General features: G+C 65.3%; 109 protein-coding genes and 4 tRNA genes (2 of these 113 running past the window's edge). 47 read left to right on the top strand and 66 right to left on the bottom strand.

Annotated elements, in window-relative coordinates:
• Positions 1-137, bottom strand: partial view of an MFS transporter gene (locus B9Y86_RS08065; RefSeq protein WP_085484756.1) — the 5' portion only. It extends 1,333 nt beyond the left edge of the window; the window shows 137 of its 1,470 coding nt (coding positions 1-137); its start codon is at positions 135-137; the stop codon falls past the left edge of the window.
• Between the two features lie 319 nt (positions 138-456).
• Entirely contained in the window at positions 457-837 is a 381-nt protein-coding gene (locus tag B9Y86_RS08060) for a nuclear transport factor 2 family protein (protein ID WP_139824816.1), read from the bottom strand.
• A 236-nt stretch (positions 838-1,073) separates the two neighbouring features.
• Here B9Y86_RS08060 and B9Y86_RS17910 point away from each other — a divergent pair, with 236 nt between their 5' ends.
• From B9Y86_RS17910 to B9Y86_RS17905, 3 genes are all read left to right on the top strand, one after another.
• Positions 1,074-1,598 carry an RNA polymerase sigma factor gene (locus tag B9Y86_RS17910; protein WP_085484752.1) on the top strand — a complete coding sequence of 175 codons (525 nt, stop codon included), beginning with the start codon at positions 1,074-1,076 and terminating at the stop codon, positions 1,596-1,598.
• Entirely contained in the window at positions 1,595-2,668 is a 1,074-nt protein-coding gene (locus B9Y86_RS08050; RefSeq protein WP_139824815.1) for a CU044_5270 family protein, read from the top strand. Before B9Y86_RS17910 ends, B9Y86_RS08050 begins: the two co-directional genes overlap by 4 nt.
• A gap of 1,247 nt (positions 2,669-3,915) precedes the next feature.
• Positions 3,916-4,203, top strand: a complete 288-nt coding sequence (locus B9Y86_RS17905; protein WP_425319468.1) for a putative immunity protein — start codon at positions 3,916-3,918, stop codon at positions 4,201-4,203.
• Positions 4,204-4,345: 142 nt separating this feature from the next.
• Here B9Y86_RS17905 and B9Y86_RS08035 read toward each other — a convergent pair.
• A tRNA-Ser gene (locus B9Y86_RS08035) sits at positions 4,346-4,435 on the bottom strand.
• A 191-nt stretch (positions 4,436-4,626) separates the two neighbouring features.
• Between B9Y86_RS08035 and B9Y86_RS08030 the strand changes: the two genes are divergently transcribed.
• From B9Y86_RS08030 to radA, 4 genes are all read left to right on the top strand, one after another.
• A complete protein-coding gene (locus B9Y86_RS08030) occupies positions 4,627-5,406 on the top strand; it encodes a hypothetical protein (RefSeq protein WP_085484744.1) in 780 nt (259 codons plus the stop codon).
• Positions 5,407-5,580: 174 nt separating this feature from the next.
• Positions 5,581-7,089, top strand: a complete 1,509-nt coding sequence (locus B9Y86_RS08025; protein ID WP_085484742.1) for a tyrosine-protein phosphatase — start codon at positions 5,581-5,583, stop codon at positions 7,087-7,089.
• 51 nt (positions 7,090-7,140) lie between these two features.
• Positions 7,141-7,752: a class F sortase gene (locus B9Y86_RS08020; RefSeq protein WP_244894681.1), complete on the top strand. Its 612-nt coding sequence runs from the start codon at positions 7,141-7,143 to the stop codon at positions 7,750-7,752.
• 59 nt (positions 7,753-7,811) lie between these two features.
• Complete coding sequence (radA, locus tag B9Y86_RS08015) at positions 7,812-9,284, top strand: DNA repair protein RadA (protein ID WP_085484738.1); 1,473 nt, start codon at positions 7,812-7,814, stop codon at positions 9,282-9,284.
• Between the two features lie 127 nt (positions 9,285-9,411).
• Here the strand turns inward: radA and B9Y86_RS08010 are convergent, their stop codons facing one another.
• The gene (locus B9Y86_RS08010; RefSeq protein ID WP_217809185.1) at positions 9,412-10,959 is read right to left on the bottom strand and encodes a carboxylesterase/lipase family protein; all 1,548 of its coding nucleotides are present in this window, start codon (positions 10,957-10,959) and stop codon (positions 9,412-9,414) included.
• 133 nt (positions 10,960-11,092) lie between these two features.
• Between B9Y86_RS08010 and B9Y86_RS08005 the strand changes: the two genes are divergently transcribed.
• Positions 11,093-13,135, top strand: coding sequence for a phosphatase PAP2 family protein (locus B9Y86_RS08005; protein WP_085484734.1), 2,043 nt, complete (start codon positions 11,093-11,095; stop codon positions 13,133-13,135).
• Positions 13,136-13,163: 28 nt separating this feature from the next.
• On the opposite strand, the gene B9Y86_RS08000 is transcribed toward B9Y86_RS08005, so the two are convergent.
• A complete protein-coding gene (locus B9Y86_RS08000; protein ID WP_085484732.1) occupies positions 13,164-13,826 on the bottom strand; it encodes a hypothetical protein in 663 nt (220 codons plus the stop codon).
• 84 nt (positions 13,827-13,910) lie between these two features.
• On the opposite strand from B9Y86_RS08000, the gene B9Y86_RS07995 reads away from it, so the two are divergent.
• The 6 genes from B9Y86_RS07995 to B9Y86_RS07970 all read left to right on the top strand — a co-directional run bounded on the left by B9Y86_RS07995 (position 13,911) and on the right by B9Y86_RS07970 (position 20,466).
• On the top strand, positions 13,911-15,503 hold the full coding sequence (locus B9Y86_RS07995; RefSeq protein ID WP_139824813.1) for a phenylacetate--CoA ligase family protein: 1,593 nt from the start codon (positions 13,911-13,913) through the stop codon (positions 15,501-15,503).
• A gap of 13 nt (positions 15,504-15,516) precedes the next feature.
• A complete protein-coding gene (locus B9Y86_RS17545; protein ID WP_176223302.1) occupies positions 15,517-16,374 on the top strand; it encodes a hypothetical protein in 858 nt (285 codons plus the stop codon).
• Positions 16,371-17,519 carry a hypothetical protein gene (locus tag B9Y86_RS07985; RefSeq protein ID WP_085484728.1) on the top strand — a complete coding sequence of 383 codons (1,149 nt, stop codon included), beginning with the start codon at positions 16,371-16,373 and terminating at the stop codon, positions 17,517-17,519. The genes B9Y86_RS17545 and B9Y86_RS07985 overlap by 4 nt, the downstream gene beginning before the upstream one ends.
• A complete protein-coding gene (locus B9Y86_RS07980; protein WP_085484726.1) occupies positions 17,516-18,664 on the top strand; it encodes a hypothetical protein in 1,149 nt (382 codons plus the stop codon). The genes B9Y86_RS07985 and B9Y86_RS07980 overlap by 4 nt, the downstream gene beginning before the upstream one ends.
• Positions 18,661-19,647, top strand: coding sequence for an alpha/beta hydrolase (locus B9Y86_RS07975; RefSeq protein WP_085484724.1), 987 nt, complete (start codon positions 18,661-18,663; stop codon positions 19,645-19,647). The genes B9Y86_RS07980 and B9Y86_RS07975 overlap by 4 nt, the downstream gene beginning before the upstream one ends.
• A 135-nt stretch (positions 19,648-19,782) precedes the next feature.
• On the top strand, positions 19,783-20,466 hold the full coding sequence (locus B9Y86_RS07970) for a hypothetical protein (protein WP_085484722.1): 684 nt from the start codon (positions 19,783-19,785) through the stop codon (positions 20,464-20,466).
• 214 nt (positions 20,467-20,680) lie between these two features.
• Here the strand turns inward: B9Y86_RS07970 and B9Y86_RS07965 are convergent, their stop codons facing one another.
• Positions 20,681-21,064 (bottom strand): DUF779 domain-containing protein, encoded by a 384-nt coding sequence (locus tag B9Y86_RS07965; protein WP_085484719.1) that lies wholly within the window; start codon positions 21,062-21,064, stop codon positions 20,681-20,683.
• A 19-nt stretch (positions 21,065-21,083) separates the two neighbouring features.
• On the bottom strand, positions 21,084-22,607 hold the full coding sequence (gene exaC, locus B9Y86_RS07960) for an acetaldehyde dehydrogenase ExaC (protein ID WP_085484717.1): 1,524 nt from the start codon (positions 22,605-22,607) through the stop codon (positions 21,084-21,086).
• Between the two features lie 127 nt (positions 22,608-22,734).
• Here exaC and B9Y86_RS07955 point away from each other — a divergent pair, with 127 nt between their 5' ends.
• A complete protein-coding gene (locus tag B9Y86_RS07955; protein ID WP_139824812.1) occupies positions 22,735-23,385 on the top strand; it encodes a hypothetical protein in 651 nt (216 codons plus the stop codon).
• On the opposite strand, the gene B9Y86_RS07950 is transcribed toward B9Y86_RS07955, so the two are convergent.
• The 6 genes from B9Y86_RS07950 to B9Y86_RS07925 form a co-directional block, all read right to left on the bottom strand.
• Positions 23,386-24,627: a helix-turn-helix domain-containing protein gene (locus B9Y86_RS07950; RefSeq protein ID WP_085484713.1), complete on the bottom strand. Its 1,242-nt coding sequence runs from the start codon at positions 24,625-24,627 to the stop codon at positions 23,386-23,388.
• A gap of 89 nt (positions 24,628-24,716) precedes the next feature.
• Positions 24,717-25,202: an 8-oxo-dGTP diphosphatase gene (locus B9Y86_RS07945; RefSeq protein WP_085484711.1), complete on the bottom strand. Its 486-nt coding sequence runs from the start codon at positions 25,200-25,202 to the stop codon at positions 24,717-24,719.
• A 34-nt stretch (positions 25,203-25,236) separates the two neighbouring features.
• Positions 25,237-25,767 carry an amino-acid N-acetyltransferase gene (locus tag B9Y86_RS07940; protein ID WP_085484710.1) on the bottom strand — a complete coding sequence of 177 codons (531 nt, stop codon included), beginning with the start codon at positions 25,765-25,767 and terminating at the stop codon, positions 25,237-25,239.
• 9 nt (positions 25,768-25,776) lie between these two features.
• Positions 25,777-26,481 (bottom strand): nicotinamide riboside transporter PnuC, encoded by a 705-nt coding sequence (pnuC, locus tag B9Y86_RS07935; protein ID WP_085484708.1) that lies wholly within the window; start codon positions 26,479-26,481, stop codon positions 25,777-25,779.
• A 79-nt stretch (positions 26,482-26,560) separates the two neighbouring features.
• Positions 26,561-27,073, bottom strand: a complete 513-nt coding sequence (locus B9Y86_RS07930) for a hypothetical protein (protein WP_139824811.1) — start codon at positions 27,071-27,073, stop codon at positions 26,561-26,563.
• Positions 27,074-27,181: 108 nt separating this feature from the next.
• Positions 27,182-29,710: an ATP-dependent Clp protease ATP-binding subunit gene (locus B9Y86_RS07925; RefSeq protein ID WP_055856139.1), complete on the bottom strand. Its 2,529-nt coding sequence runs from the start codon at positions 29,708-29,710 to the stop codon at positions 27,182-27,184.
• Between the two features lie 143 nt (positions 29,711-29,853).
• On the opposite strand from B9Y86_RS07925, the gene B9Y86_RS07920 reads away from it, so the two are divergent.
• The 3 genes from B9Y86_RS07920 (at position 29,854) to B9Y86_RS07910 (ending at position 33,401) form a co-directional block, all read left to right on the top strand.
• On the top strand, positions 29,854-31,314 hold the full coding sequence (locus tag B9Y86_RS07920; RefSeq protein WP_139824810.1) for an LCP family protein: 1,461 nt from the start codon (positions 29,854-29,856) through the stop codon (positions 31,312-31,314).
• A 136-nt stretch (positions 31,315-31,450) separates the two neighbouring features.
• On the top strand, positions 31,451-32,365 hold the full coding sequence (locus tag B9Y86_RS07915) for a hypothetical protein (protein ID WP_085484702.1): 915 nt from the start codon (positions 31,451-31,453) through the stop codon (positions 32,363-32,365).
• A gap of 142 nt (positions 32,366-32,507) precedes the next feature.
• Positions 32,508-33,401 (top strand): glucose 1-dehydrogenase, encoded by an 894-nt coding sequence (locus B9Y86_RS07910; protein ID WP_085484700.1) that lies wholly within the window; start codon positions 32,508-32,510, stop codon positions 33,399-33,401.
• Between the two features lie 70 nt (positions 33,402-33,471).
• Here B9Y86_RS07910 and B9Y86_RS07905 read toward each other — a convergent pair whose 3' ends face one another.
• Entirely contained in the window at positions 33,472-33,840 is a 369-nt protein-coding gene (locus tag B9Y86_RS07905; protein WP_085484698.1) for a DUF5684 domain-containing protein, read from the bottom strand.
• Positions 33,841-33,968: 128 nt separating this feature from the next.
• Here B9Y86_RS07905 and B9Y86_RS07900 point away from each other — a divergent pair, with 128 nt between their 5' ends.
• Positions 33,969-34,997 carry a pirin family protein gene (locus tag B9Y86_RS07900; RefSeq protein WP_085484696.1) on the top strand — a complete coding sequence of 343 codons (1,029 nt, stop codon included), beginning with the start codon at positions 33,969-33,971 and terminating at the stop codon, positions 34,995-34,997.
• A gap of 1 nt (position 34,998) precedes the next feature.
• Here the strand turns inward: B9Y86_RS07900 and cls are convergent, their stop codons facing one another.
• From cls to tilS, 16 genes are all read right to left on the bottom strand, one after another.
• Positions 34,999-36,462: a cardiolipin synthase gene (gene cls / locus B9Y86_RS07895; protein WP_085485343.1), complete on the bottom strand. Its 1,464-nt coding sequence runs from the start codon at positions 36,460-36,462 to the stop codon at positions 34,999-35,001.
• Between the two features lie 88 nt (positions 36,463-36,550).
• Complete coding sequence (locus tag B9Y86_RS07890) at positions 36,551-36,748, bottom strand: hypothetical protein (protein ID WP_085484694.1); 198 nt, start codon at positions 36,746-36,748, stop codon at positions 36,551-36,553.
• A 54-nt stretch (positions 36,749-36,802) separates the two neighbouring features.
• Positions 36,803-36,964: a hypothetical protein gene (locus tag B9Y86_RS17540; protein ID WP_176223301.1), complete on the bottom strand. Its 162-nt coding sequence runs from the start codon at positions 36,962-36,964 to the stop codon at positions 36,803-36,805.
• 10 nt (positions 36,965-36,974) lie between these two features.
• Positions 36,975-38,486: a lysine--tRNA ligase gene (gene lysS, locus B9Y86_RS07885; RefSeq protein ID WP_085485340.1), complete on the bottom strand. Its 1,512-nt coding sequence runs from the start codon at positions 38,484-38,486 to the stop codon at positions 36,975-36,977.
• 63 nt (positions 38,487-38,549) lie between these two features.
• Complete coding sequence (gene panC / locus B9Y86_RS07880; protein ID WP_244894680.1) at positions 38,550-39,434, bottom strand: pantoate--beta-alanine ligase; 885 nt, start codon at positions 39,432-39,434, stop codon at positions 38,550-38,552.
• Between the two features lie 90 nt (positions 39,435-39,524).
• Positions 39,525-40,253, bottom strand: coding sequence for a Rossmann-like and DUF2520 domain-containing protein (locus B9Y86_RS07875; protein ID WP_085484690.1), 729 nt, complete (start codon positions 40,251-40,253; stop codon positions 39,525-39,527).
• On the bottom strand, positions 40,250-41,836 hold the full coding sequence (locus B9Y86_RS07870) for a PH domain-containing protein (protein WP_085484688.1): 1,587 nt from the start codon (positions 41,834-41,836) through the stop codon (positions 40,250-40,252). The genes B9Y86_RS07875 and B9Y86_RS07870 overlap by 4 nt, the downstream gene beginning before the upstream one ends.
• The gene (locus B9Y86_RS07865; protein WP_085484686.1) at positions 41,833-42,381 is read right to left on the bottom strand and encodes a PH domain-containing protein; all 549 of its coding nucleotides are present in this window, start codon (positions 42,379-42,381) and stop codon (positions 41,833-41,835) included. Before B9Y86_RS07865 ends, B9Y86_RS07870 begins: the two co-directional genes overlap by 4 nt.
• Before the next feature lies 1 nt (position 42,382).
• Positions 42,383-42,838, bottom strand: a complete 456-nt coding sequence (locus B9Y86_RS07860) for a DUF3180 domain-containing protein (protein ID WP_085484684.1) — start codon at positions 42,836-42,838, stop codon at positions 42,383-42,385.
• The gene (gene folK, locus B9Y86_RS07855; protein WP_085484682.1) at positions 42,835-43,356 is read right to left on the bottom strand and encodes a 2-amino-4-hydroxy-6-hydroxymethyldihydropteridine diphosphokinase; all 522 of its coding nucleotides are present in this window, start codon (positions 43,354-43,356) and stop codon (positions 42,835-42,837) included. The genes B9Y86_RS07860 and folK overlap by 4 nt, the downstream gene beginning before the upstream one ends.
• Positions 43,353-43,775, bottom strand: coding sequence for a dihydroneopterin aldolase (folB, locus tag B9Y86_RS07850; protein WP_085484680.1), 423 nt, complete (start codon positions 43,773-43,775; stop codon positions 43,353-43,355). The genes folK and folB overlap by 4 nt, the downstream gene beginning before the upstream one ends.
• Positions 43,772-44,563, bottom strand: a complete 792-nt coding sequence (gene folP, locus B9Y86_RS07845) for a dihydropteroate synthase (protein ID WP_085485338.1) — start codon at positions 44,561-44,563, stop codon at positions 43,772-43,774. The genes folB and folP overlap by 4 nt, the downstream gene beginning before the upstream one ends.
• Before the next feature lie 128 nt (positions 44,564-44,691).
• Positions 44,692-45,267: a GTP cyclohydrolase I gene (gene folE, locus B9Y86_RS07840; RefSeq protein WP_085484678.1), complete on the bottom strand. Its 576-nt coding sequence runs from the start codon at positions 45,265-45,267 to the stop codon at positions 44,692-44,694.
• Between the two features lie 12 nt (positions 45,268-45,279).
• Positions 45,280-47,286 carry an ATP-dependent zinc metalloprotease FtsH gene (gene ftsH, locus B9Y86_RS07835; protein WP_085484676.1) on the bottom strand — a complete coding sequence of 669 codons (2,007 nt, stop codon included), beginning with the start codon at positions 47,284-47,286 and terminating at the stop codon, positions 45,280-45,282.
• Positions 47,287-47,447: 161 nt separating this feature from the next.
• Positions 47,448-47,999, bottom strand: coding sequence for a hypoxanthine phosphoribosyltransferase (gene hpt, locus B9Y86_RS07830; protein ID WP_085484674.1), 552 nt, complete (start codon positions 47,997-47,999; stop codon positions 47,448-47,450).
• A gap of 14 nt (positions 48,000-48,013) precedes the next feature.
• Positions 48,014-49,042: a tRNA lysidine(34) synthetase TilS gene (tilS, locus tag B9Y86_RS07825; protein WP_085484672.1), complete on the bottom strand. Its 1,029-nt coding sequence runs from the start codon at positions 49,040-49,042 to the stop codon at positions 48,014-48,016.
• A gap of 47 nt (positions 49,043-49,089) precedes the next feature.
• Here tilS and ppa point away from each other — a divergent pair, with 47 nt between their 5' ends.
• On the top strand, positions 49,090-49,581 hold the full coding sequence (gene ppa, locus B9Y86_RS07820) for an inorganic diphosphatase (protein WP_085484670.1): 492 nt from the start codon (positions 49,090-49,092) through the stop codon (positions 49,579-49,581).
• Positions 49,582-49,681: 100 nt separating this feature from the next.
• Here ppa and B9Y86_RS07815 read toward each other — a convergent pair whose 3' ends face one another.
• Positions 49,682-51,007 (bottom strand): M23 family metallopeptidase, encoded by a 1,326-nt coding sequence (locus B9Y86_RS07815; protein ID WP_139824808.1) that lies wholly within the window; start codon positions 51,005-51,007, stop codon positions 49,682-49,684.
• Between the two features lie 221 nt (positions 51,008-51,228).
• Between B9Y86_RS07815 and B9Y86_RS07810 the strand changes: the two genes are divergently transcribed.
• The 3 genes from B9Y86_RS07810 to B9Y86_RS07800 all read left to right on the top strand — a co-directional run bounded on the left by B9Y86_RS07810 (position 51,229) and on the right by B9Y86_RS07800 (position 51,612).
• Positions 51,229-51,301: transfer RNA gene (locus B9Y86_RS07810), tRNA-Glu, on the top strand.
• Between the two features lie 103 nt (positions 51,302-51,404).
• A tRNA-Asp gene (locus B9Y86_RS07805) sits at positions 51,405-51,481 on the top strand.
• A 58-nt stretch (positions 51,482-51,539) separates the two neighbouring features.
• Positions 51,540-51,612 (top strand) — tRNA-Phe (locus B9Y86_RS07800).
• Positions 51,613-51,691: 79 nt separating this feature from the next.
• Here B9Y86_RS07800 and B9Y86_RS07795 read toward each other — a convergent pair.
• The gene (locus tag B9Y86_RS07795) at positions 51,692-51,895 is read right to left on the bottom strand and encodes a DUF2188 domain-containing protein (RefSeq protein ID WP_085485336.1); all 204 of its coding nucleotides are present in this window, start codon (positions 51,893-51,895) and stop codon (positions 51,692-51,694) included.
• A gap of 131 nt (positions 51,896-52,026) precedes the next feature.
• On the opposite strand from B9Y86_RS07795, the gene B9Y86_RS07790 reads away from it, so the two are divergent.
• Genes B9Y86_RS07790 through B9Y86_RS07780 form a run of 3 tightly spaced genes read left to right on the top strand, consistent with a single transcriptional unit; the run spans position 52,027 to position 54,088 of the window.
• A complete protein-coding gene (locus B9Y86_RS07790; RefSeq protein WP_085484666.1) occupies positions 52,027-52,713 on the top strand; it encodes a histidine phosphatase family protein in 687 nt (228 codons plus the stop codon).
• A gap of 28 nt (positions 52,714-52,741) precedes the next feature.
• On the top strand, positions 52,742-53,305 hold the full coding sequence (locus B9Y86_RS07785) for a DUF3090 domain-containing protein (RefSeq protein ID WP_085484664.1): 564 nt from the start codon (positions 52,742-52,744) through the stop codon (positions 53,303-53,305).
• A complete protein-coding gene (locus B9Y86_RS07780; RefSeq protein WP_085484662.1) occupies positions 53,306-54,088 on the top strand; it encodes an SCO1664 family protein in 783 nt (260 codons plus the stop codon).
• Here B9Y86_RS07780 and B9Y86_RS07775 read toward each other — a convergent pair whose 3' ends face one another.
• Together B9Y86_RS07775 and B9Y86_RS07770 are read right to left on the bottom strand one after the other, a co-directional pair.
• Positions 54,089-54,337, bottom strand: coding sequence for a hypothetical protein (locus tag B9Y86_RS07775; protein WP_085484660.1), 249 nt, complete (start codon positions 54,335-54,337; stop codon positions 54,089-54,091).
• Between the two features lie 126 nt (positions 54,338-54,463).
• Positions 54,464-57,037 (bottom strand): ATP-dependent Clp protease ATP-binding subunit, encoded by a 2,574-nt coding sequence (locus B9Y86_RS07770; protein ID WP_085484658.1) that lies wholly within the window; start codon positions 57,035-57,037, stop codon positions 54,464-54,466.
• Between the two features lie 225 nt (positions 57,038-57,262).
• On the opposite strand from B9Y86_RS07770, the gene B9Y86_RS07765 reads away from it, so the two are divergent.
• A complete protein-coding gene (locus B9Y86_RS07765) occupies positions 57,263-58,168 on the top strand; it encodes a hypothetical protein (protein WP_085484656.1) in 906 nt (301 codons plus the stop codon).
• 276 nt (positions 58,169-58,444) lie between these two features.
• Positions 58,445-59,773: a reverse transcriptase family protein gene (locus tag B9Y86_RS07760; RefSeq protein WP_085484654.1), complete on the top strand. Its 1,329-nt coding sequence runs from the start codon at positions 58,445-58,447 to the stop codon at positions 59,771-59,773.
• A 7-nt stretch (positions 59,774-59,780) separates the two neighbouring features.
• On the opposite strand, the gene B9Y86_RS17535 is transcribed toward B9Y86_RS07760, so the two are convergent.
• From B9Y86_RS17535 to B9Y86_RS07745, 4 genes are all read right to left on the bottom strand, one after another.
• Positions 59,781-59,942, bottom strand: coding sequence for a hypothetical protein (locus B9Y86_RS17535; protein WP_176223300.1), 162 nt, complete (start codon positions 59,940-59,942; stop codon positions 59,781-59,783).
• A gap of 9 nt (positions 59,943-59,951) precedes the next feature.
• Positions 59,952-60,140, bottom strand: a complete 189-nt coding sequence (locus B9Y86_RS07755) for a hypothetical protein (RefSeq protein ID WP_085484653.1) — start codon at positions 60,138-60,140, stop codon at positions 59,952-59,954.
• Positions 60,141-60,443, bottom strand: a complete 303-nt coding sequence (locus B9Y86_RS07750; protein ID WP_085484651.1) for a YtxH domain-containing protein — start codon at positions 60,441-60,443, stop codon at positions 60,141-60,143. It abuts the gene before it with no gap.
• Positions 60,444-60,521: 78 nt separating this feature from the next.
• On the bottom strand, positions 60,522-60,995 hold the full coding sequence (locus tag B9Y86_RS07745) for a MarR family winged helix-turn-helix transcriptional regulator (RefSeq protein WP_244894679.1): 474 nt from the start codon (positions 60,993-60,995) through the stop codon (positions 60,522-60,524).
• Between the two features lie 58 nt (positions 60,996-61,053).
• Between B9Y86_RS07745 and B9Y86_RS07740 the strand changes: the two genes are divergently transcribed.
• Positions 61,054-61,869 carry a tryptophan-rich sensory protein gene (locus B9Y86_RS07740; protein ID WP_085484647.1) on the top strand — a complete coding sequence of 272 codons (816 nt, stop codon included), beginning with the start codon at positions 61,054-61,056 and terminating at the stop codon, positions 61,867-61,869.
• On the opposite strand, the gene ypfJ is transcribed toward B9Y86_RS07740, so the two are convergent.
• Positions 61,850-62,728 carry a KPN_02809 family neutral zinc metallopeptidase gene (ypfJ, locus tag B9Y86_RS07735; protein WP_085484645.1) on the bottom strand — a complete coding sequence of 293 codons (879 nt, stop codon included), beginning with the start codon at positions 62,726-62,728 and terminating at the stop codon, positions 61,850-61,852. The genes B9Y86_RS07740 and ypfJ overlap by 20 nt on opposite strands.
• Positions 62,729-62,834: 106 nt before the next feature.
• Here ypfJ and B9Y86_RS07730 point away from each other — a divergent pair, with 106 nt between their 5' ends.
• Positions 62,835-64,040, top strand: a complete 1,206-nt coding sequence (locus tag B9Y86_RS07730) for an acyl-CoA dehydrogenase family protein (RefSeq protein WP_085484643.1) — start codon at positions 62,835-62,837, stop codon at positions 64,038-64,040.
• Between the two features lie 94 nt (positions 64,041-64,134).
• Here the strand turns inward: B9Y86_RS07730 and B9Y86_RS07725 are convergent, their stop codons facing one another.
• On the bottom strand, positions 64,135-64,710 hold the full coding sequence (locus B9Y86_RS07725; protein WP_085484641.1) for a 1,2-dihydroxy-3-keto-5-methylthiopentene dioxygenase: 576 nt from the start codon (positions 64,708-64,710) through the stop codon (positions 64,135-64,137).
• Positions 64,711-64,873: 163 nt separating this feature from the next.
• Here B9Y86_RS07725 and B9Y86_RS07720 point away from each other — a divergent pair, with 163 nt between their 5' ends.
• The 5 genes from B9Y86_RS07720 to B9Y86_RS07700 all read left to right on the top strand — a co-directional run bounded on the left by B9Y86_RS07720 (position 64,874) and on the right by B9Y86_RS07700 (position 70,747).
• On the top strand, positions 64,874-65,962 hold the full coding sequence (locus B9Y86_RS07720) for a substrate-binding domain-containing protein (RefSeq protein ID WP_217809184.1): 1,089 nt from the start codon (positions 64,874-64,876) through the stop codon (positions 65,960-65,962).
• Positions 65,959-67,551 carry a sugar ABC transporter ATP-binding protein gene (locus B9Y86_RS07715; protein WP_244894678.1) on the top strand — a complete coding sequence of 531 codons (1,593 nt, stop codon included), beginning with the start codon at positions 65,959-65,961 and terminating at the stop codon, positions 67,549-67,551. The genes B9Y86_RS07720 and B9Y86_RS07715 overlap by 4 nt, the downstream gene beginning before the upstream one ends.
• Entirely contained in the window at positions 67,548-68,597 is a 1,050-nt protein-coding gene (locus B9Y86_RS07710) for an ABC transporter permease (protein WP_085484639.1), read from the top strand. The genes B9Y86_RS07715 and B9Y86_RS07710 overlap by 4 nt, the downstream gene beginning before the upstream one ends.
• Before the next feature lie 12 nt (positions 68,598-68,609).
• Positions 68,610-69,839, top strand: coding sequence for an S-methyl-5-thioribose kinase (gene mtnK, locus B9Y86_RS07705; protein ID WP_085484637.1), 1,230 nt, complete (start codon positions 68,610-68,612; stop codon positions 69,837-69,839).
• Between the two features lie 179 nt (positions 69,840-70,018).
• Positions 70,019-70,747 carry a M50 family metallopeptidase gene (locus B9Y86_RS07700; protein WP_085484635.1) on the top strand — a complete coding sequence of 243 codons (729 nt, stop codon included), beginning with the start codon at positions 70,019-70,021 and terminating at the stop codon, positions 70,745-70,747.
• 87 nt (positions 70,748-70,834) lie between these two features.
• On the opposite strand, the gene mtnB is transcribed toward B9Y86_RS07700, so the two are convergent.
• The 5 genes from mtnB to B9Y86_RS07675 all read right to left on the bottom strand — a co-directional run bounded on the left by mtnB (position 70,835) and on the right by B9Y86_RS07675 (position 76,301).
• On the bottom strand, positions 70,835-71,488 hold the full coding sequence (mtnB, locus tag B9Y86_RS07695) for a methylthioribulose 1-phosphate dehydratase (RefSeq protein ID WP_244894677.1): 654 nt from the start codon (positions 71,486-71,488) through the stop codon (positions 70,835-70,837).
• On the bottom strand, positions 71,485-72,213 hold the full coding sequence (gene mtnC, locus B9Y86_RS07690; RefSeq protein WP_085484631.1) for an acireductone synthase: 729 nt from the start codon (positions 72,211-72,213) through the stop codon (positions 71,485-71,487). The genes mtnB and mtnC overlap by 4 nt, the downstream gene beginning before the upstream one ends.
• A complete protein-coding gene (locus B9Y86_RS07685; RefSeq protein ID WP_085484629.1) occupies positions 72,210-73,436 on the bottom strand; it encodes a phosphotransferase in 1,227 nt (408 codons plus the stop codon). The genes mtnC and B9Y86_RS07685 overlap by 4 nt, the downstream gene beginning before the upstream one ends.
• A complete protein-coding gene (locus B9Y86_RS07680) occupies positions 73,433-74,482 on the bottom strand; it encodes a translation initiation factor eIF-2B alpha/beta/delta subunit family protein (protein WP_085484627.1) in 1,050 nt (349 codons plus the stop codon). The genes B9Y86_RS07685 and B9Y86_RS07680 overlap by 4 nt, the downstream gene beginning before the upstream one ends.
• 754 nt (positions 74,483-75,236) lie before the next feature.
• Positions 75,237-76,301 (bottom strand): hypothetical protein, encoded by a 1,065-nt coding sequence (locus B9Y86_RS07675; protein ID WP_139824807.1) that lies wholly within the window; start codon positions 76,299-76,301, stop codon positions 75,237-75,239.
• 94 nt (positions 76,302-76,395) lie between these two features.
• Here B9Y86_RS07675 and B9Y86_RS07670 point away from each other — a divergent pair, with 94 nt between their 5' ends.
• Complete coding sequence (locus tag B9Y86_RS07670; protein ID WP_085484623.1) at positions 76,396-77,676, top strand: hypothetical protein; 1,281 nt, start codon at positions 76,396-76,398, stop codon at positions 77,674-77,676.
• A 91-nt stretch (positions 77,677-77,767) separates the two neighbouring features.
• Here the strand turns inward: B9Y86_RS07670 and pip are convergent, their stop codons facing one another.
• The 16 genes from pip to B9Y86_RS07590 form a co-directional block, all read right to left on the bottom strand.
• Positions 77,768-78,727, bottom strand: coding sequence for a prolyl aminopeptidase (gene pip, locus B9Y86_RS07665; protein ID WP_085484621.1), 960 nt, complete (start codon positions 78,725-78,727; stop codon positions 77,768-77,770).
• Positions 78,728-78,778: 51 nt separating this feature from the next.
• On the bottom strand, positions 78,779-79,489 hold the full coding sequence (locus B9Y86_RS07660) for a response regulator (RefSeq protein ID WP_085484619.1): 711 nt from the start codon (positions 79,487-79,489) through the stop codon (positions 78,779-78,781).
• Positions 79,486-80,853: a sensor histidine kinase gene (locus B9Y86_RS07655; protein WP_085484617.1), complete on the bottom strand. Its 1,368-nt coding sequence runs from the start codon at positions 80,851-80,853 to the stop codon at positions 79,486-79,488. The genes B9Y86_RS07660 and B9Y86_RS07655 overlap by 4 nt, the downstream gene beginning before the upstream one ends.
• A 5-nt stretch (positions 80,854-80,858) precedes the next feature.
• Positions 80,859-81,683 carry an ABC transporter permease gene (locus B9Y86_RS07650; protein WP_085484615.1) on the bottom strand — a complete coding sequence of 275 codons (825 nt, stop codon included), beginning with the start codon at positions 81,681-81,683 and terminating at the stop codon, positions 80,859-80,861.
• The gene (locus B9Y86_RS07645; protein ID WP_085484613.1) at positions 81,680-82,606 is read right to left on the bottom strand and encodes an ABC transporter ATP-binding protein; all 927 of its coding nucleotides are present in this window, start codon (positions 82,604-82,606) and stop codon (positions 81,680-81,682) included. Before B9Y86_RS07645 ends, B9Y86_RS07650 begins: the two co-directional genes overlap by 4 nt.
• A gap of 178 nt (positions 82,607-82,784) precedes the next feature.
• Positions 82,785-83,249 (bottom strand): hypothetical protein, encoded by a 465-nt coding sequence (locus B9Y86_RS07640; RefSeq protein ID WP_085484611.1) that lies wholly within the window; start codon positions 83,247-83,249, stop codon positions 82,785-82,787.
• 222 nt (positions 83,250-83,471) lie between these two features.
• Positions 83,472-83,924, bottom strand: a complete 453-nt coding sequence (locus tag B9Y86_RS07635) for a hypothetical protein (protein ID WP_085484609.1) — start codon at positions 83,922-83,924, stop codon at positions 83,472-83,474.
• Positions 83,921-84,400: a hypothetical protein gene (locus B9Y86_RS07630; RefSeq protein ID WP_139824805.1), complete on the bottom strand. Its 480-nt coding sequence runs from the start codon at positions 84,398-84,400 to the stop codon at positions 83,921-83,923. Before B9Y86_RS07630 ends, B9Y86_RS07635 begins: the two co-directional genes overlap by 4 nt.
• Positions 84,393-84,860: a DNA/RNA non-specific endonuclease gene (locus B9Y86_RS07625; protein ID WP_176223299.1), complete on the bottom strand. Its 468-nt coding sequence runs from the start codon at positions 84,858-84,860 to the stop codon at positions 84,393-84,395. Before B9Y86_RS07625 ends, B9Y86_RS07630 begins: the two co-directional genes overlap by 8 nt.
• Before the next feature lie 185 nt (positions 84,861-85,045).
• Positions 85,046-85,993 (bottom strand): hypothetical protein, encoded by a 948-nt coding sequence (locus B9Y86_RS07620; RefSeq protein ID WP_139824804.1) that lies wholly within the window; start codon positions 85,991-85,993, stop codon positions 85,046-85,048.
• Between the two features lie 3 nt (positions 85,994-85,996).
• Positions 85,997-86,764: a PoNe immunity protein domain-containing protein gene (locus tag B9Y86_RS07615; protein WP_085484601.1), complete on the bottom strand. Its 768-nt coding sequence runs from the start codon at positions 86,762-86,764 to the stop codon at positions 85,997-85,999.
• A 39-nt stretch (positions 86,765-86,803) separates the two neighbouring features.
• The gene (locus B9Y86_RS07610; protein ID WP_139824803.1) at positions 86,804-89,005 is read right to left on the bottom strand and encodes a hypothetical protein; all 2,202 of its coding nucleotides are present in this window, start codon (positions 89,003-89,005) and stop codon (positions 86,804-86,806) included.
• On the bottom strand, positions 88,998-90,149 hold the full coding sequence (locus tag B9Y86_RS07605; RefSeq protein ID WP_139824802.1) for a DUF6507 family protein: 1,152 nt from the start codon (positions 90,147-90,149) through the stop codon (positions 88,998-89,000). Before B9Y86_RS07605 ends, B9Y86_RS07610 begins: the two co-directional genes overlap by 8 nt.
• Before the next feature lie 351 nt (positions 90,150-90,500).
• Entirely contained in the window at positions 90,501-91,568 is a 1,068-nt protein-coding gene (locus B9Y86_RS07600; RefSeq protein ID WP_085484595.1) for a DUF6177 family protein, read from the bottom strand.
• Positions 91,569-91,648: 80 nt separating this feature from the next.
• Complete coding sequence (locus B9Y86_RS07595; RefSeq protein ID WP_085484593.1) at positions 91,649-91,963, bottom strand: pore-forming ESAT-6 family protein; 315 nt, start codon at positions 91,961-91,963, stop codon at positions 91,649-91,651.
• 36 nt (positions 91,964-91,999) lie between these two features.
• Positions 92,000-92,335: a hypothetical protein gene (locus tag B9Y86_RS07590; RefSeq protein WP_085484591.1), complete on the bottom strand. Its 336-nt coding sequence runs from the start codon at positions 92,333-92,335 to the stop codon at positions 92,000-92,002.
• A 138-nt stretch (positions 92,336-92,473) separates the two neighbouring features.
• Between B9Y86_RS07590 and B9Y86_RS07585 the strand changes: the two genes are divergently transcribed.
• The 5 genes from B9Y86_RS07585 to eccCa are packed head-to-tail and all read left to right on the top strand — an operon-like array spanning position 92,474 to position 99,669.
• On the top strand, positions 92,474-93,451 hold the full coding sequence (locus tag B9Y86_RS07585) for an FHA domain-containing protein (RefSeq protein ID WP_085484589.1): 978 nt from the start codon (positions 92,474-92,476) through the stop codon (positions 93,449-93,451).
• The gene (locus B9Y86_RS17530) at positions 93,451-93,729 is read left to right on the top strand and encodes a hypothetical protein (protein WP_085484587.1); all 279 of its coding nucleotides are present in this window, start codon (positions 93,451-93,453) and stop codon (positions 93,727-93,729) included. The genes B9Y86_RS07585 and B9Y86_RS17530 overlap by 1 nt, the downstream gene beginning before the upstream one ends.
• Positions 93,726-95,036: an EsaB/YukD family protein gene (locus tag B9Y86_RS07575; protein ID WP_085484585.1), complete on the top strand. Its 1,311-nt coding sequence runs from the start codon at positions 93,726-93,728 to the stop codon at positions 95,034-95,036. Before B9Y86_RS17530 ends, B9Y86_RS07575 begins: the two co-directional genes overlap by 4 nt.
• Positions 95,036-95,794 carry a hypothetical protein gene (locus tag B9Y86_RS07570; protein ID WP_085484583.1) on the top strand — a complete coding sequence of 253 codons (759 nt, stop codon included), beginning with the start codon at positions 95,036-95,038 and terminating at the stop codon, positions 95,792-95,794. The genes B9Y86_RS07575 and B9Y86_RS07570 overlap by 1 nt, the downstream gene beginning before the upstream one ends.
• On the top strand, positions 95,791-99,669 hold the full coding sequence (eccCa, locus tag B9Y86_RS07565; protein WP_085484581.1) for a type VII secretion protein EccCa: 3,879 nt from the start codon (positions 95,791-95,793) through the stop codon (positions 99,667-99,669). The genes B9Y86_RS07570 and eccCa overlap by 4 nt, the downstream gene beginning before the upstream one ends.
• Positions 99,670-99,677: 8 nt before the next feature.
• Here eccCa and B9Y86_RS07560 read toward each other — a convergent pair whose 3' ends face one another.
• From B9Y86_RS07560 to B9Y86_RS07540, 5 genes are all read right to left on the bottom strand, one after another.
• The gene (locus B9Y86_RS07560) at positions 99,678-101,717 is read right to left on the bottom strand and encodes an acyl-CoA dehydrogenase family protein (RefSeq protein WP_085485330.1); all 2,040 of its coding nucleotides are present in this window, start codon (positions 101,715-101,717) and stop codon (positions 99,678-99,680) included.
• A 292-nt stretch (positions 101,718-102,009) separates the two neighbouring features.
• The gene (locus tag B9Y86_RS07555; protein WP_085485328.1) at positions 102,010-103,128 is read right to left on the bottom strand and encodes an AI-2E family transporter; all 1,119 of its coding nucleotides are present in this window, start codon (positions 103,126-103,128) and stop codon (positions 102,010-102,012) included.
• Between the two features lie 49 nt (positions 103,129-103,177).
• Entirely contained in the window at positions 103,178-103,888 is a 711-nt protein-coding gene (locus B9Y86_RS07550) for a lysophospholipid acyltransferase family protein (RefSeq protein ID WP_085484579.1), read from the bottom strand.
• 71 nt (positions 103,889-103,959) lie between these two features.
• A complete protein-coding gene (gene recQ / locus B9Y86_RS07545; RefSeq protein ID WP_139824799.1) occupies positions 103,960-105,954 on the bottom strand; it encodes a DNA helicase RecQ in 1,995 nt (664 codons plus the stop codon).
• A gap of 110 nt (positions 105,955-106,064) precedes the next feature.
• Positions 106,065-107,042 carry a type IV toxin-antitoxin system AbiEi family antitoxin domain-containing protein gene (locus B9Y86_RS07540; RefSeq protein ID WP_139824798.1) on the bottom strand — a complete coding sequence of 326 codons (978 nt, stop codon included), beginning with the start codon at positions 107,040-107,042 and terminating at the stop codon, positions 106,065-106,067.
• A 233-nt stretch (positions 107,043-107,275) separates the two neighbouring features.
• Between B9Y86_RS07540 and B9Y86_RS07535 the strand changes: the two genes are divergently transcribed.
• The 6 genes from B9Y86_RS07535 to B9Y86_RS07510 form a co-directional block, all read left to right on the top strand.
• A complete protein-coding gene (locus B9Y86_RS07535) occupies positions 107,276-108,169 on the top strand; it encodes an EamA family transporter (RefSeq protein ID WP_085484575.1) in 894 nt (297 codons plus the stop codon).
• Positions 108,170-108,229: 60 nt separating this feature from the next.
• Positions 108,230-108,796 (top strand): ECF transporter S component, encoded by a 567-nt coding sequence (locus tag B9Y86_RS07530; RefSeq protein WP_085484573.1) that lies wholly within the window; start codon positions 108,230-108,232, stop codon positions 108,794-108,796.
• Positions 108,793-110,583 carry an ABC transporter ATP-binding protein gene (locus B9Y86_RS07525; RefSeq protein WP_244894676.1) on the top strand — a complete coding sequence of 597 codons (1,791 nt, stop codon included), beginning with the start codon at positions 108,793-108,795 and terminating at the stop codon, positions 110,581-110,583. Before B9Y86_RS07530 ends, B9Y86_RS07525 begins: the two co-directional genes overlap by 4 nt.
• Before the next feature lie 17 nt (positions 110,584-110,600).
• Positions 110,601-111,398: an energy-coupling factor transporter transmembrane component T family protein gene (locus tag B9Y86_RS07520; protein WP_085485322.1), complete on the top strand. Its 798-nt coding sequence runs from the start codon at positions 110,601-110,603 to the stop codon at positions 111,396-111,398.
• A gap of 114 nt (positions 111,399-111,512) precedes the next feature.
• The gene (locus B9Y86_RS07515) at positions 111,513-113,249 is read left to right on the top strand and encodes an ABC transporter ATP-binding protein (RefSeq protein WP_085484571.1); all 1,737 of its coding nucleotides are present in this window, start codon (positions 111,513-111,515) and stop codon (positions 113,247-113,249) included.
• Positions 113,249-114,425: the 5' portion of an ABC transporter ATP-binding protein gene (locus tag B9Y86_RS07510; RefSeq protein WP_085484569.1), read on the top strand. Its footprint extends 872 nt past the window's final position; the window shows 1,177 of its 2,049 coding nt (coding positions 1-1,177); it begins with the start codon at positions 113,249-113,251; the stop codon falls past the right edge of the window. The genes B9Y86_RS07515 and B9Y86_RS07510 overlap by 1 nt, the downstream gene beginning before the upstream one ends.

Genomic DNA, 114,425 nt, shown 5'->3' with positions numbered 1-114,425 from the left:
GGAAGTGCGACGTTCAAAACGGAGTTGTCGAGCATCTCGAACAGAAACACCGCCGAAAGGCCGGCCAGCGCAATCCACTCGTCGCGGAGACGGGGCGGTGGCGCTTCTGTGGCCGGAGAGGTCGTGGGTTCGTACATGGGCGCACTCCTTCGATGAAGAAGTGGCGACTCCCATGAGACGCTTGTGCGTTTCCGCCGGCCGGAGCCTGACGGGATTTTTCCCTCTGCGACGAGGGTACCGCACCGGTGGCCCGTCCTGTCCGACTAGGAAAGGGTCAGAGGAGTTCACTTCGCGTACGAGCGGCTCGATCTCGAACGAGAAAACCCCCTGAATCCCTTGTAAATACAGGAATGCAGGGAGTTTGATCGTGGCGGTACCGGTGGGTGTGTCCACTATTCCGTCGTCGCGTCGTCTGCTGATCTGGGTGACGCTTCCTCTCGTGTGAACGCCCCGGCTCTATGCGGACGGTTCGGCGCTGCCCGCCACTACTTGCCAACGACCCTCGATGATCGACCAAAAGCGGCGGTACATCATGCAAGCCTCGATTCGGTGGCCTCCATCGAATACGACGATGTCCACGAGCGACGATGTCCGGCCATGACCATCATGTTCCAGAGTTGACCGATGAAGCTCCGACAGCTTGTCGAATCGTGTTGCACCCGAGGTATGAGCATCGAGATCGGCTGAACGGCCTATCACTGAGTCGCCCGGCAGTTCGAAGGCCAGGCCCTCGTATAGCAACTCGCGAAGCTGGCTGACGTCGCCACCGCGCATGGCTTGGTGAAGAGCATCCTGGGCCTGGTCGATGGAGCGCCCTTGATCGTCCCGTGTCGTCATGTGACAAGGCTAATGTGCGGTTTCCGCAGACCCTGATTGACCCGAAAACGATCGATTCTCAATGCGCTCCGCTCTTTGGAGGATTTCGACAGCCTCGTACCAAGTGTGAGATGGGCTCGCCTTGCAGTTTCGTCTCCGACTCATCGGCAGAAGAAATGCCGGGCGGCCTGTTGCAGAACCGGTGTCCAGGAGCATGTAGAGAGTAAGGCTGATAGTTCAGTCCATTGAGGGGGAACATGCCAAGCGACGAGGACTCTGCATTCTCTGCCGCGTACAGCTCGAATTACGCCGATGTGCTGCGCTACGTGCAGCGCCGCGCCTCCCCGGCGAACGTCGATGATGTTGTGGCTGAGACTTTCGCCGTCGCATGGCGCCGCCGCGACGCACTTCCGGCAGAACCAAGGGCCTGGCTCTTTCGAACAGCTTCGAATGTGATGAAGAGCACAGCCCGGCGCGACGCTCGCCACAAGAACGTCGCACTTCGCTCATGGGAGCCACCACACACCGGCGCTGACCTAGTCCAAGGGTTGGACGTCATTGCCGCCTGGCGTCAACTCGCGCGCAAAGACCAAGAGGCGATCGCACTTCATGCCTGGGAAGAACTCAGCGACCAAGAGGCGGCAGCTGTTCTCGGATGCACGCGAGCCACCTACACAATGCGGCTCAGTCGAGCGAAGCGCCGCCTCGCCAAAATTCTCAGACCAGCCGTGGAGCCCTCTCGGGCCGATCAACACCTCCAACCCTACGAAGGAACGTCATGACCGAACCAGACATTCTCATGCAAGTACGGGCGTTGAATCCTGCACCCGCGAACGAACTGACGCCTGCCGAGCAGCGAAGAATGACCCAGCTCGCGGTCGAACTCTCTCAAGCATCCGTCCGACCGCTACGCGGCGTGACGTCGCCAGTACGGCGACGCAGGGCACCCCTGATTGCCTTCTCCGTTCTTGGTGCTGGCGCTCTTGCCGTGACACTTGTCGCCACCAACGTGCTTGGCCTGGGGGCATGGAGTGGCGGCGCTGACGCCGCGGCCGCAGACGTCTTGAATTCCGCCGCAATCGCGACGCTGGGCGTTACCGACCCTGTTGTCGGACCGGGACAATATTTGCTCATTCAGACAGACGCCGTGTACGCGTCCCACGGGGCGGACGGAAATGGAGAAATCACTTCCTATCTAGACGGCTACAGGGATGAGCTCTACGTCCCGGCAGACCAGGACGACGACTGGGTGTGGATGCGGTACGCCCACACGCCAGTGCAGACTTTCGGGCCAGCATCGGAAGCGTTCGCTGCAGAAATGCAGCCTCTCTACGAAGACGAACTACTTCGCGCTCCAGCCGGCACTTTTTACGGCGGTTCACCAAAGGAAATAAGCGGAGATTACGACTCGCTGCCCCGTGACCCCTCCCAGCTCTTGCAAACCATCTATGCGAAGACTGACGGTCAAGGCCAGTCCCGTGACGGTGCAGCTCTTGTCTGGATTGCCGATGTGCTGCGCAGTGGCACCGTACCCGCAGACCTTCGGGCTGCGCTGTACCAAGCGGCTGCTGAAATTCCCGGTGTCACGATTACCGAGCAGCAAGCCACGCTCGACGGAACAACGGGTATCGCGATCGGCCGAGTTGAAACTGTCACCAACGCCCGGCAGGACATCATCATTGACCCCAAAACAGGTCAATTCATTGGTGAGCGTGAAATCAGCCTCGATGCCCAGAACGGACTACCCGCGGGCACGGCATCGTCATCTACTGCGGTGACTACGACAGTCGTCGACGCCGCCCCCGAAGGCGGAACCCAGTACGGCAATCACCCTCCGGGAGACAAGCCGTGAGCGACCGAAACGCCGTCATTCATCCAGCGGACATCGTGCTTCCACCCGCGCGGCGACTTGATCTAACCTGGCTGCTCATTCAGATGAGCCAAGGCCAGTCGGACCGCGCCAATATCTAGCTGCCCGCTCGAAGCCGAGTACCCCTGAAGGATCCCTATCGGGCGCTCAGCCAGTGTCAGTCCTCGCTAGTTCAGATTCTCCCGATAGTTGCTGCATCCGAAATACCGTGGGTGCTCAATCCAGAGTTAGTGAGTCAGCGCCGCCCCCGTCCGTGTAGGTCAACGTGACCGTCAGTGGGGTCGCGGTCGAACCACTTGGAACAGTGAACTCGTGCGTAGTCGGCGACAGGTCAGCCGTACACGGATCCTGCGGTGAGGCCTCAAAATTTATCGTCACCGCATCGTCGGCGATGCGCTCCATCGACGCCGGAACGCGCGGGCAGCTGGAGCTACCCCAGAGGGTGATGGCGAAAGTATCGTTCCGCTTCAGCCAAACGCCTCGCGGAGAACCAAAGGACTCCATCCCCTCGTCGGGGCCGCCGCTCGTTTCCACCGTTCCTGAGTACGTGCGATCCGAGACGCTTGATGGTGCCCCTGCACAGGCCGTGAGCAGCACCGCAGAAAAGATCATGCCTAGTGTGGCAACTCCCCATCGCTTCATCCTCGAAGCATGCCGGACAGTGGAACGAATTGCTATGAGTAATACGCCAGCGTGAAAAGTGGCACTTCGAGCATCGCCGAAACAGTCCACTACCTCAAGCGCCCGCTGAGGGATCGGCTTACGTGCAGCAGGGGTGACAGATAGGGCTGCAGGAACGCGGCCGTTTAGTGCTGCGATTCACGGTCCGAAACTCGTTCCTTTAACTTGCGGCGGTAACTCGCGCAGTCATCGCGGCAGTTGATGTCGTCCCGCGGCTGATGCGGTGGCGGATCGCGACCTGACCTCTATCGCGACGCCCCGATGAGAGCCTGAGCGCCCATCGCGATGAGTGAGGCCGCGGTGAGGCCTGCGATGCAAGCGCGTAATCGCGGCGATGTGCCGATGCGAGGGATGCGCCGGATTCCTTGCCCAAGCAGAGCTTGCCATGCAGGGAGCATCAGTATATGAACGGCTGCGAACGTGAGTAGTAGTGCACCTGCTCCCGGGTCATCCGAGTGCAGGCGTGGAACGGCCACGACGTAGAGAGTCAGTGCCTTGAGGTTCGTGACGAGTGCAATGAATGACCACGGTATGAGCCATCGTGCCGATTGCGAAGAGGTCACGGGTCTGCGTATCGACCTGAGGGTTCGTGCGCCCGAGGTAAGGCCAAAAAGTATCAGGACCGCTCCGCCCACGATCGTGAATATCTGACGCGTTGTCTGGTGGTCGTCGAGGAACGAGCCCATATGTTCGATCACTCGCCGCACGCTGCGACCTACGCCGCGAAAGCCGTTGGCCTCTACAGTAACGACAACGATCGAGAAACGGAGCGGGCTTGGCAGTGGGAGAACCTAGCCCCCGAGTTGCGCCCTATCGGCTTCCCCAAAGGCTTCTAGCAACGACCTTGACGCCGTCTCGGTAGCCGAGATAACGCAAAGCGAAACTCGGATGTGTCCACCTCGCGTGCGAGCGGCTCGATCTCGAACGAGAAAACCCCCTGACTCCCTTGTAAACAAAGGGATTCAGGGGGTTTGATCGTGGCGGTACCGGTGGGATTTGAACCCACGGTGCTCTTTCAAGCACACAACTTTTCGAGAGTTGCACCTTCGGCCGCTCGGACACGGTACCGGGGACGAGTGTAATGCAGACCTGGGGTTCGCGCGAATCTACAGCGTGTAGAAATCGATGCCCGAGATACCGCGGATGCCGCCCTGAGAAGCCGCCTGGAGCCGAAATCCGGCGCATCCGAAGTGTTAGCCTTGCCTTAGTTGGGCGCGACAAACCCCGCGCGCCCTCACTTCCGAAAGGGTCCTGGTTCTATGAGCTACATCCGCTCCGCAGCATTCGAAGAGACCGGCTACGTGGTTCTCGACCGCTACGACCAGGCGGCAGACCCCCAGGAGTGGCTCGACCTCGAATACGTCGACTGGAAGTCGTCGGGTGTGACACGCTTCGCCCCTCTCGCCTCGGCTTTCGGCGAGATGGAGTGCAACGGCTTCTGGAACCACACTCCCCCGCGCACCGACAAAGACGGCGTCTGGGTTCAGGCAAATGTCGACCGCGCCCCCATCCTCAAGGCCCGCGCCGAAGAGCCCGGAGCCAACATCGGCCGCTGCCGCGTGATCGAGCTGCAGCCCAACAGCTACGCGAACGCCCTGTACAACCTGCACCAAGACGACAACAACCGCCTCAACCCCGACGGCACGGGCTGGATCGTTCGCGGCTTCTTCAACCTCTCCGACGACGCCGAGTCGTTCATGATCCTGCGCGAGAACCGCTTCGACCCCGACACCGAGGTGCGCATCGCGTTGCCCGCGGGCGCGCAGCTCATCGTCGACACGCAGCGCTTCTGGCACGCCGTCTGGCACAAGGGCCCCGAGCCGCGTTACTGCCTGATCACCTCGTGGACCTCGGGCCCCGAGCTCGACGCCTACATCGAGAAGTACCACGGCAACCCACACAACGTGAATGCGCCGCTCGACGCGAAGATCATCGAAGAGGGTCAGGCCGAGGTGCGCCAACGCCTCGCGGAGCGCGCTGCCGCTCTCGCCGCCAAGGGCCGTCATGACGACGGCTTCGGCGAAGACCCCGAGGCATAGCCTCACCTGTAGATCGACTGTGTGACGCGTGCTGGGTGCTTTCCCAGCCGCTCGTCGCTCTCCGTTCACCGGATGTTTGCTGCCGCAGCATCGCGCGTGCTTAGCGTTCTCGACGTCCCGCCGACCGCCTAAACACCGCAGGCACACACTCCCGAACCCGAACGGGGATCTTTCGTGAACACCCATGCCCAACGCCTCTCGCTCCCCCTCCGTCTGACGGCGGTCGCGCTCTGCGCCACCGCCGCCGTCGGCCTCTCCGCCACCAGCGCGAGCGCAGCCACACCCGCACAACCCGCGCTGACCGCTCAGGATCACGCCATCACCGACGTACCCGGCCTCGTCAACGGGCGCGAGCTCAATGCGGTCACGGGCCTGAACGGCCAGACCCTGAATGCGCCCCGCCTCATCCGCTCCGAGTCGCTCGACAAGATCACGACGGCCGGCGCGCAGACGCTCGCCGACACCTACCACGTCGACCTCGTCATCGACCTTCGTACGCCCGGCCAGGTCGCCACCAAACCGGATGTTCCCATCCCGGGTGCGCAGAGCGTCAACATCTCGATGTTCGGCGCGGATGGCGACTACAGCGACGACACAGCGATGTATCACGACCTCGTCGACAAGGGCTACGTCGATGCGGCAACACCCGGACCGATGATCAGCGCGTACAGCCAGATCCTGCACCTTCTCGCCACGCACACCGGCGGCACCGTGCTCATCCACTGCTCGCACGGCATGGACCGCACCGGAACCGTCGTCGACATGCTCGACCACATCCTCGGCGTCTCCGAATCAGACATCCTGCACGACTATCTGCTCTCGAACACGCAGCTCGGCGTGACCTGGGCCACCGCCGACCTGCTGCAGGGCACCTTCGAAAGCGACGTCGCCACCAAGTACTCCGGCATGGACTCGTACCTGTCGAAGACCATCGGCGTCACGTCCCAAGACATCGCAGCCCTTCGCAACCGGTTCCTGGTCTCCAACGACGCGAGCGCCTCGGCGATCACCATCGGCGGGGTCTCTGTGCCGCTCGACTCCGCAGCGACCGACGCCGGAGCATCCATCACGCTCGCGAGCCCGAGCCTCGCGCCGACCGATGTGCAGGTCGTCACCGGCAACGCGGATGCGACGTCGACAGTGACCGTGTCGGGCCAGAAGGTCGACGTCACGGTAACGGCTCCGGATGGCGTGACCACCAAGCACTACGGCATCACGGTCGCGAAGCCGGTCATCGCCATCGCCCAGGGCGACTCGCTCACGGCCGGCGCAACGGTAACCGTGACCGGCAGCGGATTCACGCCGGGTGCGGTCTACCAGATCGTCGTCCACTCCACTCCGACCGTCATCGGCCAGGCGACCGCCGGTTCCGACGGCACGATCACGGCGAGCGCGGTTCTTCCGGCCGACCTGGAGGCCGGCTCACACACGGTGTTCCTCGCCGACAGCACCGGAAACGCTGTCAGCGACCCGCTGACCGTGACCGTGGTCGCCGCGGCATCCACAACGGACACCGGTACCGGTGCAGCCGCATCACTTGCCGGCCCATCGGTTGCGACGGGCGGAACACTGGTCGAGCCGCCCTCTGCCTGGCCTGCGGTCAGCCTGGGAGCACTCGGCCTCGCCCTGCTCGCTGCGGTCGCCCTCGTCTACCGACGAACCCGCAGCAAGCTGGAACGGTAGATGGCTTCGCGGCACTCGCCGCGATCGACCCCGCGCTGGCGGCGACTGACTATGGTCGCCGCCAGCGCGGTCGTCGTCGCGTCGGGCATGGTCGTCATGTCGGCTGTCTTTCTCGCGCCGCATGAGCGCACGAGCGATGCCGACTCGCATCCGACCGACCTCGCAGGCAACGCCGTGCAGTTCGACGGATCGACCCCGAATCCGAGCGCGTCGGCCACGCCCTCGGGCACGGGACGCTTCCAGGCGCCATCTGTCGGTCTCGATGTGCCCCTCGGCTCGCTCGACGTCGTAGACAACGAGCTCGAACCGCCCGGGTTCACCTCGGCGTACTGGGTGAGAAACCTCGGTGTCGCTCCGACCGACAGCGCGAACGGCACCGTCTTCGTCGTCATGCACTCGCTCAGGAACGGCGGCGAGGGGCCGGGCAACGCATTGATCGACGTCGATGACGGCAAAGCCCGCATCGCGTCAGGAGCGTCGATCGTCGTCGACGATGTCGAGTACCACGTCGTGAGCACCGAGACCGTCGACAAGGGCCAGATCTCTCACGACCAGTCGGTCTGGGCCGACACACCGGGCCGTCTCGTGGTGATCACCTGCCTCCAGCGTCCAGACGGCGCTCCCTCCACCGACAACATGGTCATCGAGGCGACGCGGGGCTGACGCCTACCACTCTCCACAGGCGGTGATCGGATGTCGTCGGTCGCGTCTATCGTGGATGCATGGCCTCACGAACACCCACCGCTTACCGCTGCACGGAGTGCGGCTGGCAGAGCGTCAAGTGGGTGGGGCGCTGCGGCGAGTGCCAGGCGTGGGGCACGGTCGTGTCGAGCGCCGAGAACGAGGGCATCGCCCGCACGGTGAAAGCGGCGAAGCTCAGCGAGACGCGCATCGCTCAGCCCATCACCGAGATCTCCACCGAGGCCGCCAGTCACTGGGCGACGGGCATCGACGAGTTCGATCGCGTTCTCGGCGGCGGCCTCGTTCCCGGGGCCACCATCCTGCTCTCGGGTGAACCGGGCGTGGGCAAGTCCACCCTGCTCCTCGAAGTCGCGGCGAAGGCGGCCGAAGAGCACCTGCGGGTTCTCTACGTGAGCGCCGAAGAGTCGGTCAGTCAGGTCAAGCTGCGCGCCGAGCGCACCCACTCCCTCTCGCCTACGCTCATGCTCGCCGCCGAGACCGATCTCTCGACCGTGCTCGGCCAGATCGACGCAGTGCAGCCTCACCTGGTCATCGTCGACTCGGTGCAGACCGTCGCCAGCAACTCCATCGACAGCGCCGCCGGCAGTCCCACGCAGGTGCGCGAGGTCGCATCCGCCCTCATCAGGGTCGCCAAAGAACGCTCGCTCCCCGTCATTCTGGTCGGCCACGTCACCAAAGACGGCTCGATCGCCGGCCCCCGCGTTCTCGAGCACCTCGTCGATGTCGTCTGCCAGTTCGAGGGCGACCGCCACACCAGTCTTCGCTTTGTGCGCGCCCTCAAGAATCGCTACGGCCCCACCGACGAGGTCGGTTGCTTCGAGATGACCGCCGAGGGCATCGCCGAGGTTCCCGACCCCAGTGGCCTGTTCTTGAGTCGCAGCGGCGAGGCGGTCAGCGGCACCTGTGTCACCGTCGCTCTCGACGGCCGGCGGGCGATGCCCGTCGAGATCCAGGCCCTCGTCGTCAAGACCACAGCACCCAACCCTCGCCGGGTCACCAATGGGGTCGACGGGTCGCGGGTCGCCATGCTTCTGGCCGTGCTCGAGCGCCGGCTCAACATTCCTCTCGGCGACCGCGACGTCTATGTGTCGACGGTCGGGGGCGTGCGCCTCGTCGACCCCTCTGCCGACCTCGCCATCGCCCTCGCCATCGCCTCGGCCAACAGCGATCTCTCTCTGCCCCATACCTTCGCGGCGTTCGGAGAGATCAGCCTCGCAGGCGAGGTGCGTCCCGTCGCGTCCTCCAGCCTGCGCGTCACCGAGGCGAGGCGGCTCGGCTTCACCGATATCCTCGGCCCCGACGAAACGCAGATCCGTCGCGCGTTCCGCGTGGCCTTCGACAAGCAGCCAGCCACGGGCTCCCGGGTGAGCCCGGCGCATCCGTCGACGGGGTCGTTCCCCGTGCAGTCGCGAACGCCACCGACGAAGCCGCCGCAGAAGAAGGCGCCGAGCACTCCCCTTCGGCTCGTCGAGACAGACCGCGACCGCGACTAGTTCACCCGCGCTGGTCGAGTAGCGCTCGCGACGAAGGCGGGTTTCGATACGGTCGCTGGGCGACCTACTCAACCAGCGCATAGGAGACGTACTCGATCAGCGCAGAAGAGATCAGCGCAGAGCGTCGTCACACGTGTGGCACGAACTCCTGCCAGGCCACGCGGCGCGCGCTCCGAGGGTCGTTCTCCACGCGGTCTGTCTTGTCGAAGATCATGGTCGCGCGGGTCTCTTCGTCGTATTCGGGCCAGCCGGCCACCTGCCCGCTGCGGGCGAAGTCGATCCAGTGCCGCCGCATCCGGTCGCCCGTGCGCATGAACGCTCGCCGCCCGCCCAACGCCCCCATCGCCCGGCCGAACCAGCCGTTCATGCGGTCGAACAGGGCGAAGAGTTCGAGCCCGTGCGTGGCGTCGAAGCCGAGCTGTCGAACGAGCCGAGGAGCGATGTCGAAGCGGTAGAAGTGCACCGGGGCGTAGCGCGAGTGCCGCTCGGCCACCTTCACCGTGGGGTACCAGAAGGCGTAGTCACCGGCGAAGTCAGCGGCCGGTCGCTTGTCGGGCAGACCCGGATACTCGGCCTTGATCGCCTTGCGAGCCTTCTTCTTGGTGCGCGAGAAGATGGCCCGGATGCGGGGCGGGGTCGTCGCCAGAATGTCCAGACGCCCCGTGAACAGCGAGCCCTCGCGGTCGTTCGTTCCGATGATCAGGGGAATGCGCGCGGCGCGACCGTGCTTGAACGCTTTGAGCGGGCGCTCCGGCAGAAAGTCGCCGTCGATCACGGGGCAGAGTGCGATGGTTCCCGGGTCGCGATCGGGTGCCAGCAGGGTGAGAGAGACGGCGGCTTCGACCAGATCGGATGCGTCGGCCCGGGCGAGCAGATCGCCAGCGTCGTCGACGGAGGTGGTCTCGACCCCGCCCGGTTCGATGCGATCGGCGAGGAACGCCACGAACTCGTCGGCCCATCGATGGGTCTGTTCCGGAGGATAGATGGCGTTCGTCGGAGCACTCTGGGCGATCGCCTTGGCGAAGAGACCGTGCGCGGCAGGCGTCGCCATGAGAGTGGTCACGGCATTGCCACCGGCGGATTCACCGAACACGGTGACGTTGTTCGGGTCGCCTCCAAAGGCTGCGATGTTGGCACGCACCCACTCGAGCGCGGCCACCTGGTCACGCAGCCCGAGGTTCGAATCGAAGGCGCGCTCTGGTGTCGAGAAACGCGTGAAGTCGAGATACCCCAACGCGCTGAGTCGATAGTTGATGCTCACATAGACGATTCCGCCATCTCGCACGAGAGCCTCGCCGTTGCGCGGGTACTCCGCGCTGGAGCCAACCGCATAGGCACCGCCGTGAATGAAGAGCATCACGGGCAATCCCCCGCCGACCGAGCCGGCAGGCCGAAGCACATTGAGGGTCAGGCAGTCCTCGCTCATGGTCTGCTTCTTCGATGCACCGACGAAGTGCCCCTGCAACGATTGCCAGGGCACCGGTCCGAACTCAGACGCATCACGCACGCCGGCCCACGGAACGGGAGGCCGCGGAGCCTTGAACCGGAGGGGGCCTATCGGCGCCTCGGCATAGGGAAGGTTGCGCCACGCCTCGATGCCTCGTTCGCGAACGCCGCGCGCGATTCCCTGGGCGACCCGCACGTCGAGATTCTGTGACATGTTTCGCTCGACCATGCCCCGATGCTAGACGTGCCAGATGAACGCACGGGTTGTTAACCCGCGGTTCCTATCGGCGTAACCCTGGTCGGATTCACTGGGCCGGACTCGTGCGCTGGCACGGGCAACGACTTTCCTGGAGCATGACCCGATGAACGCACCGTCCCCCACGCGTCGTACCCGTCGCATCCGCATCGCTGTTGCGGCGGCCCTTGCCGCGACCGTCGCCTGCAGCGTCGCCGCACCCGCCCAAGCAGCGCCGACCGACTCGATCGTCGCGCAGCCGGATGCCTGGGGCCGCTACTTCGTCGACGCGTGGGCCAGCAACTCCACGGGCAACACCACCCCGCAGAGCAACGTCGCGATCGGCCTGCTCTCGCCGATGCTCGAGTACTGGACGCCCGATGCGAACCCCACGGCGCAGTTCGATGCGAACGGCAAGTTCATCCCCTCGAGCGTGGGCACGATCAAGAATCAGGCCGTGCTCGATGCGAACATCGCCACGGCTGCGGGCATCACCCAGTCGCGCACGGCCGAACAGTCGACCCAGGCCTACCTGATCGATCGTCGAAACCAGAACTACTCGGCGATCAACGGACTCGGCCCCTATGCCGATGCCTTCCGCGCGGGCACCAACGCGGGAACCACGATTCCCGACCAGATCCCCACCGACGCCACCACCGTGAAGTACGACGATGCGGGCAACTCGAACGGCGCCTGGGCAGACTCCGGCACCACCTATGGCCCCATGGTCGACCTGGTGAATCAGTTCCGCAACAGCGCCGCCTCGACGAACCCGGCGAAGGCCTACTACAACTACGCCCGCCCCTTCCGCTGGAGTGACAGCGTCGAGGTTCTGCCCACGCTCGTTCCCGCCGAGAAGACGGATGCCGAGTGGCAGTCCGACGGCGGCTACCCCAGCGGGCACACGAACGCGGGCTACCTGGCCAGCTATGCGCTCGCCTACGCGGCGCCGGAGCGGTTCCAGCAGATCTTGACCAGCGCGTCGGAGATCGGCAACAGCCGCATCGTGGCTGGCATGCACTCCCCTGGCGACGTGATCGGCGGCCGCATCATGTCGACCGCCGTGGCCGCGGCCGCTCTGAACCAGCCCGGCAACGCCGCTCTCAAGCAGAGTGCTCGCGCGAACGCGGCGACTCTGTTCGCCACCACTCCGTCGGGAAGCGACGCGTTCGCCGACCGCGGCAGCAACGAGAAGCTCTATGAGCAGCGACTCACCTACGGTCTGCCCCGGGTGGGCGACACCACGAAGTCGGCGGTCGTGCCGAAGGGCGCAGAGGTTCTGCTCGAGACGAGGCAGCCCTACCTGAGCGCAGACCAGCGCCGCTGGGTACTCCAGTCCACCGCGCTGCCTTCCGGCTACGCGCTGCTGGACGACTCCGAGGGTTGGGGCCGGCTGAACCTCTTCGCCGCGGCAGATGGTTACAGCGCCTTCTCCACCGACGTCACCGTCGACATGAACGCGGCTGACGGTGGTTTCAGCAGTGCCGATAGCTGGCGCAATGACATCGACGGCGCGGGCTCGCTGACCAAGCAGGGAACGGGCGTTCTGACACTCACCGGTGACAACTCCTACCTGGGCGGCACCGTCGTCGAGGGCGGCCAGCTCGCGGCAACGTCTCCGACCGCGTTCGGCACCGGCTCCGTCAGCGTTGCCGGCGGCATCCTGTCGGAGAGCGCGACCGCACCGGTTGTCATCGGCGGCAACCTCGCCGTTCTCACAGGCGGCGAGCTGGATCTGAGCATCGACTCGTCGGCCGCAGCCATGAACATCGCTGGCAATCTGGCCGTCGCAGGAAAGGTGAAGACCACCTTCGCGAACGGCTTCGTGCCAGCCGACGACCAGGTGATCGCCACCTACACGGGCTCCGCGTCGAACATCGACCTCGCGTCATTCAGCTTCGAGGGTCTGCCCGCCGGCTACACGCCGAGCGTTGTGCTTCGCGACGGCGCCGTGCATCTGCTGAACCGCACCCCTGCTGCCGGTGACGCCGCAGGAGACCCCGGAGACTCCGCAACGGCGAGCACTCTCGCGGCTACCGGCGCGACACTGCCCCCGCTTCTTCCCCTCGGTGCGCTCGGCATGCTGCTGGCCGGCGGTGCGCTCATCGCCGCACGGTCGCGCACGCGAATTCGTTCCGAGGGCATGACATGCAAGGGAGGCCGCGCGTAGCGGCGATCTCGAGCTGAGCGGGCCTGAACTAGCCGAGAATGAACTGCTTGCTGGCGGCCGACGCGAATCCGCCGATCGACACATCGAGGTGGTACGACGCGCCTCCCGCGGGAACCTGCGGCCGGTCCGTCGACGCGCACGTGTCGGCGGTGGAGCGGGTGCGGTCCCATGCGAACGGAGTCGACGCGAGCGTCGCTCCGGCCTCGATCACCGTGGGCATGTCGGTGGGGGAGGCCTGGCAGTCGGTGGACACCCAGTACTTCTCGTCGCCGCTCCGGATCGTGTAGACCTGCTGCGCCGTGCCCACGTTGACCGAACAGGCCGTTCCACCCGTGTTCGTCATGCTGAGCGATAGCTGCGGGTTGACCCCGGCGGCGTAGGTGTCGGCATCGGTCACCGGGGTCACCACGATATTTGCGGCATCGCACGCGGGCGTCGAACCGTCGGCGGGAGGTGCGGCGTCGACATTCTGCGGCTGGCCCGACCCAGACGGCGGCGCTGTCGTCTGCGGAGCAGTCGTCGTGGCCGCGGGCGGGGTGGCCGAGCTTCCGACGGTGGAAGACGAGCCGGGCCGCACGATGATGAGCACGATGATGGCGATGACCGCGAGAAGACCCGCGAGCACGATCACGCGCCGGCGCCAGTAGACCTTGCTCGGTTCCGGTCCGACGGGATTTTTGATCGTCGACATGACCCTAGGCTACGAGCTTCATGCTCCCGACACCCGCATTGGCGCGGCTGTAGGGTGAATTACCTCTCCGACGGAAGGACTCCCGTGGCCAGGCCCCAACGAACGAGTGCCCTGCGACAGACCGCGCTGCGCATCGCGACAGCGCTTGTGACCGCGACGTACGCGATCTATCGGCTTCACCCGGCACTCTGGCGCTTCACCGCCAGGCACTACCACCCGTCGATGGAGCGCTTCGCAAGGCTCAACGCGTGGATGGTCTGCCAGCAGGCATACCTCGACGTGCCCGCATACAAGAGCTACCTCGACGAGAAGGAGTTCTCGTTCCGCTGGTGGCAACTCACCAACTACCGCCCGACATCCAAAACCGACTATGTGAACAGATACCCCGAGGCCGAGCGTTGCTGGAACGGCGAGATCGTCACCGTCGGCACCGTCGTCGACGAATCGAGCGGTTCGAGCGGCAAGCCCTACAACTGGATGCGCTCCAAGCGCGAGCTCGACACCGTGCACAAGAACGTGGCCGGCTACATCACGCTGCTGTTCGGCACGAAGAAGATCTTCTGTATCAACGCCTTCTCGATGGGCGCGTGGGCGACGGGTACCAACACCGGACTCGCCATGTCGAAGATCGCGATGGTCAAGAACACTGGGCCCGACATCGACAAGATCGTCGACACCCTGAAGCACTTCGGCCCCGGCTACGTCTACCTCATCAGCGCCTATCCGCCTTTTCTCAAGCACCTCCGCGATCGACTCGACTCCGAAGGATTCGACTGGGATGCGCACAACCTCAACGGTTTCGTGGGCGGCGAGGCGCTGACCGAGGGCCTGCGCGACTACCTCGAAGACCGATTCACGCGCGTCTATTCCGGCTACGGCGCATCCGACCTGACCATCGGCATGTCGGGCGAGAGCGACCTCTCTGTGTGGCTGCGGCGGGCGCTCGTCGCCAACGAGCCTCTCCGGCGCGATGTTCTGGGAGAGAGCGAACAGCGCACCCCGATGATCTTTCAGTACAACCCGCTCGAGACCTACCTCGAGACCACCGAAGACAACGAGCTCCTGGTCACCCTCAACTCCATGGCCATCATGAGTCCGAAGCTGCGCTACAACATCGGAGATGAGGCGAAGATCGTCACGTTCCCCGAGATGCAGGCCATCACCTCGAAGTATCCGCGCCTCGGCTTCGCCTTCGAGCGCGCTTTCTCGACCCAGCGCATGAAGCTGCCCTTCGTGCTGCTCTTCGGCCGCAAAGACTCGACCATCTCATACATGGGCGCCAACATCTACCCGCTCGATGTCGAGAACGGCCTCTATCTCGACAACCCGCACGCCAAAGAGATCGAGTCGTTCAAACTGAGCCTTCTCGACATCGGCGACCTCGAGCAGCGACCGGTCATCCACCTGCAGCTGCGCGAGGGTGTGACCCTCGACGATGTCGAGACCGACGATCTGAAGACCCGCTCGGCCGCCGGGGTTCTCACCCACCTGGCATCCGTCTCCCGCGACATCGCGCAGTCGCTCGAGGAGGATCCGACCGCCAGCGACGTGCGCATCGAAGTGCACTCGTTCGGCTCAGGCGTCTTCGAGGGTGGCCCGCGCAAGATCAAGAACGTCTACCTCGTCGACGAAGGCGACCGCGGCGGCGTGCCCGACCCCGCCCCGACAGCGCGATGACGAGGGCCACCTGATGCGCTCCACCGATTTCTCGCTCGCGCCGCCACAGGGCCGGGCGCGCGCGATGGTCGTCGTCGAGCGCAGCTTCGACACTGCGACGGATGCGCGGCGCGCCCGCGGAGCCCGCCGCGATCTGGCGACCCACTTCGCCGACTCCCCCGGCTTTCTCTGGCAGAAGAACTACGGTCGGTCGCCGCGCGCCCTCGGAATCGCCTCCTACTTTTCTACCCGCGACGCGCTCGACCACGCCCTCGTCACCGCGCCCGCGCGTCTCGAGCCGTGGTTGAGGCTCGGCGGCACGCATCCGACGGGCCGCGTTCTCGAGGCCGAGCCATCCGGATACACGAACGGAGTCTGGCGCGCCGAGGACGGCCGCATGGGCCACATAGAGCATTTCACCCCCACCTCGGTCGAGGCCGGCCGTGGAACCGAGCCGCCCCGGGTCGACGCCGCATCCACCGAGCGCCCGGCGGGCCAAGGCCCGTCGAAGCCGCGACCGTCGAAGCGCGAGTCGCGGCCCATAGCCGACGCACACGCCATGTTCGTGGGCGCGACGAAATACACCGGCCCCTCAGCGCTCATCGCCCTGGCGCGCATCTACTACCCGATGATCGCCCGCATGGTCACGATGCGCGGCTACGTCTGGTTCACGACCTACTACGAGTTCCCCTTCACCCTCGGCACCCTGGCCTTCTTCGAACGGAGAGACGATCTGCTCGCGTTCGCGCGCATGCCGGGCCACCGACACCTCATGCAGTGGATCACCAAGGACACCCGCAACGGCACGGCCGGCTACATCCGGTTGCACGGTGACCCTGAGGCCACGGCGCCTCTCGATGCGTCTGCGGATGCCACGGGGTCGGGTTCGTGAGGGTCGAGACGGTCGCGGATGACGCGGCCTTTCGAGAGTTCATCGAGTTGCCGAGCCGCCTCTGGCCTCATGACCTCGCCGTGCCTCTTCTCGAATCGACGATCCGCGCCTGGTATCGCGGCACGAGCGCGCATCCGGAACCCATTCGGCTGGTGGTCGTGCGCAACGACGACGGGCGCGTGGTCGGGCGCTCGACGGTGCACACCGACGCACGGCTCGACGAGAAGTTCGGAGTGACGTCGCAGCTGTTCGGCGCCACCGACTTCGCGAGCGCCGAGGTGGCCTCCGCCCTGTTCGAGCACCTCGACGAGACAGCGCGGGCGGCGGGAAAACAGCAGATCGTCGGCCCGGTCTCTCTTCTGCCCAATCAGTCGGCCGGCGTCATCACCTCAGGTTTCGACGAGCGCGGGTTCGTCGACTCGGCCTGGAACCCGGAGTGGGTTCCCGGTGTCTACGAGGCAGCGGGATTCGTGCGAACGCAGGAGGCGCAGACGTGGAGTGTCGATGTCGGCGCCGTCGAGGTGACGGCGCCGACCGCTGCAGAGTTCGCCGCGGCAGGCATCAGGCTCGAATACGGCGACAAGTCGAAGACCGACACGCTGATTCCCGAGCTGCTCGCCGTGCTGAACGGCTCATTCGAGCAGCTGCCCTACTACACGCACATCACGCCAGCAGAGATGAAAGCGGCCACCGACGGGCTGTCATTTCTGCTCGACGAGAGGTTGCTGCTGCTGGCACGCGACAGCGGTTCCGGTGAGGCGGTCGCATTCATCCTGGTGCTTCCCGACATCTCTCCCTTCGTACAGAAGGTGCGAGGCCGACTCAGTCCCCTACGCCAGCTCGAACTGCTTCTGACTCGCGGGCGTTACCGCCGCGAGGCCATCCTCATCATCCAGGGCACCGAGCCCGAGCGACAGGGCCGCGGAATCCTCACACTGCTCAGCCGCCAGCTGCAGGTGAACCTCGCCGAAGGCGGGTACCGACGGCTGCGCACCACCACGGTCGGCCTCGACAACACTGGTTCGGCGCGGCAGTTCTCACGCTTCGGCGGCCGACCGCTGCACGGTTCGACGCTCTACAGGCGGCCGACATCCCCCGCATCCACGACCCCGACACCGACCGGCCCCGACGAAGGAATCGCATGAGTACAGAGAAGCCCTCCTCCGAGCTGCTGAACGAACTGATTCTGCTCGCCAGCCGGTCGCCCTCACCACACAACACCCAGCCCTGGTCGCCCCGGATCGTCGATGGAGGCATCGAGGTGTCCATCGTTCCCGGGCGCACGTTGCCCGCCGGCGACCCCACGTTTCGCGATGTGATCATGGCGCTCGGCGCCTGGATCGAGAGCTGCGCGATCGGAGCCGCCGAGAAGGGTTATGCCGCCGACGTCGAAGTTCTCCCCGCCCTCTCCGAGCTCGACTCGCTGCCGATCGCGGGGCCGGCTGATGCGACGCGACCCGTTTTCCGAATCACTCTGTCGCCCTCGGCCACGGCTACGGATACGCCGGCGAGCGCGGCGGGCCTTCTTCCGTTCACTACCGACGACGTGCGGGAGCGGCGCGTGTACCGTGGCACGCTCGTGGGCAAGCCGGAGGTGTTCGTACACCTCGACTCTCTGCAGCTGCCGGCGTGGTTGAGAGTTCGCTCGCTCGACGACGCCGCGATGAAGCAGCTCAGCACGCTCGGCATCGCCTTCACCGCGTCGCGCGCCACCGTGGCGAACGAGCTGCTGCACTGGCTGCGCCTCGACCCACGGCATCCGCGTTATCACCGCGACGGAATGACCGACTCGATGCTGGTCATGCCGAGGCCGCTCGCCCGCATCGCAGCGCCGTTCACGCGAAGGGCCCGACTCCGCGACCCTCTCGTGGCCGTGGCGGGTCCCGTGGCCCGATTTCTCGAGGGTCTCGGACGAGACGCCAGCCTTCCCAGCGCGGTGGCCGACGAGAAGGGGGCGCCGACACACCACGTGCTCGTGGCGAACTCGCGCGCGGCCGGCATCGACGACATCCTGAGCATCACCGAGGCCATGGACAGCCGGATCGGCGTCTCCGAGCCGCACGCCCTCGAGGCGGGACGCGTGCTTCAACGCCTCTGGCTGCACGCGCACCGCCAGGGCATCGCCATCTCACCGCACTCCGAACTCATCGATTCGCCCGCCGCTCACGGCGCGCTGCGCAAGCGGCTCGGCCTTGCACGCAGCGACGTCGCACTCTCTGTCTTCAGCGCCGGTGTGGCAGAGACGCAGCATGTTCCCCGCTCACCTCGACTGACAGACCCAGCGCGGTGACGCCGACTCCGATTCCCGCTCGCGTTCGCGCGTGGGGCTGGTTCATGGACAGGTTCCGCTCCATGCACATCGCCACGATGAGTCCCACCGACATCGAGCACAACCAATCGATGCGAACCATCCCTGCACCGGTGAGGCGAGTGATCTTCGGGGCGAGGGATAGCCGTGTCGAGGTGCGTGATCTGTCGATCGCGACGTCGCACGGGCAACTCGGGTTGCGGGTGTACCGGCCGCGCGACTCGAGCCCGGACGCACACGGCCTGCCCATCGCCGTCTACTTCCACGGCGGCGGATGGACGCTCTTCGGGGCACTTGATGTCTGCGATTGGCTGCCCTCGCGGGTCGCTGCAGAAGTGGGCGCCGTGGTCGTGGCCGTCGACTACCGACTTGCGCCGCAGCATCCATACCCTGCGGCCGTCGACGATTGCCTGGCCGCGGTCGCCTGGGCCTCTGAGCACGCCGAGGAGCTCGGAGCCTCGCCATCGCGGCTCGCCGTCTTCGGAGACAGCGCCGGCGGCAATCTGTCAGCCGTCATGGCATTGCGAGCGCGAGACTCGGGCGGTCCCGCCATCCGAGCCCAGGGCCTGATCTACCCCGTCACCGACACCACGCTCGACGACGACTCGATGCGCTCCAACGCCCGGAAGCCGGTGCTGCATCGCGCCGACATGGATGCCTTCTTCCGCTACTATCTGGGCGCCTCGCGCCAGCACGGGGCCGACGACGACCCGTCTGTCTCGCCTCTTCGAGCATTGTCACTTTCTGGATTGCCGCCCGCGCTCGTGCAGGTGTCGGCCCACGACGTGCTGCGTGACCAAGCGCTGGCCTATGCAGCGCGGCTGAGGGCTGAGGGAACATCGGTCGACGTTCAGACGTATGCAGAGGCGCCCCACGGCTGGGTGACCTACCCGAAGATCATGCGGGTGTCGCGGCGCGCATCCGCCGATCTGGTGGATTTTCTGCGCCGCGAACTCTCGGCGTGAAATTCCGTTAGACGATCGTCTGATTAACATTGGGCGTTCATCGTGCCGTTGCAAAACCATCGGTCTTTGGACTGTCGGGGACTTCTACTCTCAACGCGAGGCGGCCTTCGCCTCCCTGAGAAAAGGATCACCCGAATGTTCACTCTCTCCAAGACCGCCAAGATGTCGCCGCGATTACTCCTGGCATCCGTCGCCGTCGCCGCCGTCGCGTCTCTCGGTTTCGTCCTGTCGGTTCCCGCCGATATGGCGTTCGCTGCAGAGAAGACCCCGCAGTCCGCCGTCGAGCAGTCCATCGAGCGCGGAAGCCTGATGACCGACCTTCAGTCCGGTGCCATCACCGATGCCCAACTCGAGGCCGCGGCCAGCACAGGCATCACGGTCAACGGCCACCACATCGACAACTGGATCGACCTGACGCCAGCGCAGCAGCAGCAGGCAGACTCGGCACAAGCCCAGCTCGAAGCAGACCCTGCGCTGAAAGCCGAAGCGTATGACGACTTGAAGGGTTCGGTCATCGCCACCCCGTCGGCCCCCGCCGCCGACCCGTCCGGTATCACCGAGGACAAGCACTGGTGGAATCGCTTCATCCCCTCCGACCACTGGTTCCACATCAGTGGAGCAGTCGTGAAATGGATCGTCGTCTCCGGAGCTGCAATCGGCGCGGCCTCCCTGTGTGGCACCTTCGACCTGAGCAAGGTGAGCTGCGCACTCGTCGGTGTCTTTCTCGCCGGAGGCTCCCAGCTCATCGGTGGGTGGAACTGCGAGAGAAACGGCCTCTGGATCGACCTGCCGTATATCTGGAAGTCGAACTGCAACTAGCACCTCACTGTTCCCGGAGCGCGTGAACGACGCTGCCGTCGCCCACGCGTAGAACGGGAGGAGATTCGTGCATCCGCTGCTGTATTTACGTCGGATACGCAGATCTCCTCCCGTTTCGGGCGGAGATGCCAAACCCGAACGGCATCTCGGGCGGAGATTTCGAGCATCCGAGCTTCTCTGCCGCTCGGACCGCCGGAATCTCCGCCCAACACGCCTAGCTCCGCGCCTCTACCCCGTACTCCTCGAGCTCACCGTCGGTGAGCAGCCTGGAGCGGATCATGAAGCGCTTGCCCTCCGGCGCCTCGACCGAGAAGCCGCTTCCGCGTCCATCGACGAGGTCGACCGTGAGATGCGTGTACTTCCAGTACTCGTACTGACTGGCCGACATGTAGAACTCGATCGGGTCGAGGCCCTCGATCTCGAGGGTCTGCAGCAGCACGTCCGAGCCACCGGTGCGGAACATGCCGACCGGATAGCACATGGGGCTCGATCCGTCGCAGCATCCGCCCGACTGGTGGAACATCAGCGGGCCATACGTGGTGGCCAGGTGCCGCAGCATGTCAGCTGCGGCATCTGTCACCTCGACGCGCGGGCTCATGAGCGCATCGAACGAGGCATCAGAAGAATCCCTGCGCCTTGTTCGCGTAGCTCACCAGCAGATTCTTGGTCTGCTGGTAGTGATCGAGCATCATGCGGTGGTTCTCACGCCCGATACCCGACTGCTTGTAGCCGCCGAACGCCGCGTGCGCCGGATACTGGTGATACGTGTTCGACCACACCCGCCCGGCCTGGATGGCACGGCCCGCGCGGTACAGCTGGGTTCCGCTGCGGCTCCACACCCCGGCGCCCAGGCCATAGAGGGTGTCGTTCGCGATCTCGATCGCCTCGTCGTAGCCGTTGAACTTCGTCAGCGCGAGCACCGGTCCGAAGATCTCTTCTTGGAAAATGCGCATGGAGTTGTCGCCCTCGAAGACGGTCGGCTGCACGTAGTAGCCCCCGCTCAGCTCGCCGCCGAGGTCGCTGCGCTCGCCGCCGATGAGCAGCTTCGCGCCCTCCTGCTTGCCGATGTCCATGTAACTGAGGATCTTCTCGAGCTGGTCGTTCGATGCCTGGGCGCCGATCATCGTGTCGGTGTCGAGCGGGTTGCCCTGCTTGACCAGCTTGACGCGCTCGAGGGCGTCGCCGACGAAACCGTCGTAGATCGACGCATCGACCAAGGCACGCGATGGGCAGGTGCAGACCTCTCCCTGGTTCAGGGCGAAGAAGGTGAACCCTTCGAGAGCCGAGTCGTAGAACGAGTCCTTCTCGTCGGCCACGTCGGCGAAGAAGACGTTCGGGCTCTTGCCACCGAGTTCGAGCGTCACGGGAATCAGGTTCTCGCTGGCGTACTGCATGATGAGTCGGCCGGTGGTCGTCTCGCCGGTGAAGGCGATCTTGCGGATGCGCGGGTGCGACGCGAGGGGCGCGCCCGCCTCAATGCCGAAGCCATTGACGATGTTGAGAACTCCGGCAGGAAGCAGATCCTTCACGAGGTCGAGCCACACGTGGATCGACGCGGGAGTCTGCTCGGCCGGCTTCAGCACGATGCAGTTTCCTGCCGCGAGCGCGGGAGCCAGTTTCCACACCGCCATCAGGATGGGGAAGTTCCACGGGATGATCTGGCCCACCACACCGAGTGGCTCATGGAAGTGATACGCGACCGTGTCGTTGTTCAGCTCGGAGATGCCACCCTCCTGCGCGCGGATAGCACCGGCGAAGTAGCGGAAGTGGTCGATGGCCAGAGGAATGTCGGCATTGAGCGTCTCCCTGACGGGCTTGCCGTTCTCCCACGTCTCGGCCACGGCGAGCAGTTCGAGGTTCTCCTCCATGCGGTCGGCGATCTTGTTCAAGATCACCGCCCGCTCAGCGACCGAGGTCTTGCCCCAAGCGTCGAACGCCTTCCACCCGGCGTCGACGGCACGGTCGATGTCCTCGGCCGTTCCGCGCGCGATCTCGGTGAAGTTCTGGCCGGTGACAGGGGTTGGATTCTCGAAGTACTGGCCCTTGGCCGGCGCAACATACTCACCTCCGATGAAGTGGTCGTAACGCGGCTTGTAAGAGAAGACGGCCCCGTCTGTTCCGGGGTTCGCGTAGACAGTCATGCGTGTGTGCCTTTCGACGTCGTTGTCGGATGCCTGTGGTTCAGACTCCTTCGACGCTACGCCCGGCAAGGTTGCGGTACGTTGCGAGTCGACGCAGGATTGCGTGGATAGTGAAGGCTGAGGACACATGCGATCAATCCACCCGATCGAGGGAAACCCGTGGCCACACGACATGGTGCTCACCATCGAGGATCACCCCAGCGCACTGCTGGATCTCTTGTGGATCAGAGAGACCTACCAGTTGAATCCCTCTGGCGACGATCTTCCGCCCCTCCTCTCTGCCAGCCATGCGGTCACTCAGCAGAACAGCATCGTGCAGGAGACCCGAACCGAGTGGGAGAGCGCGTGGCCTCGTCTCTGGCACTCAGCCCTGGCCCACGCGGGCACAGACGTCGACCCAGGTCTCTTCGACGCGGTCTCACAGACGGCGGCCGGATCGGCCGAGCGGCTGGAGCTGATCGGCAGGATGTTCGGCCCCACCTGGCGCGACGCGATGGGCCCGGAGGCGTTTGACACCGACGCATACGTGGAGTGGTCGAGACGCGGGATGGATGCGCACCACGCCGCGCTGCCGAAGAGTCTCGACGAGAGCCCGGAGCGCCGCGATCTCGAGGCCGTGATCCCCGCGTGGCGAGCGGGCCTCACGAGGGTCGTCGCCATTCCGTGTGCTGGCGCGCACACAAGGAAGGTCGGTGCGAATGCGCTGCTCGTCACCACCGCCACCCGAGACGACAGCGCCGGCTACCGGCACGCACTGGGCACCTTCGTCGACGCCTGATCAGCCGCTGATCACCTCGAGATGCGCCACGATGCCGGCGCGTTTCGGAGAGCGGCGTGGCAGAAGTCGAAGGATCGCACTCCAGACCTCCGTGTCGTTGGCGGCGTCGGGCGTCTGCGCGAACTGCAGCAGCACGTCGACCGAGGCATCGCTCAACACCGATTCTCGAATGCGCGCACGAATCTCCTCGCGAATCTGCTCGATGCCGGGCGCGGTCGACCCCGGAAGCACGGCACCCACGGCCGTGGCCAGGGCGACTCGGTGCGCCCCGCGATCGAGCAGGCCGACGACGTGCTGCGCATCCAACTCGAGCGGCTGGGTGAGCCGATACGGACGGGATTCGAGGCCGAGGCCGTCGAGGGAGCCCGCCAGCGCCTTGCGCAGTCGCACCATCTCGGCGCGCAGCGTCACGGCCGATTCGCCCTCGGTGTACACGAGCTCCGCAAGACGATTCGCCGAGAGCCCCTGTCGATGCCATGCCAACAGCGTGAGAAGCTCGGTGTGCCTCGCCGAGAGCTCCACGCGGGTGGTTCCCGAACTGAGCTCCCCCGTGTCGCGACCGAGCACCCTCAGCACGGGCCGTGCGACGGTCACGGTGCGTCGCGTCGGGCGACGTGGGGCGGGCCGATCGCGTAGTGCCCGCAGCCGCTGCACCATCAGTTCCGACTCCACCGCCGCCGCTGTCGCCTCCATCAGCGGCAGCGTGTGCGGGTCGACCGCCTGCGTTCCGCCCGTGATGTCGATCATGCCCAGAATGCGCCGGGTCTCGGGATCGTGCACGGGCACGGCGGTGCAGCTCCACGCGTGCGCCAGTCGATTGAAATGCTCACCCCCAGAGATCTGCACCGCGTGATCGAGTTCGAGCGCCGTTCCCGGAGCCGATGTTCCCACTCGGCTCTCCGCCCACCCGGCGCCCTCGACGAAGAGCATGCCCTCGGCCCGGCGCCGCAGCGCCCGGTCGCCATCGACCCACAGAAGGCGGCCCATCGCATCCCCCACCGCCACCAGGAGCCCTGAGTCGTCGTCGGCATCTCGCACGAGAAGCCGTCGGATGACCGGTAGCACCGAGGCGAGCGGATGCGCGAGGCGATAGTCGCCCAGCTCGTCTTCGGCGACCTCGAGCGAGGCGAGCGGCAGATCCGGATCAAGATGATTATCGAACGCGCGCTTCCAGGAGGCCCGGACCAGAGGTCGGGGAGTTTTCAACGCAGCCTCGGGCTGCGCGAGCCAGGGACTCGTCATAAAAGGTGCCAATCAACGCTGATCGAACGATATTCGTGAGCCGGCTGCGAGCACCCGACCCTATCGTCGAGGATACTCGTTTCGCGTCGTCACGCGGCGTCGAACGACGACTCGGAGACGGTCTTCAGGTCTTCACCGAACGTGAAGCTCGCGTGCACCGTCTCTCCGGCGAGAACCTGGGGCAGCCAGTACTTGGCGTCGTCCCACATTTCGTCGAGCGGCAGGTCTGTGACGTCGTACCAGGCGGGCACCACCTCGTCCGACTCCATCGGAGTGCCCGAGAAGCCGTCGACGACGAAGACCGTCGAATCCTGGCTCCAGTTCTCGCGGTGCGGAAAGGCATAGCGGATGAAGCCCACCTCGCTCACCGCCGCGGGCTCGACGATCAGGCTCGACTCCTCTTCGATCTCGCGCACGATCGCCTCGAGGGCAGTCTCGCCCGGTTCGATCTTGCCGCCGAGCCCCACGATGTTGCCGAGCCCCAGCCCCGTCTTCTTGCGGCCGAGCAACACCTGCCGCGCTCCCCCGTCGTCTGTGCGAGTGATGAAGCAGACACAGACCTGATAGGGAGACATGGCAGCAGGCTACCCGCCCTTTATGTTCGGGATGTTACGAGGTGAGGTGCTTGAGCATCCGGGTATTGCCGAGCGTGTTCTGCTTGACGCGGGCGAGGTCGAGGAACTCGGCGACGCCGTCGTCGGGCGAGCGAACCAGCTCGGAGTAGACGTCGGGATCGACGAGGCCCAGCGGCGATGCCTTGAACCCGTTGCGCTCGAAGAATCCGACCTCGAATGTGAGGCAGAACAGCCGGGTGAGGCCGAGACGGCGAGCCTCGAGCTCCACAGCCTCGAGCAAGGCATGGCCCACGCCCTTGCCGAGCCAATCGTCGGCTACGGCGAGAGTGCGTACCTCGCCGAGGTCGTCCCAGAACACGTGCAGGGCTCCGCAGCCGATGCGGTTGCCCTCGTCGTCGAGGGCGATGTAGAACTCCTGCACCGCTTCGTAGAAGACGACGAGTTCCTTGCCGAGGAGGATTCGTCGCTGAACGAGGGGCTCCACGAGCTCCTTGATCCACGGCACATCACTCGTCTGCGCGCGCCGCACCGTGAAGGTGGGGGCGGGCTTCGTCACTTCAGGCATCGAACCAGCCTATTGCCAGTTCGGGCCATCGGTGTGCACTGTGGGATCAGGAAAGCGCGTCTCGATCGTGAGCCTCTCGCCCCGACGGACGCGCGCCCAGACGATGAAGCCCACAATCGTGAACGCCCCGTAGAACACATACATGAACGCCGAGGCGTAGTAGCCGGCAGACACGAGCAGCGGAACGCCGACGAGGTCGACGGCCACCCAGATCAACCAGAACTCGACCCAGCCCTTGGCCATTCCGTAGGTGGCCAGAAGCGAGCCGACGAAGATCCACGCGTCGGCCCAGACGGGCTCATACGACCCGAGCAGCTGGAACACCGGCGTCACGATCGCCGTGCCTCCGACCAGCGCCACCACGAGCCAGATCCTGTTCTTCCACCCGGCCCACTGCGGGCTGACAGCCGCCCCGCCGTCGTGCTTCGCCTGCTGCCAGCGCACCCAGCCGTAGATCGACACGACGATGAACATCACCTGCCGACCGGCCTGGCCGAGCAGGTTCACCGGGTTGGGGGTGCCGAACACGGCGCCGAGGAACACGGTGAAGAGAAGGGCGTTGCCCACGATGCCGACCGGCCACGCCCAGACCTTGCGTCGCATCCCGCCCAGCGCGCTGAGCAGCCCGAACACGTTGCCGAGAACCTCACGCCACAGGATGGACTGGTCGCCGATGTGCAGCTGTGCGTTGAACAGCCAGTTCAGAACATCCACGGTGCGCCTTCTCTCTCAGACGGATGGGCCACAGCGTCACAACGCCTGAGGCGCGCCGGCCATTCCCTCTCGGCGACGTTCAACCCCGTCGCCTCGACCGCCGCCACACGCGGAATCCCTTGGGGTTGCACGGCGAATCGGCGGGAAGCTCGAGAGCGCTGATGGGTTCACCCGCATCCACCAGCAGCCCGTTGCTCGCGAAGTGGGCAATGCACTGGGCGACGGCGTCGACGACGTCGTCGTGGGTTTCGAGGCCGCTGACCGCCGAGACCGTGAGCCAGGTCTCCGGATGATCGCTGCCCGCCGACTCGGACGGATTCACCTGGGCGACGGCGAATCCGTGAACGACGAGCGCCCGAGCGCGGGCGGGCAGGACGAACCGGGCTGCGTCGGCCAGGATCGAGTCGCCGAGCCAGAACTCACGCGCTGCCGAGCCGATCTCCAGCTCGATCGTCGACTCGTCGATGGCCTTCGGCGGGTGGAACCCCCGGGAGACGAACACGTCGGCGATCGTGCTGAGAACGGCCACCGGATGTTCTCGCACCAGGAGCCGACGGGCGGGGTAGAAGCGCAACTGCACACGGCTTGGCATCCGCCCAGTGTAGGGACGATCGAGCGCGGCATGGAACGACGAATGCCGCGTTCCGACACCGGGGTTCGGTGATCGGAACGCGGCATTCGCGTTCGTTACGTGTCGCTCTTAGGCGGCGTCGGTCGGGCCGGTGGATGCGGCTGCGGCCGCGGACGAAGCCGCGATCTCGCCGGCAGGCGCCAACTCGTCGTCGACGCCGGGCCGACGGCTCGTGGTGAACACGAACTCGTTGCCGATGAAGTCGACGTGCACGTGGTCACCCGCATTGAGCTCGCCGTGCAGGATGCGCTCCGACAGGCGGTCTTCGACCTCGTTCTGAATGGCGCGACGCAGCGGACGCGCACCCAGGGTCGGATCGAAGCCGACCTCGATGAGGCGCTCCTTGGCGCTCTGAGTGAGCTCGATCGACAGGTCGCGATCGAGCAGACGGTCGCGCAGACGCTTGATGAAGAGATCGACGATCTGCAGCAGCTCGCCCTTCGACAGCTGCGGGAACACGATGGTGTCGTCGACGCGGTTGAGGAACTCGGGCTTGAAGTGACGCTTCAGCTCCTCGTTCACCTTCGCCTTCATACGCTCGTATGTGGTCTCGACGTTGCTGTCGCTCTGGAAACCGATGGGCGCTCCGGAGATGCCCTTCGTGCCGAGGTTCGTCGTCATGATGATGACGGTGTTCTTGAAGTCGACCACCCGACCCTGTCCATCTGTCAGACGACCCTCTTCGAGAATCTGGAGGAGGGAGTTGAAGATGTCGGGGTGAGCCTTCTCGATCTCGTCGAACAGCACCACGCTGAACGGCTTGCGGCGCACCTTCTCGGTGAGCTGGCCGCCCTCTTCGAAGCCGACGAATCCGGGAGGGGCACCGAACAGTCGAGAGACCGTGTGCTTCTCGCCGTACTCCGACATGTCGAGCGAGATGAGTGCGTCTTCATCGTCGAACAGGAACTCGGCGAGCGCCTTGGCGAGCTCGGTCTTTCCGACACCCGTCGGGCCGGCGAAGATGAACGAGCCCGAGGGGCGCTTCGGGTCTTTCAGACCGGCACGGGTGCGGCGGATCGTGCGCGAGAGCGCCTCGATGGCCTGCTCCTGGCCGATGACACGCTGGTGCAGCGCGCGCTCCATAAACACGAGTCGCGACGACTCCTCTTCGGTGAGCTTGAACACCGGGATACCGGTGGCCTGGGCCAGAACCTCGGCGATGAGACCCTCATCGACGATGCCGGACGTCTTGACATCGCCCGACTTCCACTGCTTCTCGAGGCGAAGCCGCTCGCCGAGGAGGTTCTTCTCCTCGTCGCGCAGGCTCGCCGCCTTCTCGAAGTCTTGGTCTTCGATCGCGGCCTCTTTCTGGCCGCGCACGCCAGCGATGCGCTCGTCGAACTCGCGCAGCTCCGGAGGCGCCGACAGGATCGAGAGACGCAGGCGGGCGCCGGCCTCATCGATCAGGTCGATCGCCTTGTCGGGCAGGAAGCGGTCGGCCACGTAGCGGTCGGCCAGGTTCGCGGCCGAGACGATGGCGCCGTCGGTGATCGAGACCTTGTGGAAGGCCTCGTACTTGTCACGCAGCCCCTTGAGGATGTTGATCGTGTGCGCCAGCGACGGCTCGGCTACCTGGATCGGCTGGAAGCGACGCTCGAGGGCGGCATCTTTTTCGAAGTGCTTGCGGTACTCGTCGAGGGTGGTCGCACCGATCGTCTGCAGCTCGCCTCGAGCCAGCAGCGGCTTGAGGATCGACGCGGCGTCGATGGCGCCCTCCGCTGCTCCAGCTCCCACGAGAGTGTGGATCTCGTCGATGAAGACGATGATGTCTCCGCGGGTACGGATCTCTTTCGTGACCTTCTTGAGGCGCTCCTCGAAGTCTCCGCGGTAACGGCTACCGGCGATGAGCGATCCGAGGTCGAGCGAGTAGAGCTGCTTGTCTTTCAGCGTCTCGGGAACGTCGCCCTTGACGATGGCCTGGGCGAGGCCCTCGACGACGGCAGTCTTGCCGACCCCGGGCTCACCGATCAGAACAGGGTTGTTCTTCGAGCGGCGCGACAGGATCTGCATCACACGCTCGATCTCTTTCTCGCGCCCGATCACCGGGTCGAGCTTGTTGTCGCGCGCAGCCTGCGTGAGATTGCGACCGAACTGATCGAGAACCTGCGAACCCTTGTCGGGAGTGGCGTCGTTTCCGCCAACGGCGACCTGCTCCTTGCCCTGGTAGCCAGAGAGGAGCTGGATGACCTGCTGGCGCACCCGGTTGAGGTCGGCGCCCAGCTTCACGAGAACCTGGGCTGCGACGCCCTCGCCCTCGCGGATGAGTCCGAGCAGAATGTGCTCGGTGCCGATGTAGTTGTGCCCCAGCTGCAGAGCCTCGCGCAGCGAGAGCTCGAGCACCTTCTTGGCGCGCGGGGTGAACGGGATGTGACCGGTGGGCTGCTGCTGGCCCTGACCGATGATGTCTTGAACCTGCTCGCGAACCGCATCGAGCGAGATGTTGAGCGACTCGAGTGCCTTAGCGGCTACGCCCTCCCCCTCGTGGATGAGTCCGAGCAGGATGTGCTCGGTGCCGATGTAGTTGTGGTTGAGCATCTTGGCCTCTTCTTGGGCCAAAACGACGACGCGGCGAGCTCGGTCGGTAAATCTCTCAAACATGTCTGTCTCCTTGAACACCAGGGCAGGGATGGCGTCCGATACATTGATGTTATGCACCGGCGCGAACAAAAACCTCCCTGTTCGCCCTCGGCGTGACCAGTCGTAACACGTCGTCGCTGTCGGCGCGCAGAAGGGCCTGAAGGGTGAGCGCCACTACCCGAGAATCCGCAACCAGCTCGAGTCTCGGTCGAGCCTTGGCCGCGATTGTGCTCGATGTGGTCGTGCCCGGCTCGGGACATCTCCTGGTCGGCGTCACGGCAGCACGTCGTATCCTGCTGTGCGCGACCACTCCGGCCGTGGCCGCCGTCATAGCAGCAGCCATCACAGCAGTACTCGATCCCGCATGGCTGGCAGGCCTTCTCGCCGGCCCCGGGGCACTGACCATGCTGTCGCTCGTCGCGCTCGTCTGGTGCGCCGTCATCCTGGCCACTGTCGCCCACCTGGTGCGCCACCTCGTGCGCCGCCCCCTTCCCTTTCGTGCCGTGGTGGCCACCGCGACCGTCGCAGCGCTGCTCGGCGCCGGCGCGTTTGCCGGAGCGGCCGCTGTCACTGACGAGCAAAGCCGCCGTGTGGACGCCCTCTTCGCCGACGGCGCCGGCCTCGAAGCGACCGATGGTCGCATCAACATCCTTCTTGTCGGTGCCGACACTGCACCAGACCGCTCGGCGACTATGCCCGACAGCATCTCGATCGTGAGCGTCGATGCGTCCACCGGCAGAACGGTCGTCATCGGGATCCCTCGAAGCACCATCAACTTTCCGTTCCCTGCGGGCTCCGCGCTGGCATCCGTCTATCCCGAGGGGAATTTCTGCAGCACCGGATGCAATATCAATCACAGTTATCTTTACGGCCAGGAGCATCCGGAACTCTTCCCCGACTCCGACAATCCGGCAATGGCGGCCTTGACCGAGGCGGTCACCGGGTACACCGGACTCTCCATCTCAGCCTTCGTCGTCGTCAAAATGCAGGGTTTCGTTCAGCTCGTCGACGCGCTGGGCGGGGTCGAGATTGACGTGAAGAAGCCGGTCCCGCGCACAGGCGTGCCCAACGCGGAAGGCGACGCCCCGACGGTGGCGGGTGGAGACATCCCTACCGGGGTACAGCGGATGGACGGCGAAACCGCCCTGTGGTTCGCGCGCTCTCGCTTCAACTCGAGTGATTCCGAACGATTGCAGCGTCAGGGCTGCCTGCAGCGAGCGTTGTTCTCCCAGAGCGACCCCGTTGCCATACTCCGAATAGGAACGGGAATCCTCGACGCGGGAGACGATCTGATCGAGACGGACATCCCCCGCGCCTCGCTCGGTCGACTGGGCGAGTTGGCTGTCCGGGCGAAGAACTACCCGCTCGGGCGCATCGAGCTCGACGAACCACGGGTCAATCCGTTGCTTCCCGACCTCGACTTCGTCGCCCGCCTTATCGCCGCGGCACTGGCCGAAAAGCCGCTGCCCGATCCTCCGTCACTCTTCGCGCCGACTCCGGAAGAGACGTCCGACGGTACGTCTGGGAGCGGGTCGCCAGGCGAGCCCACGGGCAATGGCTCGACGGCGGAGGATGAGGCCATCGCTGTAAGCGAGGCGGTCTGCGCTGTGCCTGCAGGCGACTGAGCTCGAGCAGCGGTCAAAAGACATAGACCCAAAACCTTGACGTTTGCTTACAACCCCCACAGAATTGACCCGAACCGCGGCGTTGCTGCCGAGGTACTCATTCGGCCATCACAGCTCTCGGGGAGTTCCATCACTCATGACATTTAATTCAGCAGCCCTGCGCACGGGTATTGCCGGCGCCACAACCGTTGCAATCGTCGGCCTCGGCCTCACTCTCGGCGCCACGAGCGCATCCGCCGCACCGTCAGACAGTGAGATCATCGCCGCGAACAGCGGAACGATCACCATCGATGTCGGTGATACCGCAGGAGTAACCGTCACCGTCATCGCAGAGGTCCCCGGATCCACGAAGTTCCTCCCGAAATCCGCGACCACGAATGAAGATGGCAAGGTCGAGATCACGAACTTCTCCGGCCCGGTCTCGGTGTCGACCGAACAGAGCAGTGCACCCTCTGCCGATCTGGCCCAAACCGGCTCCTACACTCCGAACGCGGCGATCTACCGCGGCGCGACCGTCAACTACGAGATCGTCGACGGCCAGCCCGTGCTCGTCGGCGAGGCTCCCGCCCCGGTCATTCCGAACTCGGATGACCTGGAGAAGCTCCAGCCCATCGCCGACTTCAACTTCGCGCCCACGTCGTTCACCAAGGGCGAGGCGTTCACCGTCACCTTCTCCGACGTCGCACTGGCTGCTACCGGCGAGACGCTGAACGGTGTCGCCGTGAACAACTACGGCTACAGCGACCCGGTCTTCATCAGCGCTTCGACCATCGCCGCCGGCTCCTACAGCTACGTCGTTCCGGTCGAGTACACCACCCAGCCGCACACGCTCGCCTCGTACGACGCCTTCGGCCGCGTCGTCACGGCGATCACCCTCGACGGTGGCGTCGCCAAGGCGGACACCCCGCAGACTCCCGCGAGCCTGGCCAACACCGGTTCGGGCGATGTGGCTCCCCTGGCGCTGACCGCGCTGGCAGCCCTCGCCTTCGGTGCTCTCGCATTCGCTGGAACGAGCGTCCTCTCGGCTCGTCGCTCGGGCGGAAACGCGTAACACACGCCCTGCACGAAAAGCCGGCCCCAGGATCATTCCCGGGGCCGGCTTTTTTAGCGCCCGCGGGCGCGAGTGAACCATGCGTGACCGCTATGGCGCAACCACCCCGGGGCGCCATCCACCGGATGCCTAGCCTGGAGGTATGACTGACCAGTACACACTCCAGGACCCCACCACGATGTACGCCGACATCGACACGGAAGCGCAGTATCAAGAGGGCGCGGGTCTCGACGCAAAACTCCAAGACAAGGCAGATCACGGCGAGAAGACCTACCGCGGTTCGGGTCGCCTCTCCGGCCGCAAGGCTCTCGTCACCGGAGGCGACTCCGGCATCGGAGCGGCCGTGGCGATCGCCTACGCCCGTGAGGGCGCCGACGTCGCCATCTCCTACCTGCCCGAGGAGGAAGAGGACGCCCAGCGCATCGTCGGCCTGATCGAAGAGGCCGGACGCACGGCCATCGCTATCCCCGGCGACATCGTCGATGCAGCCTTCTGCCGCGAGCTCGTCGCGACGGCGGTCGAGGGCCTCGGCGGCCTCGACATCCTCGTGAACAACGCGGGCAAGCAGCAGTTCCGCGAGACACTCGATGAGGTCTCGGACGATCAGTTCGACGAGACGTTCAAGACGAATGTCTACGCCATGTTCTGGATCACCAAGGCTGCGCTGCCCCACCTCAAGCCGGGCTCGGCCATCATCAACACCTCGTCGATCCAGGCCTACTCGCCCAGCGAGATGCTCGTCGACTACGCCACCACGAAGGCATCGATCAACACGTTCTCCAAGGGCCTGGCCCAGCAGCTGGCTCCGAAGGGAATCCGGGTCAACGTCGTCGCACCCGGCCCGATCTGGACGCCCCTGCAGACCGCCGGTGGTCAGCCGCCCGAGAAGCTGCCCAGCGTCGGAGAGCAGACTCCCCTCGGCCGGTGGGGACAGCCGGCGGAGTTGGCCCCGGCCTACGTCTTCCTCGCGTCGAACGAATCCAGCTACGTCGTGGGCGAGACCCTGCACGTGAACGGTGGCATGCCGACGCCATAGCGGCTGCCGAACCACATATCGGCAGGCTCACGAGACGAAGACCGTCTCGTGAGCCTGCCTGTATGCCTGGCTAGGCGTTCGGAGCGCCGGTGTACTGCGCCTTGCCGAAGCCGAGGATCGGGTACCCGATGAAGCCGAGAACGAAGAGAAGGAAGAATCCGAAGACGCCGCTCTTGCCGAAGCGTTTGGCGACATCAAGGGCCACGATGATGTGGATCACGATGTTGACGATCGGAATGAAGAACAGGATCGTCCACCATCCGGGACGCCCGGCCATCTTCACCAGTGTGTAGATGTTGAAGATCGGAATGATAGCGGCCCAACCGGGACGCCCGGCCTTGACGAATGTGGCCCAGAGCCCCACGATCGCGATGACGGCCAAGATCAGGCTGAGCGTGGTGCCGATCGGATCGGGCTGATATTCGTACGAGTAGTCCATGATGTCCCCCAGAGGATCGTTGCCTGATGCCGCACGAATCCCCCGGCGGCACCGCCAGATTATCAGCGCGGCGCAATGATGTCGCCGCTGTCGATACGCCTGCATCGACGGGCGCATAGGCTTCAGTTGTGAGCAATCTCGAGAAGCATCCGAACGAGCTCCTCATCGGCGATGATGACGAGTTGCTCGGCACGGAGCCGCGCCTCGTCACGATCCTGGCGCCGCGAGAGGTGCCGCTCGGCGGCCCACGAGCCATGACCGTGCACCGCACCCTGCCGAGCAGGGAACGAAGCATGATCGGCGCCTGGTGCTTCGTCGACCACTACGGCCCCACCGACGTGCGCACGAGCGCGGGCATGGTGGTTCCACCCCACCCGCACACAGGGCTGCAGACGGTGAGCTGGCTGTTCGACGGCGAGATCGAGCATCGCGACAGTGTCGGCAGCCACGCGTTCGTACGACCGGGCGAACTGAACCTCATGACTGCCGGGCGAGGCATCAGCCACTCCGAGGTGTCGACCGAGAATACGACTCTTCTGCACGGGGTGCAACTGTGGTTGGCGCTGCCCGAAGATTCCCGTGAGGTAGAGCCGTTCTTCGAGAGCCACCCGGCCGCGGTAAGCGCGCTCGGAGACGCCACGATCACCGTCTTCCTCGGCACCGTCGCCGGGGCATCCGCCACGGCCACCACATTCACCCGTGTGCTCGCAGCACAACTCGATCTTCCGAAGCACGCGCGCATCGAACTCCCGGTCGACCCGCGCGACGAACACGGCATTTTGGTCGACAGAGGGTCAGCGACCATCGACGGCACGCAGCTCGCCCGAACCCAACTCGCGTTCATCGAGCACGGCGCATCCACCCTCACCATCGAAACGGGTGAAGACGACGCCCGCCTCATTCTGATCGGCGGCGAGCCCTTCGGCGAGCAGATCGTGATGTGGTGGAACTTCGTGGGCCGCACCCACGAAGACATCGTGGCCTACCGCACCGCGTGGCAGGCCGAGGCGATCGGCTCAGGCGAGGTGGATGCGCACGCGCCGCGCTTCATCAGCACGCATGGCGACCCCGGTACACGAGATGGCCACGGATACACGGGCTCGGCCCTCCCTGCGCCTGCCCTGCCGACCGTGCGGCTTCTGCCGCGTCGGCGCTGAGCTACTGCAGGGCGCTGGTGAGTCTGGCCAGGTTGTCGAGAATGGTCGAGCGCAGTGGCTGAGTGAGCCAGTCATCGAGGGTGAGTTCGCGACTGACTTTTCTGTAGCCGTCTTCGATCTCGCGCATCTCAGAGACGAACGAACGGCCGCGCACCATGAGCGAGACCTCCATATTTAGGCTGAACGATCGCATGTCCATATTGCTCGATCCGATGACCGCCACGTCGTCGTCGATCGTGAAGTGCTTGGCGTGCAGAATGTAGGGCGCCTGGTACATGTAGATGCGCACTCCAGCACGGAGCAGGGCCTCGTAGTACGAGCGCTGGGCGTGATAGACGAGACCCTGATCGCCGATCTCCGACACGAACAGTTCGACCTCGACTCCGCGCTGCGTCGCCGTGGTGATGGCGTAGAGCATCGCCTCATCGGGAACGAAGTACGGGCTCGTGACGATGATGCGGTTCTGCGCGTAGTAGAGCAGTGCGAGAAAGAGCCTCAGATTGTTTTCGCCCTCGAACCCGGGGCCCGACGGCACAACCTGGCAGTCGAGCGAATCGGGCGCCTCTTCGACCACGTCGGGAGTGATCGGGTCGGTCTCGCGCATCAGCAACTCGTTGGTCTCGCTGTACCAGTCGGTGATGAAAATAGCGTTGAGGCCGGCGACGATCGGGCCGTCGAGGCGCGTCATGAGGTCTTGCCATTGCAAGCCGCGGCGGATATTGCCCCGCTTGTTGTAGCTGCGGTCGATCATGTTCTGCGACCCCATGTAGCCGATCTTGCCGTCGATGATCAGCAGCTTGCGGTGGTTGCGCAGGTCGGGGCGCTGGTACTTGCCGCGCAACGGCTGCACGGGCAGCATGAACAACCATTGAACGCCGAGCTCGGTGAGCTTTTTGGTCGTTCTGCGGTGATGCGGCGATCTGATGGATGCGATGTGGTCGAGCAACACGCGCACGGTGACGCCGCGCTTGACGGCGGCTCCCAGAGCATCGAAGAACGCCTCCGACGCCGTGTCGTACGACATGATGTAGAATTCGACGTGAACGTAGCGGCGCGCCTTGCCCACATCAGCAGCCATTGCGGCGATCGAGCGGGCGTAGTCTCCGATGAGGCTGGCGTTGTTGCCGCCGACGAGCGGCATCGCTCCGAGATTGCGGTTGAGCTCGACCACCGATTCGAGCCAAGGCGGCCACGCGTGGTTCTTGGTGACGAGGTCGATGCCCTCGGTCGTTTCAAGAATGAACTGGTTGATCGCCTGTTGCTTGTCGCGCCTCTTCTTGGGCAGTTTGTAGCTGCCGATGAGCAGGAACGTGAGCACACCGATGTAGGGCAGGAAGAAGATGGCCATGAGCCAGGCGACCGCCGTGGCAGGTCGGCGATTGCGCGGAACCACGATGATCGCGGTGACGCGCACGAGAAAGTCGACGAGCACGCCGAAGATGAGAATCCAGCCCGCGGCATTGATTCCGAACACGGATGGCTCCCCTCGACTACTGCCCCGACGATAACCGTAGCGTGTCGGGGCCGCCCCGAGGAGACGACGAACGCGTCGTTCAGCTGCGGGGCGCGGAGGCGTCGATCGGGGCAGCGCTCGACGCGGCGAGCTTGGCTCGCTCTTCTGCTTCGATCTTCGAGAAGGCGCGGCGTTCGTGCTTGTCGGCGCGGAGAATCACGAACATCACGAGCCAGAAGACGAGTCCGACGAGCACAGTGGGGGCGAGGGCGCCCAGCCCGGCGAGAAAGTCATCCATGATCCGCGAGTTTAGCAGCCGATGCCGAGGAGAAGCCCTCTGCGGTCGACCAGCTCAGCTGCCCTTGGTGATGATTCCGTAGACGCCGGTGCCGATGAGATAAAGCGCGACGGCGGTCACGACGATCCACACGAACAGTCTGGAGTTGCTGACTCGGCCGTCTTTCTTCTTGCCCTCGTCGTCGAGAGGATTCTTGTTTCCGCCGAAGAAGCTCATGATGCCGACCTTACTTGACCAGGGGGAAGAGGATGGTCTCTCGGATACCGAGGCCGGTCAGGGCCATCAGCAATCGATCGATACCCATGCCCAGCCCACCCGAAGGCGGCATGCCGAATTCGAGCGCACGCAGGAACTCCTCGTCGAGGCGCATCGCCTCGACGTCTCCCGCGGCACCCTGCCGCGCCTGCTCGATGAAGCGCTCGCGCTGAATGACCGGGTCGACGAGCTCGGAATAGGCGGTCGCCAACTCGAACCCCCGAATGTAGAGATCCCACTTCTCGACGACGCCGGGTACGGAGCGGTGGGCGCGGGTGAGCGGACTGGTCTCGAGCGGGAAGTCCATGACGAACGTGGGCCTGGTGAGCCCGCCCTTGACGAAGTGCTCCCAGAGCTCTTCGACGAGCTTGCCGTGGTTGGGCAGATGCACCTCGACGCCCTCTCGGTCGGCGAGCGCCTGAAGTTCGGAGACGGAGGTCTCGGGTGTGATCTCGATTCCGGCCGCATCCGACAGCGAGCCGTACATGCTGATGCGGTCCCACTCGCCGCCGAGGTCGTACTCGGTGCCGTCTGCCCAGGTCACGACGTGCGACCCGGCGACCGCGAGAGCCGCGTTCTGGATGAGCGTCTGCGTGAGTTCGGCCATGGTGTTGTAGTCGCCATACGCCTCGTATGACTCGAGCATGGCGAACTCGGGCGAGTGTGTGGAGTCTGCGCCCTCGTTGCGGAAGTTGCGGTTGATCTCGAAGACCCGGTCGATGCCGCCTACGACGGCGCGCTTGAGAAACAGTTCTGGTGCGATGCGCAGGAACAGTTCGGTGTCGAACGCGTTGCTGTGCGTGGCGAACGGCCTCGCCGAGGCTCCGCCGTGCATCGTCTGAAGCATCGGGGTCTCGACCTCGATGTAGTCGCGCTCGGCGAAGGTCTGGCGCAGCGAGGCGACGGCCTTGGCCCGCGTGCGCACGACCTCGCGCGCCTGATCGCGAACGATCAGATCGAGGTAGCGGCTGCGCACCCGGGTCTCTTCGCTCAGTTCGGAGTGCAGGTTCGGAAGAGGCAGCAGGGCCTTCGAGGCGATCTGCCACTCGGCGACCATGATCGAGAGTTCGCCTCTGCGGCTCGAGATGACCTCGCCCGAGACGAAGACGTGGTCGCCGAGGTCGACGAGCTCCTTCCACTCGGCCAGCGACTCGTCGCCGACCTGCGCGAGCGACACCATGGCCTGGATGCGGCTGCCATCGCCGGCCTGCAGCGACGCGAAGCAGAGCTTGCCGGTGTTTCGAGCAAAGACGACGCGGCCCGCGACGCCGACGATGTCGCCGGTCGTGTCGTCTGCGACGAGCTCGCCATACTTTTCGCGCAGAGCGGGGATCGTCGTCGTGATGGGCACCGAAACGGGGTAGGCGCCTGCTCCGGATGCGATGAGTCGGTCGCGCTTGGCCAAGCGCACGAGCTTCTGTTCCGCGACCTCGGCCCGCTGCTCGTCGTCGGTCAGCTCGTGGTCGTTGGGTGCGTCACTCATGCGGGCGAATCTCTCCTCGGTTCGCACACGAGTTTACCGGGTGCGTTCGGCGAACCCCGGCGCTCAGCCGAGGTAGATGGTCTCGTTGTCGATGAGTCTCGTGGTTCCGACGCGCGCCGCGACGAGCACGACGGCTTTGCCCCGGTAGTCGTCGTCGACAGGAAGGAAGGTGCCCGGATCGACGACCGCGAGATAGTCGACCTGCACCAGGGGTTCGCCCATGGCCACAGACTGGGCGGCCGCGATGACCGTGTCGATTCCCCTGTCGGCGGCCGATTCGGCGGCCTCGAGCATATGCGAGAGCACGAGGGATGCGCGACGCTCTTTCTCATCGAGGAACCGGTTGCGGCTCGAGAGTGCAAGACCATCGTTCTCGCGCACGGTCGCCACGACCTCGATGGCGGTGGTGAAGTCGAGATCGGCGATCATGCGCCCCACGAGAAACGCTTGCTGGGCGTCTTTGCGGCCGAAGAAGACAGTGTCGGGGGCCACGATGTTGAGCAGCTTCGCCACGACGGTGAGCACACCGTCGAAGTGACCCGCACGGCTTCTGCCCTCGAGCGTCGAGCCCGCACGACCGGCGGTGACAGTGGTCTGCGTCGGGCCGTTCGGATACATGTCGTCGACCGACGGCGCGAACACGATGATCGATCGATCGCCCTCTCGTGCCGAGCCATCGAGGATCGCACGGTCGGACTGCAGATCACGCGGGTAGCGCTGCAGGTCTTCGGAGGCCGAGAACTGCGTGGGATTGACGAAGATCGAGACCACGACGATGTGACCCCGCTCGCGCGCCTTGTCGACGAGAGCGAGATGACCATCGTGCAGCGCTCCCATCGTGGGAACGAGAGAGACCGTCGGAGAGGCGATGCCCTCGGCAATTAGCGCCTTCTTTGCATCGCTGATCAGGGTTCGAACGCCCGCGATCGAATCGGCTACTTCGGTCACTGGGGACTCCTTAATCGTGACGACGGGCGCAGGTTCCGCTCGCCGCCACCCTCGATGCTAGTGCCTGTCCGAGACCCGTGATCCCGCGGTTCAGCCACCGATCGAGTCGAAGTGGGTTCCTGTGTCGTCGCCGCGCGCGCGGTGCAGCGCGTTCTCGACGGCCGACCGCACGAGGGGGCCGAGCACCAGTCCGGGCGCGGGAACGCCGATGCCCGACAGCAAGCTCGTCGCCTGGTCGACGATGGCGCTCGAGAAGGTCGTCGCCGTCTCGATGGCCTCCGCATAGGCCTTGCGGTCGTTCTCCGCCACCACCACCGGTTCGCCGCCCATCTCGACGACCAGGGCCTGGCCGATCGGAAGGACCGGGCCCGGCGCCGTGACAGCGAACCAGGTGCCGACGAGCCGCGCGATGTCGACGCTCGCCCCGGTGAACTGCATGGCCGGGTGCACGGCGAGCGGAATCACGCCCTGCGCGAGCGCCGGCGCGAGTACGCCGACGCCGACCCCTGGAGCCGTGTGCATGACGAGTTGGCCGGCCTGCCAGCTGCCCGTGTCGGCGAGCCCCTGCACCAGCGTCGCGAGTTCCGACTCGGGAACCGCGAGAATGACCAACTCGCTGCGCTCGATGAGCTGCGGGATCTCGAGGATCGGTACTCCCGGAAGAATGGCATCGGCCCGCTCGCGACTCTCATCGGAGATCGCGGCAACGCCCACGAGAGCGTGGCCCGCGCCCGCAAGCGCGGCGCCCAAGATAGGGCCGACTCGTCCGGCGCCGACGATGCCGATTCCGAGCCGTCCACTTCGTTGTGCAGGATTCACCGAACATCCTCCGGTCGTTGCGGGTGAGGGTCTGCCGAGCCGGGGCCGCCGAACGACGTGCCGTTCGCCCAGCGCGAGCCGTCTTCCAGGGCACCCGCCGCCGTCGCCGCTCGACTGATGGCGTCGAACGCGCTGATCGAGCCAGCCCTGTCGAGCACCGACAGGGTCGCGGAGACAGGCCCGGCGACAGTGTCGAGGGTCAGAGAACAGAGGTCGAGGGCGCGCGAGAGCGGCCCCTGCTCGATACGAAGGCTCTGGATGCGTGCCGCCGGCACCGCGACGAGTTGCCGCCATACGAGGCCCTTGCGCAGCAGAACCGCGTCGCCCGCCAGCGCGTACCCGGTGCGCCGCCACGAGAACGGACGCAGCCATCGGCCGCGACGCGGAGCGGGAACGAAGTCGACGGCGAAGCCCGGGGTGGGCCCCGACGACACCATCCCGGCCAGAATCAGATGCCGGGTGTCGGCACTCGCCAGCCCTGGAAGGAGCAGACCGAGCACCTTGTCGACGTCGGCTCGGGTGCCGACCGGCAGCATCGTCGTCGCCGGTTGGCTGCCGGAGCCGCTCGAGGCGTGACCCGCCCTGTTGATGCGGATCGCCCACCAGTCGAACGGCCTCCACAGCAGAGGCTGGTAAACCTCGATCGCATGGATCCGACCGGGCGGGAGAGTGTCATTCGACGTGGTCAGAAGTCCGTAACCGACGCGCACGCCGTCGGGTGTCGCAGCGATCGAGAATCGCAGTGAGCGCGTCACCTTACGAGCGAAGTATCCGGCGCTACCGAGGATCGCGGGCACGATGAGGAACACGAACCCAAGCTCACGGCCGCTCGCAGCCAGCACGCCGAGGGCCACGATGCCGGCGATCGTGAAGATCGTGGCGCCGCTTGCGAACAGCGATCCCGCGAGCCGCAGCGGCGAGATACGAACCACGGATTCCGGCGGAGCCTCAGAAGGATCGAGCTCAGGGGCCAGCAATTCCGTGACCCGCCGGCCGATGATGCCGGCCGAGCCGGAGGCATCCGATGCCGGGGCGCCCGCGCCTTCTTCTGCCCGTCTGGTCGAAGCGAGCAGAAGGATGTCGTGCCGCAGTCGATCGACGTCGCTGCCGCGCAGATACGCCAACTGCACCTTCGCGTCCTGCCCTGCGACGCTCAGCTCGAGCCGGGCTGCGCCGAACAGGCGCGCGATGAACGGGCGCGTGATGGCGATGCCCTGGATGCGATCGAGCCGCGCCTGGCGATGGGTGCGGAACAGGATGCCGCTCCGCACCTCGACCGCTTCGTCGTTGATGCGGTAGGTGTGCATGCGCCACGAGAGATAGAAGGCCGCGACACCGAGAACGAGACCCCCGACCACGATGGCGATCGCCCAGCCGAGGTGGCCGCGCCTGTTGAGTTCATCGAACAGGTCGCCGCTATCGGGGCCGCCGACGAACATCTCGACGAGTCGCTCGCGCACGTTCGCCAAAACGAAGCCGATAACCGCGATGAGGCCGATGCCTCCCTTGAGAAGCGGAGTCGCCGGATGCAGACGCAGCCAGTCGCCGCCGCCCGGCAACGGTGGAGCGACGGGCTCTGTCACAGCCCAGCCCGGCGCGTCTCGGCAAGCGATACGAGGGCGTCGCGCAGCGCGTCGGCATCGGCGTCTGCGAGACCGGGGATCGTGACGCCGGTGGCCGCCGCGGCCGTGACGAATCGCAACTCGGCGAGGCCGAGGAAGCGGGCGACCGGCCCCCTGTTGATGTCGATGAGCTGCATGCGGCCATAGGGAACCGAGACGACGCGATGGAACATGATGCCGCGCCGGAACAGCAGGTCATCGTCGCGAAGCTGATAGCCGATCGAACGCACGCGCCGCGGAGCGATGACGAACATCACGAGCGTGACGACGACGGCCACACCGACCAGGATCCATCCGAGCGGCTCCGCGAACCACTTGGTGAGCGCGAAGACAGCGGTCGCGCCGATGGCCACCACTCCGAAGAGGGCGACGCCGACGAGTTCGACACCGATGTACTTGGGACTCACGCGTCGCCAATCGCCGCCGATCTCGACGCGCTTCGTGACGGGCGAGGAGTCGGAGGGGTGCTGCGCATCGTGACCGGCGACGTTCGTAGGGTCGGACATGTCAGGTCTCCGGGGTGAAGTCGTCGGGCGGCAGTGCACAGAGCTGTTCGGCGATGAGACCAGCGACGAGCAGCACCACTCCGCCAGCAGCGCTGGCAATCGAGAGCCAGAGCGACGAGACCTCGGGAACGATCGCGCGCGAGAGCACATAGATCGTGCATCCCAGCCCGAACCCGGCCACGAGGCTGCCGACGAGGCTCGACGCCTTCGCGAGCACCACGACCCGCATCGCTCTGAACGGGTTGACCTCGCGCCGGACCGGCCCGCGGATGGCTCGGTAGACGGGAATAGCGAAGGCGAGTACGAGGGCCGCGGCAGCGGCGAGTGTGATCGGCAGCGTAACCGGCGGAACGAGGATCGGCCTGCCGCCAGACGCGAGGCCGATCTGCAGGAGGAACCCGACAATGGCGCCCGCCAGCGCGAGAGCGATCACAGGGAACGGGGTGGTGCGCTTCACATCGACTCCGATCGGGTTCGGCGGGCCGTGTCGTCGGTCGACGCGAGCAGTACGTCGACCCGGCCACGGCCGGGAATCGTCGCATCCGCATCGAGCTCGAGCCACGGGGCGAGCACGAAGTCGCGCTGCCAGGCCCGCGGATGCGGCAGCGTGAGTCTCTCGTCGTCGAGTTCGAGCACTCCGTAGGTGATGACGTCGATGTCGAGCGTGCGATCTCCCCAGCGCTCTTCGCGCACCCGGCCGTGCCTCAGCTCGATCTCATTGAGTGCGTCGAGCAGCGCGTGCGGCGCCAGCGTGGTCTCGATGATCGCTGCGGCGTTGAGGTAGGCGGGGGCATCGGGGTCGATGCCGTGGAGCTTCACGGCCACGGTCTCGTAGAGGCTGGACTCTCCGATCATCACGACACCGGGCAACGCAGAGATCTCGGCCATCGCGTCGTTGATCGTCTCTCCGCGATTGCCGAGGTTGCTTCCGAAAGCGAGCACGGCGCGGGTGCCACCCAACTCGTGCGCGCTCATCGCGCCTCCTCGGCGTTCGCTGTGCGGAGACGACCGCGGGGCCGCACGATGGTGATCGAGACGTCGGCGAAGGGCACGGGGATGGGTGCGTCGGGCTTGTGCACCGTGACTCTGACCTGTCGAGCGACCGGATGCGCGAGAACGAGCGTCGCGATGCGCTCGGCGAGCGTCTCGATCAGGTCGACCGGCTCCGAAGCCGCAGCCTCGGAGACCTCGACGGCCAGTTCGCCGTAGTGCAGGGTCTGAGCGAGATCGTCACCCTCTGCCGCCGGTGCGGTGTCGAGCCACACGGTGAGATCGAGGAGGAAGGTCTGGCCGTCGGCGCGCTCGAAGTCGAATACGCCGTGGTGCGCGAAAACCTCGAGGCCCGTGAGGGTGAGGGTGTCGAGCTCGTCGATCGGCACGAGGTCGTGGGTCATGATCGGGCGCCCTTTCGCCACGCATCGGCTACGTCGAGGGCGGCGCGCGTCTGGGCAACGTCGTGCACGCGCACGGCCCAGGCACCCTGCGAGGCCGCGATCGCTGCGACGACGGCCGACGGCGCGTCCCGCGCATCCGGAGCAGCACCCTCGGCGACGAGCGGGGCGAGGAATCCCTTGCGCGATGCCGCGACGAGCACCGGCAGTCCGAGGGAGGCCAGCTCGCCGTAGTGGCCCAGCAGGGCCCAGTTGTGTTCTGCGTTCTTCGAGAAGCCGATACCGGGGTCGACGATGATCTTGGCTGGATCGACCCCGCGCACGATGAGTTCGGCAACGCGGTATTCCAGTTCGCGACGCACATCGGAGACCACATCGGCGTAACTCGCCTTGGCAGCCATCTCGGCGCTGTGACCTCGCCAGTGCATCACCACGAAAGGCAGGCCCGTCTCGATCGCGACGCGGGTCATGTCGGGATCTGCGAGTCCCCCGGAGACATCGTTGATGACGGCCGCGCCCGCGTGCGCCGCTGCCAGAGCGGTCGCCGCGTTCATCGTGTCGACACTCACCGCTATGCCGCCGCGCGCGAGCTCGCGTACGAGCGGCAGCACCCGGCGCTGTTCTTCGGCCACCGGCACACGCTCTGCCCCGGGTCGGGTCGACTCTCCGCCGATGTCGATGAGGTCAGCGCCCTGCGCTGTGAGATCGGCAGCGTGCTCGAGAGCCGCGTCGAGCGTGTTGAACCGCCCACCATCGCTGAACGAATCGGGCGTCACGTTCAGAATGCCCATGATCAGGGTGCGCTCGCCCGTGAGCGGCACTCCGCGCGCGGCCGTCGACGACCGGATGCGGCGGCGAACGGACGCGGGTCGGCCACCCCCGTGGGCGGTCGGGCCGGTTGCACTCACGTCGCTCGTTCTCACGTCGTGGCTCCGATCAGGCTCATCAGCTCCGCGCGCTCCGCGGGCTGCGACAGCGTACCGCGACTCGACACCGTCACGGTCGAACTGCGTGTCTGCCGTGGCCCTCGTGTTCTGACGCAGTCGTGCTGAGCGTCGAGGACGACGAGAACACCGCGGGCGTCGACGCCGTCCTCGATCACGGAGGCGATCTCGTCTCCGAGTCGTTCCTGCAGTTGCGGCCGTGATGCGAGGGCGTCGACCACAGACGCGATGCGCCCGAGGCCGATGAGTCGATTCGACGGAACATACGCCACGTGGGCGACACCGGTGAATGGGAGCAGGTGATGCTCGCACACCGAGCGGAATTCGATGTCGCGCACCAGAACGGGCTCGGCCTCGGCGCCCTCGGGCACGGCGAAGGTGTCACCGAGCATCGACACGGCGTCGACGCCCAGACCGGAGAAGAACTCCTCGTAGGCGTCGGCTACACGGGCCGGGGTTCGATCGAGGCCGCCGCGCGATGGATCTTCACCGATGGCGATGAGAATGTCGTGCACGGCCGCCTCGACACGAGCCCGGTCGAATGCTGTCACGCGCTCGGAGAGCTACGCGGTTGCGGGACGGGGCGGAGCCTGCGGCGAACGCTTGGGCTTCTGCTCCGGCTCGGACTGGATTCCGCCATCGACTGCGCCGGCATCGACTGGCGCCTTCGGGGTGGGGAACGCCACCGGAGGCAGCTGCGAGACGGGCCGCTTGTCGCTCGAGAGCCACTGCGGGCGAGGCGTGAGCTTCTTGACGTCTTTGAAGATCACCGCGAGCTGCTCGTGGTCGAGCGTCTCGTGTTCGAGCAGCTCGAGGGCAAGACGATCGAGGATGTCGCGGTTCTCGTTGAGAACGCCCCAGGCCTCGTCGTGGGCTGCCTCGATGAGTCGGCGCACCTCTTCATCGACCTTCTCGGCGATGCGATCGGAGTAGTCGCGCTCGTGACCCATGTTGCGACCCAGGAACATCTCGCCCGAAGCGGCGCCAAGCTTGACGGCACCGATGTCGGATGACATGCCGAACTCGGTGACCATCTTGCGGGCCGTGGCGGTGGCCTTCTCGATGTCGTTCGATGCGCCGGTCGTGGGGTCGTGGAACACGACCTCTTCGGCGACACGACCACCCATTGCATAGGCCAGCTGGTCGAGCAGTTCGTTGCGCGAGACCGAGTAGCGGTCTTCGAGCGGCAGGACCATCGTGTAGCCGAGGGCACGACCGCGGGGAAGGATCGTGATCTTCGTGACCGGGTCGGTGTTGTTCATGGCCGTGGCCACCAGAGCGTGGCCGCCCTCGTGGTAGGCGGTGACCAGCTTCTCGTGGTCGCGCATGATGCGGGTGCGGCGCTGCGGGCCGGCGATGACACGGTCGATGGCCTCGTCGAGGGCGCGGTTGTCGATCAACTGGGCGTTGGAGCGAGCGGTGAGCAGCGCGGCTTCGTTGAGCACGTTCGCCAGGTCGGCACCGGTGAAGCCGGGTGTCTTGCGAGCAACGACCTCGAGGTCGACACCGGCGGCGAGCGGCTTGCCCTTGCCGTGCACTTCGAGGATCTTCTTGCGACCCTGCAGGTCGGGAGCATCGACGCCGATCTGGCGGTCGAAGCGGCCCGGGCGCAGCAGCGCGGGGTCGAGGATATCGGGGCGGTTGGTCGCGGCGATCAAGATGACGTTCGTCTTGACATCGAAGCCGTCCATCTCGACGAGCAGCTGGTTGAGTGTCTGCTCGCGCTCGTCGTGGCCACCGCCCATGCCGGCGCCGCGGTGACGACCGACGGCATCGATCTCGTCGATGAAGATGATGGCGGGAGAGTTCTCTTTGGCCTGCTGGAACAGGTCGCGCACGCGGCTCGCACCGACACCGACGAACATCTCGACGAAGTCGGAACCCGAGATGGAGTAGAACGGAACGCCGGCCTCACCTGCAACGGCGCGGGCGAGCAGCGTCTTACCGGTTCCGGGAGGGCCGTACAGCAGCACGCCCTTGGGGATGCGGGCACCGACGGCAAGGAATTTCGCCGGCTCTTTCAGGAAGTCTTTGATCTCTTCGAGCTCTTCGAGCGCCTCGTCGCTGCCGGCGACATCGTCGAACGTGACCTTCGGCGACTCCTTTGAGACGAGCTTGGCCTTGGACTTGCCGAACTGCATGACCTTCGAGCCGCCGCCCTGCATGCCCGAGAGCATGAGCCAGAAGAAGGCTCCGATGAGCAGCACGGGAAGAAGGATGCCGATGAGAGACAGGAACCAGTTGGTCTGCGGCACCTCGTCGTTGTACCCCTTGGCGGGCGCGGCGTCGTTGACCGCATTGATGACCTCTTCGCCGCGCGGCGCGACGTAGTAGAACTGCACCTGCGTGCCGTAGTCCTTGTCGGCCTTCGCGAGCGTGAGATCGACTCTCTGCTCACCATCGATGATGGTTGCCGAATTGACCTTGCCGTCTTTCAGCAGCTGCAGGCCCTCCTGCGTGTCGATCTGCTTGAAGCCACCACCCGTGATGAGGCTGAAGCCGATCCAGAGCGCGATGGCGCCGAGCAGGATGTACGGAATGGGAGATCGGACGATCTTTTTAGCGTTCATGTCTCTTCATCATGTCGAGAGGGTGTGTTGCTCGAGAGCAATTGAGATAGTGGCAAGGCTATCGGTGCCTGGCTGCACACCGACTGCATGTTCCCCGTGGGCGTAACGAGGTGTCCGCGCTGATCGAGTAGGCCGCCCGCGGCCGTATCGAGATCACACCATCAGGAGTACACGTGCGGCGCGAGCACCGCGACATCGCGGAGATTTCGATAGCGCTCCGCGTAGTCGAGCCCGTATCCCACCACGAAATCGTTCGGGATCTCGAAGCCGACGTAACGCACGTCGACCTCGACCTTCGCGGCCTCCGGCTTGCGGAACAGCGCGCAGATCTCGACGCTCGCCGCTCCGCGCGTGCGCAGGTTGCCGAGCAGCCACGACAGGGTCAGGCCCGAGTCGATGATGTCCTCGACGATCAGCACTTTGCGACCCGAGAGGTCGCTGTCGAGGTCTTTGAGAATGCGCACGACACCGGAGGACTGCGTACCCGCTCCATAGGAACTGACCGCCATCCAGTCCATATTCAGTGGAAGCGTCAGCTCGCGAGCAAGGTCGGCCATGACCATGACCGCGCCTTTCAGCACGCCGACGAGAAGCAGATCTTCTCCTTCGTAGTCGGCCTCGATGCTGCGAGCGAGCTGCGCAATGCGCGCGTGGATCTCGGCCTCGGTGTACAGCACGCTGGTGAGGTCGTCGGCGATGTCACTCGAAAGCACGGGGCTCCTTCACATTAGATGTCTGACGCAGCCTGGAACACGAGATTCCCGGCGACCCTGACAACTCTAATGCCGGGCAGGTCGACGCCCTTCTGCCCGTGCCAATCGGTCACGAGGGCGGCAGCGGCAAGGGTCTGCGCGCGACTGAGGCTGACGCCGAACTCGCTCAGCACGACGTGGCGGATGATGCGGTTGCGCAGAGCGGCGGGATTCGCCGTGAGAGCCCCGACCGAGATGGCGATACCCGCTTCGGCGTGCTCCACGATCTCTTCGATCGTCTCCTCGGCCATGTGATCGAGGGCGTCGCCGTCTTCGCGCAGCTGCTCGGCGGTGCGGGCCAGAGCCTCGGCGATGCCCGGTCCGAGCTCACTCTCGAGTACCGGCAGCACGGCCTGGCGCACTCTGACGCGCGAGAAGGCTGTGTCGGCGTTGTGCGGGTCGAGCCACGGTTCGAGCCCCGCATCGGCGCAGGCTGCGACGGTGGTCGAGCGCCGGATGCCGAGCAGCGGGCGCACGAAGACACCCGAGACGGGCGCCATACCGTGCAGGCTGGATGCGCCGGCACCGCGCGCCAGGCCGAGGAGCACGGTCTCGGCCTGGTCGTCGAGAGTGTGGCCGAGAAGAACCGCGACCGACGAGGTCTCGCGACGCACCGCATCCAGGGCCGCGTACCGAGCGTTGCGAGCAGCGGCCTCGGGCCCGCCCGAGCCGGGGCCGGCATCCACCTGCACGAGCCGCACGAGCACCGGGTCGAGGCCCAAGTCCAACGCCTGCCCAGCAGCCCGGGCGGCGACCGCGGCGGAATCGTGTTGCAGACCGTGATCGACGATCACGGCTCCCGCCCGCATTCCGCGACGGGGCGCCTCGAACGCGGCCGCAGCCGCGAGGGCCAATGAATCCGGCCCGCCGCTGAGGCCCACGAGCACCAGCGGGGCGTCATCGGATGCGGGCAACGCCTCGAGGAAGTCGCGCACTGCCCGCCGCACGTCGGCGATCGCCGGGGTCAGGCGGGGGCGACGTTCGGATGGAGTCTCGAGGGGCATCCAGTAACGTTATTGCAGTTCACGACCCACGAAGGAGAACCGCCGGCATGGCTGCTTACGACGCGATCATCGAGATTCCCAAGGGAAGCCACAACAAGTACGAAGTCGACCACGAGACCGGGCGGGTCTTTCTCGACCGCGTGCTGTTCACCTCGTTCGTCTACCCCACCGACTACGGCTTCTTCGAGAACACCCTCGGCCTCGACGGTGACCCCGTCGACGTGCTGGTGCTGCTCGAGTACCCGCTCCTCCCGGGTGTCGGCGTCTCTGTCCGCCCCGTCGCCGTGTTCAACATGACCGACGACGGCGGTTCTGACGCCAAGGTCATCGCCGTTCCCGCGAAGGACCCGCGCTGGGCCCACATCCAGGACATCGACGACATTCCCGAGTCGACCCGCAAGGAGATCGAGCACTTCTTCGAGCACTACAAAGACCTCGAGCCCGGCAAGTGGGTCAAGACCGAGGGGTGGCAGAACGCCGCCGCCGCCGAGCAGATCGTGCTCGACGGCATCGAGAAGCTCAAGGTCGAGGGTCACTAGAACCTCAGCCGACAAAAGGCCCTTCGACGCTCATTCCCGAGCCTGTCGAAGGGCCTTTTTCGATGCAGCCGCTCGCGACCTCATCGATCAGCGCAGGGCTCTAGCCGAAGTAGACGCCGCGATCGGCCATGAAAGGCCGGGGGTCGGTGGGGTCCCCGCCGACACGCACCTCGAAGTGCACGTGGCATCCGGTGGAATTGCCCGTCGTTCCGGCGAAAGCGATGATCTCGCCCGCGGCAACGTACTGGCCTGAACCCACGTTGAGGCTCGTGTTGTGGCCGTACCCGGTGCGCACGCCGCCACCGTGATTGATCTCGACGAAGTTGCCGTAGCCGCCGTTGTAGCCGGCATAGCTGACCTCACCGGCCGCCGCTGCATAGACGGGAGCGCCACAGGTGCCGCTGTTGTAGTTGAGATCGAGACCCGCGTGCAGCGTGTAGTTTCCCGTGACAGGGTTCGTGCGCATGCCGTACTCGTCTGTGGAGTAGGAGCCGGGGAACGGGCTGGCCCAGCCGCTCGACACCGGGCCGGGGCCGCTACTGTCGCCGCCTCCACCACCGCCACCGCCACCGGATGCCGCTGCCGCGGCGGCCGCAGCGGCAGCAGCCTGTCGCTCGGCTTCTTTGCGCGCCTCTTCGGCGACGCGCCGAGCCTCGACACCCGCGTTGTAGTCGGCCTCCGTCGCCTGGCGGTTCTGCGTGAGAACCGCGAGCTGGGTCTCGAGTTGAACCTCGTGCGTCTGCTGGGCGGCGAGAGACTCTTCGAGGGACTTCTGCGCGGCGATCGCCTCGTTGCGAGCAGCTTCGGCCTCATCGGCCAGAGCCTTCAGTGCATCGCGCGCCACGACGGCCTGGTCGGTGAGCGACTGGGCCGTGTTCTTGTCTTGTTCGGCCGTGGCGTAGAGCTTCGAGGCGGATCCCGTGAGCTGGCTCATCGCGCCGAGCTGGTAGAGCAGGCCGTCGGCCTCGCTCGACTCGCTGGTAAAGAGGTTCACCGACAGACCGTTGCCACCGGACTTGGCCATCAGCGCAGCGAGCTGGCCCGCCTGCTTGATCGAGGCATCCGCCGTCGCCTGGGCCGCCGCCGCCTGGGAGTCGAGTTCGTCGGCCTTGAACGAGGCCGTGTCGTACTTGGTCTGTGCTTCCTGGTACTCGGTTCCGCGCTGGATCGAGAGCGACTGGGCGGCCGCGGTCGCGTCTCGCAGCGACGCGATCAGACCCTGGATTCGCTGGATCTCGCTCTGTTTGCTCGACTCGTTGGCCTGAGCGGCCTGCACGTCTTCCCACGTGGGGTAGTCGTCGGCGTAGGCCGGCGCTGCCAGCACCGATCCCGTGGCCACCAGGGCAACCGATACCGTGATCGACCCGATGAGGTGTCGCAGAGTCCAGGGGCCGCGGTGTCGACGTCGACTTTTCGTGGCTTTCACAATTCCCCCGGGCGGTGATGACGAGCAAGCTTTTATCACTCTAGTAACAGTAGTAACAGGGGCCACTCTAACAACAGAGCGTTGGGCCTCCCCAAGATCATGGCCTGCCGACCGCGGAATTCCCGGTTCATTCCGCGTCGAGTCGCATCTCGAAGCGGGTTCGCCGACCCGAATTGGCGAGAGCGAGAAGTGTGTGGCATACTCGTTGAGTTGTCACCAACGGCCCTATCGTTTAGAGGCCTAGGACACCGCCCTTTCACGGCGGCAGCACGGGTTCGAATCCCGTTGGGGTCACATTGGTAACAGCACGAAGAATCACCAGTAAGAAAAAAGCAGCACAACCACGACAACTTAACAAGCAGTACAGATTCACCAGGCAGTTCAGATTCACCAGTATGGCCCTGTAGCGCAGTTGGTTAGCGCGCCGCCCTGTCACGGCGGAGGTCGCGGGTTCAAGTCCCGTCAGGGTCGCCAAGGCGACAAGCCCAACCGAGAGGAAGGGCTTTTTGTCTGTGAGCGACTTCGGTCACTCGCCTCTGTAGCTCAGTTGGTAGAGCGTTCGACTGAAAATCGAAAGGTCACCGGATCGACGCCGGTCGGAGGCACTGTCCCATCCCGCGGCTTCTACGCGAGGTGGGACTTTTTTGTTTAAGCGTCCCCCGACCAGCGCCTGAATCCAGTCGGCTAGTCTCCGTAAGCGGTGCGATCGTCGAGTTCTCCGTCCTCATTGCGAACGGCGTGCTCCCGTCGCAGCCGACGGGCCTGCTCACGTCCCTCACCGATCGCGTCAGCCTTCGATCGATACGGGCCGGTAGCTCCCTTCTCACCGTCGACCCGGTTGTACCAGGCACCACCCTCGTGGAATGTCTCGACGTCTCCTGTGGGCATCATTCCTCCTTCGTTTGGTCCCTACCTTCGTGTGTCTTGGCGCGAGTGCGCTAGTACTTATGACGAGCGGTTCGCGACGTACGTCACGCTTGCTGACCGGCCAGACCAGGCCTTCTGTCTAGTCTGATCACATGGGCACACTGATTCTCGTGCGGCACGGCCGCACCCAGGCGAACGTCGACGGCATCCTCGCGGGGCGCACTGCAGGAGTCGATCTCGACGATCACGGACGCGAGCAGGCCGCCGCGACAGCAGAGCGCCTGATGTCGGTCCCCCTCGTCGGCGTGGTCTCCAGCCCGCTAGATCGCTGTCGCCAGACATCCGCTCTGATTCTCGACCGCCAGGAGGGCTCCCCCGAGTTTCTCGTCGACGACGACATCACCGAGTGCGACTACGGCGACTGGCAGGGCGGAACCCTGAAGGAGCTCAGCACCGAGAAGCTCTGGAAGGTGGTGCAGTCGAGCCCCTCGGCAGCCGTATTCCCCGGCGGAGAGTCCCTCGCGGCCATGCAGGCCCGATCTGTGGCCGCCGTGAGGCGCATGGACGCGTACTTCGAAGAGCAGCACGGCCCCGGCGCAGTCTGGGCCGCGGTCAGCCATGGCGACATCATCAAGTCGATACTCGCCGATGCCTACGGCATGCATCTCGACCTCTTCCAGCGCATCAGCGTCGGGCCCGCATCCGTCTCGATCGTCCGCTACGGCGCCGGCGCGCCGAGCGTGCATGCCACGAACACCGAATCCGGCGATCTCTCCTGGCTTCGCACTGCGCCGCCGACGGCAGATGCTCCCGTCGGCGGAGGCGCTGGCCCGGCCTGACGGCACTCAGCGCTCGTAGACTAGAACCATGGCTCCCCTCGTCCACGCCTTCGATTGGCCCGACCGGGTGGTGGTCGGCACGATCGGCCAACCCGGCGCCCGTTCTTTCTACCTCCAGGCCCGCACGGGCAAGCGCATTGTCAGCGTCGGCCTCGAGAAACAGCAGTCGGCCGCACTCGCCGAGAAGATCGAGGAGGTCCTCGACGAGCTCATGAGCCAGGAGGGCAATCCGGCCAGCGTTCCGGCGACGACCCCGGTCGAGCTCGTCGACAACGACCCGCTCGATCCCGTCGAAGAAGAGTTCCGCACCGGCACGCTCAGCCTCGGCTGGGATCCCTCGACCGCCCAGGTCGTGATCCAGGCGTTCCCGATCATCGAGATCGAGATCGACGAAGATCAAGACGAACTCGAGCTCGACCTCACCGACGTCGAACCCGACGAGATGCTCGTCGTGCGTATCCCGGTGGGTTCAGCCCGGGCCTTCGCCAAGCGCACCCTTGAGGTGGTCGGCGCGGGCCGTCCGTTGTGCCCACTCTGTGGCATGCCGATGGATGCCGATGGGCACGTCTGCGACCCATCACCGGATTTGTAGATGGCGACAGAGGCGATCGGCTCCGCCGACGGGCAGGGCGGCGAGCTCGTGATCACGGGACGCATCACGACGGCGTCGAACGCGACCTTCCTCGCCCAGATCGGAGACACCGCTGTCGTCTACAAGCCGGTCGCTGGCGAGAATCCCCTATGGGATTTTCCCGACGGCACGCTGGCTCAGCGTGAGGCGGCGGCATACCTCGTCTCTGAAGCGTTCGGCTGGAACGTCGTTCCCCGCACATGGTTGAGAAGCGGCCCGATGGGCGTAGGCATGGTGCAGTTGTGGCAGGACATCGACCCCGAACAGGATGCCGTCGACCTGGTCACCGCAGACCGGTTACCTGAGTCCGGATGGCGTCGAGTGCTCGATGGTACCGACGAGGAGGACCGCGAGGTCACCCTCATCCATGAGGACACTGACGCGCTCCGGCGTATGGCGATCTTCGATGTCGTGGCGAACAATGCCGATCGAAAAGGGGGCCACATCCTGGCCATGCCCGACGGCCACAGGCACGGAGTCGATCATGGCCTTACATTCCATGCGGAGCACAAACTGCGCACCGTGCTCTGGGGTTTCACCGGAGACGATCTGCGCCCCGAGGAGATCGCCGCCGTCGATCGCGTGCGCACCTCGCTCTACGCCGAGCTCGGCGACGCCTTGTCCGAGCTCATCACAGCGGACGAACTCGATGCACTCGACGCGCGCTGCGACCGCCTGCTGCGGACGACGAGATTTCCGGCACCGCGGGGTCATATGCCCGCGGTGCCGTGGCCGCTCTTCTGACTACTCTTCGGTCTTGAGCGCGAGACCGATCGCGAAGAATGTGGGTGCCCAGTGGCCGATGAAGATGCCCCACCGGTCGGACTGAGCCTTGTCGTCTGACTTCTTGGCGCGCGATCCCAGCCATGCGAAGAGGGCGAGAACTATGGAAGCGAAGCCCGCCAGATAGGCGTACTCGCTGCGCAGACCCAGGTCATGCGCCGTGCGGATGGGGTTGAATGCGGCCTGCTCGATATCTTTCTTCTTCGCCATGGTGGCGTCCTTCCGTCAGAAGCCCGTCTGGGGCTGAGGCCACTCTGGCACGCGAAAACGCCCAGCCCAATGGGATTGCGCGGGCTGGGCGTTCTCGTAGTATCTTCGGCCGATCCGGCCTGAGTGCTAAGCGGCGACAGGCAGCTCCGCGGTGGCCGAGACCACGCTGAGCTGGCCGTCGATGACGTCGACCGAGACCGAGCCGCCATCCAGCACCGCAGAGTTGACCAGCAGCTCGGCGATACGGTCATCGAGTTCGCGCTGGATCACCCGACGCAGCGGACGCGCTCCGTACTCGGGCTCGTAACCGTGCTCGGCGATCCAGTCGATCGCCGATTCGCTGACGTCGAGCGAGACGTTCCTGGCCTCGAGACGCGAGCGGGTCGCATCCAGAAGCAGGGCCACGATCTGCCGCAACTGCGGCTGGTCGAGCTTCGTGAACAGCACGATCTCGTCGATGCGGTTGATGAACTCGGGGCGCATGGCCTCGCGCAGCTTGCTCATGACCCGGTCGCGCAACGCCTTGTCATCGCCGAATCCGTCTGCGGCGTTCGGGGCCGCGAAGCCGATGGGGCCTCCGCGGCTCGCGAGGAACTCCGAGCCGATGTTCGACGTCATGATGATGACTGTGTTGCGGAAGTCGACCGTGCGACCCTGTCCATCGGTCAGGCGCCCGTCGTCGAGAACCTGCAGAAGCAGGTTGAAGATGTCGGGGTGGGCCTTCTCGATCTCGTCGAACAGGATGACCGAGTACGGGTTGCGCCGCACTCGCTCGGTGAGCTGTCCGGCCTCGTCGTAACCGACATATCCGGGAGGGGCACCGACGAGACGCGAGACCGTGTGACGCTCGCCGAACTCGCTCATGTCGAAGCGCACCATGGCCTTGTCGTCACCGAAGAGAGACTCGGCCAGGGCCTTGCCCAGCTCGGTCTTGCCGACGCCGGTCGGGCCGAGGAACAGGAAGCTGCCCACGGGACGGTTGGCATCGCCCATGCCCGTGCGGTTGCGTCGCACAGCCTTGGCGACGACCGAGACGGCGTCGTTCTGACCGATGACGCGCCCGTGCAGTTCGTCTTCGAGCACCGCGAGGCGCTCACGATCGACCTGGGTCAGACGGGCGGCAGGGATGCCGGTGGCGCGCGAGATCACGGCTGCGATCTCGGCCTCGCCCACGATGGCCTCGGCGGCATCGCCTGCGGACGGTGCCGGCTTGGCCGCCGCGAGCTTCTCGTGCACGGCCTCGATCCGGTCGCGTAGACGCGATGCCTCCTCGTAGTGCTCGAGCGAGACGGCAGCATTCTTCGACGCCTCGAGCTCGCTCAGCTCTTCGAGCAGGGCCGAGGTGTCGACCCGGGAACCGAGACTGAGGCGCAGACGCGCGCCGGCCTGGTCGATCAGGTCGATCGCCTTGTCGGGCAGAAAACGGTCTGTGACATAGCGCGCCGACAGCTCGACGGCGCCGCGGATGGCCTCGTCGGTGTAGCGCACTCCGTGGTGCTCCTCATAGGCGCCACGGAGCCCCGAGAGGATCGCGACGGCGTCTTCGATGGAGGGCTCGCCGACGTGAACGGGCTGGAACCGGCGCTCGAGCGCGGAGTCCTTCTCGATCGATCGGTACTCCTTGAGCGTGGTAGCGCCGACGACATGCAGCTCGCCGCGGGCTAGTCGAGGCTTGAGGATGTTTCCGGCATCCATACCGCCTTCGCCAGAGCCGCCGGCGCCCACGACCGTGTGCAGCTCGTCGATGAAGACGATGAGCTCGGTCTTGTGGGCGCTGATCTCGTCCATGAGGGTCGTGAGGCGCTCCTCGAAGTCGCCACGGTAGCGTGTGCCGCCGACCATGGCCGCGAAGTCGAGCGAGACCACGCGCTTGTCGCGCAGCTGCTCGGGTACGTCACCGGACGCGATGCGCTGGGCCAGTCCCTCGACGATCGCGGTCTTGCCCACGCCGGCCTCACCGATCAGAACGGGGTTGTTCTTGGTGCGGCGCGACAAAATCTCGACGGTCTGCTCGATCTCGTCGGCACGGCCGATCACGGGGTCGAGGCCGCCGTCGCGAGCCATTGCGGTGAGGTCGGTGCCGAACTTGTCGAGCATGGGCGTTTCGGATGCCGCGGGCGCGTCGGACTGCACGCTCGTCGCCTGCTCGCCCATGGTCTCGCGCATGCCGGACTGCAGAGCCTCGGGCGTGATGCCCGCCGCCGACAGCACCTGGCCGGCGGGAGAGTCCTGGCTGATCACGAGCGCGAAGAAGAGGTGCTCGGGGTCGATGTAGGTCGAGCCCGAGGCGCGGGCGACCTGGTACGCGTGGAACAGTGCGCGCTGGGCCGACTGCGTGAGAACTGGCGACTCGACCGCGTGCGCGGACTGGGCCTGAGGCAGGCGCTGCTCCGCGGCGTTCGCGATGTCGGCCGGTCGCACGCCCAGACGTCCGATGACCTCGGCGGCGGGCTCGGTCTCGGCGAGCACACGCAGAATGTGCAGGGCGTCGAGTTCACGGTGGCCGTGCTCGATGGCGAAGCGACCCGCAGATGCGAGAACCTCGTGGGTGCGCCGGCTCATAAGCCGACTGATGTCGATGGAACGCCCGGCCTGGGCCGCGCGCTCGCCCTGCAGGTAGCGGGCGAGGAACTCGTCGAAAGAGTTGCTCCCGGATCCGTCGGAGTCCGAGGAAGAGTTGGGGTCGAAACGATCGGGCAAAGTAACCTCCTGTGAAACTTGAGTGCCTTCGACTCAACTCAACAATACAGAGCGCCATCTATTCCCGCCCGCTCCCGTGCGCTGGTCGAGCAGCGCGTGTCGAGACCACCCCGAAGTGCGGAGAATGGCCGCTTCGCCGCGCTCTGAAGCGGCCATACTCCGCACCTCAGCGCGCCCTGTGGAGAGCGGAAGCGGTGGCAACGTAAAACTTGCCACCATGTGGGCATGAGTCCGCGAGCGCCTAAGCCGTTTCCGCACCCCGACCGCGCCTTCACCGTGCGCGAGGCGCGCGGCCATGGCGTATCTCGGCGCAGGCTGAGGGCTCTCGATTTCGACAAGCCGTTTCACGGCATCCGGGTCGCGGCCACAGAAACGAGGTTTCTCGACGATCGCTGCCGCGCCTTTCTCCCTCGGATGCCTCGCGATGGTGTCTTCAGCCACGTCACGGCAGCCGCGCTCTACCGAATTCCCTTGCCTGTGCGGCTCAGCACCGCACCCGAATTGCACGTCTCCGTTCCAGCGTCGCGACGCGCAGTCGACGCGAAGGGCATCGTCGGGCACAAGACAAGCCTCACGGTCGACGATTGGGACGAGAGGTTCGGATTTGCCGTCACGACTCCGGAGCGCACCTGGTGCGATCTGTCCTCGCTGCTCGCTCTGCCTGAACTCGTCGCCGCCGGCGACAAGCTGATCGCTCGACGCCTTCCGCAGACCACCCGAGCCGCCCTCGAGCGAGCCGTGGCGACTTACCCGTCGCGGCGCGGCATCCGAAATCTGCGCCGAGCCCTCACGCTGCTCTCGGACCGGGCTGAGTCGCCGCGCGAATCTCTGCTGCGTGTCGCCATCGTTCTCGCAGGGCTTCCCGAACCGAAAGTCAACATGCGTATCTTCTCTGCCAAGGGTGAATTCCTCGGCAGAGTCGATCTGTGCTACCCGCACCTGAAGCTCACTCTGGAGTACCAGGGCGACCACCACAGAACCGACCGACGGCAGTGGCGCAAAGACATCGCCCGCACGAGAGCGTTGCAGGCGGAGGGGTGGACAGAACTGCAGTACACGCAGGCCGATCTTGATGATCCGACGCGCTTTCTCGAGGAACTTCGCGCGATGCTCACTCGCCTGGCGCACTGAGGTGCGGGATATGGCCGCTTCGATTCCCGGTGAAGCGGCCGTTCTCCGCACTTCAGTGCTCGACGGCGATCGCACCGGCAGTTAGCGTGGGTGAATGCGACGAACTGCGGACGAGGTGGGTGGAGTCGACAGACGGACACCCTCTCCGGGGTCACCCCGGGGTATGAATCTCAGCCCGAGCGCACAACCGCAGGCACTCCACCGCGCTTCGCGCGGCCGCGTGCCCGCACCGATCGATTGGTCGTCCGTGGTTCGTCGCTTCCTCACCGGAACCGCATGAGACAGCGCTCCGTCGCGGTGGGGCTCTCGCACGCGATGCTCGCCTGCCCCGAGTGGGCGTTCGACGCGCTGGTGGATGCCTGCGGCCGCGCTCTCGGGGTGCGCCCGGGCTGGCTGTGGCCCCTCGTCGACGGAGTCCTCGGCGCATACCGCCGTCCGCCCCTGGATGCGCACCGCGAGCTCGCCCTGTGGATCGAGGCGAGTGACGACTTCCAGAGCGCATTCGTGGCCGCGCGGGAGGCCGGACGAGTCATCACTCTCGCGCGCCTTGAGACGGTCGCGGCCAGCATGGCGCCGACCTCGCTGGCCGTGCCATCCATCGCCGGGCTCGGCGAACTCGCCGACTTTCTCGAGGTGTTGCCGAGTCAGCTCGACTGGCTCACCGACACCGTGCACTGGAATCGACGCACACCCCGCGGGCGACTTCACCACTACGGCTACGACTGGCTCGTGCGACCGGGGCGCACGCCTCGCCTGCTCGAGGTTCCGACCCCGCGTATGCGTCGGGTGCAGCGACTCGTTCTCCGCGAGATCCTGGGCCGGCTCCCCCTGAACGACGCCGCCCACGGCTTCGTTCCTGGCCGATCCGCGGCGACCGGCGCCGCGGCCCACGTCGGAGCTCAGACCGTCATCACCCTCGATCTCCGCACCTTCTTCGCGCGCGTGCCCGCTCGACGAGTGTTCTCCGTCTTTCGACAGGCCGGGTACCCCGAGGGCGTCGCCCACGCCCTGACCGGGCTCTGCACGCACGCGGTTCCTCCGTGGGTCGGCGCTCGGATGCCCGCGGGCGGCTCGAGCGAGAATCGCGCGGCCCTGAGACGCGCCATCTCCGCGTCGCACCTGCCCCAGGGCTCGCCGACCTCGCCGGCGCTGTCGAACCTGGCCGTTCGCCGCCTCGACTCGCGGCTGAGCGGCTGGGCTGCGGCATCCGGTGCCACGTACACCCGCTACGCCGACGATCTCGCCTTCAGCGGCGACGGGATGCGCGGGCGAGCCGCCGCCGCATTCATTGCCGGCGCCGAGCGGATCGTGCGTGACGAGGGGCACCTGCTCAATGGATCGAAGACGTCAATCGCGGGTCGCGGAGCCCGGCAGACCGTGACCGGTCTCGTCGTCAACGACAGTGTGGCGGTCGACCGGCCCTACTTCGACGAATTGAAGGCGATTCTGCACAACTGCGCCGCACACGGCCCACGCAGTCAGAACAGGGCCGGCCACCCCGACTTTCGGGCTCATCTCCTGGGAAGGCTGGCCTGGGTCGAGAGCGTCAGCCCATCGCGGGGAGAGCGGCTTCGACGCGAGTTCGACCGGATCGATTGGTCGTAGTCGGCTGCTACTTGCCGGCGAGCGCCGTGCACTGCGAGCAGTGCGGGTAGCCGTTGGTACCGAACTTCTTGTTCTCGACCGGAATCGCCTTGCCCACCTCGCAGTTGCGATCGTCGTGAAAGACATGCGTGTCTTGCGGCTTCTTCGAGTAGTAGGGGTTGACCTTCATGGCCTCAGTCTACGAATCGGATGATTGCTCCGCGCCCGCGCCCGGTCGGAACGCGGCATCGTCGCGAATATCGATGCGCGTCGCGCCATCGTGCTTCGACACGTCGATGCGGGGGTCGGCATCGCGCTCGGTCGACTTCGGAGCGCTGGTCAGCTGATCGTGCCGCTTGTCGGCAGCGGTCGCCTCTGCGTCAGCCATTCAGCTGGTAGATGACGAATTGGCCGATGTCGAGTCGGCAGACGTCGACGGGCCATCTGACGAGGAGCCCGTGACCTTCTCTTTAGCGGCCTTGGCCACATCGGCGATCTTCTCTTGCACCACGGGAGCAGCCTCGCGCACGAGATCGCCGGCATCCGACACAGCCTTCTGCACATGCGGGTCGTGCCAGACCTCGTTCGCACGGGACTTGATCTGGGCGTACTTGGCGCGACCGGCCTTGGTGCCGAGAACGTAGCCGGCGGCGAGGCCGACGCCGAGTCCGAAGATGAGTCGTGCTGCCATGGTGAGCTTCTTTCTACTCAGAAGATGCGGTGTCTACAGAGTGACACGAACGCCCGACATGCCCACAGGGCTTGCGCTTCAGGCGTTCGGCTCCCAGCGCTTCGCAGCAGAGGATGCGATGATCGCCAGAAGGGCGGAACGTAAGACCTCGGGCTCGTCGACCTCCGGCATCATGTCGCGCTCCAGCGTGCGGGCCGAGTTCCAGACATCGATACCGGCAGGGGTGACCGTCACGATGTGCCGCCTGCGATCGCTCGGGTCGGACACCCGTTCCACGAAGCCCTCACGCTGCAGGCGCTCGAGGGTGCGCGAGATCGTCTGGTTCTCGACGCGAGCAAGGCGGGCGAGATCTTTCTGGCTCCGGGGGGTCTCCTGCAGCAGATGCAGAACCACCAGGCCCGCGTGCGTGAGGCCGATTTCATCGAGCCGTTCGGTCCACGCGTGTTCGACGAGCCGCGACGCGGTCGCCAGTAGCCGACCCGTGGGCCACTCCTGCATATTCGGGCCGGAAGGGGAAGCCCTACGGACTTCATTCACCGACTCATCGCTCATTCTGCAAATCTAGGCTACCGTCGATTAGTAAGCTAGCTGACTAATCGAGAGGCACCCGATGTCCACACCCTCCAATGTCACCACCGCCGACAGAACTCGACAGGTCGTCGTTGCGGTCGGCGCCGTCATCGCCGTCGTCGGCGCGTACATCGGCTCGGGAGCGGCGGGCGGCACGCCCATCCAGAATGCCGCGAACGGCGCTCTCACCGCCGACTCGACTCCGATCGCGCCCGCGGGCCCTGCGTTCTCGATCTGGTCGGTCATCTACCTGGGCCTGCTGGCCTACGCGGTGTGGCAGTTGTTGCCCGCTCAGGCGAACGCCCCGCGTCAACGTCTCGTCGGGTACTGGGTCGCCGCGTCCCTGGTCCTGAATGCTGCTTGGATCCTCAGCGTTCAATTCGACCAGCTCGCGCTGTCGTGTGTCGTCATCGTGGTCTTGCTGGCCGTGCTCGCCCGCACGTTCCTCCTCCTCGTCGACGGACGTCCCGCAGGTGTCGTCGAGACGATCGTGCTCGACGGAACCATGGGTCTCTATCTCGGCTGGGTGTCGATCGCCACGGCGGCCAACCTCGCCGCCGGACTGACGGCTGCGGGCTTCGACGGCTTCGGCTGGGGCAGTGACGTCTGGGCTGTCGTGGTGCTCGCCGTCGCGGCGCTGGTCGGAGTCCTCATCGCAATCCGCGGCCGCGGCCGCCTTGCACCAGCGGCGTCGCTCACCTGGGGTCTCGCCTGGGTCGCCGTGTCTCGCACGACCGGCGAACTCGTTTCGCAGCCCGCCATGATCGCCGCAATCGTGGCCGCGGCCGTCGTCGTGATCGCGACCGTCGGCATCCGTGTCGCCCAGCGCTTCAGCGCTACAGCTCAGACCCGCTGATCGAGAACGTGTCGCAGCCGCCTGCACCGTTCTTCATGCCGATCTGAAACCACTTCTCGCGCTGTTCGCTCGACCCGTGCGTCCAGGTCTCGGGATTCACCTGACCCGAGCCCATCTCCTGGATGCGGTCGTCGCCGATGACCGACGCGGCATTCAGTGCGTCGGCGATCTGCGCATCCGTCACCGGTTTGAGAAACGTGACACCATCCTGATCTTCGGTCGTGGATGCCGCGGCGACCCACGCCCCCGCGTAGCAGTCGGCCTGCAGCTCGGTGCGCACGGAGTCGGAGGTCGGACCGGTGTCGGTGCGATCGGTCTGCTCCATCACTCCGAGAAGGTTCTGGATGTGATGGCCATATTCGTGCGCGACGACATACATCTCAGAGAGGGTGCCGCCGGAGGCGCCGAACTGCGTGCGCAGCTCGTCGAAGAACGAGGTGTCGATGTAGATGGACTGATCGGGCGGGCAGTAGAACGGGCCGGTGGCGCTGGAAGCCTGGCCGCAGCCGGTATTGGTCGATTGCGTGAAGAGGACGAAGTCGTTGGGCTGAGTGAACTGCGCGCCGAGCTTCGGTGCCTCATCGGTCCAATAGTCGTAGAGCGAGTTCTCCGCTCCCACCATCAGGCACTCGATGTCGGCGTTCGCCTCGGATCCGTACTGGCAGTTCAGATCTTCTTCACTCTGCGTGCCCTGCTGCGCACCTCCGGCCAAACCTGTGAGGTCGACTCCGAGAAACTGCGAGAGGAGGAAGAGCCCGATGACCACGACCGCGCTGCCACCGCCCACCGCGATTCCCGTGTTCCGGCCACGCTTGGACACGCGACTGGTGTCGAGCTTGGCGTTGTCGTTGAACGTCATGACAAGAAGCTAGCGCTTCGGTGACGCCGCAGGCAGCCCCCGTCAGCCGGGCACGGCATAGTGGTAATGAACGAATTTCACCCATCGCACCCGACCGGAGCCCGCCGTGTCAGACCAGCACTCCCCCACAGTGATCACCTCCGAAGAAGCCGCCCTCGACGCGGCCGAGTCGCTGGCCGAACGGTTCGCAGCAGATGCCGCCCGCGCCGACGCCGACGGCCGCGCGCCGTTCGAGCAGATCGCGGCTCTGCGCGCATCCGGCCTGCTGCCTGCGCTGGTGCCGGCGAGACTCGGCGGCGGCGGGCTCGACTGGCACACCGTGCTGCGGGCGCTGCGCCCGATCATCCGCGCCGATGCCGGCCTGGGGCACGTGGTCGCGTACCACTTCGTGAACTCGTGGCGCATCCGCTTGAACGAGAACCAGCACGCGATCGACGACCTCTACCGTGGCTTGTCTGCGTCATCGTGGTTCTGGGGCGGGGCAGGCAACCCGCGGGATGCCGGACTCGAGTTGACGCCCACAGCCGGCGGTTTCACGGTCACGGGCCGCAAGTTCTTCGCCACCGGCGCGCAGCTGGCCGACCGGGTCACCGCGAGTGGAACCCGTGTCGACACCGGCGAGCGCCTCGCCATCGTGATCGACGCGACCGCCCCCGGCGTCGTGCACCACGACGACTGGAGCAACATCGGCCAGCGCCTCAGCGCATCCGGTTCGGTGTCGTTCTCCGAGGTGGCCGTTCCACACGCTCACGTGCTCGGCCCGAACGAGCAGGACGGGGAGCTGTATCGCCCCTATGGCTCGCTGTCGATCCTCGCGTTCCAGCTCGCCATGAACCACATCCACGTGGGCCTCGCCGAAGGCGCCCTCGCCGAGGCTGCCGACTACGCGCGCACAAAGACGCGCGCGTGGGCGACCTCGGGCGTCGAGAACGCCGTCGATGACCCATACATTCGGCAGACGATCGGCGAGCTCACCGCCCAGACCAGAGCGGCGGATGCACTGACGTGGAGCGCGACGAATCTGTTCGTCGACGCCGCCAACAAAGGGTGGGAACTCGGCGACGAGGAGCGCGGCCGGGCGGCGGTGGAGATCGCCGCGGCGAAGGTCGTGACCACGCGCACGGCGCTGCATGTGGCGTCGACCGCGTTCGAACTCATGGGCGCTCGGGCGACAACCGAGTCGGCCGCGATGGACCGGTTCTGGCGGAACGCGCGAACGATCACCCTGCACGACCCCGTGGTGTACAAGGCGCAGGAGGTGGGAGATTTCGCGCTCAGGGGCGAGTTTCCGACGCCGAGCGCCTACAGCTGATCGGGTCTCGATACGGTCGCTGAGCGACCTACTCGACCAACGCACTGCGCTGATCGAGTAGCGCTCGCGACGAAGGAGCAGCGCGTATCGAGATCTAGGCCGAGACGCTTGCGAGCTCGTCGTAGGTCGCGAAGTCCTTCGCGATCTCGCTGCCGGTGAAGTTTCCGATCCAGCCGTCGTCGTCGTGAAAGAACCGCACCGAGACGTACTCGGGGCGCGTTCCCATATCGAACCAGTGCGTGGTGTTCGCCGGAACGGAGATGAGGTCTCCCGCCTCGCAGAACACGGCGTTGACCTTGCCACCGGCGCGCAGGTAGAAGACGCCACTACCGCGGGCGAAGAAGCGGTCCTCGTCGTCGTCGTGGCGGTGCTCGCTTAGAAACTTCTGCCGGGCGGTCGCCGCCTGCTCGAGGTACTCGGGCGAGTTGTCGTCGACGATGGAGACGACATCGACGAGGGTGTATCCCTGAGCGGCGTTCACGGCGTCGATCTCGTCGCGATAGGCGGAGAGCACGTCCTCCTGCGTCGGCTCGGCCGAGAGCTCCTTGAGCTCCCATCGGCTGAACCGAGCGCCGAGGGTCGAGAGCACATCGGTGATGATCTGTGCGTCGCGGGTCTGGAGTTCGGGGGTGGAGGCGTCGTTCTCGTCCCACACGGTCAGAAGGGTCATAGGCCAATCGTAACGATCAGGCCACGGGCCGGGCCACGCGAGTAATACGAGGTCATACGGAGTAAACGTGAAGGCGGCGGCTGGTTGAATCTGATCATCACACTCCGACCCTTCGCAGTGTGGCCCGACTCGCTTGCCCTGCCCACAGCTTTCAGGAGACACCATGGCCATCTCGCGCCGCATCCCCTTACTCGTGCTCGCCGCGACGACAGTACTCGCGCTGTCGGCCTGCGCCCAGTCGAACGGCACCACGTCGAACGCCTCGACCGACGCACCGGCCACCGCATCCGCCGCCCTGCCTGCGCCGTTCAACGGCGACCCGGTCAAGGTCGCGCTCGTGCGCCAGTCCGGTGCCGGCGACTACTTCGAGGCGTGGGGCGCCGGCGCGGCGAAGCAGGCCAAGGCGGCGAACATCGACCTGACCGTCACCGACGCCCGCAACGACAACGCGAAGCAGGCCAGCGACCTCGAGCAGGCCATCGCATCCAAGCCCGACGCGATCATCGTCGACCATGGCCAGACCGACACCCTGCAGCCGCTCATCTCGCAGGCTGTCGCCGCCAAGATCCCCGTGGTCGTCTACGATCTCGCCCTGACCGACGCGACCGGCGTCGTGACCACCTCGCAGTCCGACGAGTCAATGGCCTCGGGCGTTCTCGACCAGCTCATCGACGATGTCGGCGATGGCGCCAAGGTGGGCTACGTCTCGGCCACGGGCTTCGCCGCCCTCGACCGCCGCGCCGTCGTCTGGAACAAGTACGTCGCCGACCACAAACTCGACGTCGTGTTCTCGACCGGAAAGGTCTCGGAGTCGACCGCGACCGACAACATCCCGCTCGTCGATGCGGCCCTCAAACAGAACCCCGATGTGAAGGCCATCTTCGCGCCCTACGACGAGATCACCAAGGGCGTCGTGCAGGCCGTGAATCAGAACAACCTCGGCTCGAAGGTCAAGGTCTACGGCATCGACATCTCGAACGCCGACATCGAGGTCATCACCGCAGACGGCAGCCCCTGGGTAGCCACCTCGGCAACCGACCCTTCCGCCGTCGGAGCGGCCGTCGTGCGCTCACTCGCTCTCAAGCTCGCTGGGCAGCTCGACGAAGACGACGTGCAGTTCCCCGCCAAGACGATCACGCAGTCGTTCCTGAAGGACAACTCGATCGACAACGTGACCTCGCTGCGCGAGAACGAGCCGAGCCTCGACCTCGCCGACCAGGTCACTGCAGACTGGCTTCCCGCCAACTCGTGATCGAATCGTCTATCCCTGAGGGAGACGACCAGGCGACGCTGTCGCCCGTCGTCTCCCTTTCGGGCGTCTCCGTGGCCTACGGATCGAATGTCGTCCTCACCGATGTGACGCTCGACTTCTTCCCTGGTCGCATCACCGCGCTGCTCGGAGCGAACGGTGCGGGCAAGTCCACGCTGATCAAGGCGCTCTCGGGCGCCAACCCCCGATACTCCGGTGACATCGCGGTCGACGGAACCGTTCTGCACCTCTCTTCCCCTGTACTCGCCAAGGCGCACGGTATATCGACCGTGCACCAGAAGGTCGCCGACGGCATAGTGCCAGGGCTGTCGATCGCAGAGAACGTTGTGCTCGACGACCTGGCGAACGCGTCGCGGCATCCGCTTCGCAATTCAAAGCAGTCACTTCTCGACGCCCGCGCCGCCCTCGCCACCCTCGGTCTCGACTGGCCAGATTCCCTCCTCGCGCAAGACGCCGCACGGCTCAGCATCTCGGATGCCCAGCTCCTGGTTCTCGCCCGAGCGCTCAGGGGCACGCCGAGACTCCTCATCCTCGACGAACCGACCTCGGCCCTGACCGCCGCCGAGGCCGAGCGTCTCTTCACCGTGCTCCGAGCCCTCCGCGACACCGGGCTCTCGATCGTCTACGTCTCCCATCGTTTCGGTGAGATCGAGGCCCTCGCCGATCGCGTCGTGGTGTTGCGCGATGGCGTCGTGCAGCACAGTTCAGAGCGGCCGTTCGCGTGGCACGAGATTCTGCACGACATGCTCGGTCGCGCGACCGAGCTCGAACAGACGCGAGTGGATGTCCGCCGCGGGCACGACGTCGTGGCCCGCGTGAGCGGAGTCCCCCTCCTTGCCGCAGCACCTCGGCTCGATCTCGAGGTGCGTACGGGCGAAGTACTCGGCATCCTCGGACTCATCGGAGCCGGCAAGACCGAACTGGCCGAGCTTCTCGCGGGGCTCGCGCGACCGGCATCCGGAAGTCTGTCGCTCGGCGGCGAGCCGTACGCGCCGAAGCGGCCGTCCGACGCTCTGCGCCGAGGAGTCGTGCTCGTTCCCGAAGACCGTCAGCGCCAGGCCCTGCTGCCCGGCTGGTCTGTGGCACACAACATCTCGATCCCGTTCCTCAAGCTCTCCTCCGCGCTCGGTACCCTCCGCGGGGCACGCGAAACCGCCCGCGCGCAGCAGGTGATCGATTCGCTCGGCGTCGTCACCGCGGGGCCGAATGCGTCGATCGACGACCTCTCCGGCGGCAACCAGCAGAAGGTCGTGGTGGGCCGTTGGCTCTCGGCTGGCCCGCGCCTCGCCCTTCTCGACGAACCGTTCCGCGGCGTCGACATCTCTGCGCGCCGCGAGATCGGCGGTCGTCTCAAAGACCTCGTGGCATCCGGCGATGCCGGAGTTGTCGTCTTCTCGAGCGACGTCGATGAGATCCTCGAGGTGGCCGACCGCATCATCGTGCTCGTGGCGGGAGTCGTCGAACTCGACGCCTACGCCGACGAGACAGACAGGGCGAGCATCGTCGGGGCGTTCCTCGGCGCGCGCACCCGAGACCATTCCGCCGTTCCGCCCGAAGGACACCCGAAATGACCAGCGCCTCCCTCGCCCCCAAGACCGCATCGTTCGCCGAGCGCGGTGCCGCTTTCGTCGTGCGCTGGGGCTTCATCGCCGTGACCGTCGCGCTCATCGCGTTCTTCGTGATCACCGAGCCTAACTTCCGCACCGTCGACAACGTCTTCGGCATGCTCAAGTTCATCGCCCCGACCGCGATTGCTGGCCTGGGCGTGATGCTCGCGATCACCGTCGGCGGCATCGACCTCTCGGTCGGAGCATCCGCCGGCTTCGCTGTGTCTATCGCCGCCTGGACGATGGTGATCGGTAACCAGGTCGGCGGCGTCGCGATCGGCGTCGTCCTGCTCGGGGGCCTCCTCATCGGCGGGCTGAACGCATTCCTCATCGTCGTCGCCCGTATCCCCGACCTGCTCGCCACCCTGGCGACCTCGTTCGTGATCGTCGGCCTCAAGCTGCTGATCGTCGACGGCAAGTCGATCTCGTCGCAGATGTCGCTGTCTGACGGCACCACCGCGCCGGGCAAGTTCACGGCCGACTACCTCTGGCTCGATCGGGGCAGCCTTGGGCCGGTTCCCATTCCCGTGATCATCTTCGTGGCCATCACCGCCCTGCTCTGGTTCATCCTCGAGCACACCCGGTGGGGACGCGCCCTCTACGCCGTCGGCGCGAACGCCGAAGCCGCCCGGCTTGCCGGCATCCGGGTTCAGCTCTACCGCACCGTCGCCTACATGGGCTGTGGCCTTCTCGCCTCGATCGCCGGCCTGCTGCTCGGCGCGCGCATCGGCCAGGGCGACGTGTCGGCGGGCAACTCGCTTCTTCTGGATGCCGTGGCCGTGGCGCTCGTGGGCGTCTCGGTTCTCGGCATCGGCAGGCCCAACGCTTGGGGAACCGCGCTCGGCGCCATCCTCATCGCCGTCATGGTCACCGGTTTCACCATGGTGGGGCTGCCGTACTACGCGCAGGACTTCGGCAAGGGCATCGTGCTGCTGATCGCGCTGCTGTTCAGCTTCACGTTCTCGCGCCGCCGCACCGTCGTCACCGCCGGTAGCACCACCTCGTCGTAGAGACTTGTCGTCATGACCGATTTCAGCCAGCTCACCGTCGACACCGTGGCCGCCTATCTGGCCCAGCGACCCGCGCTCGCCGAGCGCATCCGCACCGACGGGCCGGTCGACGTGGTCGAGGTCGGCGACGGAAACCTGAATCTCGTGTTCATCGTGCACGACGCTGCAGGTGCGTCGCTTGTGCTCAAGCAGTCGCTGCCGCACGTGCGCACCGATCCGAGCTGGCCGATGACCCGCGAGCGCAGTGCCCGCGAGGCCCTCGTGCTACGGACCCACGAGTCGGCCGACGCCGAGCACGTGCCGGCTCTGTACGACTTCGACGACTCGAACTATGTGCTCGCCATCGAGAACCTCAGCGACCATTCCGTGTGGCGCAGCGAGCTGAACGAGGGGCGGGTGCACGGTTTCGCCGCGGCGGAGATCGGGCGCTACGTCGCGCGCACAGCTTTTCACACTTCGGTGTTCGGGCTCGATCCGATCGAGCAGAAGAAGCTGGCCGCCGCGTCGATCAACCCCGAGCTGTGCGAGATCACCGAAGACCTCGTGTTCACAGAGCCCTATATCGAGCACCCGCACAATGCGGTGCTGCCCGCGAACGAGCCCGACGTGGCTGCTCTGCGTGCCGACCGAGCCTTGCTGGCCGAGATCGGCATCGCCAAGTACCGCTTTATGACGAGCGCGCAGTCGCTGATCCACGGAGACCTGCACACGGGCTCGGTCTTCGTGCGCGATGCCTCCGGTGGGGTCTCGGCGTCTGTTCGTGCTTTCGACAGCGAGTTCGGATTCTTCGGGCCCACCGGGTTCGACCTCGGAGCGCTCTGGGGCAACTTCGTGATCGCGGCGGCCCGAGCGCTGGCGCTGGGCTCGCCCGAGCGCGCTTCCGAGATCCTCTCGCTGCCTGCGTCGCTCTGGAGTGCTTTCGAGGCGGAGTTCCGATCGCTGTGGCCGTCGCGCCGCGATGACCGCGTCTGGGGCGACGACGTGCTCGAGGCGCTGATCGCCGAGTTCAGGCAGGATGCCGCCGTCTACGCTGGCGCGAAGGCCATCCGGCGCATCATCGGCTTCGCCAAGGCCAGCGACATCGAGACCCTCGATCCCGTGTTGCGGCAGGGCGCGGCCCGCGGGGTACTGCGCGCCGGTCGCGCGCTGATCCTCGAGCGCAAGGCACTCGACACGGTCGAAGCACTCTCGGCAGAGACCGCCGCGATCCTGCACGAAACGGTCACCCGCTTCGAGTTCTGACCCATGCGTCCCCTCCGCCGGTCGAGTAGGCGCCGTGCCACTGTTGCGTTGGTCGAGTAGGCCGCCCGCGGCCGTATCGATGCCATGGCGGGTGGCCTCGATACGCCGGCTCCTTCGTCGCGCGGCTACTCGACCAGCGCACCCAGCGCGCTCCTCAATCCGTCGCCTAGGCTCGTCGGGTGGATGCACTGCTCGCGTTCTGGGAGCGCGTGACCTCCCAGCAGCCCGCCCTGACCCCTACCGAGAGCTGGATCGCCATCGCGGTCGCGGCCGCCATCGTTCTCTTTCCCCCGAGCTGGCGACTCACCCGGCACGCCGTGACGATCGCGCATGAGGCCGGCCACGCGCTCGTCGCGACCCTGACCGGCCGAAAGCTGTCGGGCATCCGGCTTCACTCAGACACGTCGGGCGTCACGGTCAGTCGCGGCAGGCCGCGAGGGCCGGCCATGATCGCCACCCTGCTCGCCGGTTACACGGCGCCCGCGGTCCTGGGCCTCGGCGCATCGTGGATGCTCGGGGCAGGCTACGCGACCGGCATGCTCTGGGCGCTGCTCGCCGCCCTCGCCCTGGTACTCGTGCAGGTGCGCAACTGGTTCGGCCTGTGGAGCGTGCTCGTCACGGGCGCACTCGTGTTCGCCGCGACCTGGCTGCTCGACGAGCGCTGGCGTGCACTCGTCGCCACCGCCGTCGCGGCCTTCATGCTGCTGGGCGCGCTGCGGGCCACAGTCGAATTGCAGCGGGTGAGACGGGGCGGCAGGGCGAGAAACTCGGATGCCGACCAGCTCGCGCGCCTCACGCACATCCCGGGCATCGTCTGGGTCGGGGTGTTCCTCGTCGTCGCAGCGGGCTGCGCCGTGGTCGCCGGCGCCTTCCTCGGCCTCACGCCCCTGCCGAGCATCGCGGGCTGACGCGGCTCCTCCGTTATTCTGTGCACCGTCGGGCGATCCTCGTCGTATAGCGACGAGCAGAGGCTGAGACTGAACGGAATCCCGGCGCTAACGCCGCGCGAGCGCGATCTGCAGCAGAGCCTCGGTGAGTTCAAGGTGCCAACGGGCCTGGCGCAAGTCGCGGCCCCACGCGTAGATTCCGTGGTCGGCGACGATCAGGGCGGGCACATCATTGCTACCCGAAGCAGGCCGTACGTAGAGCGCTTCGAACGCGTCGCCGAGCACCGTCATGTCTTGCCCATTGGCGACCACGGGAATCGTCACCGTCTCGCCGTGCGCGGAGTGCCCGATGCCCTTCAGCATCTCCAGGTCGCGAAGCACGACGCCTGCGGGCCAGAGGTGCCCTGCCGTCACGGCCGCGAGCGCGTGAACGTGAATAACCGCCCCCGCGCCGGTGACCGCCGCGATGCGCGCGTGCAGCCCGGCCTCGGCCGACGGCCGCTGCTCGGATCCGCCCTCGCCGCGCACCCCGGCACCGTCGGCATCCACGATCACGATGTCGCTAGACGCCAGCTCGCCTTTGTCGAGACCGGATGCCGTGACCGCCAGTCGAAGCGGGTCTCGCCCCACGGTCACCGACAGATTGCCGGCCGTTCCCGGCATCCACCCTCGCGCGGCGAAGCGCGCACTCTCGGCGGCCAGCTGAGCGCCTGCGCGAGCAAGCACCTCGTCTGTGACCGCACCCTCTTCGAAGACGTTCACGGCGCCGTGACCTCGACGTGCTCGAACGACGAGACCACGGGGGCGGTCCCGAAGTCGGCACCGAAGAACGGCTCGCCTTCGCGCGAGAAGGCGACCACCTGCCATCCGGCGTTCTGGGCGGCGCGCACCTCGTCGGGGTTGTCGGTGAAGAACACGAGTTCGCCCGGGTCTACCCCGAGCCGTGCCGCGATGGCGTCGTACGACGACGCCACCTTCTTTGGGCCGGCGTTCACGGTGTCGAAGTAGTCGGTGATCAGCGGCGTGAGGTCGCCGTCGGGCGAGTGCCGGAACCACGGCACCTGCGACGTGACCGACCCCGACGAGAAGACAGCGATCTCGACGCCATTCAAATGCCACGCGCGCAGGCGCGGAATGACGTCGTCGAAGAAGTGCGAGTTGATCTCACCGCGGCGGAATCCCTCGGCCCAGATCTGACCCTGCAGCGTCTTGAGAGGCGTGGCCTTCACATCCTGCGCCATCCAGTCGTGCAGCACGCCGACCACCTGCTCGGTGTCGGCGCCCGACGGAAGCCCCGCGTCGACGATCGCCTGCGCGCGCGCCTCGGCCACGGCCGCATCGTTCGCGTGGGCGTCGAGCCAGCTCTGCAGACGCGGGCGTGCGTAGTCGTAGAGGTCACCCAGAATGAACCCGGCGGCGCTCGTCGTGCCCTCCAGATCGACCACGAGGGTGCGTGCGGTCAGCGAGAGGGGTGCGGTGTCGGTCACGGTGTTGCTCCTGGATTATCGTGCGAAGTCGGGTCGTCGGTCAGGGTGAGGGGCGCTGCGGTTCCGGCCACGATCCAGTGCCGGGCGGCATCGAAGACGGCGCGCTGGGCTGCGGGCGCCGCGTCGGATGGCAGGCTCTCGAGGTCGGCGGCGTGCGACCAGCCGGCCACCCGGCGCATGGCCTCCACGCCGGCGAAACGCCAGGCATCCGTGCGAACCGACTCGAAGAAGTCGTCGTCGAAGGTGACCGAATCGTTCTCGTCCCACACCTCGACGAACGCCTGCCAACTCGCCTCGATGGCATCTTCGCGCGCGGCGGCCAGCCCGTCGTGGCCCGCGGCCCGTGCGGCGATGGATGCGATGGCGAGGTTCGACCAGAACAGCCCGAGATCGAGACCGATCGGCCCGACAAAGCTGAACTCGGGGTCGAAGACGGTGACCTTCTGTGTCTTATCGGGAGTCGATCCGATCATCACGGATCCCGAGTGCAGATCGCCGTGCAGCAGAGCCTCGGCGGCGTTCTCGAAACGCTCGCGTACGAGGGCGACTCCGGCCTGCACCTCGGCGTCTTTATAGAGACCGGCGACCCGCTCGTCGAGCGAGGGGTGCCACCAGTTGTGCTCGTGCGCTCGGAACGGCTCGTCGAGCACGACCTCGGTCGTCAATTGGCACAGTTCGGCATTGGCAGAATCAGCGACCAGGGCTTCGTGCGCTGCCGTGCCCAGAAGCTGCACGCTGGTGGCGAGGCTGAGCTCGCCCACGAACCGACCCACCACGTCGCCGACGCCGCCGAAGTCGATGTACGAGACCGCCCGCCCGGCCGTCGCATCCTGCACCTGGCGCACGAGCTCGTCGCGCAGTACCTCGAGGGCCGAGAGGTCTTCCATGACCATCACGAAGCGGTCGAGATCGACATGCACGATCGAGGGCACGGCATCCGGAACCAGCCGGCCCAGCAGTTCGTAGGCGCGAGCCTCCGCTCCGATTCGGGCGGGGTCGATGGGCCACTCGGGGCCGGCGGCCTGAACGAAGGGCGGAGCCTGCTTCACCGCGACGCTGCCGAGCGGACCCGCGGCGATGAACACGCGGTTCATGTTGCCCGCCGTCACCTCGCGCACGGTCACATCAGCGGCATCAGACGCAAGGGAGTCGACAAGGCCGACGAGGGACAGGTATCCCACGACCTCGTCGCGGTTCGTGAGCAGGGCATAGTCGACGGTCACGAGCGCTCTCCGGCGAAATAGTCGGCGATGCTGTCGGGGGCGAAGTCGCCGCGGTCGGTCACGATGCGGGTGACGAAGCGCGGCGGCGTCACGTCGAAGGCCGGGTACCACGCGTCGGTGACGAGACCGGATGCGGTGCGCGTTCCGAGCGTCGAGAGCACCTCGGCCGGGTCGCGGTCTTCGATCACGATGTCCGCGCCTGACGCGAGCGTCGCATCCGGTGTCTGCACGAGCGCATAGAAAGGCACCTCGAATGCGTTCGCGGCGATCGCCAGGCCGAGGGTTCCGACCTTGTTCGCGATGCTGCCGTCGAGGCTGACTCGATCGGCGGCAGTCACGAGGGCATCGATCGGGCCCAGTGAGGAGCCCGGGGCGAGCGCTGCCGCCCCCATGCCGTCGGTGATGAGGGTGACGTTCTGGCCGAGCTCGCGCAGTGTGTGCGCGGTGAGTCGGGCTCCCTGGAGGTACGGACGCGTCTCGGTGGCCACCCAGTCGTAGTGTCTGCCGGCCTCGTTCGCGGCGCCGACGAGCTCGATCAGGTAGGAGTCCATCCAGCAGTGCGTGAGAATCGTCGCACCGTCGGGCAGCAGCGCTACCGCGTGCTGGGCGAGTCGGCGACTGCGGGCGTGGTACTCGTCGAGGCCCTCGCGCACTGCGGCGATCGCCCGATCGACGAGCTCGGCTGTGGTCGTTGCGGCTTGGATCCCGTGGAGCACCAGATCGACGGCCTCGCGCGGGTGCCCGTTGGTAGGCCGGGCCGTGGCGAGCGCGTGGCCGGCGGCGGCCATGGATGCGCGTGCCGCGTCGACCGCGAGGCCGCGGGCCTGCAGGGCGGCGAGTTCGAGCCCGGCATACGCTGCGTAGAGGGGGCCGGAGCTCTGCGTGACCATCGCGCGGATCGCCTCGGCGACCTCGAGCGGAGTCTCCGCGCGCACCCATTCGGTGCGCTCGGGAAAGATGCGTCGGTCGAGGATGAGCACGGCGTGTTCGCCCGAGCGCTCGTCACTGACGAGCCGCACCGAGTCGTCGAGCGTCGCAACGGTCACAGCTGCTCCTAGCCTCTTGGGAAAACCCCCATTGAGGATACCGAGCTTTGACGGCACTGTTCTGCGGAGCTGGTCTCGATACGCTCGCTGAGCGAGCTACTCGACCAACGCAGAAAACTCCGCGCCGCGTCGACCGTCGCTCGCCCTCACCCGCGCTGGTCGATCAGCGCTCGCCCTCTCCTGCGCCGGTCGAGCAGCGCTCGTTCTCACCTGCGCTGGTCGGTCAGCGCTCGTTCCCGCTTGCGCTGGTCGAGTAGCGGTCGCGAGGAACGAGCAGCGCGTATCGAGACCATCCCCGTTCGCTGTGCCTGTCGAAGGGCGCCGGTGTTCGCCCACGTCTTGTCCTCCACAGACCCGGTTTCTGTGATTCATCCACACCCAAACCACCTGATCAGGTATCTTCATCGTCATCGACACAGGAAGTCGTCGAATGACCTGGACCACCGCCTTGCACACGAGAAATACGCCTATGAACACAGCAAAGGCTCCCACTAGGGCGCCCACCACCGCCCCCGCGAGAACGAAATGCCAGAGGCTCAGATTGCCCGGTACCCAGATGGCCGCGTTCACACTAGCCACAACAAAAAAGGTCGCTGCTGACCCGAGCGCAGGCAGAGCTGAGGATGGCCGGTCCGTATAGGTCCACCCATCATGGTCATAGCGACCATCCATCGATACCCCCAACAAGGAACTTTGCTTCGATCCGCTGAGCATAGCGATGCCCTGTCGCGGACATTGAGGCTGCCGTCTCGCGCTACCGGAACATGGCGCTGAAGATGCCGTACAGAACGATGAGCACGGGGATGATGAGGACGATGTGCCAGAGGTTCGAGCGGCGGGCGAGACGTCGCCCCTGACTCGCGACACCCGTTCTGCGCGCCGAGTACGGCACCGCGTCGCCCTTCTTCTCCGCTCGGGCATCGACCTCGATCCGGTCGTCCCTCCAACGCTCCCACTGCGCGACCCGACGGGAAAAGATGTCGACAGCCGCGAGCACTTGCTGCCATCGGGCAGGGTCAAGCGTCGAGACCTCTTCCGTGCTGTAGAGGAACACGTAGTCATCGATGATCTCGACATCGAAGAGCGCGGCACTGTCGATCAGCCGAGCCATGATGTCGGGGGTGAAGAGGTAAAGCGCGTCGGCCTCATAGCCCTCGGGGCAGTAGAGAGCGAAGTAGCGGTCGAAGTCTCCTTCGAGAGACAGCCTCTGCCGTGACACCAGCGCGACCGGCAACGACGACTTACCCCAGGAATTGTTGCGTTGGGCATCGAGGACGATGTGCGGCAGAGGAGTGTTCAGCCGGAGCGCGACATAGCCCCAGCGGTACTCCTTGCGTTCCTTGCCGGATCCTGTCGCGAGCGTGTGATTGGCGACAACGAACGACGGGTCGCTCTCGCGTCGAACGAGGTCGGTCGAGAACGCCGACGTCTCGCCCTGTCGAGCGAAGATCATGCCCGGCAGCCGCGGTCCGTCTACCCTCGCCGTGTATGCAAAGGAGTTCGCGCGTGCGAAGCGGTCTAGCCGGAATGATCTGACGCCATTGCGGCGCAACAGAGCCCGAGCAAGAAGCACGATTCCGAAGAGCGGCATCACAAGGTATGGCACGATCCGCCCGCTCAGATCCAGCGAACTCAGATCGTCGCCGAAGGCCCAACCGCCGTCGAGGAAGATCAGCAGCACGGGAAACAGCAGGATGAAGGCGACAGGCAGAAAGAACGATGCAATGCCCGGTCTGACAGAGGAGGGCAAGGTTCGGCGAAACGCCCGAAGCTCGCGTCTGTCGATCGGGGCTGTCAGCGGGCTCGTATCCAACATCACCCGCACCACGATATCGGCGCACTCAGCGATCAGGCCCGCCTGGCCGCGCTCTACGATGGAACGACCCGTCCCAAGCACCTACGGAGAGCCCCGCATGCCCACCAGCAAGAAGCGATCCAGCGCGAAGAAGCGCACCGGAGTGTCCCGCTCCGTCGGCACCTCGCCCACCGCGATCTCGGCCCTGACCCTCGCGTTCGGCGCTTGGTATAAGACGCACGTCGACGGCCTCGACGACCACCCGACCCCCGAGGCCATGCTCTCCTCCTTCTCGCGGCTCAACACGATCACCGCGAGCCTGCCCGGAAAGCGCACCCTCGCGCATCCGGTGCCCGACACCCTCGATGCCCTGCTCGATCACTTCGACGACGCAGATGAGGTCGAACTCGATGACCCGATCTGGGAGGGTGCGTCGGTCGTCGACGTGCTCGACCATCTGCTCGACTTCTTGATCGAGACCGAGCGCTGGCGCGGCACGACGGCCGAGCTCGAGGAGAGCTCGGAGATCATCCACGAGCTCACCGGCGACGAGGGCGGCGCCGCGTCGGGCTTCTTCACCCTGCTGGTCGAGAGTCTCGAGACCGTCGAGGCAGCTCCCGTCGACGCACAGATCGCCTCTCTCGACCGCTGGTCTGTCATCGCCGCGATCCCCGAGTTCCTCGCGTGGGTCGGCGACAAGAAGACGCTTACCGCCACGGGTGCGCTCCGCACGGCCGACATCTCGGTCGTCGAGGCCATGCTCGGGCTTCCGCCGCAGCGCCAGGTGCCGGGCGGCAGCATGTGGGATTCGCAGCCGATCTCGGCCTGGTGGTACGCCCTCGCAGAGTCGAAGATCATCGTGCTCGACGGCACCTCGCTGCGCGCCGGCTCAGGCTTCGGTTCCTGGGGCGACGGCGACGCAGCCGCGGCCCTCGACCTGCGCGTGGCGTTCGTGCGCCACTACCTCACGTGGTGGCTCACCAAAGAACTGGATGCCGACACCGAATTGGGCTCGGAGGTCACCATCCGGGTCATCGGCCAGCTCTGCGTGGCCCTCTCACCCGAGCTGCTGCCCGGCGCGTCGGTCGACGCACTCAATCTGGTCTTCGACGACGCTCTCCCCGATCACGACGATCCCGATGACGAGGGGCTGTTCGGTGACGACGACGAAGAACTCTCAGCCGAGGTGCATCGACTGTCGAACGAGTACGCCTCCGAGCGAACCGTCGCTGTACTCGGTGAGCTGGCCGTCTCGGGTGCGCTGAGAGAGACGCCCGTGGCGACCGGAGGCATCCGCTACGTCGTCGAACCCGACCGCGCGCACGCGTTCTCTCGCGCGCTGCAGCTGGCCGTCGGCGGCTTCGTCGACGACGAGTCGGACGCTGCGCTGATCGAGTAGTCGAGCGAGGAACGAGCCGACGTATCGAGATCCCTGTCGATGGTCTCGATACGGCCGCGGACGGCCTACTCGACCGGCGAGGAGAATCCGCTCACACGGCGAAGCGGTCTGTCGCCTCGATCAGCGCGTCGAGGATGCCGGGCTCGTCGAAGGCGTGGCCCGCGTCGGGAATCAGCCGGAACTCCGCTTCGGGCAGAGCCTCGTGCAGATCCCAGGCGGTGACCGCGGGCGTGCAGAGGTCGTAGCGGCCCTGCACGATCACGGTCGGAATCTGGCGCAGCACCGCGGCGTTCGCGATGAGCTGCCCCTCCTCCATCCAGCCCTCGTTCACGAAGTAGTGGTTCTCGATGCGTGCGAACGCCAGCGCGTAGGTGGGGTCTGCGAACGCCGCTACGAGTTCCGGGCGCGGCAGCAGGGTGATGGCGGATGCCTCCCACGTCGCCCACGCGACGGCCGCCGGCCCGTGCACGGCCGGGTCGGGGTCGTTGAGCAGGCGGTGGTAGGCCTGGATCAGCGAGCCGCGTTCACCGACGGGAACCGGCGCGAGGAAGCCTGGCCAGAGGTCGGGAAGCACCTCGTGAGCGCCGGCCCCCTCGTAGAACCAGGCGAGTTCGGAGCGGCGCAGGGTGAAGATTCCGCGCAGCACGAGCTCGGTCACCCGGTCGGGATGCGTCTCGGCGTAAGCGAGGGCGAGCGTGCTGCCCCAAGAGCCCCCGAAGACTTGCCAGCGGGTGACGCCGAGGTGCTCGCGTAGCAGTTCGAGGTCGGCGACAAGATGCCAGGTGGTGTTCGTCGCGAGGTCGAAACCCGGCTCACTGGCATGAGGCAGACTGCGCCCGCAGCCGCGCTGGTCGAGCACGACGATGAGGTAGCGGCTGGGGTCGAAGAGCCGTCGATGCGCGGGGCCCGATCCGGCGCCGGGTCCGCCGTGCAAGAACACGACGGGCTTGCCGTCGGGGTTGCCCGATGTCTCCCAGTAGATCGACTGGCCGTCTCCGACGTCGAGAAGACCGGAGTCGAAGGGCTCGATTTCGGGGTAGAGGGTTCGCATGAACTGATTTTAGAAGACACCGCACTTCGGCAGGCTCAGGGAACCACAGCGCTACCGTCCCACGAGCCCCGTGTCGTAGGCGAGGATCACGGCGTGCACGCGGTCGCGCAGCTCGAGCTTCTGCAGAATACGGCCCACGTGGGTCTTCACTGTCGACTCCGACAGCACGAAGCGTGCCGCGATCTCCATGTTCGACAGCCCCTCGCCGATGGCGGTGAGCACCTCGAGTTCGCGCTCGGTGAGCACGGCCAGCCGCGCGGCCGAGGCCGTCTGCGAGGGCCCGCCCGACGCATCCGGAAGGCTGTCGCCGAACATCGTGAGCAGCTCACGGGTGATGCGCGCCGACACGGCCGCGTCACCGGATGCGACAGCCCGGATCGCGGTGACGAGTTCGGTCGGCCTCGCGTCTTTGAGCAGGAATCCGCTGGCTCCGGCGCGCAGACCCGCGAACGCGTACTCGTCGAGGTCGAAGGTGGTGAGGATGATGATGCGGCTCGCGGCCTGCTCTCGCACGATCTCGCGCGTCGCCTCGATGCCGTCGAGAACAGGCATCCGCACGTCCATCAGAATCACGTCGGGTCGCAAGGCGCGCGCCTGCCGAATCGCGTCGCGGCCGTCACCCGCCTCGCCCACGACCTCGAAGCCGGGCTCCGACTCGAGCACCATGCGCATGCCGACACGCAGCAGTGCCTGATCGTCGACGAGCAGGATGCGCACGGCCGGGTACTCGACGGGGCCGGCGGGATCGGGGGCGAGACTCATAGCGGGGTGCTCTCTTCTGAGGATGAACGATCTGAGGGGTGGGCTGCCATGGGAATTTTCGCGTGCACTCGCCAGCCGCGCGGTTCGATGGGGCCGGCTTCGACGGTGCCTCCATAGAGCGCGACGCGCTCACGCATGCCGATGAGCCCTCGGCCCGAACCGACCGAGACAGGTGCCGAGTCGGCCGAGGCTTCGAATCCGTCATCACTCACGGTCACCTCGGTGAGGCTTGCCGCAGTGAAATCGACGGCCACCTCGACTCGCGATGGCGTTCGTGCGTAGCGCAGGGCATTCGTCAGCGCCTCTTGCACCACCCGGAATACCGTCAGTTGCGTGGCAGAGTCGTCGGGCACGGCGCCTGAGACGGTCAATGTGATCGGCAGCCCTGCGGCGCGATACGAGTCGATCAGCGGACGCAGTTCGTCGAACGTGGGCTGCGGAGCCAGAGGGACTGCACCTCCCCCGGATGAAGCATCTCCGGAGCCGTCGCCGGATGCCTCAGTCAGAACTCCGAGCACCCGGCGCATGTCGGTGAGTGACGTGCGGCCGATCTCGGAGACGTGCGCCATCGCATCCTTCGCCCTGTCTGGATCGCTGGTCGCGGCGCGCGTCGCGCCGTCTGCGAGGGCGATCATCACGGTGAGGCTGTGGGCGACGATGTCGTGCATCTCGCGGGCGATGCGGGCTCGTTCGGATGCCGTGGCGAGTTGCGCCTGCTGGTCTCGCTCGCGGGCCAGCTGGGCCGCGCGAGCGAACACCGCATCCATATAGCGCACCCGGTTGCCGACGCTGATGCCGATGAGCGTCGCGATCACGAACATCATGCCGTAGCCAAGGAAAGCGACCAGCCCCACTCCCACGTCGAGAAGGCCAGCCGAGAGTGCGCCGAGGGTGGCGGCGATGGTTCCGATGATCGTCCAGAGCCACGCCGATCTCGCAGATCGATAAACCGCGAGCGCGTAGAGGGCGATCAGCATCGCGATGATTCCGACCGACGAACCCGTACTCCCCGGGAATATCGCCAACAGGAGCGCACTCGAAATTCCTGCGAGGATGCGCGGGATGAAGCGGCGGAAGAGGATGGCCGCCGTCGTGCCGAGCGAGAGGACGACCGAGGTCAGGACCTCGGGCACCAAAGCGTGGCTGTTCGCCGACGCGAAGAGCGAGCCAATCGACGCGTAATAGAACAGCCCCATCAGCACCGCGTCGATGATCCACGGGTTGCGGCGGAAGAACGTGCGGATGAAACCGGGGGGCTTCGGTAGTCCGAGTCGTTGAGGGTCGTACTCCTCGACCCGCTTCGGGCGCAGAACGCGCGACGATCCAGCCTGGGCCTGGGGCACCACGGCTGGATCGGTCGACACGAGAGCTACGCGTCCCTTCGCTTCATCAGAACTGCCGCAGTGGCGATGAACACGGCGACCCATCCGAGCATAACGAGCAGCGCCTGCCACGGTTCGAACGTTCCGCCCCAGTAGAACAGGCCCGAACCCACCGAACTGGGCAGCCATTCGACGAGGGTCGTGGCCCAGCTTGCCGAGATCAGCTGGAATACGGTCGGCACAACGAGGAGAAGACCGAGGCTCGCCGCGATTCCACCAGGGGTCGACCGCAGGGCCGCGCCGATGCCGAACGACACCAATCCGATCAGAACGAGGTAACCGGCTGCACCGGCGAGCCGCACCCACAGGGCGGGGTCACCGGGGTTGGCCTGCACCCCGGCCTCGGCGAGGATGGGCATGGTCACCAAGTAGCTCACGACGATGCTCGCGAATCCCACTACGAAGGTGGCGATCGCGAAGACGACAGCCTTGGCCGCGAGCACGGGCAACCTGCTCGGCACGGCCATAAACGACGAGCGGATCTGCCCCGTCGAGTATTCACCGCTGATCACAAGCACGCCGAGCACGGCGATAACGAGCTGACCGAAGAGCAGCCCGGCGGAGATCGTGGAGATAGCCGCATCGGTCGCTGCGTCGGCAGGCAGCTGACCGGTGGGCTTCACCGCAGTGAGGGCGATGAGCACTGCGAGGCCCACCTGAATGGCAACGATGATTCCGAACGACCACCAGGTGGAGCGGAGGCTCCGCAGCTTGATCCACTCGCTGCGCAGAATGCCGGTGGCGCTGAGACCCCGGTTCGACGCGTCGATGTGGCTCGAACGGGAGAGACTGGGTTGGGCAAGGGTACTCATCGGACAACCTCCGGGGTGACGGACTGCGTGTGATATTCGACTTCATCTGCGGTGAGACGCAGGTAGGCCTCTTCGAGAGAGCCGGTGACGGTGGTCAGCTCGTGCAGCACCAGACCGTTGGATGCGGCGACGCCGCCGATGGTCGCCGCCGAGACGCCGGCCACGTCGAGCGTCGAGCCGCTCGCACTCGTGATCTGAACATCCGGAGCGGCCAGCAGCCGGGCGAGCTCGGCCGCCTGCGGGCTCGAGACGCGCACCGATGTGACCGCGCCCTGCCCGACGATGTCGGCCACCGGGGCATCCGCGATGACGCGGCCCCGGCCGAAGACGATGATGTGATCTGCGGTCATGGCCATCTCGCTCATGAGGTGGCTCGAGAGCAGAATGGTGCGGCCCTCTGCGGCGAGGTGCTTGAGCAGCCCGCGCACCCAGAGAACACCCTCGGGGTCGAGACCATTGATGGGCTCGTCGAGAATGAGGGTCTGCGGGTCGCCTAGAAGAGCGGCCGCGATGCCGAGACGCTGGCCCATACCGAGCGAGAAACCGCCGACGCGCTTGCCGGCCACGGCCTGCAGACCGGTGAGGTCGATGACCTCGCGAACCCGGGCAGCTCCGATGCCGTGGGTGGCTCCGAGGGCGAGCAGGTGGTTGTAGGCCGAGCGGCCCGAGTGAATGGCCTTCGCGTCGAGCAGGGCGCCGACCTCGTGAAGAGGGGCCGAGTGCTCGGCATAGAAGTGGCCATTCACGCGAACGCTGCCCGACGTGGGCCGGTCGAGCCCCACGATCATGCGCATCGTGGTGGACTTGCCCGCGCCGTTCGGGCCCAGGAGGCCCGTGACCTTGCCCGGCCGCACCGTGAAGCTGGCGGCATCCACCGCTGTTCGTTGGCCATACCGCTTGGTAAGGGACTGTGCTTCGATCATGTCGATCTCCTGTCGATTCACGTCAGTGAAGTTGACGTGGAGGAGGCCGACCCTCCCCCACTTCTTCGACAGTAGAAGTCGGCGAAGACGAGCGAATCGCCCGCGGGGACGGTCTTGATCGGAGCGCGTCGTACCGGGGTACTACCTGCGCTTGTGAGACACCGTCACACGCTGACAGCTATCGGGCGCGAGCCTCAGCCAACTTGAGCTTCAGCCAATCGGGCAACTTGTCTTCGGCTCGCGGAAAAGCAGCAAGATCGCTGAGGTAGGCGCCGGAGTCGATTGGTACGTCTCCCCAATCCGGCTCGTGATCATAGTTGTACTCCGCGTTAGCACTTCCTCCCGCAGTGACCGTGATCTTTGTCGAAAACCACGTCCCCGCACCTTCCCTGTAACAGGCGGCCCGAAGGTCGTCGATCGCTTGGTTTAGTTCGAATGGGCCAAAAACAGAATTGGCAGGCCCGTCCGGCGTCGAGAACTTCCCATTGGGATTGAAGGAGCGTAGGCGCGGGCTGCTAATGGGACCGACGGAGCTGACCGTCAACTCGATTCGCTCATCGCCACTCGACAGGAGGCCATATAAGAGCGACCCGACCTTCTCGAAAGCTTCCTTCTGGACGATGACGTTCCCCGGCTCAACCATTCTTCGAATGTTAGGCGCAAACGGCTTAGACGAGATCCCCCTCGGGGTTTCGACTCTCCGAAATCCTCAGACCTTCCTCGCTCCGCTCGATTTCGGCGTACCGCTTCTGCAACACGATGAGTTTCACGACAGCAAATCTCCGCTTCGCCCCAGCCGGTCGTTCCGCGCTTTGTTGTGAACTGCGCTCGGCCCAGGACTCCGACTGTTCGGCTCTACGTCGCCTCAGCTTCTCGCTTCAAGTACACGCTTCTGCAACCACTCCGGAATGTTCTCCGGGTCACGCGGGAACCTCTCAAAATCCTGCACATACAACACCGGATCGATCGGGTATTTCCACTCCGGCTCCTCGTCATAGTTGTATGCCACATCAACTTTGCCCTCGACCGTCACCACGAAAAGAACACTGAACCACGTACCAGCACCCTCCCGATACATAGCCTCACGTAACCGCTTCGCCGCGTCCGTCGCACTGTCAAAATCCTTCAAAGAATCACGGGAACCATCAGCTCGAAGAATCCGAGCCGAGGCACTGTTAAAGCCGACAAGTGCCCTCATCCTCAACTCAACACGCTCGAACCCCGAAGGGATCAACGAAAAGAGTGCCTTAGCTGTCTCCTCGAAATAGACCCTCTCACCAAGAATCCCGCCCAGCTCGTTGCCGGAAGCGTTCGTCATTTGCCTCGCGCGGCCAACGCCGCGCGCCCCTCGGCCAATTTCTGCTTCAACCACTCCGGCTGCTTATCCACATCACGAGGAAACTTCTCCTGATCTGCCACATACGCAACCGAATCAACAGGCGCATCCCACTCCGGCTCCTCGTCATAGTTATACTCAGCCGTTGCAGCACCAGCAGCCGTCACCGTGATCTTGATACTGAACCAGGTCCCGGCGCCCTCCCGGTAAGACGCGGCCCTGAGCTCGGCAAGCGCCTTTGATAACTCCGTCGATACCCGTACCGACCGAAACTTGCCATCCGGTGATTCTAGTTTCCCTGCAGGGTTGTATGCATCGACGTACTCGTAAGTCACTGGAGCGAGAAGAGTGGCCACATACTGAATTCGAGTATCTCCATCGCCCAAGAGTCGGTACAGAAGAACACCAACTTCGTTAAATGCTTCCTTTTGTGCGTAAAGACCGGTTTCATCAGACATTTGGGAATGCTTTCTTGATTATTCGACCATCGTTGATGCTGTATTGAACCTCAACGAAATCCGGCACTTTGCCGCCGCCCGCTGGGTAGTGGGGATATATCTCGAACGAGACATGTGCGGGAGGGACCCCTTCGCGACCGCGAATTGCCTCACGGAGCATTGACTCAAGATTACCGAAACTCTCACCCGAGCCGCGGTTTACATCCCTCAACATTGCGATGATATTAATCGACTCACGACCACCCGCCGTCGCGTTCGAAACCAGATGACCACCCTCGAAGCGCAACCCACCCAGCCGCGCGATCTGCGACTGAATCCATCCGGAACGGGGAGCGTCACCCAACGTCAAGTCATCGACCTGAGCCGACACTGTCCGAACCAAATCATCCGTCACAAACACATGATGACTGCCCGAACTCGCCGTCACGTCATACGTCACATTCGGCTGCGGCTTATTCAAGTCAGCATTCGGAGTCTTCCTCGCCCCTTCGCAGATACTCGAGTTGACCTAATTGCTTGCGACCTCTTGCTCCTTGTTGAACGGCAACTCGGCCCTCTCGCCAAGAATTACAGCCAGTTCATCATCTGACGTTGGCCGATTCACCGCTCTCATCCGAAAAGCTGCATCCAGTGGCGGCCGGCCGACTAGCCGAGCGCTTGTCTGACCTGGTCTCGGGTGGGGAACCCCTGCGTGACATACCGCTCAGGGTTGGTTGTCGCTGGCTTCAGCAGCGATCCGAAGACAGCTTGAGCACGATCCCACGCAACACCAACCGTTTCACCGCCAGGTCTGATCAGCACAATCTCGTCAACGATCGGAAGAGCGATCCACGCGCCCTCGGTCCATGACGCAATCGACAGCATCTGCCCTTCAGGGTTCTTCACCAACTGATAGTCAGCGACATACACGTCATGGCCCTGCCCCTTGTAGACACCGGCTAACGCTGGGCGCTGTCTCGAATACAAACCTGCTGCAAACAAACGAGAGATCACCCCGGCCGTACCATTCCGGACAACCTCAACAGGCCATTCCACGGCAGTCCACGAGTTCCCGTCCCACCGCTGCGGGGTGATCGACTCGACGCGCACGCCCGAACGCAATATCTGCTCCACGGTTGCGGCCATCACGAGCAGCCCATCGGGGGAATCCGCACCGCACACCACGGTCATCGAGGCGGTGGCAGCTAATACAATCGGTGCGCCCGCGATGGGTAACGACTCCGCGAGAACCGGGTGCCGCCACACGGCCGCGTACTTCTCGTCGTTGATCAGAAAAGTGCCTTCAGCCAGAAGGGCCAAATCGAGCTCACGATCCAACGAATTCTTCACGGCGCCGTCGAGGGCCTGCTCCAAAGTCACTCCCCACTGAGAAAGTGTGGCCGCACTGACCTTGGCGTAGCCAGACTCCAGCCCCACCGACACACCCAGCTGAAGATCCCGCGTAACCGGCTGCAACGCCGGATACCCGGACTCAGCCTTGGAGCTCACCAACTCCAAATACTCGATGGATGCCTGAGCCGCCCCATACACGCGAGGCAGCAACCACGGCCGAGCCTCAGCAAAGCTGCCAGGAACAGAACTCAGACCACTCACTCTTCACTCCTCATCAGGATGGACAAGATCAGCGGGATAAAACTCGTTGTCGCGAAACGACGAATCATCAATACCCAGCAACTTCACCACCGCAGCAGCTTCGAAACACCAGTACCCACCATAAAACAGGCCACCGACGTCAACGATTTCGTGTGATTTCCACCACGTCACGCCTTTGTTCTGCTGATGCCACACTTTCAAGAAGGCCAGCATCAACTTAGGCCGCTTCGACTCCTCCGCCTGAAACACAGCCAACAACCGGCCATACGGCCGCGGCCACGCCAAATGCACCGGAGCATCCGCCGCCAACGATGTCTGCCCCGACGCAATCAACTCGAACAAGGTGTCGCCGCCCGCATCCGAGGTCGCTTCACTAATCTCACCGGTAGGCAGATCGAAGATCACCGCGAGCGACAAAATCTCTAATGCGTCAATGTAGTTATCGCGCTGAGTGCTGAAATTATGCCTAATCTTGATTGTTTCAGCCGGAAGAATCCGAACGTTTGTCGCCTTTTCGATGACCAGCGCACGGATCGCTGCGGGCACCAACTCACGGATATCACTGACGGGAAAGCCCATCGAGTAGGCATACTTCACAAGCCCGAGATGCGAACTCGCGTAACCTCGAATCTTGTCCAGAGCTTTGCGCGGTTCTCTTTCCACATCCACGAGGCCATTCACAACGGCAAGACTGCGGCTCACACCGTACTCCTGATTCTTTCGGTACTTCTCGAAGTACTCTTCACTCGCCCGAGTGTCTCTCATGCGCATCAGAAGGCCTCCTAACCGTGTGCGACGAATACTTCATTTTCACAGTTTCGGAGTCGCTCCCCGAACCACGTAGCCCCCATAATTTAGAAGCCTCGGCGTCACGACACCGAACCGATCAATCTTGGTCATCACGAGCGTGACGTCATTCCTCTCGAGGGCACCCTTGATCGCGTCAGCCAATTCCTTGTTTCCCTGGACAGCATTAGAAATGCGGTCTATTCCTCCGGCACCTCCGCCAGTAAGCCAAGGTTCTGACATCTGGCGCCCATCGAGTGCGCCGCCTTTCAGCCCTGCCGTTCCGAACTTCGCCTCAACGATCACAAAGTGACCATCAGGACTCCGGTAAATGGCGTCGATTCCGTTATGTGAAACGTTGGTGTGTGGAATATCGATCCGCTCGTACCCCTTAGCGCGCATGTATGCGTCTGACTGGGCCTCACCGAACTCGCTCTTCTCGATATTCGTATAGGTCCTATTGGGGTCAAGCACCTCAGAAGTAGGGTTCCACGGCAACGCATCCTCAACGGTACGGTCCGGCCCGTGATTACTCGCCCCACCGTTCGTCCCTGCATGATCGGGGCCCGTGCCAGCTGCACCGTCTGACCCAGCATGGCCTGCTTCGTCATGCCCCGAATCGTGACCAACCGCTGGGTCGCTCTGATGCTCGCCCGGCGTGGAGCCCGCCATCTGAGCATCGTGCGCGGCCTGCTGGTCTAGTAGTTCTTGACGGCGTTCGGGACTGAGCTCGCCGTACTTGCCTTCCTTGATCGTGCCGTCACTGTTGTAGTTCCGCGGATCATAGCCATCGGATGGGCTCGTGCCGTGCGTACCCGAGGACCCACCGCTGCCGCCGGCATGCCCCACCCCAGAGGCAGTACCCACTCCCCCGTCGCCGGTCATGTGCGTCACGCCGTCTCCAACACCGGCGATGCTGGGCTGCCAGACGGGTAGATGCGGTTTCACGGCCGCAGCCATCTCACGCGCGAGAGCAGCGGGTGCCTGCCTGGCGGCTTCGAGCACTTTCAACGCATCGCCGACGCCGTTCGCACCTGCCCTGAGACCACCCGAGATCGCTTCACCAGCCGGGCCGCGTATCTTCGAACCGACATCGATGAACTTCTCGACGAGCGCTCCAACTTTGGCGCCAGCCAACGCCTTGGCCGCAGCCCCGGCTCCACCCGCAGGAATTGCAAGCGAACCGACGTTCAGGATCACATTCGTCGCCGCCTTACCGGGATCGGTCCGCCAGGTGTCCCATTGAGTGAAGCCACCAACAGCACCTGCCAGCTGATTGCCCGCTCCGTTGACGAAATCATCTACCGGTTTGAGTAGCTCGGGACGGTCTTGGCCCATCGCTTTCGAGGCTGCTGCTGAGGCCTGCCATGCCCATCCGGCGGGTGATGCGAATAGCAGGAGCCCTGCAGCCGTCATCCCCAGCCCTGACCAGGCCGCTCCGGCCGTGTCCCACGATTCTTTCCCCGTGTAGATGTCGTATCCGCCCAGCGATGTGATGCTGTTCACGCTGTCGCCGAACCATTGGCCGATGGCATTTCCTATGTTTTCGCCGCCGCATGACGGTGGCGTTCGCGATGGCCCCCAAGAGAGCGGCACGCCCGGCGTGTTCAGATCGTCAAGGCTGGTCGGTACGTATGGCGCCTTGAATAGTTCCTGCACGGTTGGATCGATCGCGTTGAGCGCGTTGACTGCTTCTGCTTGGGCCTCGTCAAGCTTGGCGACTTCCGCGTTGACAGCGTGTATCAGTTCAGTGTTTCGCCGCTTCGTGGCGATGTCGTCGGACCACAGGACATCTTTGGTGTAGTTCGCGACTCCAGTCGTACTGCTACTGGCCGACTGCTCGATCATGCCTCCGTGAATCGTGGAAACAAACGTTGTGGCATCTTGATAGAGGTCTTTGAGTTGATTCACTGGACCTGTGAGGGCATAAGCAAGTGTGCTTATGGCGCTGGAAGCCTTGCTGTATGCCGTGGCGAGATCGCCGGTGAGTACGCCAACGCCACGGTTTCCTTTGACGATCATGAACAGTTCCGGGGCCTCAGGCGCGTCATACACTCCCGCCAGCCCACCCCACTCTGTTTCGACTTGCACACCCTGCTCGCGTATCGATATAGCGGCGGTGTTGAACTTGTCGGCGAGCGAGTGAATGTCTTTGACCTCTATCGAACGTCCGGGGATTTTCTCCGGCTGGATGAGGTCATACGTGGGGAGTGGCCCGTCAGACATGGCGTCCTCCACCGAAGAGTCGTCTTAATTGATCGGGACCAAGCTCGACCACCAAGGGGCCGCCTTCAAACTCCAATCCCGAACTCGACGCCACATGATCCGCGGGAGGTCCGCCAGCCGCGGCGTCCCCGAGCGAAGTCGAGATTGACTGATCGGGACCATGGTCGACCGCTAAGGGACCGCCTTCAAACACCAATCCCGAGCTCGATGCCACATGATCCGCTGGAGACACGTCGACCGAGCTGGTCTCAGGAAAAGCCGGGGCTAATTGGTCGGGGCGAAGCTCAACCACCACGGGCCCGCCCTCAAACTCAAGTTCCGAGCTCGACGCCGAATGGTCCGCGTCAGACACGTCGGCTGCGGCGTTGTCAGGCAGTATTGGGATGGATTGGTCAGGACGAAGCTCAACGATCAGAGGCCCGCCATCAAACACCAATCCCGAACTTGACGCCACATGATCCGCGGAAGACACGTCGGCCGAGGTGCTCTCAGGAAAAACCGATGCTAACTGGTCAGGGCGAAGCTCAACCACCACGGGCCCGCCCTCAAACTCAAGTTCCGAGCTCGACGCCGCCTGGTCTGGCTCCTGAGGAATCAGGAACGTGGCTTCCCGAATGCCCGAGTCAACGACACCCGCAGATCCCCCGGCCATCGAGACCCCGTTCTGAGCGCTATCCGGCGTGGAAGATGAGGCTCCCGCCACAACCGCTTGATTGTCCGCGTCAGACGGATCCGCTCCGTCGGCATAGGACGCAGTCGTTGACTCTTCGGGTGCTTCAGGTGGGATGTAGCGGCCGGCGCCTGTGGTGAAGTAGTCGAAGTTTCCGTCGAGGGCGGCCTGCTCGGCTGCGTGCACCGCGTTGACCGCCATCTCCTCGTCACCCTGGATGTACGCCATGGTTGTCGTAACTGCTGCGTTGACGCCGGCTGCAATGCAGTTGCTAATGGATGCGATTGTGTCCTGCTCACGCTCAAGAAGACTGCTCAATGCGGCGCCGACCGCGCCCAGGTCATCGTTAAGTCCTGTGGACTGCGGTAGGTCTACGGTGGCCACGCCTGACAGCGTCGTCGCCAGAGTGGTTCCCTGCTCCATGACTTTCGCAAGTACGCCTTGGACGCCGGCCGGATCGATGTTGTAGGTCATGATCTGCTTTCAGACAAGTGTTGGCGGTTTGCGGTCACACGCCCCTTGCACGCCGTGGCGACTCGCTCTAACAGGACCGCCACGTCTCGGGGGCTGCTTTCCCATGGTGCGAGTGCTTCGGTCCAGAATCGTTCGCTGTGTTCCGTTGCTGATGCGCCGAGAGTGATGGGGTCCACCCTGCGTGAGAGTTCGGCGCTCGGGAGGATAGTCACAAGCGGCAGACCGTCAGGGAGGCTGATCTGAAGCGTGTCAGTTCCTCCGATTCCGCGGATGCCGTAGTCAGGGTCGACGGAGTTCGCTGCCAGAAGGATCTCGGGCAGCCCAACAGGTAGCTGGGTTTGAAGGATGTACTCATGCGGCATTGGTAGCTCCAAATCCCATGGCGCGAGCAACCAGTGTCGGATCGAAATGGGACGCGGCGGCATTGAGCTGCTCCCAGGCGGTGGCCGGCTCTTGGTCGAAAGTAAGGAGTGCGCTTGGTGTGCGAGGTCGCCCAAGGCTGACGGCGTCGAGTTCCTCGGCCAGGTTGGCGACGTTGATCGCGGTATCTCGAATTGCGCGTGCACCAATGAGGACCGCAATAGGCACAGGCGCGCCTGTTGAGGCGAGTCCGAAGCTTAAGTCCTGGCGGCCATGCACACTGAACGCTGATCCGAACACGATCTGGTGTTCCGTCGCAAGGCTCTCGAACAGAGTATGGATCGTCGGGACAACGGGGATTGTGGTCGGGACCGACACGAGCACCCGCAGGTTTTCGGAGACACCATGTTCGGTCCGCGAGACTCGGGCAGTCGCGGAGAGACGGCCGACGGCGTTGCCGCAAGCAGCGACGTAGCGCACCGTCTCCGGCATCTGCGTCCGAACGCTTTCGGTCAATTTTTGCGCGTCCCACTCATGTGGCAGGGGTTCGAACTGGCCCCATGACGAGAGTGGTGAGCCCGTCATCGGTAGCGCGAGAGTCTCCAGAGCCCCGCCAAGAATCGTTTCGAAACGAGCGCGGTGGTGGACAATCAGGGTCAGCAGCACCAGCTTGGCAGCGGTCGAGTGTCCGCTGTCACGGTTCGCAGCGAGTGCACCTGTAGGACCCAGTATCGGCGCGGTACGTTGCGATACGGCGTCATGAATAGTGGATGTCTCCACCCCCGTAAGGCCGTTGACGAAGCCTCCGTCCAAGCCACGGACCAGCCACACGGCACCGAACTCGCCGACATATTGCAGCATCGGCCAAGTCAGGCGCGCGTACGCCTGCGTCACGATGACAGGTACGACGCCGGCACGGTTGGCGTCGACGAGTAGGCCGATTCGCGCTACAGAGGCGTGGACGAGTTCACGGTCCGTGAAGAATGCAATCCACCCGTCGCCGTATTCGTCAACAAAGGGATGCCTCAATGGCGTCGGCTGAGGATCAAGATCAATCATCGTGAGTATTTCCGAGTGTCGTCCAACGAACCGCCCGGCACGAGTTACATGCTTCGGGTTCGTGCACGCCGTCGGCTTTGTCAGCCGATGTTGCCGACGGCAGACTTCGCCTTCTGGATGGCCGACTGTGCCGACTCGTCATTCTGCTCGAGGCTCTTACGCACCGTGTCGACAATCTGCTTCACGCCAGCAGCCGCGTTCTTCCAACGCAGCTCTTTCGCCGCATACTCGTCCGAGACACCGTCGGCCTGGTAATCGGCCATGGCGTTACGCACGTCGGCATCACGCTGGTCGATGAGGGCCTCGAGGCGCGCGGCGGTCTGGAGGAAGTTGTCTTGCGCGTTCTGGGATGCTGCAACGTCGTAGTCGCGACGGTCTGTCTGGTTACCGGACATGGTTGTCTCCTAAAATCTCTGTGCGCTAGCTACTGCTTAATGGGAGCCGCTGAAACGGGCGGCGTCGAAACTGACGGATCCCTGCGTGGAGCGGGTCTGGTCGGCCATGTCGCGGTCGCCTTCTTGGAAGGAGCGGTCCATGCCGGCGACCCCGGCGAGCACAGCAGCGAGTGCGGCGTTGAGTTCGGCGGAGATCTGGTCGGTGTTCGCTTTGAACTGATCGAACGCAGCGCGGCCCGCACCATTGAACTTTCCTTCGAGCGGCGCACCCGCCTCCGCGAGCTGGCGCACGAGAGCACCGAGGTCATCGCTCGATGTCGACGTCTTCTTGGTGAGCTGTGTGAGCACATCGGCTCCCATGGCAAATTTCACGATCGATCCAACCTCCGGTTGTTGTTCCCCAGAACGGTGATGATGCTGATAACGAAGCTGAGCGTAACCCAATCGGGTGTCAAATCTAAAGTGACGAATGTCATACTGTTGCCACTGGGGTCGCGGAAGGAATAGTTAATGAGCCGAGCGACTCATCTCGATCCGTCGAGTTCGCACTCTGCGCCCAGCCGCCGGTCACTGCGAAAGCCGGGTCCGTCGCGCCTGGGCTCCCCTGCAATTTCGCCCTCGCGAGACGTTTCCCGCGCGCGCCCGGAGCAGATCGTCTACGGGGTCTGCATCGACATCTTCATCGCCATGATCTGTATCGGTGGATGCGTCGCCGCATTCATAGGAGCGGGGAAAGGTGCGGGCTCTGTCGCTCTGGTAGCTCTGCTTTTCATCGCCGGTGTGCAGTTTCATTTCTGGGCATCCCGAGGTCAGACCTGGGGCTGGATGCTTGCAGGGATTCGACAGGTGACAGATCACGACGGCGCCCCACTGGGCTACGCACAGCTCGTGCCGCCGCCGCCGACGTGGCTCGCAGACATCCGGCAGGGACGCGACCCGATCACTCCGACACTTGCCGTACCCGCGCTACTCCCGTATGCGGAGTTTGGGAACACCACCGAATCCTGGACTCCCTCGTTCACTGTCTCCGAGGTGCCACCCGCTCCGCGGGCGAACGTCGATCACCGAACAGCTCAGAGCAGATCGGATACGGCCGACGTAGACCTGACGATTCTCCGGCCCGCCCGAGGTGATGCGCGGCGAATCGTGGTGGTCGACGGCAAGTCGCGACACACGATGGCTCCGCGAGTTCTCGTTGGGCGAAATCCCACGGCTGCTCCCGGTCACTCGATAGTCGCTATTGCCGACTTATCGCGCATGATGTCGAAGAACCATCTACTCCTCGAGACCACACCGGAAGGCGATCTCTTCGTGACTGATCTGGGGTCGACGAATGGAACCACGCTGGTCAGGGCGCCACAAGAGACCCTGCTGCCCTTGATTGCGCAGACCCGAACTCGACTCGAGCTGTCGGATGTTCTTCGCATTGGTGAGCACACCCTCGCTTTCGTGGCACCGGAGACCAGCACCGGGCGAGGTGGTGAGTAGTGGCGAAACACGACGACCAGGCTCTGCTGGAGTCTGTGCGAACCCACCGAGAGCGGCTGCACGGCGCCTTCCTGCACGGAGCGCTCGGCGCCCGACGCAGCGCACGTTCGCTCGTTATGCGGTTGATCGTCGGCGTCATCCTCGGAGCTGTGGCTTCGGCGGCCTGCGTGGGAGTCGGGTTCGTCACCGACCTGCTCAGCAAACAACAGCAGACTCAGCAGAACACCACATCTGTGATCAGCCCCCAGCCTTCCCCCAGCGAGGAACCCCAGCGATGAGCACATTCACTCGAATCACCGTCATCGGCACTGTGAAGAAGGCCACTCTCGTTCTGCCCTCGAGCGAGCCGGTCGGAGTTCATCTGGTCGACATCGCGGCTTTACTCGACGAGCCCGTTGGCGCAGAGGCCGGTGCACTGACCTTGGTGACCCCGGTGGGAGTCGAAATCGACTCCGCACTGACCCTCTCTGATCAAGAGGTCGTCGACGGAAACGTCTTACTTCTGATTCGCACGGAGGATGCGCCGGCTCCTCCTGAGATCACCGACGTCACCGATGCCGTCGCCGAGCTCCGAGACACCACCGCACGCGCCTGGTCGGATAGACACAGGACGACGGCCGGAGCGATGGCGACCGCTGTACTCGCGGCAGTCTCGTTGTCGACCGTCACGCCCTCCGCCGCCTGGATCGCGTGGTGCGCGTTCATCGTGCTCGCCTTCGGCTCTGCGGCCCTCGGTCTCGCGCGGCTTCGGGCCGCAAGCCTGCTGATGGCGGGCGGTGCTCTCGGTTCGTCCGTTGTTCTGGCGGCGCTGGTCTCGACCGATCTCTCAAGAGTCGCCGCTTTCGCACCGCTCTACGTCGCAGTCTTGTCGGGCCTCGTCTGGTTCGCCCTGGGCTGCTGTTTCGGAGTCGGACGCCGCGAGCTGTCAGCAGGAGTCGGCGCCGGCATTGGTGTGCTCTTCTCGGCGCTCAGCGTCATCTTCTTGACCACCGGTGTGGGTGTCACACATTCGGCGGCGATCATCGGCCTCGTCGCGGTGGCCGCTCTCGGGATGCTCCCCGCTCTGGCGCTGACCGTTTCGGGAACGACAGCTCTGGATGACCGAGTCATCGCGGGTCTACTCCCGGGCAGGGACACCGTCGAACGAACGGTGACGGCCGCATACGGCGTGTTCGCCTGGACGGTGTACGCGATCGCCTTCTGGCTCGCGTTCACGGCCGCCTGGTTGGTCGCCCAACCCGACGTGTGGTCGCCCCTGCTCGGCGCGGGCATAGTCGTGGTGACACTGCTCCGCACCCGCGTGATGCCCCTGGCGACGCAGGCGTGGCCGGTATGGGCGGCCGGGGCGGTCGGAGTTCTCGCCGGAATCGTGTCGGCTTCCGCCGCGCCGAGCTGGGTTCAGGTCGTGATTCTCGGGGTTTGTGCGGCGGCGGTGGTCGCAGCGACCCTAGCCAGCCCATCGGTTCAGGGGCGCATCCGGCTGCGTCGTCTCGGCGATCAGCTCGAGACGCTCGCCGCGCTCTCTCTCATTCCTTCGGTTCTCGGCGTCTTCGGCGTCTACGAATTCATGCTCGGCGTGTTCTGATGAGTGAGCCCAACGCGCTCTCGCCTACTTCTCTGTGGGAGACGGCAACAAGTCAGAACGCACTGGAGAAATCCCTCGCAGACGTTGCTGTGTCAGTGCCCACCGTGCGACGAATAGCTTTTCTGACGCCCAGTGCCGACGTCGACACAGCGTCGGTCTGTCGGCTGACCGCGCAGACCCTTGCGAGACACCGGTCGGGCCGAGTCGTCACCACGAGCCAGGTCGCCGGGCCGGAGATCGCCGCCCACTCGATCCCCTCGGCAGAGCAACTCTCAGCGTTGCCGACGTCGCTGCACGAGAGTCTGAGCCTCGACCGCCTCGTCTGGGTTGCCGATCCCGACATCGATGACCGATTCTTCGACATCCACTGCATCGATTGGGGAATGCAGGGCCCGGCGACTGGAGCGCTCGAGGCTGCAGCCTCCGCCCATGCGATCTGCGTCGTCGCCCCCTTCGACAGACCCACAGCAGAGAGCGCAGTCGCCCTCGCGACGGCTCTTGCAACCCGAACCGACAGCACGCCGACCGTAATCGCTTTCACTAACGCGACCCGGCAGCGCGGTAGTTGGGCGCGCAGCGTGGGGCCCTACCTCTCTGTGCCGAGCATCGTCTTCGACCGCAGTCTCACCGGCCCCGAGAGCAGGATCATGCGCAGAAGAAATCAACGAAGCCTGACCTATCTGGCGGCTGCACTCCTGACGGCGAGCCTGAGACCGGGTGCGCCGTCGCCGGCCAGAGCGCACGAGGTCGAACGATGAGCGCGATCATGATCCACCGCCCAGCCCGCGTGACCGAACCCGTCACTCCGCCAGAGCAGCAGGTTCTCGCGGTGCCGCCGCCGCTCGGCGATGCGCCGGTGGGAGGGCTGCCGTTGCAGTCCCTACTGCCGGTTCTGGGGTCGATGTCGTCGATCACCATGATGGTCGTCCTGCGCTCCAACCCGATCATGGTCGTCGTCGGGGCAATGGTTCTCGTCGTCGCCCTGACGGGCGGGGTCGGGATGGCGCTGTCTTCGCGGGGTCGGCAGGTTCGCGCCCGCCGTCACGCCCGCGAACGCTATCTGGACTACCTCGAGAACATTCGCAGCGAGCTCCGCAGCTCACGCTCTCGCATCCGGCGTCAAGCTCTGACCGTTCACCCAGCGCCGTCGGAGCTGTTCGATGTCGTTCCCGACCCGGCGCGAGTGTGGGAGCGCAGACGCACCGACGCGGACTTTCTTCATGCCCGCATCGGCACGGGGATCCGCACCTGGTTCACTCTGAGCGTCCCAGAAGACCCCAATCCCGTGCAGCCCTTCGATCCGATCATGGCGAGAGAAGCACGCGGGGTCTCGTCGAATTACGCGCATATCGGCGGCATGCCCGTCTCGATCGACCTCACGGCGACGCCGGTCGTCTCGATCGTGGCCTCGCCCGAGCAGGGCCGGCACATTGCCCGCACCATCGTCGCGCAGCTGGCGGCATTCCATTCCCCCGACGATCTGCAGCTCGGGCTCGTTGTTCCTCCCGACGCCCGAGGCGCGTGGGACGGCGCCGACCTGCTTCCGCACGCGCAGATCGATGGGCAGTGGGACGGCCCGCTGCCCCTTCGCCGTGTGGCAACGACAACCGAGGGTCTGGGAGCTCTGCTTCGAGACGAGTTCAGCGCCCGCTTCACCAGAATGGCCGCAAGTCGAGGCGGCAGCGATACGCCGGATGCTCCGCTCGCGCTCGTCATCGACCACAGCACGTCACCGGTCGGCTCCCTCGGAATGCCGCTCGATGCACTCACTCGTATCGGGGTCGTCGTCATCGCCGTCGTGTCCGACCGACTGCACGAACCCGGCGAGACATCGCTTCGCATCGTCGCCGATGAGGCGAGCGGCACCGTCACGATCCAGTACCCCGGCACCACCGACCAGCCGAACGTCGAGAACATCACTCCTGACTCGCTGCCCGTCGCCGCCTTCTCCAGGCTGATGTCGATGCTCGCTCCGCTTCAACTGACCACGGCATCTCGCCACGAGGCCGGCACCGTACGAGACATCAACGCCCTCGAGCTCCTCGGCGTCGATGCTGTCTCAGAGATCGACCCTCGCCGCTGGCAGGCTCCCCGCACGGCGGCAGAATTCCTGCGAGTGGCCGTCGGCGGCGATGACACCGGCAATCCTGTGCTTCTCGACATCAAGGAATCCGCGCACGGCGGCATGGGGCCGCATGGAATCTGCATCGGCGCGACCGGTTCGGGCAAGAGCGAGTTTCTGCGCACCCTCGTATTGGCTCTCGCAACGCAGCACAGCCCCGACGACATCTCCATGATCCTCGTCGACTACAAGGGTGGCGCCGCGTTCAACCCCTTCGCCAGCCTGCCTCACATCGCCGGTCTCATCGACAACCTCGAGGGCGAAGCCGGCCTCGTGGAGCGAGCCCGCGCATCCATCGCCGGTGAGGTCGTGCGCCGACAGCAACAGCTGAAAGACGCGGGAGCCCTCGCATCCATCACCGAATATCGGGCCGCGCGCGCCGAAAACCCCTCGCTGCCCCCGATGCCGCACCTCTTTCTGGTCATCGATGAGTTCGGAGAACTCCTCACTGCGGAGCCGGAATTCATCGAACTCCTGCTGACGATAGGCCGCATCGGTCGATCCATCGGCGTGCACATGCTGCTCTCGAGCCAGCGCATCGAGGGGGGCAAACTCAAGGGCCTCGACAGCTATCTCTCCTACCGCATCGGCCTCCGCACCTTCTCCGAGCAGGAGTCGCAGGTCGTGCTCAACACCCCGGATGCCTTCCGGCTGCCACCCGTTCCCGGCTACGGCTATCTCAAAGTAGACACCACCGTCTACACCCGATTCGTCTCAGGCTACGTCTCCGGCCCGACGCCCGGCCCGACCATCGACCTCGACGACGACTCCATCGGCGCATTCGCGCTGCCGCCGACGAATACCATCGAAGCTCAACTCGCTGCCTCCCGCGGAAGCATCGCGCCCGTTATCCAGAACGACGGACCGGCTCTCATCGATGACGCCGTCGCCCGGCTCAAGCCTGGCATCTCGCCGACAACTCCCGTCTGGCTGCCCCCCCTGCCCGAACGACTTCCCCTCTTCCACGTGCTCAACGAGACCAAGAAGCGGCTGCTGCGTGTTCCCATCGGTCTCATCGACGATCCCACCCACCAGCATCAAGGCCCGTGGAACATCGATCTTGCAGCCGCCGGCGGACACCACGCGATCATCGGCGCACCCCAATCAGGGCGCTCCACATTTCTGCGCACCATGGCGGCGGGCATCGCCACGACCCACACGCCGACCCAGGCCACGATCTACGGGCTCGATCTCACGGGATCAGGCCTGGCCCGGCTCGAACCGTTCCCCCACGTCGGAGGCATCGCGACCCGGCAAGACACAGAACACCAGGTTCGGCTCCTCGAGGAACTCCACGCCATGCTCGCCGTACGCGAACGTCTGTTCCGCGAGCATCGCATCGAGTCTCTGCCGCAACTGCGAGCACGTCACCAACGCGGAGAACTGCCCCAACTGATCTCACCCGATGTGATTCTGCTCGTCGACGGCTACGGACTCATCCGAAGCGACTTCGAGCACCTCGAGACCTCCATGACCGACCTCCTCACTCGAGGCGGCTCGTTCGGAATCCACCTCGTGGTCGCCCTCACCCGCTGGGCCGAACTGCCGATGAGGCTCCAGCCTCTGATCGGCAACAAATACGAGCTTCGCCTCAACGACCCCTCCGAATCCACGATCTCTCGCAAGCTGTCGACGACGCTCAAGCAGCCCGGACGCATCCTGACGACCGACAGTCTCTTCGCCCAGCTCGCCATGCCCACCATCGACGATGTGCCCGACGAACAGACGGGAGACGCACTCACCGCTCTTGCCACACGAACGGCAGCATCGTGGAGCGGGCCATCGGCGACACCGATTCGGCTCTTGCCCGCGAACCTCGACCCGAGCGAGCTGCCCGACGAGTTCGATGAACCCGACCGCATTCCCATCGGTCTGCGCCAAGACACCATGGAGCCTGCGCTCGTCGACTTCGCGGGCCGCGACCAGCACCTCCTCGTACTCGGCGATCCCGAATCCGGAAAAACAACCCTGATTCGCCAGATCCTCAATGGACTCGTCTCACGCAATACTCCGGAAGAGATCGTCATCGCCCTGATGGAACCGCGTGGCCATCTCGCCTCCACCCTTCCCGACGAGTACCTCGGCGGCCACGCAACCAACGGCGCCACGGCCAAGGAACTCTCCGCAGCTCTCGCCCTCGAACTCACCAAGCGACAGCGAGGCGAGTCTCCCACCACCCTCAGAATCGTCGCTGTCATCGACGACTACGACATCGTCGCCGCCGGCAACACCGGCCCCCTCGACCCGCTTCTGCCGTTCCTGCCACAGGCACGCGACCTCGGCCTCAGCATCATCCTCACAAGGCCCGTGGCCGGATCAGCCCGAGCCCTCTACGAGAACACTCTGCAGACCATCAAAGACATGGGCGCCACAGGAATTCTGCTCTCGGGCGAACGAGCAGAAGGACCCCTCTGGCCCGGCGTGCACGCGACCCCCGCCGTGCCGGGCCGTGCACGAATCATCCGGCGTGCGGAGCCGGCTCGCCTCATCCAGATCGCGCAGGCGTCTTAGCCCAGGAGCTAGATGCGTTCCTTCTGCTTCTTCGACAGGGTCTTCTCATCGATGGGAGCCTCGCCCGAGGCTCGCTGCTCGGCGTAGTAGTCGCGTGCCTCCTTCTGGCGAGTCGCCTCGGCGCCCGTCGCGATCGACGCGCGGATGTGCTCGGAGCCGTACCCGAAGGCATCCACCAGGTCTTGGGCGTGCGGCCGGAGCCGCGCGATCAAACGATCGATGTAAGCCGTCACTGCCTGGGCTCGCTTGGGCGAGAGGCGTCCGTTGATGAGGTACCAGGCCAGGTGCTTCTCGACGAGGCCGAGACCGAAGAGGTCGCGCACCCAGGTGAGCACCACGCGGGTGCCCTCGTCGTCGATGTGGTCGAGGGCGTCGGTGAACGCCTCCCACTGCAGCAGCTCTGCGTGGGCTCGAGCCGCGTCAATGACGGCGCTCTGGTTGGCGTTGAAGAGATCTGCGGCGACCTGCTTCGACGCCTTCGTTCCGGGGCGCAGCCGGCCGGCCACCTCGGCGACCATGGTCTCGACGCGATCGGTCAGCAGGGCGCGCTGGGCTCCGGGCTCGCGCAGCTGCTCGACGCTTCGGGCTACCGATCCCCGGTCAGACAGGTTCTGCGCAAGCGTGCGCAGGCCCGATCCGCTGACCGTGCGATCGGCGGCCTGCTCGACCACGTAGCGGGCGAGCACGCCCACATCGGCCTTGGCGAAACGACGGCTGTAATCAGTGAGCAGGCGCTTGGCGACGAGCTGCAGCAGTACGTGGTTGTCTCCCTCGAACGTGGCATACACGTCGAGGTCGGCGCGCAGTCCGACGAGACGGTTCTCGGCCAAGAAGCCCGCGCCGCCGCACGCCTCGCGTGCCTCTTGCAGGGTGTCGAGAGCGTGCCACGTCGAGAGCGGCTTGAGCGCGGCGGCGAGAGTCTCGAGATCCTGCCGGTCGGCATCCGTGTCTGTAGCACCCGAGAAGACGCCGTCGAACTTGGTGAGCAGCTGCTCGTGCGCGAAGCTCGCCGCATAGGTCGTTGCGATCAGGGGAATCAGCCGGCGCTGGTGCACCTGGTAGTCGAGGATCACCTCTTCATCGGTGTCACTGCCGGCGGTGAACTGGCGACGCTCATTGCCGTAGCGAACGGCGATCGCCAGCGCGACCTTGGCGGCGGCGACCGAGGCGCCGTCGAGCGAGACGCGGCCCTGCACCAGGGTGCCGAGCATCGTGAAGAAGCGGCGGCCTGGGCTCTGGATGGGCGACGAATACGTGCCGTCGACATCGACATCGCCGTAACGGTTGAGCAGGTTCTCGCGCGGAATTCGCACGTTCGTGAAGTGCAGTCGGCCGTTGTCGATGCCGTTGAGTCCGCCCTTGAGGCCGTCGTCTTCGCCGCCGACACCGGGCAAGAACTGCCCATCGGCATCGCGCAGCGGCACATAGAAGGCGTGCACCCCGTGATTGATGCCCTCGGTGATGAGCTGGGCGAACAGAACGGCGGCCGTTCCGTGAACAGCGGCGTTGCCGAGGTAGTCCTTCCACGCGCCGCGGAACGGAGTGTCGATCACGAACTCCTGGCTGCCCACGTCGAAGGTCGCGGTCGTGGCGATGGCGGCGACGTCGGAGCCGTGACCGGTCTCGGTCATGGCGAACGCGCCGGGAACCTCGAGGCTCATGATCGCGGGAAGGAACTTCTCGTGGTGATACTGCGTGCCGAGATGCAGCACCGCAGCGCCGAAGAGCCCCCACTGCACTCCCGACTTGATCTGGAGCGACGGGTCGGCCGTGACGAGTTCTTCGAAGCCCGCGATGTTGCCACCGTGGTCGTCTTCGCCGCCGAGGCTCTTGGGAAATGCCTTGTGCACTCCCCCGTGCTCGACGAGCAATCCGAGCTGGTGGAACACGGTGTCGCGGTGCTCCGAGAGCGTCTGGCCGTCGACCCGCTGCATCTCGGGGCGCCCGGTGAGCGCGCGAGCGGCGATGCGAGCATCCGCCCAGGTGCCCAGCAGGTACTGGCCGAGCGCGGCCGTGTCGATGCGAGCATCCGCTTTGTCGATCGTCATGCTGCCCGACGCCTCGTCGAGCCTCTCGCTGTCTTCGATCCGGTCTGCGAGCTGCGTAGAGCTGTCGCTGTTCGTCTGGTTCTTCACCGCGTCCACCATCATTGGCCTCTTCCGTGCGCTGTCAGCAAATCTGCATCCACGCTACGAGCGGCCTCTCGGTCACGAAAATTCACCGTCCGTGCCCTACAACGACCCTTCGCCGAGCGAGGCGCGGCGTTGATGAAATCTACAGACGAACACGCAGAACGCAGGCGCTCCTCCACAACCCTGCGGAGGCGAACCGACGTGACTCCTACTTCTGTTCCTGACGGGGGAACACGATCTTCTGAATGATGATGATCGTCGAGGCGGCTACCGGGATCGCCACCAGGGCACCGAGAATCCCGCCCAGAGTTCCTCCGGCGACGGCCGCGATCACGACCACCGCGCCGGGGACCGAGACAGCGCGGTTCATGATGCGTGGGCTCAGGAAGTACGCCTCGACCTGCATGTAGACCAGGTACCAGATGAGGGCGACCAGAGCGGTCAACGGCGACGCGAAGAGGCACGTCAGAACGATGATGATCGAGCCCGTAAGCGTTCCGACGAGCGGAACCAGCGAGAAGAGGAAGGCGATGAAGGCCAGAAGTACGAACTGGGGCGCTCCGATGATCCATAGGAAGATCGCGCTCAGCACACCGTTGACCGCAGCCAGCGACACCTGCCCGACGACGTAGCGACCGACCGCTGAGGTGATGTCCTCAGACACATCGATGAAGCCCGCGCGCTTGCTGGCCGGAACGAATCGGTACGTGACGCGCTTCATCGAACGCAGCGAGGCGAGGAAGTACAACGTCAGAATCAGGACGACGATCGCGCCCGTCACACCGCTCGCGACTCCTGCGCCCACCGCCAGGATGCCGCCGCCCAGGTTCACGAAGTTGTTCGGGTCACTGACGAAGTCGGTCACACTCTTGGCCACCGAGTCGAAGTCGACGACCCCGGAGAGCTGCCGTTCCGTCGTCTTCACGAAGTCGCTGTCGACGACGCGATTGACTATGTCGGGGAAATTGGCGATGAGATTCGACACCTGCTCCACGATCACGGGGATCACCGTGAGGAGAAGGCCCGCGAAGGCAAGAATGACGCCGGCGAACACCACCAGGATCGCCGCCCAGCGGGGAAGCTTTCTCTCGAGCCACGACACGAGAGGGTCGAGCCCCAATGCGAGAAAGAGCGCAACGCCCACGTAGATGAGAACCGTGGTGAGCTGCCCGATGATCCCGCCGATGAGAATCGAGACGAGCACTCCGAGCCCGCCGACGAGCCCGATGCGGAACGCATTGACCCTGACCGGCGGAAGGGCCGCACTACCGGGAACGACGATGTCGGACTGGGGTTGCTGCACCTCTGGGGTGCGGCGTCTCTTCATGTTGAACATTCGGTTCCCCGTCTTGTCGTCTCTGCGCGCTCACCCCACCTTAGGAGGGTCTGTTGCGGCCGAGTGCGCGCTTGACTTTCTCGATCGCCGACGCCGCCGGAACCTCGTTGTACACACCGGCCGGCTCCTGGCCCGACATACGCTGGATGTCCTCCATCAGCGCGTCGGTCAGCTTGCGTCTCGCGCGCGCGGAATTCGGCTGGCCGTACTCGGATGCGTCGATGGGACGACCGAATTCGACCGACACTCTGTGCAGCCGGGGAATCGTCGAACCCACGGGCTGCAGCTTCTCTGTGCCGATCAGTGCGACGGGAACGATGAGGCTGTTGGAACTCATTGCCAGCCAGGCCGCGCCCGTGCGCCCCTTGTAGATTCGTCCGTCTCGTGACCGGGTTCCCTCGGGGTAGATCGCGAATGCCTCGTCACGCTCGAGGATGGCGAGTCCCGCGTCTAGAGCGTCTTGCGCGGCCTGACCTGCACCACGGTCAACGGGCACCGCGCCGATAGCCGAGAAGAACGATTTCGAGAGCCACCCTTTGGCGCCCTCTCCGGTGAAGTAGTCCGACTTCGCGAGGAACGAGACGTTGCGCGGAGCGACAAGAGTGAGAACGACGCTGTCGATAAAGCTGAGGTGATTGCTCGCAAGGACAACGCGACCGGTGCGTGGCACGTTGTCACGGCCGGTCACCTTGGGACGGTACACCGCTCGAGCCACGGGAGCGAGAAAGGCGCGGCTGAGGAGGGTAAGCATCCGCCCAGTCTCGCAGAGCACCCATAGCTCTCAGGGCATGCTCTGCGATACGCACTGTATCTATGCTCGGATCAGGATATTGCGTCTCCCGCGACGACGGCGAGCAGAGCTTCGCCATACTTCTGCAGCTTGGCTTCGCCGATTCCGGTGATGCCTCCCGCCTGGGCGAGCGAGGTCGGCCGCTGGGTGGCGACAGCCCGCAGGGTGGCATCGCCGAAGACGATATAAGCAGGAACCCCTTGCTCTCGAGCCTCGCCCGCACGCCACGCTCGCAGCTTCTCGAACAGTTCTTGATCGGCCGGCGCCAGTTCAGCCGTCGCCGCCTTCGACTTCGACGAACCCGACGATCGCACGCTGCGCGCAGCTCGTTCGGCTTCCCGCCGCATCGACACCGGATGCCGACCCGCGAGAACCTCGCCGCTCGCCTCGGTGATCACCAGGGTTCCGTAGCCGTCGTCATTCACGGCGAGCAGCCCTTGCGCCAGCAGCTGGCGAACTACGCCTCGCCACTGTTGATCGCTGAGATCTTGTCCGATGCCCCAGGTCGAGAGGCTCTGATGATTCAGCTGGGTGACCCTGTCGGTGACCTTGCCTCGCAGAATGTCGATCAGTTGACCTGCACCGAATCGCTGGTTGCGCTCGCGCTGCAGCCGCACGACGGTCGACAGCAGCTTCTGCGCTGCGACCGTGCCGTCCCACGACTCGGGAGGCTCGAGGCAGGTGTCGCAGTTGCCGCACGGAGTGGACTGCTGGCCGAAGTAGCCCAACAGGTTGACCCGGCGGCAGTGCACGGTCTCGCAGAGCGCAAGCATCGCGTCGAGGTGGGCGGAGAGCCGCCGGCGATGGGCGAGGTCTCCGGGAGACTCGTCGATCATTCGACGCTGCTGCACGACGTCTTGGAGACCGTAGGCGAGCCAGGCCGTGGAGGGGAGGCCGTCGCGGCCGGCGCGACCCGTCTCTTGGTAGTAACCCTCGACGCTCTTGGGCAGATCGACGTGGGCGACGAAGCGCACATCGGGCTTGTCGATGCCCATGCCGAAGGCGATGGTGGCGACGATGATGATGCCGTCTTCGCGCAGAAAGCGAGACTGGGTGGCTGCCCGCAGTCGCGAGTCGAGGCCCGCGTGATACGGCAGCGCCTTCAACCCGTTGTCGGCGAGGAACTGTGCCGTCTTCTCGACGGTGTTGCGCGAGAGGGCATAGACGATGCCCGAGTCGGTGGGGTGCTCGCCCTTGATGAGTGAGAGGAGCTGCTTGCGCACCTCGCCCTTGTTCTCGATGCGGTAGCGGATGTTCGGGCGGTCGAAGCTGGCGACGAAGTGCTTGGCCTGCTGCATGCCCAGGCGTTCGGTGATCTCGGCATGCGTGGCCTCGGTGGCCGTGGCCGTCAGGGCGATACGGGGCACGTCTGGCCACCGCTCGGCCAGCTCGGAGAGAGCGAGATAGTCGGGCCTGAAGTCGTGGCCCCACTGCGACACGCAGTGGGCCTCGTCGATGGCGAAGAGCGCAATCTCTCCCTGCGCGAGAAAACGCTTGGTCGCCTCGTTCGAAAGACGTTCCGGCGCGACATAGAGAAGGTCGAGCTGCCCGCTGAGGTAGGCGTTCTCGACGCGTGCCCGCTCTGCGGCATCCTGCGTCGAATTGAGAAAGGCCGCGCGAACGCCGACCGCCGTCAGCGCGTCGACCTGGTCTTGCATCAGGGCGATCAGGGGCGAGATGACGATGCCGGTGCCCGGGCGCACCAGCGACGGAATCTGGTAGCACAGCGACTTGCCGCCGCCGGTCGGCATGAGCACGACCGTGTCGCCGCCGTCGATGACGTTCTGGATGATCGCGGCTTGGTCGCCGCGGAAGGTCTCGTACCCGAAGACCCGCTGCAGGGCCTCGACGGCCGTCTCTGGAATGGCGACGGGAAGGTGAACCGGCGGCGGCGCCTGCGTTACTTGCGTTGCCTGAGCTTGTCGAAGGGAAGGACCTTCGTCGTAGTACGGATCGTACGGCGGCTCTTCATCGAGGGGCGGTGGCTCCGCTTGCGGGTCCCAGGGGATTTCAGCGTTCCACGTCACGCTCCGAAGTTTACCGGGGCGATCCGACGTCGCTCCCGCGAGCGCGGGTGTTGCCGCCGAGCGCGGTGGCGCAACCACCACGCCGGGCGAGAACTCCCGCGCTCGATCACTCACCGCGGCGGCATAACGAGGAAACCGTCGGGGTGGCCGAAGGGAAGCTGAGGAACTCCGAGCGCGAGAAGCCGACGGCACAGAGCGCCAGCACTGTTCGCCACCTCCCACGGCCAGCGCCCGAACCCGTCGCTCTGAGTTCGCAGCCAGTCCTCTCTCTGTTTCTCGTCCCAGAGAGCCTGCGCAGGTGTGCGCCCTCGCAGGTATTCCGGATCGGTGAACTTGATCCGTCCGTCGACCTCCCCGATGCGTCTGCACCGTTTAAACCAGAAGTCGACGAAGTACGAGTGGCCCGAGGGGTGCACGAACTCCTGCTGAAGAATCGGCCGAGGAAATCGGTGCCGCGCCATGTTGACGAGACTCACCGACTCGGCGACAGAACCGCTGAGCGGGGTCGCGAACTCGATGACGCCAGAAGCCTGACGCGAACCACGGAGGGGCAACAGCTCGCTCAACACGGAGCGAAGCTCCTCTCGGGTCACCAAGCCGCGATGCAGGGCGAAATCGGCGGCAGCTACGCCAGAGACGAAGGTCGACTGTGCAGCGACGTCGACGATCGTTCGCGCGATATCGGTGACGACGAGGCCCTCTGCGGTTCTGACGAGCGTCGACGGCATCCCTACCGCGTGACGACGAATCCCTGGATCGGATCGACCGCCGGACGAGCGCTCCGCGAGAACATGCACGTCTCGCGGCCAGGGGCCGACGATCGGAAGCCCCCACAGCACGGCCGCTGAGTAGCTGGAGAAGACGGGCTCGATACGTCGGGTGCGGGCGACCGCAAAAACCTGCATGCGGTATCTCGCGTCGAAGTCCATCGATCTCCAGGTCGACGAAGGAATGTAGACACCTCGACGGATTTGCAGGAGCTCCCCACGAGCCGCGAGACGACTGAGCCGGGAGTCACCGCCCATCAACTGGTTGCGGTCTCGGGTCACAAGAAGCGCATCCTCGAGATGCATCATTGGCGCAGTCATAGCTTCACCCTGTCGGAGAGCAACTGCGCACGACGCGGACGACGCTGAACTGTGGAAGCCCGTCTCCGTTCGTCACCTGTGATGGAGAGGAGCCACGCGAACACCCATTCTGCGAGCGCGGGTGTTCCCGCCGAACGCGGCGGCGCAACCACCGCGCCGCGCGCGAACTCCCGCGCTCGGCGACGTCGCTCTCGCGAGCGCGCAATGAGCGCGCGCGACTAGGCTCGATCTCCATGCTCGTCACAGCGCTCGGACTCGTCGGCGCGTTCGTCTACGGCTCGGCCGACTTCCTCGGCGGTCTGGCCTCCAAGCGCCTCTCGCCCTTCGCCGTCACCGGCATCGCGGCGTTCTCGGGGCTCGTGGTGCTGCTCGCCGTCTACCCGCTCGTCGGCGGCGAATGGTCTGCCGATGCTGCCTTCTGGGGAAGCATCTCAGGGCTCTCCGGAGCAATCGGCATCTCGTTGCTCTACGCCTGCCTCGCAATCGGGCCCATGAGCATCCTCTCGCCTCTGACCGCGGTCGTCTCCGCCGTCGTTCCCCTTGCCGTCGGTCTGAGCCGCGGTGATGCGCTCAAGCCCGTCGGCTACGTCGCCCTCGCTCTTGCGCTGGTCGCCGTCGTCCTGGTGGGCTTCGTCCCAGAGAAAGGGGCTGTGCGTCCCACCCTTCGTGGGGTTCTCATGGCCATAGGATCTGGCGCGACGATCGGTATCTTCCTCGTCGCCATCGACATCGCGCCAGCCGACTCGGGGCTCGTACCTCTGATGTTCAACAGAGCAGTGAACGGCATCATCATGGTTGCGATCGTGGTGACGACTCTCGCGGTCGCGCGCCGGCGATCGGATGCCGCCGCCCGGCCACCCGCCGCATCCGACGCGCCCGCGCGGGCCGGCCTTCGCACCGCCCTGCTACTGGCCCTCGCGTGCGGCGTCGCCGACGCGGCGGCCAACGGCCTGATTCTCACCGGGCTCCGGCTCGGAGAACTTTCGGTGATGTCGGTGCTCGTCGCGCTCTACCCGGCAGGAACGATCGTGCTGGCGGCCCTCGTACTCAAGGAGCGCATCGCTCATCTGCAGATCGTCGGGCTCGTTCTCGCGATCGCCGCGGCGGGCATGCTGTCGCTCGCCTGAGGCGATGATCATCGCCGATTAGTTTGGTTATGCTGCCCTAAGCTGGGCTGTGGAGGTCTGATGAGAAACGTGAGCACGCGCCTGCTCCTGACATGCGCCGCGATCGGCGTTGCTGGCGGTCTCGTGTTCGCACTCAATGCCTGGATCGGCGGCACCGTCGCGGCGCTCGCTCCCCTCTTCTACGGGTTCACGATCGGCGTCTACTTCCTGCCCGGTGTTGTGGCCCAGTATGTGATCAGGCGTGGCGGAGTCGCGATTCTCACTGCGGCCATCGCCGGGCTCGTGACCGCGCCGCTTCAGCCCATCGGCTTCTGGGCGACTCTGATCGCGATCGCCATCGGTGCCTTCCAAGAGCTGCCCTTCCTCATCACGAGGTACCGTCGCTGGAACACCTGGCTCTTCATCGTGGGCGGCATCGTGGCAGGCATCGTCTGCGCCGCGGGCATGTATCGCACCCTCGCGAAAGACGCCCTCGACGCCGCCTCGGGAGCGATTCTCATGACCGGATACTTCGTCGCCCCCGTCGTCTTCACGGCGATCGCGGTGCTTCTCGGTGCAGCCCTCGTGCGCACGGGCGTGGCACGTGGACTGCGGGCAGAGCACACTCGCGTCACCCGCTCGGCGTGACCGACGACCGCGCCGAGCTCGCGCAGCCCCCGATCGAGGAGCGTCCCGCTCCGATCGTGAGCGTGCAGTCCGTTTCCATCCAGCACGACGGTCGCGCGGCATCCACGCCGAGTGACGTGACTTTCGACGTGGCACCCGGGGAGGTCGTGCTGATCCTCGGCCCATCGGGCTCCGGCAAGTCGACGCTCGCATTGGCGCTGAACGGACTCGTTCCCCACGCGGTGCCCGCCGAACTCACGGGCGTCGTGACCGTCGGTGGGATGCGCACGGCCGAGGCGACGGTCGCCCGGCTGAGCGAGCGGGTCGCCATGGTCTTCCAAGACCCCGACTCGCAGATGGTCACGGGAACACTGCTCGACGAGGTGGCATTCGGTCCTGAGAATCTGCTCGTCGGCCGCGACGAGGTTCTCGCGCGAGCCGAAGAGAGCCTGCGCCAGGTGGGGCTGTGGGAGCGTAGTGGCGACAACCCCGACGTCCTCTCGGGAGGAGGTCGCCAGCGGCTCGCCATCGCCTGCGCGCTCGCCATGAAGACACCGATTCTCGTTCTCGACGAACCGACGGCCAATCTCGACCCTGCCGGAATCGACGAGGTCTACGCGGTTCTTCGGCAGCTGGTCGACTCCGGCGAACACGCGATCGTTCTCGTCGAGCACAACCTCGATGCTGCGATCGAACTCGTCGACCGGGTCATCGTGCTCGACACACAGGGGCGACTGGCCATGCAGGGCCCGACCAGGCACATTCTCACCGGCCGGGTCGACGAACTCTTGAGCCTCGGCGTCTGGCTGCCCGTCGCACTGCTCGCAGCCCTGCGCCTCCGACGTGCGGGCGTCCCGATCGATCCACTGCCCCTCACCCCGCGCGAGCTGACGGCGTCGCTCGATGCCCAGGATGCCCTCCCCCCGTTGGCCACTCTGCGACCGCATTCCGCTGCCAACGCCTCAGGCCATGCCGCGGCCGGCCATGCTGCCGCCGGCCATGCCGAGCCGGCCGTGCGTGTGACCGGACTCGACCTCGATCGCGGGCGCACCCGCATCCTGAACGACATCGATCTCTCGATCGAGCGCGGCTCGTTCGTGGCGATCGTCGGCACGAACGGGGCGGGCAAGACCACGCTGCTGCAGGCGATTGCCGGGGTGATCCGCGCTCCGGCCGGTCGCATCCAGGTTCTGGGAATCGATCCTGCCAAGGCCGACGCTCGCACCCTGGCGCGCACCGTCGGATTCGTCTTCCAGAATCCGGAGCACCAGTTCATCAAAGGAACCGTCGCCGACGAGCTTGCGCACGGACCGCAGCTGCAGAAGATGGCCACCGACGACATCGAGGCGCGTGTCTCGAACATGCTCGACCGGTTCGGGCTGCAGGAACTGCGCGACGAGCATCCCTTTCTGCTGTCGGGCGGACAGAAGAGGCGACTCTCCGTCGGCACCGCACTCATCGACGGAGCGCCCCTGCTCGCCCTCGACGAGCCCACTTTCGGCCAAGACAGGGCGCGGGCATCCGAGCTGCTGACACTGCTCGACGCGCTCAACGCCGACGGCACGACCGTGCTGGTCGTGACCCACGACCTGCAGCTCGTCGCGGAGCACAGCAGCCACATTCTGGTTCTCGACTCAGGCAGGGTCGCGGCCTACGGCCCCACGGCGACGGTGCTCGCGTCAGGCGCCCTCGAGTCGGCCGGGCTGCGCACGCCGCCGCTCGCGCGAGCATTTCGCGAGGTCGTGCGTCATCCGACCTGGCGCGCCGTCACCCGCCTCGCCGATCTGCCGGCCGGGGCGCCATCGTGAGCCCGGCAACCGCATCCGTGACACGCCAGATCGCCGATCCGTACGCGGCGCCGCCCGACTACGGGCCCATCCGCTTTCTGCACCGCCTCAATCCCCTGTCGAAGATCGCTGCCCCGCTGCCCGCCATGGCCCTGCTTCTCTTCACCCGAGACATCGCGACGCCGCTGATCTTCTGCGTCGTCACCCTCGTCATGCTCGTGATCGGTGCGCATCTGCGGGCTCGCACACTCCTCGTGCTCCTGGTCGGTATGCCGCTCATCGTCGCGGTGATGTCTGTGAGCTTCGGCATCTGGACGGACCCGGCCCGCGTCGGCGACTCCCCCGTTCTCATCGAGGCCGGGCCTGTGCTCTTCACCGTCGGCGCCTGGCTCGTCGGTCTGGCCACGGCACTCCGACTCACGGCGATCGTGCTTCTCGCCCTTGTCGGCGGATTGACCTCGACGGGCCCCGATCTGGTGCGCTCTCTCGTGCAACAGCTCCGTGTGCCCTACCGGCTGGGCTATACCGCGCTCGCCGCGTTCCGCTTCGTGCCGCGCTTCAGGCACGAGCTCGACGTGATCAGGCAGGCGCACCGCGTTCGTGGCATCTCGGATGGGCGGGGCCCGATAGCGTGGGTCGCGCGCACGGCCGGCTACGTCGTTCCCCTGCTGGCGGGCGCCATCAGGCATGCAGAGCGGGTCGCGCTCGCCATGGACTCGCGGGCATTCGGCGCACACTCCACCCGCACCGAGCGCTATACGATCGCGTTCCGTGCGAGAGACTGGGTCTTCATCGCCGTCTTCTGGGCACTGACCGCGCTTGTCGTCATGCTGTGACCAAGCCGCTCTTGTGAATTGTTCCAAGTAGGAATACCGTTCTCATCGAGCGTCACCGGTGCCTCCTACGATTGACGCACACAGCTTCGCTCGTCGTCATCGTGAGGAATCCCCGTGCAACTCGTCCGCCTCATCCTCCACCACCTCAAGCCCTACACGGGCTGGGTCGTGGCCGTCGTCGTCTTCCAATTCGTCTCCACCCTCGCTGCGCTCTACCTGCCCAGCCTCAATGCCCAGATCATCGACAAGGGCGTCTCGACCGGCGACACCGATTTCATCTGGTCGACCGGCATGACCATGATCGTCGCCTGCCTCGTTCAGGTGGTCACGGCCATCGCGGGCATCTATTTCGGCGCCCGTGTTGCCATGGCGGTGGGCCGCGACCTTCGGCGTGAGATCTACCGCAAGGTCGATTCGCTCGGAGCCATCGACGTGGCGAAGTTCGGCACGGCCACGCTCATCACCCGCGGCACGAACGACGTGCAGCAGGTGCAGATGCTGGTTCTGATGATGCTCAACTTCATGGTGTCGACGCCCATCATGTGCATCGGCGGAATCATCTTCGCCCTTCGCGAAGACGCGGGCCTCTCGTGGCTCGTCTGGGTCTCGGTGCCTCTGCTGTTCATCATCGTCGGGTTCCTCGTCTTCCTCCTCCTTCCACTGTTCCGGCTCATGCAAGACCGCATCGATGGCATCAACAGCGTGCTGCGCGAGCAGATCATGGGCATCCGCGTGGTGCGGGCTTTCGTGCGCGAGCCGTTCGAATCCGAGCGCTACCAGCGCGCCAACGAGGCCATCACCGTGGTCTCGATCAAGGTCGGCAACATCTTCGTACTGATGTTCCCCGTCATCACGATGGTCCTCCATCTCGCCACCGCCGCCGTGCTCTGGTTCGGTGGGCAGCGGGTCGACGCGGGCGAGATCCAGGTGGGCTCGCTCACCGCATTCCTCCAGTACCTGCTGCAGATCCTCACCGCCGTCATGATGGGCGTCTTCATGGTGATGATGATCCCCCGAGCCGTCGTCTGCGCCGAGCGCATCACCGAGGTGCTCTCGACCGATCCGAGCATGGCCGTGCCTGCTCAGCCCGCGCCGCGGGTCCCCACGGCCGGTCGGGTCGAGTTCACCGACGTGACGTTCGGCTACCCGGGCGCCGAGCGCCCAGTGCTCGATCGCGTTTCGTTCGTCGCCGAGCCGGGCAAGACCACCGCGATCGTCGGCTCGACCGGAGCGGGCAAGACCACGATGCTCAACCTGATTCCCCGCCTCTACGACGCGCAGGCGGGCAGCATCACCATCGACGGCATTCCCGTCGCCGGCCTCGACCGCCGCCAGATCGCCCATCTCGTCGGGCTGGTGCCGCAGAAGCCCTATCTGTTCTCTGGAACCATCGCATCCAATCTGCGATTCGGTCGACCCGACGCGACAGACGACGATCTGTGGCGGGCTCTGCGCGTGGCCCAGGGCGAAGACTTCGTGAGAGCCAAGGAGAAGGGTCTCGGCGATCCGATCTCGCAGGGCGGAACAAACGTGTCCGGCGGGCAGCGGCAGCGACTCTGCATAGCCAGGGCGCTCGTGGCCGATCCGCAGGTGTACCTGTTCGACGATTCCTTCTCGGCGCTCGACGTCGCAACGGATGCGCGACTGCGGGAGGCCCTGTTCCAGGCCACGCAGGGCGCGACCGTGATCATCGTGGCCCAGCGCATCTCGACCATCAGATCGGCAGACCAGATCCTCGTCGTCAACGATGGCGCGATCGTGGCCCGAGGCACGCACGACGAGCTGCTCGACGAGAGCGAGACGTATCGCGAAATCGTCGGATCGCAGATGAGCATCGAGGGGGTTGCCTGATGGCCCGCAAGACGAAGAAGAACCAGGCTGCCGACGAGACCCCCACTGTCATCGACGAGCTCGAAGGCGACGCGTACGAAAGAGACTTCGTGCCTACCGAGGCCGACGGCGACATGTTCGGCGGTGCGCCGGCGAAGAAGGCCCAGCAGTTCTGGCCGTCGGCCAAGCGTCTCATGGGGCTTCTCGGGCCCGAGCGGGTCAAGATGAGCATCGTCGTGGGCCTTGTCGTCATCTCTGTCGTTCTCACCGTAATCGCGCCCAAGATTCTCGGCCAGGCCGTCGACACCATCTTCAACGGAGTCATCGGATCTCAGCTGCCCGCAGGGGTGCCGCTCGCCCAGATCGTCGCCGAGACCAGGGCCTCCGGCAACAACGACTTCGCCGACCTGCTCGAGAAGTCCACCATCGTTCCCGGCCAGGGCATCGACTTCATCGTTCTGGGGCGACTGATCATCGTCGTGCTGCTGATGTATATCGTCGCCTCTGCTCTCAACTGGGCACAGGGCTACGTGCTCAACGGACTGGTCATGCGGGTGGTCTTCCGGCTGCGTCAAGACATCGAGGTGAAGCTCAACAAGCTTCCGCTCAGCTACTTCGATTCCCGGCAGCGCGGCGACACCATGTCGAGAGTCACGAACGACGTCGACAACATCCAGGCCGCGCTGCAACAGGCGTTCTCGCAGCTCGTGCAATCGGCTCTCACCGTGATCGGCATCGTCATCGTCATGTTCATCGTGTCGTGGCAGCTGGCGCTGATCGCATTGATCGCCCTGCCGCTGTCTGCGGTGATCGCCGGTGTCATCGGTGCACGTTCACAGAAGCTCTTCGCCGCTCAGTGGAAGAACACGGGCGCCTTGAACGGGCACATCGAGGAGTCATTCTCGGGCCTCGAGCTCGTGCGTGTGTTCGGGCGCGACAAAGAGATGATCGCCGAGTTCGACGAGCGTAACGAGAAGCTCTACAACGCATCATTCGGCGCGCAGTTCGTCTCGGGCATGATCATGCCCGCCATGACCTTCGTCTCGTATCTGTCGTACGTTCTCATCGCCGTGGTCGGAGGGCTGCGCGTCGCATCCGGGCAAATGACCCTCGGTGACGCGACAGCATTCATCCAGTACTCGCGCGAGTTCTCGCAGCCCCTCGGCCAGATCGCCGGCATGGCGAACATGCTGCAGT

Source organism: Agreia pratensis, assembly GCF_900177685.1.
Taxonomy (GTDB): Bacteria; Actinomycetota; Actinomycetes; order Actinomycetales; family Microbacteriaceae; genus Agreia; species Agreia pratensis.
This window is presented reverse-complemented; position numbering and strand designations above follow the sequence as displayed.

Excerpts from the sequence above, each read along its gene's own strand:
- B9Y86_RS07890 (WP_085484694.1), bottom strand. The coding sequence starts at position 36,748 with ATGGATGACTTTCTCGCCGGGCTGGGCGCCCTCGCCCCCACTGTGCTC.
- B9Y86_RS07570 (WP_085484583.1), top strand. The coding sequence starts at position 95,036 with ATGAGTGAGCCCAACGCGCTCTCGCCTACTTCTCTGTGGGAGACGGCA.
- B9Y86_RS07795 (WP_085485336.1), bottom strand. The coding sequence starts at position 51,895 with ATGCCCACAGGAGACGTCGAGACATTCCACGAGGGTGGTGCCTGGTAC.
- B9Y86_RS07755 (WP_085484653.1), bottom strand. The coding sequence starts at position 60,140 with ATGGCTGACGCAGAGGCGACCGCTGCCGACAAGCGGCACGATCAGCTG.
- ypfJ (WP_085484645.1), bottom strand. The coding sequence starts at position 62,728 with ATGACGTTCAACGACAACGCCAAGCTCGACACCAGTCGCGTGTCCAAG.
- B9Y86_RS08050 (WP_139824815.1), top strand. The coding sequence starts at position 1,595 with ATGACCGAACCAGACATTCTCATGCAAGTACGGGCGTTGAATCCTGCA.
- B9Y86_RS07615 (WP_085484601.1), bottom strand. The coding sequence starts at position 86,764 with ATGCGCATGAGAGACACTCGGGCGAGTGAAGAGTACTTCGAGAAGTAC.
- B9Y86_RS07760 (WP_085484654.1), top strand. The coding sequence starts at position 58,445 with ATGAGACAGCGCTCCGTCGCGGTGGGGCTCTCGCACGCGATGCTCGCC.
- B9Y86_RS07745 (WP_244894679.1), bottom strand. The coding sequence starts at position 60,995 with ATGAGCGATGAGTCGGTGAATGAAGTCCGTAGGGCTTCCCCTTCCGGC.
- B9Y86_RS07945 (WP_085484711.1), bottom strand. The coding sequence starts at position 25,202 with ATGTCTCCCTATCAGGTCTGTGTCTGCTTCATCACTCGCACAGACGAC.
- B9Y86_RS07910 (WP_085484700.1), top strand. The coding sequence starts at position 32,508 with ATGACTGACCAGTACACACTCCAGGACCCCACCACGATGTACGCCGAC.
- B9Y86_RS07710 (WP_085484639.1), top strand. The coding sequence starts at position 67,548 with ATGACCAGCGCCTCCCTCGCCCCCAAGACCGCATCGTTCGCCGAGCGC.
- B9Y86_RS07645 (WP_085484613.1), bottom strand. The coding sequence starts at position 82,606 with ATGATCGAAGCACAGTCCCTTACCAAGCGGTATGGCCAACGAACAGCG.
- B9Y86_RS17910 (WP_085484752.1), top strand. The coding sequence starts at position 1,074 with ATGCCAAGCGACGAGGACTCTGCATTCTCTGCCGCGTACAGCTCGAAT.
- B9Y86_RS07790 (WP_085484666.1), top strand. The coding sequence starts at position 52,027 with ATGGGCACACTGATTCTCGTGCGGCACGGCCGCACCCAGGCGAACGTC.
- B9Y86_RS08030 (WP_085484744.1), top strand. The coding sequence starts at position 4,627 with ATGAGCTACATCCGCTCCGCAGCATTCGAAGAGACCGGCTACGTGGTT.
- B9Y86_RS07865 (WP_085484686.1), bottom strand. The coding sequence starts at position 42,381 with ATGTCCGACCCTACGAACGTCGCCGGTCACGATGCGCAGCACCCCTCC.
- B9Y86_RS08000 (WP_085484732.1), bottom strand. The coding sequence starts at position 13,826 with ATGTCGACGATCAAAAATCCCGTCGGACCGGAACCGAGCAAGGTCTAC.
- B9Y86_RS07595 (WP_085484593.1), bottom strand. The coding sequence starts at position 91,963 with ATGTCCGGTAACCAGACAGACCGTCGCGACTACGACGTTGCAGCATCC.
- B9Y86_RS07560 (WP_085485330.1), bottom strand. The coding sequence starts at position 101,717 with ATGACGATCGACAAAGCGGATGCTCGCATCGACACGGCCGCGCTCGGC.
- B9Y86_RS07955 (WP_139824812.1), top strand. The coding sequence starts at position 22,735 with ATGCGATCAATCCACCCGATCGAGGGAAACCCGTGGCCACACGACATG.
- folK (WP_085484682.1), bottom strand. The coding sequence starts at position 43,356 with ATGAGCGCGCACGAGTTGGGTGGCACCCGCGCCGTGCTCGCTTTCGGA.
- exaC (WP_085484717.1), bottom strand. The coding sequence starts at position 22,607 with ATGACTGTCTACGCGAACCCCGGAACAGACGGGGCCGTCTTCTCTTAC.
- B9Y86_RS07605 (WP_139824802.1), bottom strand. The coding sequence starts at position 90,149 with ATGACCTACAACATCGATCCGGCCGGCGTCCAAGGCGTACTTGCGAAA.
- B9Y86_RS07775 (WP_085484660.1), bottom strand. The coding sequence starts at position 54,337 with ATGGCGAAGAAGAAAGATATCGAGCAGGCCGCATTCAACCCCATCCGC.
- B9Y86_RS07930 (WP_139824811.1), bottom strand. The coding sequence starts at position 27,073 with ATGCCAAGCCGTGTGCAGTTGCGCTTCTACCCCGCCCGTCGGCTCCTG.
- B9Y86_RS17540 (WP_176223301.1), bottom strand. The coding sequence starts at position 36,964 with ATGAGCTTCTTCGGCGGAAACAAGAATCCTCTCGACGACGAGGGCAAG.
- radA (WP_085484738.1), top strand. The coding sequence starts at position 7,812 with ATGGCCTCACGAACACCCACCGCTTACCGCTGCACGGAGTGCGGCTGG.
- B9Y86_RS07950 (WP_085484713.1), bottom strand. The coding sequence starts at position 24,627 with ATGACGAGTCCCTGGCTCGCGCAGCCCGAGGCTGCGTTGAAAACTCCC.
- B9Y86_RS07550 (WP_085484579.1), bottom strand. The coding sequence starts at position 103,888 with ATGCTTACCCTCCTCAGCCGCGCCTTTCTCGCTCCCGTGGCTCGAGCG.
- B9Y86_RS07915 (WP_085484702.1), top strand. The coding sequence starts at position 31,451 with ATGACATTTAATTCAGCAGCCCTGCGCACGGGTATTGCCGGCGCCACA.
- folP (WP_085485338.1), bottom strand. The coding sequence starts at position 44,563 with ATGGGCATTCTGAACGTGACGCCCGATTCGTTCAGCGATGGTGGGCGG.
- B9Y86_RS17545 (WP_176223302.1), top strand. The coding sequence starts at position 15,517 with ATGCGCTCCACCGATTTCTCGCTCGCGCCGCCACAGGGCCGGGCGCGC.
- B9Y86_RS07530 (WP_085484573.1), top strand. The coding sequence starts at position 108,230 with ATGAGAAACGTGAGCACGCGCCTGCTCCTGACATGCGCCGCGATCGGC.
- B9Y86_RS07970 (WP_085484722.1), top strand. The coding sequence starts at position 19,783 with ATGTTCACTCTCTCCAAGACCGCCAAGATGTCGCCGCGATTACTCCTG.
- B9Y86_RS07535 (WP_085484575.1), top strand. The coding sequence starts at position 107,276 with ATGCTCGTCACAGCGCTCGGACTCGTCGGCGCGTTCGTCTACGGCTCG.
- B9Y86_RS17535 (WP_176223300.1), bottom strand. The coding sequence starts at position 59,942 with ATGAAGGTCAACCCCTACTACTCGAAGAAGCCGCAAGACACGCATGTC.
- pip (WP_085484621.1), bottom strand. The coding sequence starts at position 78,727 with ATGCGAACCCTCTACCCCGAAATCGAGCCCTTCGACTCCGGTCTTCTC.
- B9Y86_RS07780 (WP_085484662.1), top strand. The coding sequence starts at position 53,306 with ATGGCGACAGAGGCGATCGGCTCCGCCGACGGGCAGGGCGGCGAGCTC.
- B9Y86_RS07630 (WP_139824805.1), bottom strand. The coding sequence starts at position 84,400 with ATGTCTGATGAAACCGGTCTTTACGCACAAAAGGAAGCATTTAACGAA.
- folB (WP_085484680.1), bottom strand. The coding sequence starts at position 43,775 with ATGACCCACGACCTCGTGCCGATCGACGAGCTCGACACCCTCACCCTC.
- B9Y86_RS07650 (WP_085484615.1), bottom strand. The coding sequence starts at position 81,683 with ATGAGTACCCTTGCCCAACCCAGTCTCTCCCGTTCGAGCCACATCGAC.
- tilS (WP_085484672.1), bottom strand. The coding sequence starts at position 49,042 with ATGCCCCTCGAGACTCCATCCGAACGTCGCCCCCGCCTGACCCCGGCG.
- B9Y86_RS07640 (WP_085484611.1), bottom strand. The coding sequence starts at position 83,249 with ATGGTTGAGCCGGGGAACGTCATCGTCCAGAAGGAAGCTTTCGAGAAG.
- B9Y86_RS07965 (WP_085484719.1), bottom strand. The coding sequence starts at position 21,064 with ATGAGCCCGCGCGTCGAGGTGACAGATGCCGCAGCTGACATGCTGCGG.
- B9Y86_RS07670 (WP_085484623.1), top strand. The coding sequence starts at position 76,396 with ATGCCCACCAGCAAGAAGCGATCCAGCGCGAAGAAGCGCACCGGAGTG.
- lysS (WP_085485340.1), bottom strand. The coding sequence starts at position 38,486 with ATGAGTGACGCACCCAACGACCACGAGCTGACCGACGACGAGCAGCGG.
- B9Y86_RS07585 (WP_085484589.1), top strand. The coding sequence starts at position 92,474 with ATGAGCCGAGCGACTCATCTCGATCCGTCGAGTTCGCACTCTGCGCCC.
- B9Y86_RS07660 (WP_085484619.1), bottom strand. The coding sequence starts at position 79,489 with ATGAGTCTCGCCCCCGATCCCGCCGGCCCCGTCGAGTACCCGGCCGTG.
- B9Y86_RS07765 (WP_085484656.1), top strand. The coding sequence starts at position 57,263 with ATGAGTCCGCGAGCGCCTAAGCCGTTTCCGCACCCCGACCGCGCCTTC.
- B9Y86_RS07980 (WP_085484726.1), top strand. The coding sequence starts at position 17,516 with ATGAGTACAGAGAAGCCCTCCTCCGAGCTGCTGAACGAACTGATTCTG.
- B9Y86_RS07905 (WP_085484698.1), bottom strand. The coding sequence starts at position 33,840 with ATGGACTACTCGTACGAATATCAGCCCGATCCGATCGGCACCACGCTC.
- B9Y86_RS08060 (WP_139824816.1), bottom strand. The coding sequence starts at position 837 with ATGACGACACGGGACGATCAAGGGCGCTCCATCGACCAGGCCCAGGAT.
- ftsH (WP_085484676.1), bottom strand. The coding sequence starts at position 47,286 with ATGAACGCTAAAAAGATCGTCCGATCTCCCATTCCGTACATCCTGCTC.
- B9Y86_RS07555 (WP_085485328.1), bottom strand. The coding sequence starts at position 103,128 with ATGAAGAGACGCCGCACCCCAGAGGTGCAGCAACCCCAGTCCGACATC.
- B9Y86_RS08005 (WP_085484734.1), top strand. The coding sequence starts at position 11,093 with ATGAACGCACCGTCCCCCACGCGTCGTACCCGTCGCATCCGCATCGCT.
- B9Y86_RS07925 (WP_055856139.1), bottom strand. The coding sequence starts at position 29,710 with ATGTTTGAGAGATTTACCGACCGAGCTCGCCGCGTCGTCGTTTTGGCC.
- B9Y86_RS08010 (WP_217809185.1), bottom strand. The coding sequence starts at position 10,959 with ATGGTCGAGCGAAACATGTCACAGAATCTCGACGTGCGGGTCGCCCAG.
- B9Y86_RS07720 (WP_217809184.1), top strand. The coding sequence starts at position 64,874 with ATGGCCATCTCGCGCCGCATCCCCTTACTCGTGCTCGCCGCGACGACA.
- eccCa (WP_085484581.1), top strand. The coding sequence starts at position 95,791 with ATGAGCGCGATCATGATCCACCGCCCAGCCCGCGTGACCGAACCCGTC.
- B9Y86_RS07750 (WP_085484651.1), bottom strand. The coding sequence starts at position 60,443 with ATGGCAGCACGACTCATCTTCGGACTCGGCGTCGGCCTCGCCGCCGGC.
- B9Y86_RS07610 (WP_139824803.1), bottom strand. The coding sequence starts at position 89,005 with ATGTCTGACGGGCCACTCCCCACGTATGACCTCATCCAGCCGGAGAAA.
- B9Y86_RS07575 (WP_085484585.1), top strand. The coding sequence starts at position 93,726 with ATGAGCACATTCACTCGAATCACCGTCATCGGCACTGTGAAGAAGGCC.
- ppa (WP_085484670.1), top strand. The coding sequence starts at position 49,090 with ATGGCTGCTTACGACGCGATCATCGAGATTCCCAAGGGAAGCCACAAC.
- B9Y86_RS07540 (WP_139824798.1), bottom strand. The coding sequence starts at position 107,042 with ATGACTGCGCCAATGATGCATCTCGAGGATGCGCTTCTTGTGACCCGA.
- B9Y86_RS07940 (WP_085484710.1), bottom strand. The coding sequence starts at position 25,767 with ATGCCTGAAGTGACGAAGCCCGCCCCCACCTTCACGGTGCGGCGCGCG.
- B9Y86_RS07785 (WP_085484664.1), top strand. The coding sequence starts at position 52,742 with ATGGCTCCCCTCGTCCACGCCTTCGATTGGCCCGACCGGGTGGTGGTC.
- B9Y86_RS07725 (WP_085484641.1), bottom strand. The coding sequence starts at position 64,710 with ATGACCCTTCTGACCGTGTGGGACGAGAACGACGCCTCCACCCCCGAA.
- mtnK (WP_085484637.1), top strand. The coding sequence starts at position 68,610 with ATGACCGATTTCAGCCAGCTCACCGTCGACACCGTGGCCGCCTATCTG.
- B9Y86_RS07635 (WP_085484609.1), bottom strand. The coding sequence starts at position 83,924 with ATGACGAACGCTTCCGGCAACGAGCTGGGCGGGATTCTTGGTGAGAGG.
- B9Y86_RS07740 (WP_085484647.1), top strand. The coding sequence starts at position 61,054 with ATGTCCACACCCTCCAATGTCACCACCGCCGACAGAACTCGACAGGTC.
- B9Y86_RS07600 (WP_085484595.1), bottom strand. The coding sequence starts at position 91,568 with ATGATTGATCTTGATCCTCAGCCGACGCCATTGAGGCATCCCTTTGTT.
- B9Y86_RS08020 (WP_244894681.1), top strand. The coding sequence starts at position 7,141 with ATGGTCGCCGCCAGCGCGGTCGTCGTCGCGTCGGGCATGGTCGTCATG.